This is a genomic window from Shewanella sp. KX20019, from assembly GCF_016757755.1.
GTDB lineage: Bacteria > Pseudomonadota > Gammaproteobacteria > Enterobacterales > Shewanellaceae > Shewanella.
Window position 1 is genome coordinate 2,191,515 of record NZ_CP068437.1, and the last position, 115,343, is coordinate 2,306,857.

Annotated in this window: 93 protein-coding genes, 1 pseudogene and 1 riboswitch (2 of these 95 cut by a window edge); of the genes and pseudogenes, 77 read left to right on the forward strand and 17 right to left on the reverse strand. The window is 43.8% G+C overall.

The window, feature by feature from the left end; genetic code table 11:
• From yejK to JK628_RS09665, 3 genes are all read left to right on the forward strand, one after another.
• Positions 1-805 carry the 3' portion of a nucleoid-associated protein YejK gene (gene yejK, locus JK628_RS09655; protein ID WP_202289266.1) on the forward strand. Its footprint begins 224 nt before the window's first position, so 805 of the gene's 1,029 nt are visible here — the last part of the coding sequence; its start codon lies beyond the left edge, outside the window; its stop codon occupies positions 803-805.
• A 241-nt stretch (positions 806-1,046) separates the two neighbouring features.
• Positions 1,047-1,928: a 6-carboxytetrahydropterin synthase gene (locus tag JK628_RS09660; protein WP_202289267.1), complete on the forward strand. Its 882-nt coding sequence runs from the start codon at positions 1,047-1,049 to the stop codon at positions 1,926-1,928.
• An 18-nt stretch (positions 1,929-1,946) separates the two neighbouring features.
• On the forward strand, positions 1,947-2,789 hold the full coding sequence (locus tag JK628_RS09665; RefSeq protein WP_202289268.1) for a M23 family metallopeptidase: 843 nt from the start codon (positions 1,947-1,949) through the stop codon (positions 2,787-2,789).
• A 111-nt stretch (positions 2,790-2,900) separates the two neighbouring features.
• On the opposite strand, the gene JK628_RS09670 is transcribed toward JK628_RS09665, so the two are convergent.
• The gene (locus tag JK628_RS09670) at positions 2,901-3,407 is read right to left on the reverse strand and encodes a DUF2062 domain-containing protein (protein WP_202289269.1); all 507 of its coding nucleotides are present in this window, start codon (positions 3,405-3,407) and stop codon (positions 2,901-2,903) included.
• Positions 3,408-3,565: 158 nt separating this feature from the next.
• On the opposite strand from JK628_RS09670, the gene JK628_RS09675 reads away from it, so the two are divergent.
• The 5 genes from JK628_RS09675 (at position 3,566) to JK628_RS09695 (ending at position 12,735) form a co-directional block, all read left to right on the forward strand.
• Complete coding sequence (locus JK628_RS09675) at positions 3,566-5,806, forward strand: DNA internalization-related competence protein ComEC/Rec2 (RefSeq protein WP_237524181.1); 2,241 nt, start codon at positions 3,566-3,568, stop codon at positions 5,804-5,806.
• Positions 5,807-5,839: 33 nt separating this feature from the next.
• Positions 5,840-7,663 (forward strand): lipid A export permease/ATP-binding protein MsbA, encoded by a 1,824-nt coding sequence (msbA, locus tag JK628_RS09680; RefSeq protein ID WP_202289271.1) that lies wholly within the window; start codon positions 5,840-5,842, stop codon positions 7,661-7,663.
• Positions 7,664-8,662, forward strand: coding sequence for a tetraacyldisaccharide 4'-kinase (gene lpxK, locus JK628_RS09685; RefSeq protein ID WP_202289272.1), 999 nt, complete (start codon positions 7,664-7,666; stop codon positions 8,660-8,662).
• 4 nt (positions 8,663-8,666) lie between these two features.
• Positions 8,667-8,843 (forward strand): Trm112 family protein, encoded by a 177-nt coding sequence (locus tag JK628_RS09690; protein WP_202289273.1) that lies wholly within the window; start codon positions 8,667-8,669, stop codon positions 8,841-8,843.
• A gap of 826 nt (positions 8,844-9,669) precedes the next feature.
• The gene (locus JK628_RS09695) at positions 9,670-12,735 is read left to right on the forward strand and encodes an Ig-like domain-containing protein (RefSeq protein WP_202289274.1); all 3,066 of its coding nucleotides are present in this window, start codon (positions 9,670-9,672) and stop codon (positions 12,733-12,735) included.
• A 127-nt stretch (positions 12,736-12,862) separates the two neighbouring features.
• On the opposite strand, the gene JK628_RS09700 is transcribed toward JK628_RS09695, so the two are convergent.
• The 8 genes from JK628_RS09700 to JK628_RS09735 form a co-directional block, all read right to left on the reverse strand.
• Positions 12,863-15,211 (reverse strand): hypothetical protein, encoded by a 2,349-nt coding sequence (locus tag JK628_RS09700; protein WP_237524182.1) that lies wholly within the window; start codon positions 15,209-15,211, stop codon positions 12,863-12,865.
• 840 nt (positions 15,212-16,051) lie between these two features.
• Positions 16,052-16,843 carry a DsbA family protein gene (locus tag JK628_RS09705; protein WP_202289276.1) on the reverse strand — a complete coding sequence of 264 codons (792 nt, stop codon included), beginning with the start codon at positions 16,841-16,843 and terminating at the stop codon, positions 16,052-16,054.
• Positions 16,844-16,887: 44 nt separating this feature from the next.
• A complete protein-coding gene (locus JK628_RS09710) occupies positions 16,888-18,258 on the reverse strand; it encodes a sigma-54 dependent transcriptional regulator (protein ID WP_202289277.1) in 1,371 nt (456 codons plus the stop codon).
• A 488-nt stretch (positions 18,259-18,746) separates the two neighbouring features.
• Complete coding sequence (locus JK628_RS09715) at positions 18,747-20,192, reverse strand: hypothetical protein (protein ID WP_202289278.1); 1,446 nt, start codon at positions 20,190-20,192, stop codon at positions 18,747-18,749.
• Positions 20,193-20,321: 129 nt separating this feature from the next.
• Entirely contained in the window at positions 20,322-21,197 is an 876-nt protein-coding gene (locus JK628_RS09720) for an MBL fold metallo-hydrolase (protein WP_202289279.1), read from the reverse strand.
• 202 nt (positions 21,198-21,399) lie between these two features.
• Positions 21,400-24,474, reverse strand: coding sequence for an efflux RND transporter permease subunit (locus JK628_RS09725; RefSeq protein ID WP_202289280.1), 3,075 nt, complete (start codon positions 24,472-24,474; stop codon positions 21,400-21,402).
• Positions 24,471-27,740, reverse strand: coding sequence for an efflux RND transporter permease subunit (locus tag JK628_RS09730; RefSeq protein WP_202289281.1), 3,270 nt, complete (start codon positions 27,738-27,740; stop codon positions 24,471-24,473). Before JK628_RS09730 ends, JK628_RS09725 begins: the two co-directional genes overlap by 4 nt.
• 16 nt (positions 27,741-27,756) lie before the next feature.
• On the reverse strand, positions 27,757-28,818 hold the full coding sequence (locus JK628_RS09735; protein WP_202289282.1) for an efflux RND transporter periplasmic adaptor subunit: 1,062 nt from the start codon (positions 28,816-28,818) through the stop codon (positions 27,757-27,759).
• Positions 28,819-30,016: 1,198 nt separating this feature from the next.
• Between JK628_RS09735 and JK628_RS09740 the strand changes: the two genes are divergently transcribed.
• The 3 genes from JK628_RS09740 to JK628_RS09750 all read left to right on the forward strand — a co-directional run bounded on the left by JK628_RS09740 (position 30,017) and on the right by JK628_RS09750 (position 31,523).
• Positions 30,017-30,403, forward strand: coding sequence for a hypothetical protein (locus JK628_RS09740; RefSeq protein WP_202289283.1), 387 nt, complete (start codon positions 30,017-30,019; stop codon positions 30,401-30,403).
• A 93-nt stretch (positions 30,404-30,496) separates the two neighbouring features.
• Positions 30,497-30,889, forward strand: coding sequence for a hypothetical protein (locus JK628_RS09745; RefSeq protein ID WP_202288045.1), 393 nt, complete (start codon positions 30,497-30,499; stop codon positions 30,887-30,889).
• Positions 30,890-31,013: 124 nt separating this feature from the next.
• Positions 31,014-31,523, forward strand: a complete 510-nt coding sequence (locus tag JK628_RS09750) for a hypothetical protein (RefSeq protein WP_202289284.1) — start codon at positions 31,014-31,016, stop codon at positions 31,521-31,523.
• An 846-nt stretch (positions 31,524-32,369) separates the two neighbouring features.
• Here JK628_RS09750 and JK628_RS09755 read toward each other — a convergent pair.
• Positions 32,370-33,659 (reverse strand): citrate synthase, encoded by a 1,290-nt coding sequence (locus JK628_RS09755; protein WP_202289285.1) that lies wholly within the window; start codon positions 33,657-33,659, stop codon positions 32,370-32,372.
• Between the two features lie 410 nt (positions 33,660-34,069).
• Here JK628_RS09755 and sdhC point away from each other — a divergent pair, with 410 nt between their 5' ends.
• The 11 genes from sdhC to JK628_RS09810 all read left to right on the forward strand — a co-directional run bounded on the left by sdhC (position 34,070) and on the right by JK628_RS09810 (position 47,867).
• The gene (gene sdhC, locus JK628_RS09760; protein WP_202289769.1) at positions 34,070-34,465 is read left to right on the forward strand and encodes a succinate dehydrogenase cytochrome b556 subunit; all 396 of its coding nucleotides are present in this window, start codon (positions 34,070-34,072) and stop codon (positions 34,463-34,465) included.
• Entirely contained in the window at positions 34,459-34,806 is a 348-nt protein-coding gene (sdhD, locus tag JK628_RS09765) for a succinate dehydrogenase, hydrophobic membrane anchor protein (RefSeq protein WP_202289286.1), read from the forward strand. Before sdhC ends, sdhD begins: the two co-directional genes overlap by 7 nt.
• Positions 34,807-36,573, forward strand: coding sequence for a succinate dehydrogenase flavoprotein subunit (sdhA, locus tag JK628_RS09770; protein WP_202289287.1), 1,767 nt, complete (start codon positions 34,807-34,809; stop codon positions 36,571-36,573).
• 11 nt (positions 36,574-36,584) lie between these two features.
• Positions 36,585-37,292 carry a succinate dehydrogenase iron-sulfur subunit gene (locus JK628_RS09775; RefSeq protein WP_202289288.1) on the forward strand — a complete coding sequence of 236 codons (708 nt, stop codon included), beginning with the start codon at positions 36,585-36,587 and terminating at the stop codon, positions 37,290-37,292.
• Between the two features lie 201 nt (positions 37,293-37,493).
• Entirely contained in the window at positions 37,494-40,316 is a 2,823-nt protein-coding gene (gene sucA, locus JK628_RS09780) for a 2-oxoglutarate dehydrogenase E1 component (protein ID WP_202289289.1), read from the forward strand.
• 31 nt (positions 40,317-40,347) lie between these two features.
• Positions 40,348-41,541: a 2-oxoglutarate dehydrogenase complex dihydrolipoyllysine-residue succinyltransferase gene (odhB, locus tag JK628_RS09785; RefSeq protein WP_202289290.1), complete on the forward strand. Its 1,194-nt coding sequence runs from the start codon at positions 40,348-40,350 to the stop codon at positions 41,539-41,541.
• A gap of 80 nt (positions 41,542-41,621) precedes the next feature.
• Positions 41,622-42,788: an ADP-forming succinate--CoA ligase subunit beta gene (gene sucC, locus JK628_RS09790; RefSeq protein WP_202289291.1), complete on the forward strand. Its 1,167-nt coding sequence runs from the start codon at positions 41,622-41,624 to the stop codon at positions 42,786-42,788.
• Positions 42,788-43,660 carry a succinate--CoA ligase subunit alpha gene (sucD, locus tag JK628_RS09795; protein WP_202289292.1) on the forward strand — a complete coding sequence of 291 codons (873 nt, stop codon included), beginning with the start codon at positions 42,788-42,790 and terminating at the stop codon, positions 43,658-43,660. Before sucC ends, sucD begins: the two co-directional genes overlap by 1 nt.
• Positions 43,661-44,145: 485 nt before the next feature.
• Positions 44,146-46,161: a methyl-accepting chemotaxis protein gene (locus JK628_RS09800; RefSeq protein WP_202289293.1), complete on the forward strand. Its 2,016-nt coding sequence runs from the start codon at positions 44,146-44,148 to the stop codon at positions 46,159-46,161.
• Between the two features lie 261 nt (positions 46,162-46,422).
• Positions 46,423-46,731, forward strand: a complete 309-nt coding sequence (locus JK628_RS09805; RefSeq protein WP_202289294.1) for a hypothetical protein — start codon at positions 46,423-46,425, stop codon at positions 46,729-46,731.
• Between the two features lie 212 nt (positions 46,732-46,943).
• Positions 46,944-47,867, forward strand: a complete 924-nt coding sequence (locus JK628_RS09810) for an AEC family transporter (RefSeq protein ID WP_202289295.1) — start codon at positions 46,944-46,946, stop codon at positions 47,865-47,867.
• On the opposite strand, the gene JK628_RS09815 is transcribed toward JK628_RS09810, so the two are convergent.
• Complete coding sequence (locus JK628_RS09815) at positions 47,859-49,532, reverse strand: FMN-binding glutamate synthase family protein (protein WP_202289296.1); 1,674 nt, start codon at positions 49,530-49,532, stop codon at positions 47,859-47,861. The two genes, JK628_RS09810 and JK628_RS09815, sit on opposite strands and share 9 nt — an antisense overlap.
• 217 nt (positions 49,533-49,749) lie before the next feature.
• Between JK628_RS09815 and JK628_RS09820 the strand changes: the two genes are divergently transcribed.
• Positions 49,750-50,250, forward strand: a complete 501-nt coding sequence (locus tag JK628_RS09820) for a GNAT family N-acetyltransferase (RefSeq protein WP_202289297.1) — start codon at positions 49,750-49,752, stop codon at positions 50,248-50,250.
• A gap of 64 nt (positions 50,251-50,314) precedes the next feature.
• Here the strand turns inward: JK628_RS09820 and fur are convergent, their stop codons facing one another.
• Complete coding sequence (gene fur / locus JK628_RS09825; RefSeq protein WP_202289298.1) at positions 50,315-50,746, reverse strand: ferric iron uptake transcriptional regulator; 432 nt, start codon at positions 50,744-50,746, stop codon at positions 50,315-50,317.
• Between the two features lie 268 nt (positions 50,747-51,014).
• On the opposite strand from fur, the gene cobB reads away from it, so the two are divergent.
• Positions 51,015-51,749, forward strand: coding sequence for a Sir2 family NAD+-dependent deacetylase (cobB, locus tag JK628_RS09830; protein WP_202289299.1), 735 nt, complete (start codon positions 51,015-51,017; stop codon positions 51,747-51,749).
• A gap of 5 nt (positions 51,750-51,754) precedes the next feature.
• Entirely contained in the window at positions 51,755-52,225 is a 471-nt protein-coding gene (locus JK628_RS09835) for an AAA family ATPase (RefSeq protein ID WP_202289300.1), read from the forward strand.
• Positions 52,226-52,252: 27 nt separating this feature from the next.
• Here the strand turns inward: JK628_RS09835 and JK628_RS09840 are convergent, their stop codons facing one another.
• The 3 genes from JK628_RS09840 to bioA form a co-directional block, all read right to left on the reverse strand.
• The gene (locus JK628_RS09840; RefSeq protein ID WP_202289301.1) at positions 52,253-53,197 is read right to left on the reverse strand and encodes a hypothetical protein; all 945 of its coding nucleotides are present in this window, start codon (positions 53,195-53,197) and stop codon (positions 52,253-52,255) included.
• A gap of 224 nt (positions 53,198-53,421) precedes the next feature.
• A complete protein-coding gene (gene fusA, locus JK628_RS09845) occupies positions 53,422-55,515 on the reverse strand; it encodes an elongation factor G (protein ID WP_202289302.1) in 2,094 nt (697 codons plus the stop codon).
• A gap of 628 nt (positions 55,516-56,143) precedes the next feature.
• On the reverse strand, positions 56,144-57,484 hold the full coding sequence (bioA, locus tag JK628_RS09850) for an adenosylmethionine--8-amino-7-oxononanoate transaminase (protein WP_202289303.1): 1,341 nt from the start codon (positions 57,482-57,484) through the stop codon (positions 56,144-56,146).
• 248 nt (positions 57,485-57,732) lie between these two features.
• Between bioA and bioB the strand changes: the two genes are divergently transcribed.
• The 18 genes from bioB to JK628_RS09940 all read left to right on the forward strand — a co-directional run bounded on the left by bioB (position 57,733) and on the right by JK628_RS09940 (position 79,255).
• Entirely contained in the window at positions 57,733-58,785 is a 1,053-nt protein-coding gene (bioB, locus tag JK628_RS09855; RefSeq protein WP_202289304.1) for a biotin synthase BioB, read from the forward strand.
• Positions 58,786-58,924: 139 nt separating this feature from the next.
• Positions 58,925-60,118, forward strand: coding sequence for an 8-amino-7-oxononanoate synthase (locus JK628_RS09860; RefSeq protein WP_202289305.1), 1,194 nt, complete (start codon positions 58,925-58,927; stop codon positions 60,116-60,118).
• 54 nt (positions 60,119-60,172) lie between these two features.
• Positions 60,173-60,943, forward strand: a complete 771-nt coding sequence (locus tag JK628_RS09865; RefSeq protein WP_202289306.1) for a methyltransferase domain-containing protein — start codon at positions 60,173-60,175, stop codon at positions 60,941-60,943.
• A 26-nt stretch (positions 60,944-60,969) separates the two neighbouring features.
• Positions 60,970-61,635, forward strand: a complete 666-nt coding sequence (bioD, locus tag JK628_RS09870; RefSeq protein WP_202289307.1) for a dethiobiotin synthase — start codon at positions 60,970-60,972, stop codon at positions 61,633-61,635.
• Between the two features lie 370 nt (positions 61,636-62,005).
• On the forward strand, positions 62,006-62,869 hold the full coding sequence (htpX, locus tag JK628_RS09875) for a protease HtpX (RefSeq protein WP_202289308.1): 864 nt from the start codon (positions 62,006-62,008) through the stop codon (positions 62,867-62,869).
• Between the two features lie 301 nt (positions 62,870-63,170).
• Positions 63,171-63,518, forward strand: a complete 348-nt coding sequence (cctA, locus tag JK628_RS09880) for a tetraheme c-type cytochrome CctA (RefSeq protein WP_202289309.1) — start codon at positions 63,171-63,173, stop codon at positions 63,516-63,518.
• Positions 63,519-63,869: 351 nt separating this feature from the next.
• Positions 63,870-66,635 (forward strand): nitrate reductase, encoded by a 2,766-nt coding sequence (locus JK628_RS09885; RefSeq protein WP_202289310.1) that lies wholly within the window; start codon positions 63,870-63,872, stop codon positions 66,633-66,635.
• Positions 66,635-67,531: a uroporphyrinogen-III C-methyltransferase gene (cobA, locus tag JK628_RS09890; RefSeq protein ID WP_202289311.1), complete on the forward strand. Its 897-nt coding sequence runs from the start codon at positions 66,635-66,637 to the stop codon at positions 67,529-67,531. The genes JK628_RS09885 and cobA overlap by 1 nt, the downstream gene beginning before the upstream one ends.
• Positions 67,524-68,711, forward strand: coding sequence for a glycosyl transferase (locus JK628_RS09895; protein WP_202289312.1), 1,188 nt, complete (start codon positions 67,524-67,526; stop codon positions 68,709-68,711). The genes cobA and JK628_RS09895 overlap by 8 nt, the downstream gene beginning before the upstream one ends.
• Positions 68,689-69,240 carry an ANTAR domain-containing response regulator gene (locus tag JK628_RS09900; RefSeq protein ID WP_202289313.1) on the forward strand — a complete coding sequence of 184 codons (552 nt, stop codon included), beginning with the start codon at positions 68,689-68,691 and terminating at the stop codon, positions 69,238-69,240. The genes JK628_RS09895 and JK628_RS09900 overlap by 23 nt, the downstream gene beginning before the upstream one ends.
• Positions 69,241-69,546: 306 nt before the next feature.
• Entirely contained in the window at positions 69,547-72,162 is a 2,616-nt protein-coding gene (nirB, locus tag JK628_RS09905; protein ID WP_202289314.1) for a nitrite reductase large subunit NirB, read from the forward strand.
• Positions 72,159-72,485 (forward strand): nitrite reductase small subunit NirD, encoded by a 327-nt coding sequence (gene nirD / locus JK628_RS09910; RefSeq protein ID WP_202289315.1) that lies wholly within the window; start codon positions 72,159-72,161, stop codon positions 72,483-72,485. Before nirB ends, nirD begins: the two co-directional genes overlap by 4 nt.
• A 32-nt stretch (positions 72,486-72,517) precedes the next feature.
• Entirely contained in the window at positions 72,518-73,984 is a 1,467-nt protein-coding gene (locus tag JK628_RS09915; RefSeq protein ID WP_202289770.1) for a NarK family nitrate/nitrite MFS transporter, read from the forward strand.
• A 15-nt stretch (positions 73,985-73,999) separates the two neighbouring features.
• Positions 74,000-75,865 (forward strand): bifunctional protein-serine/threonine kinase/phosphatase, encoded by a 1,866-nt coding sequence (locus JK628_RS09920; protein WP_202289316.1) that lies wholly within the window; start codon positions 74,000-74,002, stop codon positions 75,863-75,865.
• A gap of 160 nt (positions 75,866-76,025) precedes the next feature.
• Positions 76,026-77,090, forward strand: coding sequence for a tetratricopeptide repeat protein (locus JK628_RS09925; protein WP_202289317.1), 1,065 nt, complete (start codon positions 76,026-76,028; stop codon positions 77,088-77,090).
• 492 nt (positions 77,091-77,582) lie between these two features.
• Positions 77,583-78,218: a response regulator transcription factor gene (locus tag JK628_RS09930; RefSeq protein WP_202289318.1), complete on the forward strand. Its 636-nt coding sequence runs from the start codon at positions 77,583-77,585 to the stop codon at positions 78,216-78,218.
• A gap of 171 nt (positions 78,219-78,389) precedes the next feature.
• A complete protein-coding gene (locus tag JK628_RS09935) occupies positions 78,390-78,737 on the forward strand; it encodes a hypothetical protein (protein WP_202289319.1) in 348 nt (115 codons plus the stop codon).
• A gap of 44 nt (positions 78,738-78,781) precedes the next feature.
• Positions 78,782-79,255: a hypothetical protein gene (locus JK628_RS09940; protein ID WP_202289320.1), complete on the forward strand. Its 474-nt coding sequence runs from the start codon at positions 78,782-78,784 to the stop codon at positions 79,253-79,255.
• Between the two features lie 121 nt (positions 79,256-79,376).
• On the opposite strand, the gene JK628_RS09945 is transcribed toward JK628_RS09940, so the two are convergent.
• Positions 79,377-79,790, reverse strand: coding sequence for a helix-turn-helix domain-containing protein (locus JK628_RS09945; RefSeq protein ID WP_202289321.1), 414 nt, complete (start codon positions 79,788-79,790; stop codon positions 79,377-79,379).
• A gap of 187 nt (positions 79,791-79,977) precedes the next feature.
• Here JK628_RS09945 and hinT point away from each other — a divergent pair, with 187 nt between their 5' ends.
• The 33 genes and pseudogenes from hinT (at position 79,978) to JK628_RS10115 (ending at position 112,752) form a co-directional block, all read left to right on the forward strand.
• Positions 79,978-80,334, forward strand: a complete 357-nt coding sequence (hinT, locus tag JK628_RS09950; RefSeq protein ID WP_202289322.1) for a purine nucleoside phosphoramidase — start codon at positions 79,978-79,980, stop codon at positions 80,332-80,334.
• Complete coding sequence (locus JK628_RS09955) at positions 80,331-80,834, forward strand: PaaI family thioesterase (protein ID WP_202289323.1); 504 nt, start codon at positions 80,331-80,333, stop codon at positions 80,832-80,834. Before hinT ends, JK628_RS09955 begins: the two co-directional genes overlap by 4 nt.
• On the forward strand, positions 80,827-81,297 hold the full coding sequence (locus JK628_RS09960; RefSeq protein ID WP_202289324.1) for a PaaI family thioesterase: 471 nt from the start codon (positions 80,827-80,829) through the stop codon (positions 81,295-81,297). Before JK628_RS09955 ends, JK628_RS09960 begins: the two co-directional genes overlap by 8 nt.
• Positions 81,298-81,347: 50 nt before the next feature.
• A complete protein-coding gene (locus tag JK628_RS09965; RefSeq protein WP_202289325.1) occupies positions 81,348-81,737 on the forward strand; it encodes a YcfL family protein in 390 nt (129 codons plus the stop codon).
• Between the two features lie 121 nt (positions 81,738-81,858).
• Positions 81,859-81,990, forward strand: a riboswitch (TPP riboswitch).
• A gap of 51 nt (positions 81,991-82,041) precedes the next feature.
• Positions 82,042-84,180: a TonB-dependent receptor gene (locus tag JK628_RS09970; protein ID WP_202289326.1), complete on the forward strand. Its 2,139-nt coding sequence runs from the start codon at positions 82,042-82,044 to the stop codon at positions 84,178-84,180.
• A 66-nt stretch (positions 84,181-84,246) separates the two neighbouring features.
• Positions 84,247-84,507: a hypothetical protein gene (locus tag JK628_RS09975; protein ID WP_202289327.1), complete on the forward strand. Its 261-nt coding sequence runs from the start codon at positions 84,247-84,249 to the stop codon at positions 84,505-84,507.
• Between the two features lie 184 nt (positions 84,508-84,691).
• The gene (pnuC, locus tag JK628_RS09980) at positions 84,692-85,354 is read left to right on the forward strand and encodes a nicotinamide riboside transporter PnuC (RefSeq protein WP_202289328.1); all 663 of its coding nucleotides are present in this window, start codon (positions 84,692-84,694) and stop codon (positions 85,352-85,354) included.
• Positions 85,355-86,392: a phosphotransferase gene (locus JK628_RS09985; protein WP_202289329.1), complete on the forward strand. Its 1,038-nt coding sequence runs from the start codon at positions 85,355-85,357 to the stop codon at positions 86,390-86,392. It abuts the gene before it with no gap.
• 239 nt (positions 86,393-86,631) lie between these two features.
• Complete coding sequence (locus tag JK628_RS23455) at positions 86,632-87,105, forward strand: hypothetical protein (RefSeq protein ID WP_272931657.1); 474 nt, start codon at positions 86,632-86,634, stop codon at positions 87,103-87,105.
• A gap of 316 nt (positions 87,106-87,421) precedes the next feature.
• Positions 87,422-87,550, forward strand: a pseudogene (locus JK628_RS23460) (RHS repeat-associated core domain-containing protein); the annotation flags it as partial.
• 24 nt (positions 87,551-87,574) lie between these two features.
• Positions 87,575-88,075, forward strand: coding sequence for a hypothetical protein (locus JK628_RS10005; RefSeq protein WP_202289938.1), 501 nt, complete (start codon positions 87,575-87,577; stop codon positions 88,073-88,075).
• Between the two features lie 614 nt (positions 88,076-88,689).
• A complete protein-coding gene (locus tag JK628_RS10010; RefSeq protein WP_202289330.1) occupies positions 88,690-89,532 on the forward strand; it encodes a DUF6279 family lipoprotein in 843 nt (280 codons plus the stop codon).
• A 100-nt stretch (positions 89,533-89,632) separates the two neighbouring features.
• Entirely contained in the window at positions 89,633-90,226 is a 594-nt protein-coding gene (locus JK628_RS10015) for an HvfX family Cu-binding RiPP maturation protein (protein WP_202289331.1), read from the forward strand.
• A 113-nt stretch (positions 90,227-90,339) separates the two neighbouring features.
• The gene (locus JK628_RS10020; protein WP_202289332.1) at positions 90,340-90,888 is read left to right on the forward strand and encodes an NAD(P)H nitroreductase; all 549 of its coding nucleotides are present in this window, start codon (positions 90,340-90,342) and stop codon (positions 90,886-90,888) included.
• Between the two features lie 380 nt (positions 90,889-91,268).
• Positions 91,269-91,886, forward strand: coding sequence for a GNAT family N-acetyltransferase (locus JK628_RS10025; RefSeq protein WP_202289333.1), 618 nt, complete (start codon positions 91,269-91,271; stop codon positions 91,884-91,886).
• 95 nt (positions 91,887-91,981) lie between these two features.
• Positions 91,982-92,386, forward strand: coding sequence for a hypothetical protein (locus JK628_RS10030; RefSeq protein WP_237524183.1), 405 nt, complete (start codon positions 91,982-91,984; stop codon positions 92,384-92,386).
• Between the two features lie 142 nt (positions 92,387-92,528).
• Positions 92,529-92,918 carry a hypothetical protein gene (locus JK628_RS10035; RefSeq protein WP_202289334.1) on the forward strand — a complete coding sequence of 130 codons (390 nt, stop codon included), beginning with the start codon at positions 92,529-92,531 and terminating at the stop codon, positions 92,916-92,918.
• Between the two features lie 462 nt (positions 92,919-93,380).
• Positions 93,381-94,067: an ABC transporter ATP-binding protein gene (locus tag JK628_RS10040; protein ID WP_202289335.1), complete on the forward strand. Its 687-nt coding sequence runs from the start codon at positions 93,381-93,383 to the stop codon at positions 94,065-94,067.
• Entirely contained in the window at positions 94,057-95,103 is a 1,047-nt protein-coding gene (locus tag JK628_RS10045; protein WP_202289336.1) for an HlyD family secretion protein, read from the forward strand. Before JK628_RS10040 ends, JK628_RS10045 begins: the two co-directional genes overlap by 11 nt.
• A complete protein-coding gene (locus tag JK628_RS10050; RefSeq protein ID WP_202289337.1) occupies positions 95,100-96,266 on the forward strand; it encodes an efflux RND transporter periplasmic adaptor subunit in 1,167 nt (388 codons plus the stop codon). Before JK628_RS10045 ends, JK628_RS10050 begins: the two co-directional genes overlap by 4 nt.
• Before the next feature lie 44 nt (positions 96,267-96,310).
• Entirely contained in the window at positions 96,311-97,498 is a 1,188-nt protein-coding gene (locus JK628_RS10055; RefSeq protein WP_202289773.1) for an efflux RND transporter periplasmic adaptor subunit, read from the forward strand.
• A 71-nt stretch (positions 97,499-97,569) separates the two neighbouring features.
• A complete protein-coding gene (locus tag JK628_RS10060) occupies positions 97,570-98,808 on the forward strand; it encodes an ABC transporter permease (RefSeq protein ID WP_202289774.1) in 1,239 nt (412 codons plus the stop codon).
• A gap of 237 nt (positions 98,809-99,045) precedes the next feature.
• The gene (locus JK628_RS10065) at positions 99,046-100,479 is read left to right on the forward strand and encodes a serine hydrolase domain-containing protein (protein ID WP_237524224.1); all 1,434 of its coding nucleotides are present in this window, start codon (positions 99,046-99,048) and stop codon (positions 100,477-100,479) included.
• A gap of 533 nt (positions 100,480-101,012) precedes the next feature.
• Positions 101,013-102,374, forward strand: coding sequence for a Na(+)-translocating NADH-quinone reductase subunit A (locus JK628_RS10070; RefSeq protein ID WP_202289775.1), 1,362 nt, complete (start codon positions 101,013-101,015; stop codon positions 102,372-102,374).
• The gene (locus tag JK628_RS10075) at positions 102,374-103,588 is read left to right on the forward strand and encodes an NADH:ubiquinone reductase (Na(+)-transporting) subunit B (RefSeq protein WP_202289339.1); all 1,215 of its coding nucleotides are present in this window, start codon (positions 102,374-102,376) and stop codon (positions 103,586-103,588) included. The genes JK628_RS10070 and JK628_RS10075 overlap by 1 nt, the downstream gene beginning before the upstream one ends.
• Positions 103,578-103,727 (forward strand): hypothetical protein, encoded by a 150-nt coding sequence (locus tag JK628_RS10080; protein WP_202289340.1) that lies wholly within the window; start codon positions 103,578-103,580, stop codon positions 103,725-103,727. Before JK628_RS10075 ends, JK628_RS10080 begins: the two co-directional genes overlap by 11 nt.
• Positions 103,727-104,494, forward strand: coding sequence for a Na(+)-translocating NADH-quinone reductase subunit C (locus JK628_RS10085; RefSeq protein ID WP_202289341.1), 768 nt, complete (start codon positions 103,727-103,729; stop codon positions 104,492-104,494). Before JK628_RS10080 ends, JK628_RS10085 begins: the two co-directional genes overlap by 1 nt.
• A gap of 3 nt (positions 104,495-104,497) precedes the next feature.
• Positions 104,498-105,121, forward strand: coding sequence for an NADH:ubiquinone reductase (Na(+)-transporting) subunit D (locus JK628_RS10090; protein ID WP_101091087.1), 624 nt, complete (start codon positions 104,498-104,500; stop codon positions 105,119-105,121).
• 8 nt (positions 105,122-105,129) lie between these two features.
• Positions 105,130-105,738: an NADH:ubiquinone reductase (Na(+)-transporting) subunit E gene (gene nqrE, locus JK628_RS10095; RefSeq protein WP_202289342.1), complete on the forward strand. Its 609-nt coding sequence runs from the start codon at positions 105,130-105,132 to the stop codon at positions 105,736-105,738.
• Positions 105,739-105,792: 54 nt separating this feature from the next.
• The gene (gene nqrF, locus JK628_RS10100) at positions 105,793-107,010 is read left to right on the forward strand and encodes an NADH:ubiquinone reductase (Na(+)-transporting) subunit F (protein WP_202289343.1); all 1,218 of its coding nucleotides are present in this window, start codon (positions 105,793-105,795) and stop codon (positions 107,008-107,010) included.
• A gap of 243 nt (positions 107,011-107,253) precedes the next feature.
• Positions 107,254-108,822 (forward strand): methyl-accepting chemotaxis protein, encoded by a 1,569-nt coding sequence (locus tag JK628_RS10105; RefSeq protein WP_202289344.1) that lies wholly within the window; start codon positions 107,254-107,256, stop codon positions 108,820-108,822.
• A 179-nt stretch (positions 108,823-109,001) separates the two neighbouring features.
• Positions 109,002-112,169: an NAD(P)-binding protein gene (locus JK628_RS10110; protein ID WP_202289345.1), complete on the forward strand. Its 3,168-nt coding sequence runs from the start codon at positions 109,002-109,004 to the stop codon at positions 112,167-112,169.
• A 121-nt stretch (positions 112,170-112,290) separates the two neighbouring features.
• Positions 112,291-112,752 (forward strand): DUF1801 domain-containing protein, encoded by a 462-nt coding sequence (locus JK628_RS10115; protein ID WP_202289346.1) that lies wholly within the window; start codon positions 112,291-112,293, stop codon positions 112,750-112,752.
• Between the two features lie 64 nt (positions 112,753-112,816).
• On the opposite strand, the gene ggt is transcribed toward JK628_RS10115, so the two are convergent.
• Positions 112,817-114,565, reverse strand: a complete 1,749-nt coding sequence (gene ggt / locus JK628_RS10120; RefSeq protein ID WP_202289347.1) for a gamma-glutamyltransferase — start codon at positions 114,563-114,565, stop codon at positions 112,817-112,819.
• 209 nt (positions 114,566-114,774) lie between these two features.
• Here ggt and JK628_RS10125 point away from each other — a divergent pair, with 209 nt between their 5' ends.
• Positions 114,775-115,343, forward strand: partial view of a GNAT family N-acetyltransferase gene (locus JK628_RS10125; RefSeq protein WP_237524184.1) — the 5' portion only. Its footprint extends 643 nt past the window's final position; the window shows 569 of its 1,212 coding nt (coding positions 1-569); the start codon lies at positions 114,775-114,777; its stop codon lies off the right edge, out of view.

Sequence of the window (115,343 nt, forward strand, 5' to 3'; positions counted from 1 at the left end):
AAGTCAATATCGTAGTAACGAACTGGGTTTTGTTGAGTTTTCCGGTATTGCAGGTAAATTGTTGCAAGAAGAGTTAGCCAAGTATGACTTTAGTACGGGCGGGTTTCTATTACTGTCCTGTTATACCTACATGACCAGTGATTACCTTTTTGTGTCACTGCTCAATGCCAAATCATCGATGACAGTTTTAGATGATATGGAGTTAACTCAAAATACTCATCTTGATCTCAACAATGTACAACTTGCTGCACGTATTGATTTAACGGAATGGCAAGCGGATCCAGACTCTAAAAAGTACATCTCTTTCGTACGTGGACGAGCGGGCCGTAAAGTGGCTGACTTTTTCCTCGATTTCATGGGCTGCGTAGAAGGTATCAATACCAAGGCGCAAAATAAGTCATTATTAAATGCAGTTGAAGATTTTGTTGGCGGCAGTGAACTGACCAAAGATGAGCGCCAAGTGGCGCGTGAACGGGTGTTTGATTACTGCACCGAGCGTTGTGATGAAGGGGCCGACATTCAGATTAAAGATCTTGCCGACGAGCTAGCAGATCAAGGCATGGATTCATTTTACGACTTTGCACAAGGTGGCAGCTATGAGCTTGAAGAGGAGTTCCCAGGAGACAAGCCAACACTGCGTCAATTGAAGAAGTTCTCTGGTACCGGCGGAGGCGTAACTTTAAGTTTTGATGGCCAACATCTTGGTGAAAGGGTGATTTATGACCCAGTGTCAGACAGCATCATTATCAAAGGCGTACCTGCAAACCTTAAAGATCAACTGGATCGTCGCTTAAAAGGCGAATAGTAGCCAGTCATCCAATGCTACTGAGTTTAAGCCGAGTGTTTTATCACTCGGTTTTTTTATCGCTGCAGCTCAATAATAGCGTTGATTAGGCTTAAAATGGTCGAATAATAATGCTTATCATTGTAAGCTACAGAAATTATGAAAAAGGCCACTTAAAAGTGGCTTTTTACCTGTTTTACATCCTGCAGCCATCGCTGCCTGGACTGTGCAAGGTAGACTGTTTTTCTACCTAGGAGCTTAAATGCAACTGTTCGTTAAAGATTTAACTGTTATCGATTTTTCTTATCTTTGCCCTATACGTGGCATGGTGGGTGAAAGTTGGATTGTCGATGTTTTGCTAGATGGTGGATTAGATGAGCAAAACATGGTGCTAGATTTTGCTAAAGTGAAGCGCACCATTAAGAGGACTATTGATGATGTCGCTGATCATCGATTGTTGGTTCCAACGGCCTGTAGTGAGGCTCGTTGGCAGCAGCAAGGCGACAGAGTATGGATGGATTTTAACAGCCAGCAAGGTGACATGCATTTAGCATGTCCAGCACAAGCATTCGCCTTAATCCCCAGTGAAATTATCGACTTTGAAAGCGTTAATAGTTTTCTGCAAAAAGCGTTAAAAGAGGTCTTGCCTGCGAACGTTGAAGGGATCTCTTTGACGTTAAGAAATGAGGTCCATGACGCTCCATTTTACCATTATACCCATGGCTTGAAGAAGCACGACGGCAACTGCCAACGTATTGCACATGGGCACAGAAGCCCTGTTACCGTATTCGAAAACGGCATAGCCGCCCCTAAGTGGGATGAGTATTGGGCTAAGCGCTGGCACGATATCTACCTTGGTAGTGAAGAAGACAGTGTATCGGTGGATACCCTTACACTGTCACCACAAACAGATGTGAACGACAACACTCATTTAGGTTTTCATTACCAAGCGCCACAAGGCGATTTCCAACTTGCCATGCCAAAAGCGTGTTGTGATGTGTTACCACACGATACAACAGTGGAGTTGTTAGCCGACTATATGGCGCAAACCTTGTCAGAAAAAGTGCCTAGCAGTGCCTTTAAAGTGATCGCTTTTGAAGGGGTCGGCAAGGGTGCAATAGCAAGTCGTAGCGCAAATAGCTAATATTTTTTAGGAGTCACTTTGAGCAAAATAATTCCCATCATCATTGCAAGTCTCGCCAGCAGTTTATCTTGGCAGGCAAGTGCCCAAGTTCAATTGAATGGTGACTTTAAGCAAGGTTCGTTAATTCGCGCCAAGGTTCAACCGGGTACTTTGGTGTATTTAAACGATGCACTTATTGATGTTAATGCTGACGGGCAATTTGCGTTTGGTTTTGCTAGAGAAGCAGAGCTCAAGCAGTTGCTGAAGCTGGTTTATCCTGATGGATTAACTGAGCTTAAGCCACTGACTTTAGCAAAGCGAGAGTACAAGATCCAAAAGGTGAACGGGATCAGCAAGAAAATCATGAAGCCTGATCCCAAGGCCCAGAGTCGTTCGGCACAGGACAGTAAGCAGGTTAAGGCGGCGCGGGCACAATTTACTGAGAGCAATGCATTTAGCCAAACGTTTATCTGGCCACTCACTGGCCGTATTTCAGGCGTATACGGCAGTCAACGTGTGTATAACGGTAAACCTGGAACGCCGCATTATGGGGTAGATGTTGCGGCAAAAACGGGGACGATAGTGGTTGCACCTGCTGATGGTATTATATCGCTTTCTGTTAGCGACATGTTTTACTCTGGCGGAACAATGATTATTGATCACGGCTACGGTGTCAGTTCAAGCTTTTTGCACTTGAGTAAGCTGTACGTTAAAGAGGGGCAAGAGGTAAAGCAGGGCGATAAGGTCGCTGAAGTAGGCGCTACTGGCCGTGCAACAGGACCACATCTTGATTGGCGAGTTAATTGGTACCAGATGAGGCTCGACCCAACCAGCATCGTTCCTTCGATGAAGAGCGTACTGGAAAAGCAGGCAGCGAACTAGCGTCAGCATCTCCAAAGCAACAAAAAAGCAGCGATAAGCTGCTTTTTTGTTATTAGGGTTTTTTTAAGCAATCAGAACCAGCAGCTCAAAACGCAATAAGTGATAGTGCTATCACTTGTTGCGGTTTCTCCACTTAAACAGGACTGAATACTTCCATAAGGTTTTAATCAAGAAGAAGGACGTAACCGAAAACAGCACCCCAAAAACAAAGCAACCCGTTAGAAAAGAGGGCCCAATGGTTTCGATTGACGACTCAACCCACTGCCAGCTAGCTTCAAAAGCAAACTCTTGCGGATGATGCCCCAATATTTTTGCCCCTAGCATATAGGCCATATAAAACATAAACGGCATCGTCACCGGGTTTGTGATCCATACAAGTGCCACTGCAACGGGTAAGTTGACGTTAAATAAAATCGCTAGCGCTGCAGCCAGTACCATTTGAAACGGCATAGGCATCCACGCCACAAATAGTCCAACAGCGAATGCTCCCGGTGCTGAACGCCGATTGAGCGCCCATAAATTAGGCTTTAGTAAAAGATCGCCGAACATGCGTAGATTCTTATGATTACGCAGTGTTTCAGGCTTGGGCATAAATCTTTCTATAATTTTTTTTGGCATAACTCGAATTTGCTGTCTTAACTTACTTCATTATGAATGGATTCATGTGTGGCTTTTGCGCCACTATATTATCAGCAATGGTCTGGCCATCGCTCCCTCAGCTGTCTCTATTGCCGCTTTGTATTTTAGTGGCGATGGTCTTAATTCGGCGGATCCCAATGCTAGCTGGTTGCTTGTTCGCACTTAGCTGGATATCGATGTTCTATGCATTTTTAATGGAGTGGGACACCACTAAAAATGCCGATGCTATCAATATTAAGGGCGAAATCATATCACTAGTTCATGCAAACGGCGACTGGATTAGTATGGATATTATGCTGGTTGATTCAATTTTGCCCCAAAAACTAACAAGAAAACTTAGGTTGTCGTGGTCAAACCCGCCTACAGTAAGGGTTGGGCAGCAGTGGTTATTAACTATAAAACCTAAGCCGATTACTAGCCCTTTAAACCAGGGAGGGTTTAATCAGCAGAAATACCTTCTAAGTAAACATATTTTCATGAAAGGTAAAGTAACAGCAGGGCAGCTGTTAAGCGACAATAAAGGTGTTAGAGATAAACTCATTGAACAGTTGAAGCCAGTATTGGCTGGGTACGCTGCGCAAGACCTGTTGCTAGCACTGTTGGTTGGCGATCGAAGCCTAATGACATCAGAGCGTTGGCAGCAGTTGCGAAACACGGGGACGGGTCACCTGTTTGCGATATCTGGGTTACACCTGTCGGTTGCTAGCTTGTGGATATATCTTGTTAGCAAAGTATTACTGTTTAACTTTTTACCGACTCAAGGGCGGCGAAACGGCGTGATTGCGATGGTACTTTGTGCCGTAGCTGCCATTGCTTACGCCTATCTAGCTGGTTTTTCTGTGTCGACTCAGCGCGCGCTTATCATGCTCTTAGCCTATATTTCGTCATGGTTATTTAACCGTTTTTCAAGTAGCTGGGAAAGATTGCTGTATGCGCTATTCATGGTGCTATTACTGGATCCTTTGAGCCCGCTAAGTGCAAGTTTTTGGCTCTCCTTTACTGCACTGGCAGTTATTTTGCTCACTGTAAGCAAGTTTGACCCGCCACGGCTTAAAGCTGTTGAAACTAACGTAGCGTCACAGCAGCCTGCAGCGGTTTCAGTTCCCCAAGTATTGCTTAAACAAGCAATACTTGGCTTTAGAGCCACTCTACGATGGGTCGTCGCATTTTGGGCGGTACAGTGGCGGTTGGCTGTGGTTTTAGGGGGAGTACAAGCGATATTTTTTGCAGGCACCTCGATCATTAGCATTGCAGTAAACCTAATTTTGGTGCCTTGGTTTAGTTTTATTGTTTTGCCGATATCACTGTTGTCTCTGTTGATCTTTATCATGGCGATGTTGGTTGGTGTTGATCCTGAGTTAGTTGATCTTTTTTGGCTGAGCCAATTAACGATGGAGCCTGTGCTCATGTTGTTAGACATTGGCAGTGGTATTCCATTTGCTTGGCTTGGTTTATCAATGCAATGGATAGCGGTCATGATTAGTGCAGTACTGGGTATTTGGCTCTGTTGTCAGTTTCGCACCATGCGTTGGCGCTTAGCATTTAGTGTAATGACGCTTCCTGCGGTGATATTGGCTTTGCAAACGATATTCGGTATTCAACAGCAGCAATGGAAAGTTCATCTATTGGATGTAGGCCAGGGTTTGTCGGCCGTTATTGAACAAAATGGCCGAGCAATTATTTACGATACTGGTGCCAGTTTTGGCGAGAACTTTAGTTATGCCGACCGTATCATTCTGCCATTTTTAAACAGTAAAGGTATTACGAAAGTAGACTTCTTAGTGATTAGCCATGCTGATAATGACCATGCTGGTGGTACATCCGTCATCATGGAGGCTTTCCCTGAGGCTATTGTCATATCCGACGATAAAAGATGGGGAATGGTTAATTGCCGACCCAAAAAAATGCTGTGGCAAGCAATTAACCTCGAGATCATTGGCCCTTTAATACCCGCCAAAGGAAATAATGGTTCATGTGTGATTCGTTTTGCTAGTGGCGATAACAGTCTGTTATTAACCGGAGATATTGAGCATGGGGCTGAGCAAAAGCTGATAGCCCATAAAAGGATAGCGAGTGATGTGATGACAGCACCACATCATGGCAGCAGAACATCCTCAAGTGATGGGTTTATTAAAGCGGTATCACCGCAGTTGGTGTTGTTTCCTGCTGGGTTTAATAATCGCTATGGTTTTCCTAAAAAAGATATTATGAGGAGATATCATGATTTGGGGATCGCTACATTAGTCAGCGGAGAGCTGGGGCAAGTTAGTGTTGTTTTTCAGCCAGAAACTATTAATTTTTACACATATCGTTCAGATTTTGCGCCATTTTGGTATAACCAGGTGTTAAGGTTTGGTGAGATGAAAAATCCAGAGTAGAATGACTCTTTTGCCAATACGTAAATTCTATCAATGACAACATCTCCTAAAAGTGAAGTCTGGACAGTCTTTAAGCGCCTTCTCGGCTATTTGAAACCTCTCAAGAAAGTACTGTTTTTTGCCGTTATTGGCTTAACGATGTACGCATTAGTTGATGCGACATTTATTGCCGTTATAAAACCTTTCATTGATGAAGGCTTCGGCGGTCAAGCTAGTCAGGCGGCTTCTGGCGTTGGCGGATTAACCAACGTTGATCTTGGCACTAGTAATGGTTTTAGCTCAGGCAATGACGTGTTACTCATTGCTCCTTTTGTGGTCATAGTGCTCTTTAGTCTGCGCGGCTTAGCGAACTTTTTGTCAACTTATTGCATCTCTTACATGAGCGCTCGAGTGATAATGGATATGCGCCAAGAGGTGTTTGAACATTATTTGACGCTGCCTGTGAGTTATATGGACAACGAGAACACCGGTAATTTAATTTCCCGTGTTACCTACGACACAGAACAAATTGCCCGAGCATCCGGTAGTGCGCTCATCACCATAGTACGTGACAGTATCACTGTCATCGGCATGATCAGCATCATGTTCTACTTCTCATGGAAATTATCATTAGTCATCTTAGTTGTCGGTCCGATTATCGGGCTGGTCATTACGGTTGTTAGTCGCCGTTTTAGAAAAGTGTCGAAAAATATACAAGCGGCAATGGGGGGGGTCACTGCAGCGACAGAGCAGATGATTAAAGGTCATAAGAATGTACTGTCTTTTGGCGGCCAAAAAACAGAAGCGCAGCGCTTTGCTAAAGTAAACGACCAAAACCGCTATCAAACAATGAAACTCGCGACGGCTCAAGCGATTAGTCAACCACTAGTGATGATTATTGGCTCGTTTGCTATCGCGTTTATCCTATATGCTGCAAGCATCGATAGCATGAAAGCTGAGCTCACGGCAGGTACCTTTGCAACCATTTTAGGTGCCATGCTGGCGATGTTACAACCGATTAAAAACCTGACCCGCGTTAATGCCGAATTTCAACGTGGTATTGCAGCGTGTACCACAGTATTTGAATTGCTAGATACCAAGCCCGAAACTGATAGCGGCAAGCTTGAAGTCGACCGTGTTGTTGGTGAACTCGCATTTAATAATGTTGATTTCAGTTACCCTGGCCATGAAAAACTTGCGCTAAACGGTATCGACTTTAAAGTTGAACAAGGCCAAACGTTAGCGTTAGTTGGCCGTTCAGGTTCTGGCAAATCGACGATAGCAAGTTTGGTCACCCGCTTTTATACAGGGCTCAAGTCGGGTGAAATTACACTCGATGGCGCCAATATAGATGAATACAAATTGACCTCACTGCGCAGCCAAATAGCTTTGGTCTCGCAACAAGTGACGCTATTTAATGACTCAATTGCTAATAACATTGCTTATGCCTACCCAGGCGAAGCTTCGCGAGAGCAGATTATTCACGCTGCAACACTAGCGCATGCAATGGAGTTTATCGAACCGATGCCGCTAGGACTTGATACTCAAATCGGCGAAAACGGTGTCATGCTCTCCGGTGGTCAAAGACAGCGTATCGCGATTGCGAGAGCGATATTACGTGACTCGCCAGTATTGATTTTGGACGAAGCAACATCGGCGTTAGATACAGAGTCGGAAAAAGCGATTCAAGATGGCCTCGATAATCTAAGACAAAATCGTACTTCGATTGTGATTGCTCACCGATTATCAACCATTGAAAGTGCAGATCAAATACTCGTGGTTGACCAAGGGCAAGTTGTTGAACGCGGCACTCATACCTCTTTACTTGCAAAGCAGGGCGTATACTACAACCTGTATCAGATGCAGTTTGGTAGCTAGATGCAGTCTTGGATAAACAAGTTATGGTATCAAGGTCACCCACTTAGATTTTTATTGTGGCCGTTATCGGTATTATTTGGGGTAATTACCTGCCTTAGACGAACCCTGTTTGCTTTGGGGATCGCCAAGCAAACTAAGCTGCCAGTGCCAGTTATTATTGTGGGCAACATTACCGTGGGTGGTAGCGGTAAAACGCCTACGGTTATTTACTTGATTGAACTGTTGCGGAAACACGGTTATAACCCAGGTGTAATCAGTCGTGGTTACGGTGTCGACATTGACGGTGTTCGCGCAGTTTTACCTGGTGACACAGCTGCAAAGGTGGGTGATGAACCCGCAATGCTGGTGGCAAGAACAGCGGTTCCTATGGTCGTAGGCGCTAAAAGAGTAGATGCCGCAAATGCGCTACTCGAAAACTTTAATGTTGATGTGATCATCAGCGATGATGGTTTGCAGCACTATGCCCTTGGACGCGACATTGAACTGATTATTCTCGACGGTGAAAGGCGTCTCGGCAGCGGCATGCTATTACCTGCGGGCCCATTAAGAGAGGGCAAGTGGCGCATGGCAAACGTTGACCATGTTATCGTTAATGGCGGGGTAGCGCTGGCCGCGGAACTGCAGATGCAGCTGCAGCCGACGCAGTGGTTGCCAGTATCAGGCTATGCTGCTGAGCATACGGCCCCCAAAGCGGACCAGGCTGTTGTGGCTATGGCGGGAATAGGCAATCCAGCTCGTTTTTTTGATAGTTTAACTGAACAAGGCTTCAAGTTAGAAAGCAGACATGCGTTTGATGACCACAGCGCATACAAAGAAGCAGAATTGATGGCACTAACAGGTGATAAACCGTTAGTCATGACAGAAAAAGATGCGGTGAAATGTCGCGAATTTGCAAAAGATAACTGGTGGTATTTAGCCGTAGATGCGAAGCTACCACCTTCATTTGATCAACAACTTCTGGCCCGAATTAAACAATTGGCCGTAGAGAAACAAAGGTAACAGCATGGCATTTGATAAAAAATTACTCGAGATTGTGGCGTGTCCAGTGTGCAAAGGAAAGCTAGAGTACAGCAAAGAAGATCAAAAGCTTATCTGCAAATTTGATAAGATTGCCTACCCGATAAATGAAGGGATCCCGGTGTTACTTGAGAATAAAGCAGAGCCGCTAATCGAAGGCTAACCCTATTGGGAGGGTTGTTTAGACTCGCTAAGCAGAGATTGAAATTAACCTCTGAATTGATGTATTTAAAAAGCGCTTTTGAGCGCTTTTTTACTGTCCTCTCTGTGGAACCGTCCCATTCTAAGTCGGTATCGGCACATGCAACTGGAGTTCAAACTCCTGTTGGCAAGGGCTGTTTGGTCCTGCAATACAGATATTCACCACATTCATTAGGCTAGCCAATGTTTGAAGCTATTCGTTATTCTCGGCTCTGTCATCCTCGGTAACAGTCTACCTCCGGCATATATGCAGTCGTATACTTAGGGCACCTAACTCCGCATACTGGCTTTGCCTTCGATTTAATATCAGCCGCAGCGCATGAGGCTCTGAACTGAGCAGATACTTATATAGAATGGTATGAGCTGTGAATTATTAATAGCTGGTTTGCATAACGCCTTATTTCTAGAGTTAATATCTGCATTAGTTAAAACCCTTCAGTATAAGTTGATACTTTCAGATGTTGTTCGCCTTACCTTCTGATAACAACTTTCACCATAATAGCTCAAAAATAGAACAGGTTTAGCCATTGATTCCTTTTCAATTACTTAGCTTGATCGGTGGTTAAAAAGTGAGCGATCGATCAAAAAACGATCAATTACTGTTTGTAAATTCACCGACCCCTTTGCTAGTATGCCGGCTGGTTTAACTGGTCAGCCCAGAGCTAGTATGCGCTGCAGACGCTCTGCTGGCGATTATTTAATAATCCTTGTACCAGAAGATTCAAAATAAGAAATCTGTCATTAGATCGGTTTAGTTAACTAAGTTTTACTTTTAGGGGAAATGATTTTTGAACAAAGAAAATGTCATAGTGGCATCGAACTCGGCTGCCAATTTTTTAAAGCTCCCAGCCACGGCATTACTGGTTTTTTCAGCCATTACTTTTTCCACATCTTCGTTTGCCGTATCTGCAAACGCGGATGCACATGCCAGTGCCACAGCTCAGGAGAGATCCTCAGCCCAAAGCAAAGCGCAAACTAAAGACAAACACGCTCACAAAAATCAAGCAGAAGAGCAGACCTTGATGCTTGCTAACCGTATGGCTGAGTATCGCCATGCGAGTAAATCAAATAAGAAGCAACTCAAGCAAGAGTTGATTGCATACGCTGAGGCTCGTCAGACACTGCTAATCGACTTAGTCAAAATTGATCCCGCTGCGGCAGTACGTGCCGTGTTGCCAGAATCTTCCAGAGCCGGTATGCCGGAGGAAGTGCTGGCTATGCTGACTCAAAAGAGTGAGCTTAAAGGCGAGTTGCAAGTGTTATACGTGGATTATGACGATAGCGGTAAGAGTCACCTGCGTCATTCGTTAATGACAGATAACGGACCAATTGAGTTGTACCTGTCTAAAAATACAAAGTCTGATGAACTTAAGTCGGGCACTCGTGTTAGCGCTAAAGGCTGGATGTTTACCGGTAATAACTCGGACGAAATGGACTCAAGCGCGTTAGTTCTCAATGATGAGCTAGATGGATTGGCGCTTCTAGCTGATACCGCTATGACTACGACCACCATTTCCGAGTCAAGTTTATCCAATACATTAGGCGAACAACGCACCTTGGTTCTTCTGGTCAACTTTCAAAACAATGCCAGCGAGCCATGGACTGTTGAACAGGCGCAGGAATTGGTTTTTGGTCCTGTGAACGACTATTACCAGGAAGCGTCTTATGGTCAGACTTGGTTAAGCGGAGATGTACAAGGCTACTTCACCCTGCCAATTGATGCGACTTGTAGTACTAACGCAATCGACAATTACGGACGTCAAGCGGTTATCGAAAGTGGTATCGATGTTGAAAATTACGATCGCTGGGTGTATATCTATCCCGAGAACAGCGATTGTGGCTGGACGGGGCAGGGGACTATTGGTGGAAGCCCTTCTCGTGCGTTCATCAATGGTTCAATGACACTGCGCACTGTTGGGCATGAATTGGGTCACAACCTTGGATTGCACCATGCTAAAGATCTTGATTGTTCTGATGGGGTATTGGCTGGTCGTTGTTTGTCATTTGAATATGGCGATACCATGGACATTATGGGTAAATCTGAAGTAACGGGCCATTTCAATGCTTTTAGTAAGCAACAACTCGGTTGGATCACATCTTCAGCGGGTGAAGTTATTACTGCTGAAAGTGATGGTAGCTATCAACTAGAACCCTATGAAACTGCGCCAGCAGGTAAAGCCAAGGGACTTAGAGTACGACGCGGCATTGATGCTGATTCCGGACTGCCGCTGTGGTATTACCTCGAATATCGTCAGGCAATTGGTTTCGATAGTTTCCTAGCCGGTAAGAGCGGTATAACAGATGGCGTGGTATTGCATCTGGCGACTGAGAACGACATGCAGAGTAACTTGTTACTCGATATGACACCCAACAGCGGCATTTATGATCTCGATGATGCAGCATTACTAGCAGGTACCAGTTATCAGGACCTTGATGCTGGCGTTACCATTACCACCGAATGGGCTGACGCCTCGGGTGCCAGTGTCAATGTAAGCTATTCAGGTCTTAGCTGTGTTAAGGCGAATCCAAGTTTGTCATTGCTACCTAATGAAAGTGCTTGGGTAGAGGCGGGAACGCTTGTGACCTATAGCGCATCAGTCACCAATAATGACAGTACAGACTGTGCAACCTCTGATTATGATGTGTCGGCGCTGGTGCCTAGTGGCTGGACGGCGACAGAGAAGAGTCTCAGCTTAGCGCCCGGGATGAGTGGTACGGTGACGCTGAATGTAAGCTCATTAGATACCGCAGCCGATGGTTTTTACGACATTGAGTTCAGTGCTGCAGACCGCAGTAATAGCGATTATGCTCAGACTGGTATCGTCAGTTATGTGGTGGACACCCCTGTCGCGGCCTGCGTCATGGCGAGTCCAAGATTTATCTTGTCTGTTGACAACAGTGGTGAGCTAGCGCCGGGTGCGGTTGCGACCTACCGCGGCACTATAACCAGTCAGGATAGCAGCAGCTGTGAGAGCAGTAATTTCGATGTGGCAGCGAATGTGCCAGCGGGTTGGAGTGCTGATACGCTAGGTGTGAGTTTGGCGCCGGGTGAGAGCCGTAATATTAGCTTAAATGTGGAGTCATCCACAGTGGCGCAAGACGGTACTTATGATTTCGATTTAAGTGCTAAAAATAGTCAAGACAATCGCTATACTGGCAATGATATAGCGAGTTATACGGTATCGAAGCCGTTACCGACGTGTACGCTTGCTGCGCCTTCTATTGTGGTGTCGAATCCTCAGGGAGCCGAAGTCATCGCTGGGACTCAGGTGAGTTACAGCGCGACTGTGACCAGTCGAGATAGCGAGGCCTGTTTAGAGGCCAGTTTTGAGGTGTTTGCCGATGCGCCTACTGGCTGGAGCGCAAGTAATACCAAGGTCAACCTAACACCGGGTGGCAGTGCAGTGGTGAATATTAGCATCACTTCTGACGCGGCAACGGCTGCTGGGGCATTTAACATCGCCGTTAACGCGAAAAATACAGCTGAAACAGATTATATCGGCAGTGATAGTGTCAGTTACACGGTTAAATCAATTGCTAATACGGCCCCTGTCGCGGTCAGTGATAGCGTAACTATGTCCTCTAAAACATCGGTCACCATCGATGTGCTAGCCAATGACTTTGATGCTGAAGGTGATGAGCTTACTATCGTCTCTGTGAGCCAAGGCGCCAAGGGCAGTGTGCAAATTACTAGCAGTGGTCAGCTGTTATATACACCGGCAAAGAGCTTTAAGAGCAGCGATAGCTTTAGCTATACCATCAGTGACGGTGATATGACGGCAACGGCTTCGGTCAGCCTTAGCTTGAGCGGTGGCAACGGTAATGGCAATGGTCATGGCAATGGTAAAAAATAGTTAGTGCTACCATTTTTTATCTTAAATCAATTTTTATCGATTGCGATATAAAAAGGGCGGCGGTATTGACCGTCGCCCTCTTTGCTATATCAAGCTTGTAGCTTAGTTAACATTCGAGTGCTATTAGTTACTCATCAGTAATAACTTGAACCGCTACGCCATTGACAACTTCATCTCCCTCATCGTCTGCGACTACGGCGACGACGCCGTTAACACCAGATGCGAGGAAATTGATATCGTCAGTATTCTCAATACCAGGCTTGAGCTCTATGGTAAAGGCACAACTGTAGGTATCGGTAGGAGAACCACTGTAACCCAGTACAGTTCCTATACTACAGGCTGAATATGCCACGCCGGCATGTTCACCGCCGATGGCATTCAGAATGGTAAAGGCTGTATTGAAATTACCGTCGGCAACCGTGATACCTTGCACTGTGAGTGCGGTTAAGGTCACGTCTTCGATACCGGCATTGGTTAGCTCAAGCACCACTAACATACTGGTGGCGAACGCCATATCCGTATCAGGGGCTTGCGGTGTAAAGGTCACTAGCGCGTCATCCGTGGCATCCACGTTTTGACCGTCATCATCAATACCTCTGATCGTGGCCGTATTGAGGTGGGTTTCACCTGCGTTACCCTGCAGACCCTTAGTGATATCACAACTTGCATACTGGCCAGGAAGCAGCATAAAGCCACTAAGTGCTGTCGGCGTTATAGGTGCGCCATTCTTACTGTCGACCATACATTCACCGGTTAGGTTACCGAATGGAATGTCGGTCAGACTGCTGAAGGTCACTTCATCCACACCCGCAGCGTTAACGCTAAAGGTGAAGTTGTAACTCACGTTGCTGTAATTATTGGGATCGTCACCGGTCTCAAGTACTGAGGTTGGTGTCGCGGTTTTAACTAGGGTTATCATCGATGGCACATCACGTATATCGACCATCGCAGAGTCGCCGCCGGTTGCCTGATCAAGCTCATCATCTTCCGCAGTTGCTGACACGGTATTAGAGTGTAGATCGCCGGCATCGCCGCCAATGAACTTAGTGAAGGTACAAGTGTAAGTTCCGCCTAAGGCGATACTGGTTGACACGCCTGAACACTCATCGGCGAGAAGATCACCAAAGTCGGTGTCGTTTAGCGCTGTAAGCGTAAGTGGAGAATCCCAGAATGCGGCATCATTGTCGACTGTTATCGTAAACTCGACATCATCACCCGGTTCCAACACCCATGTTGGATTGGCGGTCTTAGTGACTGTAATCGCCGGTTCTAGATTGGTGATCTGCACCGTGATCTCGTTACTACAATGATCGCCATCAATGCTACCTGGAATGGCTGCACAGCTATCACCGTCAGTGACGGCATCACCGTTCTTATCTTCCAGAGCTAGTATCACTAAGTCGTCATAGAACTGCGGACTCTGATCGTCGGGCAAGTCTCGGTCAACAATATGCACCGTGAAGGCACAACTGTATGAACCGCTAGGCAATATTTCCCCGCCGTTAGCAGGCTGTGAACAGTTAGTCGCAGTCAGATATACGCCGTCTACCATAGGCAAGACAGTATCTAGGCCGTTCCATAGATCAATTGATCTGTCGAACGTTCCTTCGCCGCCAATATCAATCTCATCACTTAGCGATGTGATAAACAGTGAGGTTTGCGCATTAGGGTTAGTGAAGCTGACTGTATAGCTAAATGTTCCGCCTGGCTCACTACGAGATGACTGGGTGGTTAGCGTTTTAACCACCGTTGGTGGGGCTGGTTTGATAAAGACATCAATATTAAAGGTGTCACAATTACACTTGGATTTATTGTTGGGGATCTGACCAGCGTAAGGATCTTCGTCAGTCGTACAGTTGCTACGTTCTATGTTATCCCAGGCTGCACAGTAGGTGAAGTCGGCGCGATTATCCTGATCCTCATCCGAACACAGCATGGTGATAGACTCACCCGCTAGTACGTATTCATCTGGGCCTAAAGCCTTGGTAATATCGCCACATTGATCGCCGTCTAACTGAACATCGGCAGTTTCGCCACTGGCACCAGGGATCGGCAAGATCATACTACAGTCGCGAAGACCTGGGCCATGGACGACTTGAGGGCTAGCATCTGTTAAAGGTAGATAGAAGGTGGTGTCCCAGCGCTCATTAGCGTTGGTTCGCACCGTCACATCGGCATCGAAGGTAAACACTTGCCCGAGGTTACACTCAGCGCTAGGGTCATTCGGTGTCACCCTAGTGATTTCGACGTCATTGGCGGTACAGTTGAGTTTGTCCTGGGCGAGCTTGTTGCCCGGTTTGAGCAAGTAGGCATCTGCCATACAGAATTTTTCAGCCTGTTGCGGCGGCGTCAGATTGAGCCAGTCGTAAGCACCTGCGTTGGCTGGCGTCAGACTGGTCACTCCATAAAGGGCTGTTGTGCTTATCAGCGCAATACCTAGCGCTCCGATAAGCCGTTTGCATTTGAATCGTTTCATAATATTTACCATCCTATAAGTGAATACGGATAAAACGTGCTAATTACTTGTTAGTTATTAAAAATTTCAATAAGTTGTTGCTTGGGTTGTTTCAATATTTGGCGTAAAAGCATGGTTACGCCATGGTTGGCATATTGCCGATAAGACTGATTACCTGGCTGAAACAAGCGTTTGTTACTGGCTTACAGTGAGGTAAATTTCAAACTTATGCTTGAAGAGTAAGCAAGCGTTAGGCCGTTTTTATAAGTTATTGAATATGTTGATTAAACATCTTAATCGGCTGGGTTTTTAGTGCCATTCTGTATCACTGATGTAACAGCAGTTAATGATGATTTATCTTAAGTAGTTGTTTATAGGTGGTTTTATTGCGAAATTGTTCACGTTGGCGCTGTAACGCCTGTTACAGTTACTGTTGCAATGCTGAGCAAACAGACTGGCGCAACTGTTGTCTCTCGCAGAATATGATTACCATTTAAATTGGAGATATATTGACTATGTTCGAGTTAAGGTAGTTGTTAGTAGAGCTCTTTTTAAATTTAATTAGCGGCGGGGATGTTAGGCTTTGTTAATGGTGAAAGTCTGGCTGGGATCTTCGAGTCAGAGCAATAGAGCGGTATAATTAGCAGCTCTGTCGTTGAGTTGGTTTAGCGTCTAGAGTAATGGGCATAGCCAGCCCTTTAATGGGCTTTCGGTAACGCATCATGGCTACAGCCGATGCACTGTTGGATTGGAGTTATTGATAGGAAAATTGCCAGTAAGAGGTTGATATGAACTGTACTGGCATTGTGCGATTCCATATTGCAGCAGATTAACTGAAAGTCTCCTCTTACCTGTGGCTAATTAATCACTTTTTTCAGGTTTGGCGAGCAGTTCATCCATTAGAACTGCGAAGGTTTCATAGCTTTGCGCGCCAACGACAAGCTTTGGACTTATCAATTGATTGCCTTCGATTCTACCAATGATAAAGCTGGGCGTACCTCTTATCCCCAGAGAGGAGCCGTAAGCGATATCTTGTTGTACTTTACTCGAAATAGCTTCATCTGCGAGGCACTCGGCAAATAGGGTGAGATCTAAAGATAAGTCAGTGGCAGTCTGTTGGTATAGTGCCTCATTGAGTTGTTGCATGTTTTTAAATAGTGAGTCGCGCATTGGCCAATATGCATCTTGTTTAAGGCCACAATTAGCGGCAATGGCGGCACCTTCGGCTTTTGGGTGAAACTTAAGCGGGAAATCTCGAGTGAGGTATTGGACTTTGCCCGTATCGATGTAATTGGACTTTATCTTAGTGAATGTTTGGTCGATGAAACGCTTGCAATACGGACATTGGTAATCAGAAAATTCAATGATTGCCAATTGTGAAGCTGCGCTGCCCAGTAATGGAAGGCTGCCGTCTGCATTGAAATTAGTTTGCGTGGGTAAGGTTTTGTATTGGGGTTTTTGCGAGCTCATGGCGATGGTATGAATATCGTTAACTTGACTGCCTATACGACTGATCTCTTTCTTCAATAGGCTAACGTCTTGCTTGAGCGAGGTTATCTTTTCTTTTAAGTTTGCATCACCTTGTGGCTGGCAAGCCACAATGAATAGCGATGTCAGCATGAACACAATGGATTGTTGTTTATATCTTAACATTGCCGTGATCCTCGGGTGTTTAAGTGGATTTGGGGTTCTTATCTCTAGAGTTTGATTTTGCATTTTTTAATTAAGCGATAGAATGTTGTCCGAGAGATTTTAAGCTCTCTTGCGGCTGCTGATATGTTGTGGCTATTACGTTTGATAGCGTCTAGTAACAGCTCAGTATCTATCTCCACTCTATGTTGAGCGAGGTTGATAACATCCTCTCCATCGGACTGAAGGTTTACGATTTTTATGCCTAAATCTGTTGCAGTTAATTGATCATTGTTGGCCATAATAATGGCTCGATGGATACGATTTTTGAGTTCTCTGATATTGCCAGGCCACTGATATTCATACATTGTTTTCAGTGCTTTAGCTGTCAGCGTAAACAACTGTTCACTTGGGCTATATTGTTTGAGGTATTCATCAACGAGTAGCGTTATATCCTCTTTATGCTCTCTAAGGCTAGGGGCATGAAGATGTAGTATATTGATTCGGTAATAGAGATCTTCTCGAAAACGGCCCTCTTCAACAGCGGTTTCTAAGTTGATATGTGAGGCGAATATAATCCGGCAATCAATCGTTATAGCTACACTGCCGCCTAAACGCTCAATGATGTGGTCTTCTAAAAACTGTAACAGATTAACTTGAGATTCTAATGAGAGATCGCCGATTTCATCGAGAAACAGAGTGCCTTTATGAGCCCTTTCTATATGACCAATATATTGTTTATCGGCACCCGTGAAGGCGCCTTTTTCGTGACCAAACAATTCTGAATGGATCAAGCTCGCAGGTAAAGCCCCACAATTAATTGTAATGAATGGACCGTTGCTACGTTTTGATTGGCTATGAATTAAATGTGCGCACAGGCCTTTACCCGTGCCTGTTTCTCCACTGATTAAAACCGCTTCATCGACTTTCGCGACTTTAGCGATATTTGATCTGAGTGTATTGATCTGGCTTGAGTTACCCAATAGCTGGTTTTCATGGTTAGGGTGATTAATCGGCGGCTTACTTCGTTTCTTGAGCTTTGACATACCATAGGCATGACCTAAGGTGTGGTTGAGCTGTTTCCAGTTGATCGGTAGATGATGATAGTCGGTGAAGTAACGGGGAAGGCACGATGCTAATTGATCGTTATCAAGTGCGCTGTCCACCGATATTGCCACCCAAATAAGGCTGTTTTGAGCCTCATTAAGCGCGTTGATGGTATGCAATACTCGCTGCAGCTGAGTCTTTGAGATCAGCGCAATAGCGACATGAACATTATATTTTTGCAACGATTTTATGGCAGCCGATAGCGTACTGACGTGGAAACAGCGCCAATGAAATTGTTTAAGTTCCTCTCCACAGCAAATCCTTTCACTTGTGAGATCGAGTATTAAAATGTCTCTATAAATGATATCTATTTCTTGCTGGAGTTTGTTCACGATATTCCCTAGCGGGATGCAGCGTCAGTACTGTAGTAGCGAATGATTAATGGTTAAATTTTAGAAAGGATTGGAGGGAACGCAAGTCAATATCGATACAATGTGCCATATAATTGGCATTTGATGGTTTTTTGACGAGGCTTGTTGTTAAAACGCCCTGTATTATGTCGCCTCTTCCTTTTGTAGGTTAAATTGGCAATGTTCTCAGAGATAAATTTATAGCGCAAGCCTTTCCATTTTCAGACATACCGCTTGCCTATAACTGTCTTAAGGTTAGGCCTGACTCTTTTTGGTTCTTCACCCAGTTAGTCAAAGCATCAAGCAGGTGTAAAGCGAGCTAAATCACTTGTGCTAGTTAATGCGCTACTTTTAGTAATTCCATATGAAAACACAGTCTCTATCTGTGTGGTCTGGCTCATATGGCGAACTTCCAATGTAAAGCAGTATGCAAAGGTTGTAGAGTCATCTTCAATAAGGTTTTTTGGCGACTATAAATAGGTGAACACTAAATCATAAACTATTGCATCATCTTCCTCTGATTCAAATTTTGCGATGAGATTAAAGTGCTCCCGTGTTATATCAACTTCATCATAGTTGTCGTTGGCGTCTTTATAAAAGGCTAGCATGCCTTGTTTATCTAGTGGCAGTTGTAGTGATTTTACTGACTGAAAAAAAGCATCACTGTTACTGTCTGTAAAGAGGGACTCACTAATGTGCGCTTGATTGAGCTCCATATCATGAAATTGCAGTTGCACATTATTGCCAACTAGCCACCACTGCTTTTTATCATTGGCGATATTGATTTTGTTGGCTTGCGGGATCTGCTTGAGTAAGTTAGGCAAGGTAAGTAACTCAACATTATCGGGCTGTAAGTGCTTATATAACCACTGCTCTTGTGCGGCGGTTAAGGGAGGCATAATTTGCTTTTTTGGCTCACTTATATCACTGCTATAGGTGAAGTTAGTCAGCAGAGTCACTGGGTTATCTCTTGTTGTAGGGTGAAATTTATCAAACTGTAATATAAGACGTTGTTGCTTTTGAGTCATAGTAATTTGTTCAACGGTCTCTTTTATATCGTGCTGAGACAGCGATTTTCTTACTTGTTCAATGGGACTTTTTTGTGCCACTTTTCCCTCTATTTGCCAATTCGTATCATCAAATCCATCTCTGAAACCGATACTATTTCGGCCTGCACCAGTTAATAGTGCGAGCTCTGAGCTAACCGATTTAAGTTTATCAGCTGAATAGGTAAACCAAAGGTGACGTCCATAGCCCCATATTTTTTCGTTTTTTTCAAGTGTGAGTATGATGCTCGGTGGGCCAAGTTTTTTGGCTGTTTGTGCTGTGCTTGCGCCCAAATTGATATCGTATACACCTGTTGCGAGTGAGATATTAGCTGGGGGTAAGGTGATTGCTTGAGCTATTTCTATAGGCTTCTTTGGCGTAATGATCTTGGAGGTAAGTGTATATTGGTGTTGCATTGTTTGTAGAACGTAACCATCTGCGCGATAAGGTGCCCGTTCATTGCTAAAAGATCGGTCATCTTTACAGAGAGTGTATGGCTGTGCTTCGAAGTGCATTTTTAAGCTAGTCTCTGTTCTGATCTTCGCTCCGGTCTTACGTCTAGTCCTGTTAGTTACGGATATTTTATTGTTTCTAATCTTAGTAAATAACATGACGTCAGCACCTAGTGCTGTTGCATCTTGGCGCAATTGTTGAAGTGCTAATGCGAAAGCTGGGCTTTCTTCTATAGGCCCTAAATATTGGTATTTTAGTGCCGTCTTATTGAAAGTTATTGGCGCTAAGATCTCCACGATACAATTAGGTTTATAATCAACTATTAGCGTCTCTTCAGGCTCCGCAGCATGTACATTAGTTATCAATGTTAAACAAATAATGGAAACTAGCTTTTTTATCGTGTTTATTCTTCGCATGCTGCACAGTTCCTTGTGACAAAGAGAGTTCGGTGTTTAATCAATAATGTGTTTGAAGAGTAACGGCGCTACAATCGACGTAACTCTAATAGAGGTGCCATAAACGGCACCGAAATAGATGAATTCCAATTAGAGGTCGTTGTATAAGGTTTCTATCCACTTTTCCTCAGAAATAAATTGCCAGCTCCAACCTTTCCATTTTTCAGGCATGCCAGCGGTTTTCAATTCTGCTAGTGATAAACCAGACTGTTTTTGATCTTTCATCCAAGTAATCGATGCATCTAACATGTGCTTAAAACGAGTTAAATCACTTTTATTAGCAAGAGCACCATGGCCTGGAATAATTTTTGTCTGTTCGTCTAAACCGCGTAATACCGCCGAGACATTATCTCGATATCCTTCAACTGAACCACCAGCTTTCAAATCAATATAGGGGAACTTGTCTTTAAAGAATAGGTCGCCCATATGGACTATTTTGTCGTTACTCCAAATCACCACGCTGTCACCATCTGTATGACCTGGACCCATATGACGAACTTTTAGTGCATCACCGTTGAAATGCACCGTAATACCTTGATCATAAGTTATAACGGGTAATGCCTCCGGTGCCGTTTTATTGTCTGATGCTAACCGTTTCAATACATTATCGTGAGCCATAATGGTGCCCATTTTTCCGAAGTGGGCATTGGCACCGGTATGATCGCCATGGTAATGGGTGTTGATTATAAATTTTGGCGCCCCTGTTTGTATTTGGCTCAATGCTAAGGATATTTTGTTGGCAAGCGGGGCAAACTGGTCATCGATAATAAGCACACCATCCTCACCAGCTGAAACACCGATATTGCCGCCAGAACCGACAAACATGTAGGTTGTATTGCTGAGTTTAATCGGTGTTATTTCTACATCTTTGAATCTATCCTCGGCGGTCGCCATACTGCCTAATGCCATGGCAAATAAAGTACCGATGAGAAGGGCGGGTCGAGCTATTTTCGGTAGGGATATCATTGTAGAAACCTTTAGTGACGCGGTAGTTTGTGATTTCAATGTTACCGATAAGTTAATTTAATTGCACGAGTTATCGCTGTCGTCGAACTGGCGCACTGTAAAGCAATCAGTTACAGCAACATGAATGTTTAGCGATGAATATGGAAAGTTGGTCAACAAAAGGCTGCAATAGCAGCCTTTTGTTAGATGACTAGAAACCTTGTTAACTCATCCAAGGCAATACTTTTCGTGAAAAACGGTCGGCTTGACCAAGGCGAATGGCAGATTGATAGCGCATTCTATAGAGAGCTTGATAGCATAACGGCACCAAATAAAGACTGGTCACAGTTGAAAAGGTGAGGCCACCAATAATAGCAATCGCCATCGGTGAGTATGATGGACCGCCGCCGCCAAGTTGAGTCTCTCCCATTGCTAAAGGAACCAAACCCAATACTGTGGTACCTACGGTCATCAACACTGGACGCAAGCGGGTATGACATACTTGGCTGATAGTATCTGACAGTTCATCGAGTTCGGGTTTGAGCTGGTTAATCTGGTCGACCAATACAATGCCGTTGTTGACCACAATTCCCATCAAAATCAAAATACCAATCATCGCCATTATAGACATTGGCGTACCCGTAAACAGTAACGCCCAGAATACGCCTGTAATCGAAAACAGGATCGAGGTGATAATGGCAGTAGGTAGCAGTAAAGATTCAAATAATGCAGCCATGACAATATAGATCATCGCGATGGCTAAGATCATATTTGTTGCCATTACCGCTTCATCTTCATCTTGCTTTTGAAAACCGCCGCGCAGCGAGTAGCCATAACCTGCCGGGAAGTTTATCGACTCCATCACTTGGGTGATCTTTTCTTGGGCTTCTTCGGTGGTGAGTTCGTCCAAGTTTGCACCAATAGAGAGTGCCGTTTGTCTGTCGTAATGACGAATGGTGTCGAACCTTGGCAAAATTTCGATTTTCGCTAGGCTATCTAAGGTATAAACGCGGTTGTCGATACGAATGATTGGCAACTGCTTAAGCTTTTCGAGCGATAAGCGCCATTGCTGCTCATAGGCCATCTCAATACGTAGCTCGCCATTAGGATCATGACGGAATGAACGTAATTGAGTTCCACGCAAAGCCATAGAGATACTCGATGCAATCTCATTTAATTTAAGATCGAGTCTCGCGGCCATTTCGCGGTCAATGCGGATCACAACCTCTTGTTGTGCACCGCTTAACTCTGAACGTACATCGGTTAAACCTTCAATGGCGCTCAGTAACGGAATGACTTGCTCGCTGATGTGGATAAGCTCTGTGGTTGAACGACCCGTTAGTGATACTCGAATACCGTTATTTTCTCCACCCCAACCAAACTGAGGCGTGGCGATAGAAAATTTTGGAAACCCTTCGCGGATCATCTTTTTAAGGGCTTTCATATCAACTTCGATATCCTCTTTTAGCAACAGAGTTGATTGGCCTCTATCTGCTGAAAAGTAGCTATACACTGAGTCTATATGAAACTTTTCTTGATTTGCGTATAGATAACCTTCCATTTTATCTATCATAGCTTCGGTAACGGCTAAACTGTGACGTCCTTCAACTTGGTAGTTAATATAGAGTCGATTATTACCTTCACCATCGGATTGATCTTGTTTTACCATTGAAAGCGGTAACGCAGTTGACGCCAATAACAACAGTGCAATTACGCCGGATGTACGTGGCCTAGCTAAGATCCAGTTGAGGCTTTTATGGTAGCGTAGCTGTAATTTACTCTGCTGTACTTTTTCTGGTAGATCAAACTCCATCTTACTGAGCATCAAAGGCAATAGAGTTTTAGCCACTAACAGTGATGCCGCCAGTGAAATACAGATAGCGATTGCTACATGCTCAAGAAAAATCGTTAATTCGACTTTAACACCAACAATATTGGGTAGAAAAACAATGGCGGTGGTTAGGGTTCCAGCAAGTACAGCCAGCGATACTTTATCTACACCGTTAAGTATTGAGCTATTGTCGCTTACTGCGGTCTTATCATGTGATTGAGCTTGTGATTTTTGCAGCTGCTTTTCTTGCAATACACTCTCTGTGACCACAACTGCGTTATCAATCAGCATACCGACGGCCAGCAGCAGCCCCATCATTGAGAGAATATTTAGGCTGTAACCGAGTAAGTACATTGCAGCGAGTGTCATGCAAATCGCGATAGGTACTGATGATACGATAACTAGCGTCATTTTAAGGTTACGTAAAAACAGATATAGCACCACAAAGGAGAGTAGGGCACCAATCAAACCGGCAGTGAGTAGATCCTTAAGTGATGATGTTACGCCATATGCTTGATCTTCCATTACAAAGAGCTTAATGCCTTGGAATTGAGGATCTTGTTTAGCACTTTCAATGACCTTCATTACACGAGTTGAAACGTCAACTAAGTTTGCACCAGACTCCTTAAATACATCCAAGCCGACGGCGTAATTTTGATCCAAATGGCGACCGTCTAGACGTTCAGGTAGAGCAAATCTCACTGAAGCGATATCACCTAAGGTGATCCCTGGGGTAAGCACTAGCGAGTTGATCTCATCTAGGTTTCTAAACTCACCTTTAGGTGACACCTGATATACGCGAGAATCTGTTTTTAGCACACCAGCGCTAATAACAAAGTTCTCTTGTTGTAAGCGACGCGTTAGATCCTTAATGGAGATGTTACTAGCAGCAAGCTTATCTGCATTGATTCTAATTTCTATCTGCTTTTGCTCAACACCATATAAAGTGACTTGCGAAACACCTTCAACACGTTCAAGCGGCCTTTTGAGTTGTTTATCCAACAGATCAAATGCACCAGAGAGCTCCCTGTCACTGGATATCCTTAAATTGAGTACCGGCATATCGGCAGTACTAAATTGTCTGATGAAAACACGCTCTACATCTTTGGGCAGTAGATGACGTACAGAGTCTACTTTTTCTCGTGCTTCTAAGCTTTTAGTGGCAACGTTTTCTCCCCACTTCATTCTTAGCTCTATTTCTGCCCCGTTTTGCGATGAACTAGATCGAAGCTCCTCTATGCCGCCCATAGTCGCCAGTGTTTCCTCTAATATACTGGTGATATCCCGTTCAACTTCAGACGGTGTCGAGCCTTTATAGGGCACTTCAACGATGACCTGAGGAATATCAATGCCAGGAAACATCTCCAGTGGTAATAGTCTGCTTGAAGCAAGGCCGAAGAGTAAAATAGCGATAAAGAACATCGCCGTTGTTACCGGTCTTTTAATCGCTAAGCGTGTGATACTCATGCTTTAGCTCCTTCAGTTACCACGGCATCTTTTGAGTAATCCTTGCGGTCAAAGAGTGCATAAAGCGCGGGGATCACAACTAGTGTTAGCAATGTTGATAGTGATAGACCAAATATCACGGTAATTGCCATTGGTGCTCGGACTTCGCTGCCATCACCCAATCCTAAGGCCATAGGGGATAAACCCAAAGCCGTTGTCATGGTTGTCATGATGATTGGACGAAGGCGTGACTGCGCAGCATTTGTTATAGCGGTCAGTTTATCTTGCCCTGATTGACGCAGTTGGTTAATTCTATCAACCAGTACAATGGCGTTGTTCACTACAATACCGGCAAGCATTATCAGACCAATAAACACCACCACGCTTAGGTGGGTTTGGGTGACATAAAGCCCCAAAATACTGCCACCGACAGCCATCGGCACTGCGATAAGAATGAGTAAAGGGTGCAATAGCGACTCAAACTGACTTGCCATCACCAGGTAAACCAAGAATACCGCTAACACTAAAGCAATCTGTAATGACTGGAATGAGTGTTCCATCTCTTCATTTTGGCCGCCAAAACGCGCCTGAATTGAGGTAGGTAGTGTTTGATCCGCTAAAATTTCTCTAGCAGTTAACACGGCGTCATTAAGATCACCATAGGCCAAGTTTGCCGAGACAATAGCCACACGTTGTTGGCTAATTCTGTTAATCGCCGATGGGCCTAGTTTGAGAGTGACGTCAGCTACCGCGCTAAGCGAAATAGGGTGGCTACTGTTTGGGTTGATGATCATCGAATCGATATCACTGATTTGATTACGTTCATCAAGCTCGCTGCGAACCAGAATATCAACCTTACGATCTCGGACGGTATATTGGCTGGCAACAGTGCCGCCAATACGTTGAGCAATTCGGTTGGCAACCGACGGTGCATCCATTCCTAAGGCTGCAAGGCGCTGATGATCAAAACGAATACTTAATTCCGGCTGGCCATCACGTAGGCTGGTATTGATATCGGCAAAGCGGTCAGAGTCAGATAATGCATCGACTAAGGTATCGGCAGTCGTTTTAAGCTGGGCAAGATCATAGCCCACCAGTTCAATCTCAAGTGGTGTTTTAAAGCTGAATAGTTCTGGATGCTGGATCTTGGCTTCAAGCTCCGGGATCCTCATTGCTGTGGTACGTAATTTTTGCGTGACGGCATCAAAAGCATCATGGTCGCTAAGTACCACTTGTAAGCGCCCCCAGTTTTCTCCACCACGTGAAGTATCAGACGTCATTAAGCCGCCGCTACCCGCTTGGCTATAGGCGTGTTTAACATCTGCTCTATCTTTAATCGAAAGTGCGAGAGTACGCAGTACTCTGTCTGTTTCAGAAACTTCCGTTCCCGGTGGCAGTAGTACTTCAACGTAAAACTCACCTTGGTTCATCGGAGGAATAAGCTCCATTCCTAAGCTTGGAACTAGCAGGGCTGCACCCGCGGTAATACCCACTGCGATAGATAAGGTTAACACTTTAAATTTTAGGGCTGCAGCTAACAGGCGATGGTAGCCACGTTCAAGCAAACTATATATCCAGTTAAATGCTGCGCTTAAAGGGCGCATAACCAGTCCAACGATCCACGAAACAGAGCGGCCTAAAATGAGCGTAAATGCCAATAGCGCACTGGGTATGTAGTTGAATAACAGCACGAAAGGAAATGAAAACACCGTTGCACTGTAGTGCTTAAGTTTTCCAAGTTTTGTTACGGGTTTTACTTTCTCAGTCTTAGCTAATAGTGGCGGCAGTGTTTTGAAACCCTCACGTGAGGCCAACATCGGGATAGTGGTAAGAGCCACAAATAGCGATGCTAGCAAAGCAAAAGCAACGGTAAGTGCTTGGTCTGAAAATAGCGCACCTGCAACACCATCAACAAATACTAAGGGTACAAATACGGCGAGTGTCGTTAGCGTTGAAGCAAAAATTGCGCCTGAAACCTCTTTAGTTCCTGTCACCGCGGCGTCTAGTTTACTCATGCCTAATGATTTACAGCGGTCTATATTTTCCAGCACCACAATTGCGTTATCAACGAGTAGGCCGACGGCTAATGCTATACCGCCAAGTGACATGATGTTTAGGCTGATCCCTGCAAAATACATCATGTTAAAAGTGGCAATAACAGAGAAGGGGATGGAGATAGAGATGATAAGGGTTGGAATAATATCTCTTAAAAAGAGATAGATAACCAACATTGATAATAAACTACCGATGAGTGCTGCGGATGTGACTTCATTAACTGCACTTTCGATAAACTCTGATTGGTCGTAAATGACTTTTAGTTCAGCTTTTGGGCTATTTTTGTTGAGATTATTAATCTCATCAGTGACTTTACGCGCCACAGCAACCGTATTGGCATCACCCTCTTTATAAATGGCGAGCTCAATAGACTCTCTGTCGCCGATACGAGTAATATCGTTACGCTCTTTATGGGCATCAACAATATCAGCTACTTCAAATAGTCGGACTAAAGTTTGTGCATCGCGGTAGATCACAATTTGACCTAGCTCTTCAAGTGAGTTGAACTGGTTCAGTGTTCTTACCAAATACTCCTTGTCACCCTGAATCACTTTACCAGCGGAGAGGTTAATGTTCTCTTCGCTAATGCGAGACCGTATAAGATCGGCGCTGAGATTAAGCTGAGTCAGCATTTGTTGATTGAGTTGAATATGCACTTCCTGCTGCAGTCCGCCTGAAAGACGAACAGCCGCGACACCTGACAATGACTCAAGCTGACGCTTCAACTCCTCTTCTGCATAAGTACGCATCTGCTTGAGTTCATTCTCAGTTGCAGAACTCGCCACATCGGCGCTTGTGCTTGGAATCGATAATGCCAGACGAACGATAGGGTCCAAATTTGGGTTAAATCGCAGTAGTAGGGGCTTTTTCACATCCAATGGCAATTCAATGGTGTCGAGTTTTTCTCGTACATCAAGGCTGGCCATATCCATATCGGTACCCCATTCAAACTCGAGCACTACATCCGACATTCCTGAGCGAGAAATAGAATTAATCTTACGTAAGCCTTTAACGATACCAGCGGCTTCCTCAATCGGTTTAGAGACCAGTTGTTCAACTTCAACTGGCGCCGCTCCGATATATTGGGTGCGTATGGTAATGGTTGGATAGCTTAAATCAGGAAGTAGTTTTACTGCTAAGCGTGAAAAACCAACCATGCCAAAAAGAATGACAGCAAACATGAACATCCACACTGTAACAGGTCGGTTTACCGAGGTTTTTATTATTGACATAACGCTTGCTCCCGGTCTACTTGGCTGATGCAATATCTAAAGAGCTAATCACTTCAACCAGTGATTGATCTTTAAGATTCTGATGACCACGGATAACGATCTGCTCGCCTGATTCGATACCTGCAACGACTTCTACCGTATCTGCTTCGCGATAACCCAGTGTTACGGTGCGGCGATTAGCATTGGTTCCATCAATAACATACAAGGCAAACTCATTGTCTTGATTCACCAGTGCATTATAAGGGACAGTGATGACATCATTATGGGTATCGTATCTAAGCTCCACTCGGGTAAACATACCAGCTTTTAAAGTGGCCTTTTGGTTCGGCACTGACAGTGTCACTTTAAAGGTACCGCTTTGGGCATCAACAATAGGGCTTATGCGTAACACCGTCGCGTGAGTGGTATCTTGGGTATGCTTATTGGCAAAAATCTGTGCGTCTTGTCCTAAACGAAGATGCTGTAGTTGCTGCTCAGGCAGATGCACAATCCCGTATAGCTCGTCTTGATTAACGATATAGAACAGTTCGTCGAACTCTTTGGCCATATTGCCAGACTTTACAAAGCGAGTTGCGACAACGCCTTCAATCGGTGAACGGATCATGCTTTCCTGCACATATAGTGCAGCTAGATCGCGCTTAGCGATTGCGGCTTGAAGGTTATATTCGAGTTTAGCCATCGAGTCGGCACTAAAAAACTCCTTATTGCTGATTTTTTTCAGACGATTAAGTTCTTGTTCAATAATCTCGACTTCAGCTTGTGAGCGGTCTAAATCAAATTTTTGTCTTTTTGAATCGATAACGGCAAGGAGTTGACCTTTAGTTACGCGATCACCCTCTTCAACATTGATTGATTGAATAAGCCCAGCAACACGGGTAACCACTTTCGCTTCCTCTGGCGCTTCAAGGGTAGCTGTGGTGCTATAAAATGAGGATACATCACCTTGGATCACCGTTGTCGTCTCCACTGGGATGGCATATTTTTCCTCCTCTTTAATCTCTTCTTCCGCGCCACAGGCGCTCAATAGTGCTACAAGCAGAATAGGTAGGATGATTTTCTTGTTGTTGAGTGCTTCCATGTCTATAAACCCATTTAAGTTATTTCATTAACGCTTAATAAGCATTATGTGTGCCAAAAGTAGTATCTGTTTGTATACAATGACTTAGGTTGGCAGTGGCTTAGTATGTTGGTGTTTTTGATAAAAAGTGTAGCGGAAAGGTTTAATTGTTGCGGTTTTTAACAATATGTGGCGAAACTTGTTTCTAGCGAGTTTCAGCAGTATCTACATAAACGCTCGCTTCGCCCGTTCTTGTAATCAAAAGTAGAGCCAAGGGGAAAAGCGCTTGCGCCCGCTCTTGATTTCATAAGAGTCAATCCCTCAGCGCCCCGGCAAAATTTAAACAGCGAAATTTCCAACGGGAAAGATTGGCGTGTTCTGCTGGCTATAAGGAGTGGTGACTTTTTTGGTTTTAAATTAAGAACTAAAATGCTGAGAGTTTGCGCTTTTATAACTCAGTGCAGATTCGGCTGAGGCCGTCGAAAACAGGCCAATTCTGTTCCATACAGAATCTGGCATTTCCTCTGTCCTTGGAGGTCAGATGATTTCGTTGAGGCTTCAGGGACCCTTTCTTTTATAAAGAGTTGCGGCGAGCCTCAGTAGCGACTGCACATACGGTCGTTCATTCACATCTGACCCAACGGGATATGGGAAATGTCGTTCTAATGTCGGGAGCATCATCGACCATGTGATCACGACATTCGGACATCCTGTCCAGCACCTGCTGCAAGCAATTGGAACCAATTCGGGCAGCAGCTAACGCATTTATGCCCCTTTATGTGTTATCTCCAGTAATTTGTCCTATGCAACACTGGCCTCTTTGTAATACTTTTTCTCATCAGTCGGAAAGGTATGGGTTCCGTCTAGCGAGAACCTTTTAGTTAACCAATGCTTGTACTTTTATACAGTAGTATCGGTTTTGTGCGGTTAATCTCTAAATTTTGCGCAATCAGTTCACGGTTTGCTATTGAGTGAAAAGAGAAAGTGGCGTAAATTCAGTAAGATGTAAGTGTGCGTTCATGAAAAGTTCAGATAACCGGAAAGCAAAGTGTGCGACTCACTTTTCTCCCTAGGTGTATTGGATACAATCTTAAGCGTAAATGTTTAATGAGCTGTTATTAATGATTTTTTCAGACTTTTTACTGTGCACGCTTTTTCAACATGGCCTGGCAAAACGCGCACGCCGTATATTAAAATGTTAGCTGTACAAGGAGTTACATTGAGCATTGTTAAACAATCAAGCCTATTTACCATATTCCTGATCGTTTTCGGTTTTTTACTCCGCTACTATTCTGTTTATAGTTCAGGTTCTAATATTAGTACTTTTGGTGTTGCCTTAAGTGTATTGGTAGCTGGTTTAATCGGTGGCGTAGGCTTCTTTCTAGGCCAACTAATAATAAAAGAATCACTAGCTATTAAAAATTTAGCATTATCATCAATTTTTGTTTTCTTTATGGCACATAATCTAAGTAATTTATTAGGCTTGTACCAGATATCATGGTTCGCATACACAGGTGTTCTTTTTTCTATAGCATTTGTAACAGCATTACGCGCTCCAAAAATGTTTAACAAAAGTCAAAGTACAGCTAACAAGTCTCTAAATTAAGACTCACCAAGGCTGTCATGCCATTTGCTGAGCAAATCGCCCGCCAGCACATGGCTCACTTATTAGAGGGGCGTTATACATCAAGGATAGTCCATGTCAGTGTTTGAGATACCTAGGTATAAAGAAAATCCAATTTATCTTTTTTTTGAGTCCTACATCTTAAATACATTAGGTTTTGTTAGCTCAGATAGATATAAACAAATTCAAGAAATGAACATCCAAAAAGTTTTTGATTCATCTCATTCTGATTGGCCTTTGGTTGTTGAAGAAGTATTAGATCTATCCGACACAATTCATATTGCTATTAAGCACTTGTGGCTGAAAAATAGGGAGTACTATTATGAGTCCGAAGAAGGGTACTTAGCTTTTGCTCAAGACTTCACTGACAACTACATGAAAGCTGAGTCTGAAATAGATATTTGGACTAAAGAAAGCTTAGCGTTTGCTATTACATACATAAACAGCAGTGGTGAATTTGATGTATAACAAGCGCCTAAACTCCGACAATGTTATGTTGTCATGGTTTTGGCAAACAACGCAAAAAGCCATGCCAACACATTGCGTGTTAGGCGGGCGTTATGTGTTTAATTAAGTTTCGAGTAAAGATTTTATGATTGAGTGGTTTGTTAAAACTTTTGGGACAGCGGCACAGCAAGCGACACTATTCTCGATTTGTGTTTCAACCTTACTCGCGGTGTCCCTATTACTTTTAAACCAATGGTTTAGCAAGCGAAAAGACAATAGGAATCTTCGCATCGTAAAACTGGAAGAGTTTGCGGCTGCGATTTATTCATATGAAAGACTTTGCTTTGATATCTTATCTCGTCTTTACAATCATCCTCCTACAGATCAAAAGACAATAGACAAAATGGTTGAAAGCGTCGAGCTTTCTGACAGAATTGAAATGTTATCAACTCTCTATTTCCCAAATATTCCATTTGAGCCAAAGACAACACAATCAATAGTTTACAAAGTACATCGTCAGTTTGACATTTTGGAATTGAATAACAAAACAAACCCTAAAACTTATGTATCTTACAAAGATGCAACTGAGCAAATAAAAGAGACTCTTACAGATTTAAAGTCGTCAGTTAAGCAAGAAATGGGAAAACACACATAACAAATTGCTTAAGTCTGATTCGTATTAGCAAGGCGTTATCCGATTGCAATACTTTCCCTAATGCCAAAAGTCATTTTCAGAGCTTTAGCACTAACTCCCTTCTGTCCAGAAGCGTGTCAGGCGGTACATTGAAACTTGCTGGCAGAGCATGTGCTGTGGGGCGTGCAAGCTTCTAAATCACGGATGATTTAGCAGAGCCTACATGGACGTACTTGTGGCGGCTTGCTAGGACACAGGGCGCATGCTCTGCTATTTCAATATGGCCTGATAATTTTAGACTTAAAGGCACTGGGATCCAGCCCAGAAGCTTCACTCGGCAATTGCTCCTTGCATTGCTCTACCTCCTGAATCTGAATTACAAGGACGTAGGAAATGCCATTGTTGTTGGAACTATCAACGGCCATTCAGTCGCGGGATGACGAATCTGGGTCAGATTTTAGACGTAAACTAGCTCGTTTCTGTCCAGAAATGAGCTAGACGCTACTCTGAACTCGCTGGCAGAGCATCTGCTTTGGAACGTGCAAGCTTCTGAAAAAGGGATTTTTCAGCAGAGCCTACATGGAGGTATTCACGGCGGCTTGCAAAGGAACATAGTGGATGAGCTGCTTTCCATTATAAGTAGATATTTTAGGTAATGGCACTAGATCCCGGCTCAGAAGCCTTGCCGGGATGACTCCCAATTATTCCCAAGTTGTTCTGCTAAGCTATCTCATTTCTGTCCTAGAGTGAGTTAAGCGTTGATAAAACTGATGGTAAAGGGAGGACATACTTTGTCAGCCAATAAAAAAGGCACTCAATGAGTGCCTTTTAGTATTCTATCTAAAGTTCAACGACTAACTTGGGTAGTTAGTCGCGCTTGTCTTTAGCTATAAAACTACGCTCAGCATCACCAGTATATAGCTGGCGAGGACGACTGATCTTATGACCAGGCTGATCTAGCATCTCTTTCCAATGTGCAATCCAACCGACTGTGCGCGCTAGGGCGAAAAGTACAGTGAACATGCTAGTTGGAATACCGATAGCCTTCATGATGATCCCTGAGTAGAAATCAACGTTCGGATACAGTTTCTTAGACACGAAATAATCGTCTTCTAATGCAATACGTTCAAGTTCCATTGCAACATCTAACAGTGGATCATTCACATTTAGCTCAGCTAGAACTTCATGACAGGTTTCACGCATAACTTTTGCGCGAGGGTCGAAGTTCTTGTAAACACGATGTCCGAAGCCCATTAGACGGAAAGGATCTTCTTTATCCTTTGCACGTGCAATAAACTCTGGAATACGGTCAACGCTGCCAATCTCTTCAAGCATGTTCAAGCAAGCTTCGTTTGCACCACCATGAGCCGGTCCCCAAAGAGACGCGATACCCGCAGCAATACAAGCAAATGGGTTAGCCCCTGATGAACCCGCTAGACGAACAGTTGAAGTCGATGCATTTTGTTCATGATCGGCGTGAAGGATGAAGATACGATCCATAGCACGCTCAACGATTGGGTTAACCTTGTACTCTTCACACGGCACTGCAAACATCATGCTGAGGAAGTTACCTGCGTAGCTTAAATCGTTACGTGGGTAGACAAAAGGCTGACCAATAGAGTACTTGTAACACATTGCAGCAATAGTTGGCATCTTAGACACCAAACGGAATGCAGCAATTTCGCGGTGACGTTCGTCATTCACATCCAAAGAGTCTTGGTAGAACGCAGAAAGTGCGCCGGTAACGCCACACAACATTGCCATTGGGTGAGCATCACGTCTGAAACCTCTAAAGAAGGCTGCAAGTTGCTCATTAACCATGGTGTGGTTTTTAACCGTGTGTACGAATGTATCGTACTGTGCTTTATTCGGAAGCTCTCCGTAAAGCAGCAAATAGCATAAATCTAAATAATCAGAGTCTATTGCCAACTCGCCAATTGGGTATCCGCGATGAAGCAGGATCCCTTGTGCGCCGTCGATATAAGTAATCGCTGATTCGCAGGAAGCTGTTGCGAGAAATCCTGGATCGAAGGTAAAGTGACCTGTGCTACCTAGCTTACTGATGTCTATGACATCAAATCCTGCCGTTCCTTTCTTGATCGGCAAATCGATTGAATCGTTCCCTGGTAGTTCCAATTTGGCTATATTTTCAGCCATACCCCATTCTCCTTACTTCATTCTTATTGAGTGCGGCTTATCAAACCCCAATACCTTACAGTGAATCTAGATCACATTTCAATTTAAATAAGCGTTTAAATTTGTTAGACCATGGTCTTAATAGTCAATAACTACCTGTCGTAGCAGGGGCTTGGCAGATTTTTTTACCAAAAAAACAAAATTTGCATAATGTGATGTTTGTATTTGACATTTCACCCACGTATACTTGCTGCGGCTCAGATGAGCTGCAGACATTAGTGAATAGTTATCACTTTTTTACAATCTTAATTAGTGTTCGCTAATCTGTTAAATGTTTGTTTCAAGTTTTCTTTTGTGAAGAGCTTAAACTGTGACCTAGTTCGCAGATGGGGATCTGAACAAAAGCGGTTCGTATAACAAAAATTAGCTCAATTGAGCAGAGTGAGCAGAACGTGAAAAAGCAAAGACCTGTCCATTTAGATCTTCAGACTATACAGTTCCCTGCAACTGCGATCGCGTCCATCCTACACCGTGTATCGGGCGTTATTATGTTGTTTGCTGTCGGTATTCTTATCTGGTTGCTTAATGAATCATTAGCATCCGCTGAAAGTTTTGCTGGCGTCCAATCTCTTTTTGATAACTTTATCGTCAAGTTTATCGTCTGGGGAATTCTTACCGCGCTGGGTTATCACTTGATAGTGGGCTTACGCCACTTAGTGATGGATGCTGGCTATTGGGAAGAACTCTCTTCAGGATTAACTTCGGCTAAAGTGGCTATTGCATTGTCAGTAGTGTTTTCAATCATTGCGGGGATTTGGGTATGGTAACTAACGCAGCAAGTCTTGGTCGCAGCGGTGTCCATGACTTTATTCTTATACGTGCAAGTGCAGTAATTCTAGCCTGTTACACTATTTTTCTGGTTGGTTTTATCGCATGTAGCTCTCCACTGACTTATGATGCATGGCACGGATTATTTAGTGCTCTGCCAATGAAAGTCTTCACACTACTCGCACTGGTTGCGATTCTAGTCCATGCATGGATTGGTGTTTGGCAGGTGCTTACCGATTACGTTAAGTGCGTGTCTCTACGTGGTGTACTTCAGTTTGTTTTTGTCGTAGCCGCCTTCTCTTATTTGGCAGCAGGCATTTTGATTGTGTGGGGTGTTTAAGTGGGTATTCCAGTTCGCGAATTTGACGCGGTTGTAATCGGCGCTGGTGGCGCAGGTATGCGCGCGGCATTACAGATTTCCAAAGAAGGTAAGAGCTGCGCGCTGTTATCTAAAGTATTTCCTACACGTTCTCATACTGTTTCTGCGCAGGGTGGTATCACCGTAGCATTGGGTAATGCCCATGAAGATCACTGGGAACAACACATGTACGATACCGTGAAAGGTTCCGATTTTATCGGTGACCAAGAAGCGATTGAGTTCATGTGTAAAACAGGTCCAGAAGCCGTTATCGAATTAGAGCAGATGGGGCTTCCATTCTCTCGTTTTGAAAATGGCACTATTTACCAACGTCCGTTCGGCGGCCAATCAAAGAACTTTGGTGGCGAACAGGCGGCTCGTACTGCTGCAGCAGCTGACCGTACAGGTCACGCTCTACTTCATTGTCTTTATCAACAAAATGTTAAGCACAAGACTGAAGTATTCTCAGAGTGGTACGCGCTTGATTTAGTTAAAAACGAAGACGGTGTCATTGTTGGTTGTACTGCAATCGAAATTGAAACTGGCGAAATCGTTTATTTCAAAGCTAAGGCAACAATTCTAGCGACGGGTGGAGCCGGGCGTATATACGCATCGACTACCAATGCCCACATCAACACCGGTGACGGCGTTGGTATGGCGATTCGTGCCGGCGTTCAAATGCAAGACATGGAGATGTGGCAGTTCCACCCAACGGGTATCGCTGGTGCAGGTGTGCTTGTAACTGAAGGTTGTCGTGGTGAAGGTGGATACCTACTCAACAAAGACGGTGAACGTTTCATGGAGCGTTATGCGCCTAACGCGAAAGATTTAGCATCTCGTGACGTGGTAGCACGTTCGATGATGACTGAAATTCGTGAAGGTCGTGGTCTAGATGGTCCATTAGGCCCGCACTGTTTACTAAAGCTTGATCATTTAGGTAAAGAAACCCTAGAAGCGCGTCTTCCTGGTGTTTGTGAATTGTCTCGTACATTCGCCCATATCGATCCAGCAGATGGTCCAATTCCAGTATTGCCAACTTGTCACTATATGATGGGTGGTTTGCCAGCTAAAGTTAGTGGTCAAGTTTTACGTCAAAATGCAGACGGTACAGAAGAAGATATCGTCGGATTATTTGCCGTAGGTGAAATTGCTTGTGTATCAGTTCATGGTGCTAACCGTCTAGGCGGTAACTCACTACTCGATTTAGTCGTCTTTGGGCGCGCAGCTGGTCAGCATTTGGGTAAAGCACTCGATGCAACGCCTAATCCGAAAGATGCAACCGAAGATCAAATCGAAACATCTCTGACGCGTTTGAATCGTTGGGAAAGCAACAAAGACGGCGAAGATCCAGAGACTATCCGTAAAGATCTACAGCTTTGTATGCAGCTTAACTTCTCAGTATTTAGAAGTGGCGATGCAATGGCTGAAGGCCTGAAAGAGCTTAAAGCAATTCGAGAACGTCTAGCTAACGCTAAGCTCTCTGACAATTCATCTGAGTTTAACACTCAGCGAATAGAGTGCTTAGAGCTTGATAACTTGATGGCGACAGCAATTGCGACTGCTACAGCTGCAAACTTCCGTACGGAAAGTCGTGGTGCGCACTCACGTGAAGATTTCTTAGACCGTGATGATGAAAACTGGTTATGCCACAGCATATACGACCCGATAACCGAGCTTATGACTAAGCGTGATGTGAACATGGAGCCAAAGCTTCGTGCTGCGTTCCCGCCTGTTAAGCGCACCTACTAGGAGAAGCGACGATGAAATTGGAATTTGCAGTTTATCGCTACAATCCTGATGTAGATACTAAACCTTACATGAAGGATTACAGCTTAGAAGTAGACGAAGGTACTGATATGATGGTACTGGATGCACTGATAAAGCTGAAAGAGTTAGATTCAACATTGTCATTTAGACGCTCATGCCGTGAAGGTGTGTGTGGTAGTGATGGTGTTAACATGAATGGTAAAAACGGCTTGGCGTGTATCACGCCTGTTTCGACCTTCAAGAACAAAAAAATTGAGATCCGCCCGCTACCAGGCATGCCGGTAGTGCGCGACTTAATTGTAGACTTAACCCAGTTCTACACTCAGTACGAAAAGATTAAGCCTTATTTGATTAACGATGCGAAAACGCCTGCGCGTGAACATCTGCAGTCACCTGAAGAGCGTGCGCATCTAGATGGACTCTATGAGTGCATTATGTGTGCATGTTGTTCTACCGCTTGTCCTTCGTTCTGGTGGAACCCTGATAAGTTCATCGGTCCGAGTGGTTTGCTTCACGCATATCGCTTCTTGATCGACAGCCGTGATACTGCGACTGAAGAGCGTCTATCAGAGCTTGATGATGCCTATAGTGTATTCCGCTGTCATGGCATTATGAACTGCGTTGACGTTTGTCCTAAAGGGCTTAACCCGACAAAAGCAATTGGACACATTAAGTCTATGCTTCTGAAGAGAGCCGTTTAGATGCAAATTAAAGAGCCGATATTGATATAGCTCTATGAGAGTCACCCTCTTTGAGAGAGTGACTCTTTTTGTGTCATGGAAGACAATAATAGTAAATCTGGAACTCTCGGGGCTACAGAGATTGCAGAACCTTTGGCGACAACAAGGCTCTGTATTTATGACTTTGGCTAAGCACGTGTATACAGTTTGAAAGGAATAGAAATGCACCAAGGCATCATGAAAGCCTGGCTTGAATCGTCTCATCTTAATGGCGCGAATTCGACCTATGTAGAAGAGATGTATGAAGCCTATCAAGAAGACCCTCAGTCAGTAACTGAAGACTGGCGTGTCGTGTTTGATAACCTCCCTCTAGTGAATGGTACATCTAGTGACGTGCCTGAAGCTGCCCACTCTAAAATACGCGACTATTTTCGTAGTCTTGCATTAGATGGACGTCAGAAAGGTTCACCTAAGGTGACCGATCATGAAGTCGATGCAAAGCAAGTTAAAGTCCTACAGATGATTAACGCGCACCGTTTTCGTGGTCACCAGAACGCGAATTTGGATCCGCTAGATATATGGAAGCGCGATAAAGTCTCTGAGCTAGACCCATTTTTTCACGGTCTAGATAGCGACGACATGCAGCGCGAATTCAATACTGGATCGTTTGCTCATGGTGGTGACACTATGAAGCTTGTTGATCTGGTTAAAGCCTTGAAAGCGACATATTGTGGCTCAATTGGCGCAGAGTATATGCATATTACTGACACGGACGAGAAACGCTGGATCCAGCAACGTCTCGAGCCGTCTCTTGGTGCAGCAAAATATTCGAAAGCCGATAAAACACGCATTCTTGAAGGGTTAAACGCGGCCGAAGGTATCGAAAAATACCTAGGTGCTAAATTCCCTGGTGCCAAACGTTTCTCACTCGAAGGTGGTGATGCGCTTGTTCCTATGATGCGTGAAATAATTTATCGTGCGGGCGATGCTGGTACTAAAGAAGTCGTCATCGGCATGGCTCATCGTGGTCGTTTAAACCTGCTTGTAAACGTGCTAGGTAAAAAACCATCAGAGTTGTTTGATGAATTTGCCGGTAAGCATAGCGATGAGCTTAACGGCTCTGGTGATGTTAAATATCACCAAGGTTTTTCATCGGACTTTGAAACTCCCGGTGGCAATGTCCATCTAGCGCTCGCCTTTAACCCATCTCACTTAGAGATCGTCAATCCTGTGGTTATCGGTTCAGTACGTGCTCGTTTAGATCGACGCCAATGTGATACTGGCCTGCAAGTCATGCCTATCACCATTCATGGTGATTCAGCGATTACCGGTCAGGGTATCGTGCAAGAGACATTTAATATGTCTCAGACTCGCGGCTTTAAAGTGGGCGGTTCAATCCGTATCGTTGTCAACAACCAAGTTGGTTTTACCACCAACCTGACTGAAGATGTTCGTTCAACGGAATACTGTACTGATATCGCCAAGATGGTACAGGCGCCTATTTTCCACGTTAATGCTGACGACCCTGAAGCGGTGGCTTTTGTATCGCAACTAGCGGTTGATTATCGTAACGAATTTAAGCGTGATGTGGTGATCGATTTAGTTTGTTATCGTCGTCATGGCCATAACGAAGCTGATGAGCCGAGTGCTACGCAGCCGCTGATGTATGCTCAAATTAAAAAACATCCAACGCCAAGAAAAATCTATGCCGATAAGCTAATCGCAGAAAATACATTGGGTAGCGATGACGTTACCTCAATGGTTAACGCTTATCGTGATGCATTGGATGACGGTGATTGTGTCGTTAAAGAGTGGCGTCCTATGACGTTGCACTCTGTAGACTGGACTCCCTACATAGGTGCAGAATGGAATGACGACTATCCTGCGCAGATGTCGATGGATAGAATTAGAAACTTAGCGGATAAAATAAGCTATGTGCCTGAAAGTCATAAGCTTCAATCTCGCGTAGCGAAAATCTACAAAGATCGTCTTTTAATGGCCGCAGGCGAAAAGCTTCTCGATTGGGGCTTTGCAGAAACATTAGCCTATGCGTCGATTCTTGAAGATAAGAATCGTATCCGCATTACCGGTCAAGATTCTGGTCGTGGAACCTTCTTCCATCGTCATGCTGTGCTACATAATCAAAATGATGCAACGGCTTACATGCCACTGCGTAATATCGCTGAAGACCAAGGTCCGATCGATCTAACTGACTCTGTATTATCTGAGGCATCAGTACTTGCATTTGAGTATGGCTATGCAACAGCAGAACCCGGTGGACTGACACTTTGGGAAGCTCAGTTTGGTGATTTTGCTAACTGTGCACAGGTCGTCATTGACCAATTTTTGTCATCTGGCGAGCAAAAGTGGGGCCGTTTATGTGGTCTAACTATGCTATTGCCACATGGCTATGAAGGTCAGGGCCCTGAGCATTCAAGTGCGCGTCTCGAGCGTTTCCTACAGCTTTGTGCTAACCACAACATGCAAGTGTGTGTGCCATCTACACCTGCTCAGGTTTACCACATGTTGCGTCGTCAAGTGGTGCGTCCTATGCGTCGCCCACTTGTGGTTATGTCACCGAAATCGCTGCTACGTCATCCATTAGCTGTTTCAAGCTTGGAAGAGTTAGCCGAAGGTACCTTCCAGAACTTGATTGGCGAAATCGATGAGTTAGATGCTAGCGAAGTGGATAGAGTCGTTTTCTGTAGCGGCAAAGTTTACTTTGAACTGCTAGAGCGTCGTCGTAAAGAGGGCAAAAATAATGTCGCACTTATTCGTGTAGAACAGTTATATCCGTTCCCACATGAAGAAGCGGCTGCGATTCTTGCTGATTATGCTCATGTTAAAGATTTCGTTTGGTGCCAAGAAGAGCCGCAGAACCAAGGGGCTTGGTATTGTAGCCAACATCATTTCTGGAGCGTTATACCCGCAGGAGCTCAATTGAGTTACGCCGGTCGTGAAGCTTCTGCTGCGCCAGCATGTGGTTACCCTGCATTGCACGCTCAGCAACAAGAATCGTTAATTAACAGCGCATTAAAACTGTAGTAATAGACACTATATAAAAGGATCGTTATCCATGAGTATCGAAATTAAGGTACCCGTACTGCCAGAATCTGTAGCCGATGCAACTATTGCTACTTGGCATGTTCAAGCTGGCGAGCAAGTTTCTCGTGATCAAATCCTTGTTGATATTGAAACTGATAAAGTCGTACTTGAAGTTGTAGCACCAGAAGATGGTCAGATTGCTAAATTCCTCGCGGAAGAGGGCGATACAGTTTTAGGCGAAGCCGTGATCGCTAACTTCGTCGCCGGCGCAGTAGCGGGACAGGAAGTGACTAAAGCTGAAGCCGAAGCTGCAACTCCTGCAGCGGAAGCTGAAGAGACCAGTGACGCTTTAAGCCCATCAGTACGACGTTTAATTGCTGAGCATAATATTAGTGCAAGCGCAGTTAAAGGCACAGGTGTTGGTGGGCGTATTACTAAGGAAGACGTTGAAGCATTTGTTAAAAATGCTAAAGCGGCTCCAGCTCCAACAAGCGCGCCAGCAGCCGTTGCCGCACCGCTAGCTGAGCGTAGCGAAAAGCGTGTTCCTATGAGTCGTCTACGTAAGACGATTGCTAATCGCCTACTAGAAGCTAAAAACTCTACTGCGATGTTAACAACGTTTAACGAAGTTAACATGAAGCCAATTATGGATATCCGTAAGCAGTATCAAGAAATTTTTGAGAAGCGCCACGGCATTCGTTTAGGTTTTATGTCTTTCTACGTTAAAGCCGTGACTGAAGCATTGAAGCGATTCCCAGAAGTTAACGCGTCTATTGATGGTGACGAACTTGTTTATCATAACTATTTCGACATCAGCATAGCAGTATCAACGCCACGTGGCCTGGTCACTCCAGTGCTTCGTGACACTGATAAGATGAGCCTTGCAGATATCGAACGTAACGTTCGTGAATTGGCGCTAAAAGGACGTGACGGTAAGTTGACTGTTGCTGATATGACTGGCGGTAACTTCACCATTACTAACGGTGGTGTATTCGGTTCATTGATGTCGACGCCAATTTTGAACCTGCCACAAAGCGCGATTTTAGGCATGCATGCCATCAAAGATCGCCCTATGGCAGTTAATGGACAGGTTGAAATCCTGCCTATGATGTACCTCGCACTTTCTTACGACCACCGTATCGTAGATGGTCGTGAGTCGGTTGGTTATTTGGTTGCTATTAAAGACTTCCTAGAAGACCCAACTCGTCTGCTACTTGACCTATAAGTCAAGACAGACAATACCCTCGTTGCAGGTCCATTAGGGCCTGTTGAAAAATTGATAAGAAGTATAATGGATAGATCATCATGAATTTGCATGAGTATCAGGCAAAATCTTTATTTGCCGAATATGGTTTACCAGTGTCAGAAGGTTTTGCATGTGATACAGCTCAAGAAGCTGTTGAAGCTGCAGGACATATTGGCGGTGATATGTGGGTTGTTAAGTGTCAAGTACACGCAGGCGGCCGTGGTAAAGCAGGTGGCGTTAAAGTCACAGGCGACAAAGAAGAGATCAGAGCATTTGCTGAAAAATGGTTAGGTAAGAATCTTGTTACTTATCAAACTGATGAAAAAGGCCAGCCCGTTGCTAAAATATTAGTAGAAAGCTGTACTGACATTGCAAATGAACTGTATTTGGGTGCTGTTGTTGACCGTGCTACACGACGTGTTGTGTTCATGGCATCAACTGAAGGCGGCGTTGATATTGAAACTGTGGCAGAAGAAACGCCAGAGCTAATTCATAAAGCGATCATCGACCCTACAACAGGGGCTCAACCATATCAAGCACGTGATCTTGGCTTCAAGTTAGGTTTAAATCCTACTCAAATGAAGCAGTTCACTAAAGTCTTTATGGGCTTGGCGAAGATGTTTGAAGATCATGATTTCGCACTACTTGAAATCAACCCACTTGTTATTACAGACGAAGGCAACATCCACTGTCTTGATGGCAAGATTGGTATCGACGGTAACGCTTTATTCCGTCAGCCTAAAATCCGTGACATGCACGATCCATCACAAGATGATGCTCGTGAAGCTCACGCGGCTAAGTTTGAACTTAACTATGTAGCACTCGACGGAAACGTGGGTTGTATGGTCAACGGTGCAGGCCTAGCAATGGGTACGATGGATATCGTAAACCTTCATGGTGGCAAGCCAGCTAACTTCCTCGATGTAGGCGGCGGAGCGACTAAAGAACGTGTTGCGGAAGCATTCAAGATTATCTTGTCTGATTCAAATGTTAAAGCGGTTCTAGTGAACATCTTTGGCGGTATTGTACGTTGTGACATGATTGCTGAAGGCATCATTGGCGCAGTTAAAGAAGTCGGTGTTGAAGTACCAGTAGTTGTACGTTTAGAAGGTACTAACGCTGATCTAGGTCGTGAAGTTCTTGCAAACTCAGATCTAGACATCATCGCAGCTTCAAGTCTTACTGACGCGGCTGAGCAAGTAGTTAAAGCTGCGGAGGGCAAATAATGTCTGTATTAATTAATAAAGATACCAAAGTTATCTGTCAAGGTTTCACTGGCGGTCAAGGTACATTCCACTCTGAGCAAGCTATCGATTATGGAACTCAGATGGTCGGTGGCGTATCACCTGGAAAGGGCGGTCAAGTTCACCTAGGTCTGCCAGTATTTAATACTGTTAAAGATGCAGTCGCTGAAACTGGTGCTACAGCAACGGTTATCTACGTACCAGCACCTTTCTGTAAAGATGCAATCCTTGAAGCTATCGACGGTGGCATTGAGCTTATCGTTTGTATTACTGAAGGTATTCCTACGTTAGACATGCTTCAAGTTAAAGTTAAGCTTGAAGAGACTGGCGTACGCATGATCGGTCCAAACTGCCCAGGTGTTATCACTCCGGGTGAATGTAAGATTGGTATTATGCCTGGTCATATCCACAAGCCGGGTAAAGTCGGTATTGTTTCTCGCTCTGGTACGTTGACGTACGAAGCCGTTAAGCAAACGACTGACGAAGGTTTCGGCCAATCAACATGTGTTGGTATTGGTGGCGATCCTATTCCAGGTACTAACTTCATCGACGTATTGGAAATGTTCCAAAACGATCCGCAAACTGAAGCAATCGTAATGATTGGTGAAATTGGTGGTACTGCTGAAGAAGAAGCGGCTGAATACATCAAAGCGAACGTCACTAAGCCTGTTGTTTCATACATTGCTGGTGTAACTGCACCTGAAGGCAAGCGTATGGGCCATGCTGGCGCAATTATCGCTGGCGGTAAAGGTACTGCAGAAGACAAGTTTGCCGCTCTTGAAGCTGCAGGCGTAACGACTGTACGTTCTCTTGCTGATATCGGTAAAGCACTTCGTACTAGAACGGGTTGGTAATAACACCGGTTTAGTTCTCGAGAAGCCACCCTAGCAATAGGGTGGCTTTTTTATTGAAGCACCTTAATTCCAATACTTCTTATCCTCCCTGTTTTCACTTTGAAAATTTATTAACCTCTGTTTTTTATTGCCCTACATTAATCTACGACTCTTAGATTGTAGTTATAAAGTCAAAACAGCGACTAAACCTGTTTTTTGACAGATTAAGTTCTGAAAATAATTCAGCTAAAAGCTAATTAGCCTTTCGGCACTAGAATAAAAAACACGCCCAGTATATTGTATTCCATGCTGTAATTATGTTTGGAAAATGTGGCGTGCTTTGGGCGGGCAGCTTGTGTACCTTTCAGAAAACACCTTACAGCAAGGGAACAAGCAATTATGGGCTCTACAATTTCAATTTAAAGCAGAGCTAGATACGCAATGTTTGCCTAACGCTATTCAGATTATCTGCATTCCAATAACGATAAATAAGGGGCACATGTTCGATGACTTTTCTAAGAAAGAGTATGGTTAGACAATTCATTGCAGGCTTGCTACTGACCTTAACGGTTATCACGTTTGCGAGTTTGATTTTTAATACTAAGCAGGTACAGGACGACTCATCTGTGGCATTAAAAGGTGAAGTCAACCGTATCCTAAAGCAGCTCACCGCAAAAATCGATCATCTGTTGTATTCAAGAAATAACCAAGTCGATGCCATTTTTAGCCACCCTAGTACCATCGCAGCAATTAACTCGATTCAGGAGAGAGGGCTAAGTTATGAACAGCATCTCGCGCTCAAACCTGTAAGTGAGTATTTTCAATCTCTGATGCAAGCCGATGCAGCGGTTGTCAGCCTCTTCTTCACAACGACGGCTACTTGGGAATACTTTGATCACGATAGTAAGAATGAAGACCCCGATTATTACATTAATCAACGCCCTTTTTGGCAGGAGTTCCTTAGCCAAATGAATCATTACGTTAACGATCCTTATGTTGATGCAGAGGGCGAAATTTTGCTGACTTTTAGAGCGCCAGCTTTCGACTCACAGAATAACTTGATAGGAACGGTAGGCTTGGATCTTGATCTTGAGGAGGTCAATCGTGAGTTTGCGCAGTTACAAAGCATCTATCCCGGACTCGATGTTTTTGTCGTCAGTGATACGGGTTTATTGGTCAATTTTCCAAATATGGTAGAACTGATGGTCGCTAATGATCTTAGTACTCTTGATATGGCTGCTATAGATGATGCGCTTCGTGGTGATGGTGCAGGCGGATTCGATAAAATGTGGTCAGATTATCGAGATCAAAACCTTAAGGAGCACGAAGTACAATGGCAAGGCCAGCAGTACCGTGTTTATATCCAGGCTTATGAAAAGCAAAACCCTGAAGTTCATTGGAACGTAGCAGTGATGTTACCCGAAGAAGCAATTACTGCCCCGATCCATAAAGCCATCACTGATAATATTCTAAACTCGATCGCGTTTAGCGTGGTGTTGGCACTGTTTATGTGGTTATTGATCCGTTGGCAATTGAAACCACTACAACAGTTGCAGCAGGCAATGCACTCCATCAGTCAGGGGGATGCCGATCTTACCTGCCGAATAGACATCAATCGACGGGATGAACTTGGCAAGTTATCTGGTGCATTCAATGATTTTGTGGCCAAAATCCAGTTGATGGTCAATGAGTCTAGTTCGATGGCTAATAAATTCAATCAGAATTCACAGCAGAGTTTGCTGAGTACCAATGAGGCTAATACTATCGTCGGGCAGCAAAAGGAGCAGTTAGCTATTGTAGCGAGTGCCTCAGTTGAAATGGCGCAAACCAGTGAGCATGTCGCAGCCAGAGCGCAAGATATCTCTAGTATCGCTTCAGAGACAAAATTAGGTGTTGTTAACGGCGTTTCTAGTATTGAGAGCGTTAATCAGCAGATGAACTATTTAGCTGATCAGATCCAACAAGCAACCAATGTGGTTGCTGCACTAGAGCAAGATACCAGTAAAATTGGCGAAGTTGTAAACGTGATTGGTGCGATAGCGGAGCAGACGAACCTGCTCGCGTTAAATGCAGCCATTGAAGCTGCTAGAGCTGGGGAGCAGGGGCGAGGTTTTGCGGTTGTTGCAGATGAAGTACGGAATCTAGCGTCAAGAACACAAACGTCGACTACGCAGATCCATGATATTGTTGCTCAGCTTCAAGCGACGGCAAAAAAAGCCGTTTCAGTGATGAATTCAGGCTTAGATGAGACAAAAAACAACCAAACCGCGACCTTGGCTATCATTCCAGAATTTGAAAGTATACTTGCCTCAATGGAACAGCTTGAGCAACATATGGTTGATATCTCTTCAACGATCACTCAGCAATCCAGCACTGCGATTCAAATGAATCAGGACATTGTTGAAATTGATGAAATGGCGACAAACACTGTGTCACAGACCCAAGCTCTAGCCGAAATGATACAGCAGACGGGATCTCAATCTTCACAATTAATTAAGGCAATGGCACGATTTAAGTCGTAGTTTCCGTGTGTTATTGCTCCACAAATAGTGTTGAAAACATACTGTTCCCGATTTATTTGGGTCAGCAGGGTTCTCATTTACCTAACAACCGTTAGTGTATTTCAATCGTTTCGCCTCAGTGTTTTTAGAGTTTAATAATGTTATTCACCGCTCAATTAGAACTAATGGTGATAAAGCTGTCAAATTAACCCCAAAATATGGCGATGTAACAACGATCTGTTATACCTAATTTATCTAAAGAGGAACTTGTGGGTAGATTATATGTCTATGGTCAGCGCAAAAGAGTTTTCGGATTGGTTAAGATTAAGGTTTGAAGGGCTTAATGAAGGAGTCTCTTTAAGCCGAAAAGATATCAACCAACTTACTGGTAGGCAAAATTTCTCATCTGATTTTGTGAGTGATATTCATTTTGAACTCATGCGTCACGATTTGGCTTTTGTGACGGATACCTCCCGTGAAAACTTTTATCTAGTCCCTATTAATAAGCAATCGTGGCGCGATAAGCTTGAGCAACAGTTTGAGAAAGAGATATTTTGTAATGTTATACCGCTGAATATTTCCAACAAGTAGTTGTTAACGGTACAAGGCACTTCCAACCAGTTATTGAATTTCCAGCAGCGGACGCTTAGAACAGACTAAACCACCTCTAACATTGATTGTTTCCCTTATCTTCCTTTGATAAATACCTTGATGCGTAGCTTACCTGTTATCATAGCGGCCTAAAGATTCAGGTCCGTTTACTTGTTTCAGTTAAAGATTTTTCAGGACGTAGTGAAGCACTAATGGCTATAATTTCAATTGTTTTCCCATTAATTTTTATGGCCTCGTTAGGTTACATTTTAACAAGCAAGTCTATTTTTTCTAAAGAGCAAATTAGTGGTATTAGTTTGTTTACCTTCTACCTCTGCATTCCTGCCTTTTTGTTTATTAATATGTTTCAGGCAGATCTTAGCAAAAGTTTTGATATCACAGCCTTAGCATTTTTCTACTTGCCTGTCGTTACCGCATATTGTGTTGGTGTGGGGCTATATTGTTTTCTCCGTAAAGGGCAGGATCAGTTACTGGCTAATGGGTCTGCTTTTGGTCTCGGTTGCAGCTATTCAAACACCATCTTAGTCGGTCTACCTATTATTGTGGGTGCGCTTGGCCAAGAGATGATGGGCAATGTGTTTGTTATCATCACATTTCATAGCGCATTACTGTTCTCTTTAACATTTATTTTGGCATTAAGGGGAGAGGAGGCGGGGTTTAAGTACTGGCCTTTTGTAAAAGGAATAGTATTTAACCCGATAGTGATGAGTATTTCTCTAGGGTTACTACTGAATATATTACACATTCCACTCTTTGAAAACTTGGCCAATGGTATTGATTTACTCAGTCAGCCTGCGTTGGCCTGTGCGCTTTTTGTACTAGGTGCAAACCTAAGCTTTTACAAAGTGGCCAAGGATTGGAAGTTGGCATTACTTGCTACATTCATCAAGTTGATAGTGTTGCCTACGCTTGTTTATGCTCTCGGAACTTGGTTTATGTTAGATCAGCAACTATTAGCAGTCTTAGTGTTGTTAAGTGCGTCCCCTCTGGGTATTAATGCTTATTTAATCGCAGTGCAGGTAAAGTCACAGCAAGCCGTTATCGCCAGTACTGTGGTTCTTTCCACAGTACTTTGTGTATTTACTATGAGCTTGTGGTTAGCTATTTTATTGTGAGGTATTTATATTGTGACTCGCATGCTTAGCGCGAGAAAACTCTGCCGGCGATAGAATGTAGGTGTCTTCACTATAAAAGTCGTCGCTTCTTGCCATACGCCACCAGTCACTCCAGGGCCCTTCAATGTGATTTTCTACGATTAGTTCGTTTTCCTTTAATGGCTCAATGAGGCTTCCAACTGACATTAACAACCCATATGGTGTCCGTCTTTTAAGCATGTGAGGCATTAATTTGGCTGGATTGTCCAAGCCCATGCTACCAACAAGTTCGAAGAAGCTTTCAATGGTATTATGGTGATAGTTTTTAACCCGCTCACTTTTTTCAACCACATTAACGGCTTTGCTTCGGGCTGGATCTTGAGTAGCTATACCGGTAGGACACATGTTGGTGTTGCAGTGGCGAGATTGAATGCAGCCAAGAGCCATCATCATGGTGCGTGCGGCATTAACTGTGTCTGCCCCCATCGCAATTTTTGCTAATAGATCAAAGCTAGAAGCCGTCTTTCCGGAAGCGATAATATTAATCTTGTCTCTTAACCCTGCGCCTATAAGCGCATTGTGAACGAAATATACCCCTTCTAGACACATCATACCTAAACGATTAGTAAATTCGACGGGTGCTGCACCTGTGCCTCCCTCGGCGCCATCTACGGTGATAAAGTCTGGTGTGATCCCCGTTTCAAGCATGGCTTTGCATAGTCCGAGAAATTCTACCGGATTACCAATACATAACTTGAAGCCAACGGGTTTTCCTTCACTTAGTTCCCTTAGTTTAACAACAAAGTTGAGCAGATCTTTTGGCGTAGTACATTCGGGGTTAACCGCAGGCGATACACAGTCACTATCTTTCGATATATGGCGTATAGCGGCAATTTCATCGGTTATTTTTGCTGCGGGTAAAACGCCACCATGTCCAGGTTTAGCACCTTGAGATAGCTTTATCTCTATCATCTTTATTTGTGGCCGGATCGCCATCGCTCTGAACGTTTCAGGGTTAAAGTTGCCCTCGTTATCTCGACAACCAAATAGGCCAGAGCCAATCTGCCAAACGACATCCCCATGATGTTTCAGATGATAAGGGCTTGCCCCACCTTCACCGGTATTGTGGTAACAACCCGCTTTAAGTGCGCCCAAGTTTAAGGCTTCAATAGCGTTGGCACTCAGAGAGCCAAAGCTCATTGCTGATATGTTCAAATAGGAGGCATGGTAGGGCTTTAAGCAGTCAGGACCACCAAAGCGAACACGTTTAGCATCAGCAACAACCTGTCGAGGGTGTAATGATTGCCAAAGACTTAAATAGTTTTCCTCTAAAAGGTCGCGCTGAGTACCGAAAGCAATGGTGTCACGGACATTTTTGGCTCTCTGATAGACCAGTGAGCGCTGCTCGCGGTTAAACGGTTTCTCTTCAGTGTCATTGGCTATAAAATACTGTTGAATTTCGACGCGATAAGACTCTAGAAAGTATCGAATATGGGCAACAACGGGGTATAAGCGATTTAACGTATGTTTGCTGTGGTACATATCAAAATAGCCGACAATGGTATAACTGAGGGTAAACAGCAGCAATAATATAGTCCCAGCGCCTACTTGGCTGAGAGCAAAATTGATGGCTAACAAATTTCCTAAGGATGCGATTATCCAAAAGAATTTTTGCATGATGGTCATAAGTGTTCCTTACTATATAGCAGCAGACAAATCTCTGTTCTATTGAAAGCCATTCTTGCTGTTTACGCAAACTTGTTTTAATACTTTCTAATTTAGAGCGGAATTCGCTATATTAATATTGATAACAGTCATAGAGTCGTGAATACAGATAGGCATACTTAGCTGAATTAGCAGTATGTTGCAGTCACATGGATAGCACGATACCAAGGAGTTCAAAGTGATAATCGTAGAAACGGAAAGGCTAGTCTTACGCAGGTTTGAGCCTAGAGATACGAAAGCTATTTTCTTACTCAATAGCATTCCGGAAATTCTTACCTATATCCCTGGTGCGCCGATGACGAACATTTCTCAGGCTGAACAGATTTTAAACAATATGATATTGAAAAACTACGAGCAATTCGGTTATGGCCGTTGGGCGGTAGAGCATAAAGCGGATGCTAAGGTCATCGGTTTTTGTGGGCCGAAATATATTGAAGAGTTTGATGAAGTTGAGTTGGGATACCGTTATTTGCCTGCTTACTGGGGCCAAGGTATTGCATCTGAGGCTGGTAGCGCAGCACTATCGAAGTTTATGGATTACGGTATCAAAGAAGCTATTGCATTAATTCTGATCGGTAATAAAGGCTCTGAAGGGGTTGCTAAGAAGTTGGGTATGAGTGACCGTGGCAGAGATAAATTTATGGGACATAAAGTAAATGTCTTTCATAAGCATCTGTAACCGATGATAGAGCACCCACTAAAACAAAAAAACCAGCCTTAGCTGGTTTTTTTTATTTCAATTTTTATGCTTCGCCGTGCTCACATTTGTCGTTAGTGCAAACACCATAAAGGTATAAACTGTGGTTTGTCAGTTTAATATTGTGCTTCATCGCGATTTCATCTTGACGCTGTTCAATCATATTGTCTGAGAACTCGAACACTTTGCCACAAGATAAACAGACAAGGTGATCATGATGATGCTGGCTGGCAAGTTCAAATACCGCTTTGCCACTTTCAAAGTGGTGTCGGGTAACAATACCTGCATCATCAAACTGATTGAGCACTCGATAAACGGTCGCTAATCCAATCTCTTCACCCAACTCGAGCAGTTTTTTATAGAGATCTTCAGCACTGATGTGTTGATTCTCAGGCGCTTGCATCAATTCTAAAATTTTGACTCGTGGTAAGGTTACTTTCAAACCCGCTTTCTTTAGCGCTTGATTTCCATCTGTCATTATTGGTCTCTTGATTGCAGAACGGCCTGTTAACACCAGCCAGTTCATATGTGAGTATGCAATCCATTATATGTGCACAATTAGAAAACTTAAACCTTTGATCTAGCAATAAGTCATCTATTGTAAATAAAAGCGATAAAGCTGATATAAAACAAGCAATTTAAGCATACTTTTTGTATTGTTATTACTGTTTATACTAATGCCTAATGTGAAAAGGGTTGTTAACTAGGCAAAATGAAAATAATAAAACTGATAAATAGGATTGTAGATGTACCAGCAGATAGTGATACTCACCGGAGCCGGGATCTCCGCTGAATCTGGATTACGTACCTTTCGAGACCAAGATGGTTTATGGGAAGAGCACAAGATTGAAGAGGTAGCCACACCTGAAGGGTATGAGAATAACCCGCAGCTCGTTGAAAAATTCTATAACGAGCGTTGGCAACAGTTTCATAATGGTGCTATCGAGCCCAATGCTGGTCACTTAGCCCTCGCCAGATTGGAAAGCGAATTTAAGGGTAAGTTACTCGTGGTTACCCAAAATATTGATGACCTTCATGAAAGGGCTGGCTCAAAACGTTTATTGCATATGCATGGTGAGCTTTCAAAAGGACGTTGTCCACGCTCTAGACAAACCTTCCTTCTTAGAGAACCTTTCGGTCCAGAGCATACTTGTACCTGTTGTATACCGGCGCAAAGGCTCCGCCCTCACGTAGTTTGGTTTGGAGAGATGCCAATAGGTCTAGATAGAATTCAGCATTCATTAGATAGTTGCGACTTGTTTATTGCCATTGGCACCTCTGGCACTGTTTATCCTGCCGCCGGATTTGTTGATACTGCAAATCATCATGGTGCTCAGACTGTCGATATTAATTTACTACCCGCAGATAGGCATAGTCAATTTCAGTATCACTTAGAGGGCAAAGCCAGTGAAGTTTTACCGAAACTGGTTGAACAAATTCTACAAGGCAAGATCCTCAATGATCAATTGCAAGTAGGCTAGTGCTGATGCTTGAAGCCAATGATGACTTAAGAGTGGCGATTATTATGCGTGGATTGCCTGGCAGTGGTAAAAGCTACTGGGTGTCGCATTTTATCGATAGCAAAGCTAAGCAGAGTGAGCTGAATGGGACAACGGCTTCAGTTGGTGTTTTTTCCACCGACCAATACTTTTTTAAAAATGGTACTTATCAGTTTAATGCTAAATTACTGTCTAAATACCATCAAATGAACCTCAGCGCTTTTATCGAAGCAATGGCGGATAATGTGCCGTTTGTTATTTGTGATAATACCAATATGGCACTTTGGGAATATCAGCCATATCAAGCCGCAGCGCTGGCATTAGGCTATGAGATTCGCATACAACAAATTGGCGTTCCAATAGATGTTGAACACCAACGACTCTGCGCACAACGCAACAGCCATGGCGTTCCACTTAATAGCATTAAGCGTATGGCTGCACTGTTCGAACCTCTTTAACGCAGCCTTGCTTAGGAGCTAGCTTTTCTAAAATCGGCGGCCCATACCGATAATTAAGTGTTTCCAGTTAAGAAAACCGTACTCTGCGTAGATATTCCATTCATTACGGTGGCCAAAGTCATAGTTGAAACTGACAGACATGTTTTTAGTTTCTTTCTTTGCAAGGTCAATATCAAACTTAACCTCTTCCATTAACGGTGCTAGCTGAGTCCCGCTGAAAGAGTAATCTCCAGTGACATTCTGATTGACACTTTGGTGACTAAAAGCCAAGAACCAAGCTAGTTTATCAGCGCCAATATCAAAACGTTGTCCAATACGAACAGATGCGAGTTTGGTTTTTATTAAACTATCGGTAGTATCTGTCTTAGCTTTTATGATTGCGCCTATGGCCATGATAGTGAACGGAGTATCGCCAATAATTGGGGCAATCTGACCAGCGAACACTGTGCCTAATCCATAGTTAGTCGCGGTATAGCTGATGGGGATCGGCAGCACGATACCATTGCAACTATCGCCGCAGGGTAAACCTTCAACGTTGTCTAGTTTTGCTCTAATATCCTTATTGCCTTCGGTATAGCCTAGGATCCCGTAGATATTCCAAAAAGGCAGTAGCCATGCATCAATCTTTAACTGCACACTTTTATCACTACCAGTGATACTGACATCTTCTGCGGGTACGACATAGTCGTTGGGGCCTCTGAGACCGAGCAGCCCACCGTCAACTTGAACTTGGAAATCGTTAACCGCTTCATAATCAGCATCGATACTGTTGTAAAATAGCGTGAGACCAATCGGTATCGGCAGTTTATGACCGCGTTCAGCCGCTTTATCTGCTAGCAGTGGTAAACCACTCCAATGTTTAGGGGTCGTTTGTTGCTCGATGCTTGCATTTAAATCATCGCTTGCAAGCGCGTTGCAAGCGCTAAATAGAATTAAGAACAGGTAGAGCGTTTTAAATGAGTAAGTAGACATAGTATTGACGTTATAAACCGAGAGCGCACTTTAACGTCTTTAGAGGGCAAAACAAGTCGGTTTTATGATTGTGAGAGCTGAGTTTGATTTTTTATGACAAGTGGCCAATAAGTGTGTGGCTAGTGCTATCTTCATCAAATATCAGCCAATAAAAAAGCCTATAGATTTTGATCTATAGGCTTCTATCAAAGTGTATAACTCCTAGGAGTTAAAACTTCTAATCATTACTTCTTAGCAGCAGCTGCTTCACGTGCTTTAACGTCAGCAATTACTTTTTCAGCAACACTGTTTGGACATGGTGAGTAGTGAGCGAATTCCATAGAGAATTGGCCACGACCTGATGTCATAGTACGTAGTGAACCGATATAACCGAACATTTCTGATAACGGTACGTCAGCTTTAATACGAACGCCAGTAACACCAGCCATTTGGTCTTTGATCATGCCACGACGACGGTTAAGGTCACCAATAACATCACCAACATTGTCATCTGGGCTAAATACGTCAACGTTCATGATAGGCTCAAGAAGTTGTGCACCGGCTTTAGGCATAGATTGACGGAAAGCACCTTTTGCAGCGATTTCGAACGCGATAGCTGATGAATCAACTGCGTGGAAAGCACCATCAAGAAGTTCTAGTTCAACGTCCAATACAGGGAAGCCAGCAACAGTACCAGTATCCATCAAAGATGCGAAACCTTTCTCAACTGCAGGCCAGAATTCCTTAGGTACGTTACCACCAACAACTTTAGAGCTGAAAGTGAAACCAGTGTTTTGCTCACCTGGACGGATAACGTAGTCGATCTTACCGAACTGACCAGAACCACCAGACTGTTTCTTATGCGTGTAGCTATCTTCAATTTCTTTAGTGATAGTTTCACGGTAAGCAACTTGAGGCTCACCTACTACTAGGTCAACGCCGTATGTACGCTTAAGGATATCTACCTTAATGTCTAGGTGAAGTTCACCCATACCTTTAAGAATAGTTTCACCTGAATCTTCGTCAGTTTCTACACGGAAAGATGGATCTTCAGCAATCATCTTACCGATAGCGATACCCATTTTCTCTGATCCGCCTTTGTCTTTCGGCGCAACAGCGATAGAGATAACTGGCTCTGGGAATACCATAGCTTCAAGAGTACAAGGGTTCTTAATATCACACAGAGTGTGACCAGTTTGTACGTTCTTCATACCCACGATAGCGATGATGTCACCAGCTTGTGCGTAATCAAGTTCGTTACGTTCATCAGCTTGCATCTCAACCATACGACCTACACGCTCAGTTTTACCTGTGAACGAGTTAAGGATGGTATCACCTTTGTTGATCTTACCTGAGTAGATACGTACGAAGGTTAGGGCACCAAAACGGTCATCCATGATTTTGAATGCTAACGCTTTAAATGGCTCGTCTACAGAAACTAAAGCGAAATCACCAGTAGGTTCGCCTTCTTCATCAGTAAGCGGCTGTGGATCAACTTCAACTGGGTTTGGTAGGTAATCAACAACAGCGTCAAGCAGAAGTTGCATACCTTTGTTCTTGAATGCAGAACCACAGTATGTAGGGAAGAAGTCCATTGTACGAGTACCCTTACGGATACAACGTTGAATGTCTTCCATAGATGGCTCTTCGCCTTCCATGTAAGCTTCTAGTAGGTCATCGTCTTGCTCAAGAGCAGTTTCGATTAGCATCTCACGGTATTCTTCTACAAGCTCAACCATGTCAGCAGGAACTTCTTCAATCTTGTAGTTCTCAGCTTCGCCGGTTTCGTCCCAGATCCAAGACTTACGAGTTAGTAGGTCAACAACACCACAGAACTCATCTTCGATACCGATAGGAAGAACCATAACCAGTGGGTTAGCAGCTAGTACGTCTTTAGTTTGCTTAACAACACGTAAGAAGTCAGCACCCATACGGTCTAACTTGTTTACGAAGATGATACGAGCAACTTCTGATTCGTTCGCATAACGCCAGTTGGTTTCTGATTGTGGTTCAACACCACCAGAACCACAGAATACGCCGATACCGCCATCAAGAACCTTAAGAGAACGATATACTTCTACTGTGAAGTCAACGTGGCCAGGGGTGTCAATAACGTTGAAACGGTGCTCGTTCCAAAAACAACTTACAGCAGCAGACTGAATGGTAATACCACGCTCAGCTTCCTGTTCCATGAAGTCAGTTGTTGATTCGCCATCATGAACTTCACCGATCTTATGGATTTTGCCGGTAAGCTTAAGGATACGCTCAGTTGTGGTGGTCTTACCCGCGTCAACGTGAGCAAAGATACCAATGTTTCTGTACTTTGATAAATCAGTCATTTTTCTACTCTATTGGAGTTACGTTCTAAAATTCCGCGCAAGTATAGCAATACTTTTCCATTTTCTTTATCGATTTTTATCATTCAGGGCTAAATTAAGCTAAATATCGTGAAAAAGTCACGTTTTGAGCCGGAAACAAAGTGGTGCTTATGGTTGGGATTCTTGCAGAAAACAATAATTGTGCTTTCTAAAGAGAGACAAATATTACGATTAGTAGGGGGAGCCAAATCAATATTGGCGCAAGAGCACCTTTAATATTACCAATGTTATTTTGCTTATGACGGCTAAGAATGGGTTATGTTGGTAAGGATCTTGTTAATTTATTTGATGTTCAATGCCAGTTAATCTGGTCATCAATAGTTTCAGATAAACACTCTCGAATACCAGCCTGCTAAATATCTAGCCTGTTCAGAACCGTTCAAGGCGTTCAATTCAAGGCGCATTGACTGGAGAGTTGTGCACTTGCATGTAGGAGACGGCTCATCATGAGCCGATGCCACTGCTGAAGAGCAGTGGCAGAGAAGCTTACATAGTGCCACTGAAGCTTTTAAAGCAAGTGGCGTAGTAGCGTATTACATATAGCCGCCACTAAAGGCGGCTATGCTGATGGAGCTTACTCGTGTAAGAACTATCCGTGACTGATAAACGCGATGTCACTGTCAGGCAAGGATATTTGACTCGCAACTGTCTTCATAGCACTGGTTAATTTAGACAGCTGTACGGCTGATATTGTATAGGGAGGCATGATGTAGATAAGATTTGAGAATGGTCTTATCCAAACGCCTAAATCAACAAACTGCTGTTGAAGTTCGGCGGTATTCAATGTTGAATTCATCTCTAATACTCCCACAGCACCTAGCACTCGCACATCCACAACGTTGCTAAAGCTCTTTGCGTCTGCAAGTTCAGACTTCATCTGTGATTCAATACTCGCTACTTGAGTCTGCCACTGCTGCTGGTTTATCAGTTCCAGGCTGGCGATGGCAGCAGAGCAGGCCAATGGGTTGCCCATAAATGTAGGTCCGTGCATAAACACGCCTGCTGGAGACTCACTAACACCTCTGGCTACTTCGTCACTGCATATTGTTGCTGCAAGTGAAACATAGCCCCCAGTGAGCGCTTTACCTAGACACAATATATCGGCTTCAATATTGGCATGTTCATAGGCGAATAACTTGCCTGTGCGGCCAAACCCTGTGGCAATCTCATCTAGAATTAATAACAGGTCATACTTATCACAGAGACGACGTAAAGCCGCCAAGTAATCAGGATGATAAAAGCGCATTCCGCCGGCACCTTGCATGATAGGCTCGATAAGCACCGCTGCAATCTGTTGATGGTTGTCCTCAATGATGGTGCCTATAGCGGTTAACTCAGATGGATCAAACTCTTCACCAAATTTGCTGATTGGCGCTGGCGCAAATAACTGTTTAGTGACCAGTTCGCCGAACATGGTGTGCATGCCACCTTCAGGATCGCAAACACTCATAGCCGCAAAAGTATCGCCGTGATAGCCGCTTTTTACTGTGAGTATTTTCTGTTTATTGGGTTTATCTTTTCCTTGCCAATATTGCAGTGCCATTTTCATTGCCACTTCAACGGCAATTGAACCTGAATCGGCCAGAAACACCTTTGTCAGGCGTTCGCTCGTCATATCCACTAACATTCTTGCTAGCTCAATCGCTGGACGATGGGTGATCCCTCCGAACATGACATGACTGAGTTGCTGGGTTTGCTGTTGCATTGCCGCCACAATTTTGGGATGACTATAACCATGCACGCAAGCCCACCAAGAGCTTGTCCCATCGATGAGTTTTGCGCCAGAGTCGAGTTGTAATTCGACACCTTCTGCACTAACTACACCGTAGGTCGGAAGTGCATTTTTCATCGAGGTATAAGGATGCCAGAGATGTTTCTGATCAAAATCTGAGTCGATATACTGCTCTGTAGGTTGTTTTTCATTGTTCATAATGTGACCGCTAGTAAACCTTTTAAACTGGTTGGCGTTGACAGGTTAAGGCTTGTAGGTATCCTAGGCAAGATAAATATCAAATAATTCACGCCATGCTTGTGCGTTATGTTACTGTTTAATAAGGACATAGTTAATTTTCCTTACAATAAGTAGTACTATTATTAGCCCAGGATTTATAAATACAGCATTAACGTTGATACAAAAGAACGATTTTGCAATGAGCGTGAGTCGGAAAAGGATAAAGCATGTCTGATGCAGTAGTGAGAAATAATTGGCAACGCGAAGAGATCCAAGCCTTGTTTGCGTTACCAATGAATGATTTGTTGTTCCAGGCTCATAGCGTACATCGCCAAGAGTTTGATCCTAATGAGGTTCAAATCAGTCGTTTGCTCTCAATTAAGACCGGTGCTTGCCCTGAAGATTGCAAGTATTGCCCACAAAGTGCACGTTATGACACCGGGTTAGAGAAAGAACGTTTACTGGCAATGGAAACGGTTTTAACCGAAGCGCGCAGTGCAAAAGCTGCTGGCGCCTCACGTTTTTGTATGGGAGCCGCGTGGCGTAACCCCAAAGAGCGCGACATGCCTTATCTAAAAACGATGGTTGAAGAGGTCAAATCGTTAGGTATGGAAACATGCATGACCTTAGGCATGCTTTCAGCCGGTCAAGCAGATGAATTAGCGGATGCAGGTCTTGATTACTACAATCATAACTTAGACACCTCACCTGAATATTATGGTGATGTTATTACGACTCGTACATACCAAAGTCGATTAGACACGCTGTCAAACGTTCGAGCTTCTGGAATGAAAGTGTGCTCGGGCGGTATCGTTGGCATGGGCGAGAAAGCGACAGACAGAGCGGGCTTATTACAGCAATTAGCGAATCTAGAGCAACACCCTGATTCAGTGCCAATTAACATGTTGGTTAAAGTCGAAGGCACGCCTTTTGAAAAGATAGATGATCTCGATCCTTTGGAGTTTGTGCGTACCATTGCGGTTGCTCGAATTATTATGCCTAAATCGCGAGTGCGTTTGTCAGCGGGCCGCGAGAACATGAGTGATGAACTGCAAGCGATGTGTTTCTTTGCTGGTGCTAACTCAATCTTCTATGGTTGCAAGTTATTGACCACACCAAACCCAGAAGAAAATGACGATATGAGCCTGTTTAAACGCCTAGGGCTGCACCCAGAGCAGGGGGTAGCTTCAACCAAAGAGCAAGATAAAGCCATGCTGGCCAAAGCGGCTGCACAACAAGACAAAAAAGTCGCAGCATTTTACGATGCAGGCGCGCTTTAGTTTAAATTATATTCAGTTCAAAAGTCTCGTGGAAAAAGGCGCTTAACATCTATGCTAAGCGCCCCGTTTGCTAACGTAGCGAGTCGTTTTTAGTTTACTATCCGTATACTTAGGTCCTTTCCACAATTGAGTAGAGCTAATGTCTGACGCTGCTGCACAAAAAACAACACCATCATTGCTTCAATCAAGAGTCATCGACACCAATCGTGCGCTTGAAGAGCAAGGGCTGTTAAGAAAACGAATTAAGGTCATGCTTGATGCTGAACATGCTAATTGCTTTGAAGTTGATGATTTACCTTATATTAATTTTAGCAGTAATGATTATTTAGGTTTGTCCAGATCAACCAAAGTCATTGAAGCACTGCATGAAGGGGCAAAGTCTTACGGTTTTGGCAGTGCGTCATCACCCTTAGTCGTCGGTTATAGCCAAGCACACCAACAGCTAGAGCAAACACTCTGCCAAGCAACGGGTCACGAGGCGGCATTGCTATTTTGTTCCGGTTTTAGCGCCAATAATGCATTAATGAAATGTCTGTTTAATCACACCGACACCGTGCTCGCCGACAAGTTGGTGCACGCCTCGGTGATTGATGGACTGCAAGATAGTGGCGCAGTGCTTAAGCGTTTTATCCATAATGATTTAGTATCAGCAAACACACAGTTTGAGCGTCACTCTCCCTGTGCCTTATTGACTGAAAGTGTGTTTAGTATGGATGGCGACATTGCCCCGTTGGTTGAGCTATCAGCCTTGTGTAAGCAACATAACGCCTGGCTTATTGTTGATGATGCGCACGGTTTCGGTGTTGTCGGAGAGAAGGGGCTTGGAGCAACGGCATTAGCAAATGATATTCATATCGATGCGCAGATCGTCACCTTTGGTAAAGCACTCGGTGGCCAAGGTGCTGCTATTCTAGGAAGCCAGGAATTAATAGACTACTTAGTTGCTAATGCACGTCATTACATATATTCGACTGCATTGTCACCTGCCAATGCAGTAGCGGTTAACGCTGCCGTAGCAGCCATTATTGAGCAACCATCACTAAACGAACAATTGCAGCACAATATCCATTGTTTTATAGCTGCATGCCAAACAGAAAATATTGTCTTAACGGGTTCTACCACAGCTATTCAACCTATTATTATTGGAGAGAGTGCCAGAACCCTCGCAATTGCAAAACGGTTGAAAGAGCACGGTTTCTGGGTCGGTGCAATAAGGCCACCCACAGTCGCTCAAGGAAGTGCAAGACTGCGAATCACATTAACCGCAGAGCACCGCGAAGAAGATATACACACATTTGTTGCTGTACTTGCTGATATTTTACAAGATGACTAAAGCGCTTGTTAGTCAGCATTATTTCAAACCCCATAGCGCTTAGGATCCAATGTCGTGAAAACAGCGGTAAACCAGTTAAATATTGACGTCGCTAATCGTTTCTCAGCGGCTGCATCATCGTACCATTCACATGATATTTTACAGCGAATCGCGGCAAAGCATTTGTTTGAGTTAATGCGGCCGACTCAGCCCTTACTCGATCTCGGTTGTGGTCCCGGAACCTCATTTACATGTTTCAACCATATTGACGATGTTATCTGTGTTGACATTGCACAAGGAATGTTGCGCAGCCTTAAAAAAGATTTTCCAGCGTATAAGGCGCTCTGCGCTGATGCACAAAACTTGCCCTTGCTGGACGCGTCAATAGCGACAGTTTATTCCAATGTTGCACTGCAGTGGTGTAAAAACCTCGAGCTTGCGGTAACTGAAGCTAACCGTGTACTCCAAATCGGGGGGGAGTTTAATGCCAGTATTGTTGCCGAAAATAGTCTGTATCAACTGTCAGATCTTAGATTAAACGTTAACCGCTTTAAAAGTGAAGCAGAGATACTTAATTGCTTTAATCAAGATGATTGGCAAATTGAACAGATTGAGACGCGCGCCATAACGGTATATTTTGATGACTTTAAGTCGTTACTGCAGTCAATCAAGGGTGTTGGTGCATCTACAGTTGAGGTAAAAAGTCAGCTTAATCAACGCCACGTCACATTGAGAGGGCGAGGAGATTGGCAAAAATTGCTTAATAAGGCAGAGTTAAGCCGCGCCCCGGAGGGGCTTCCCTTGACTTATAATATCAGTTTTATCAAAGCGAGAAAGACGCGTTAATAAAGGCTGAACACCTTGGAGTATGCATGACTTATTTTGTAACCGGGACCGACACTGACTGCGGTAAAACGTTAGTGTCTTCAGCATTGTTAACCGCAGTAAAGGGTGAAACCGTAGGCTTTAAGCCAGTAGCGTCTGGGTGTGAGCAAAGCGAACAGGGCCTTCGAAACAGTGACGCGCTAGCACTGATGGCCGCATCAAGCATAAAACTTCCTTATGACGATATTAATCCTTTTGCCTTTTTAGCTGCAATTGCACCGCATATTGCAGCGAGCGAGCAAAATATATCGCTGTCACCTAAAAAGATCCAGGCGCAACTTAATATGGCGCAATACCTAGGGGCCGACTTTGCACTGGTTGAAGGTGCTGGTGGTTGGAGACTACCACTAGGCGATGGTCATTTTATGTCTGAAGTTGTGCAAGCAATGCAACTGCCGGTGATCTTGGTGGTTGGTATGAAGCTAGGCTGCTTGAATCATGCATTATTGACTGCTGAAGCGATTGAGCGAGATGGTCTTGTCATTGCAGGTTGGGTTGCGAACCAAGTTGATCCTGACATGGCTAACCAACAAGAGAACCTAGCTTCATTACAGCAGATGATGTCTGCCCCTTTTCTTGGGCATATTCCCTATCTAGAGAACGCAACGGCAGCAGAAGCCGCTGTACACCTTAATGTAAATTTGCTTAGTTAATAGATTCAATCGATTGATTAAAGCAATCAACTGCTGGTTATTTTAACCTCTAAGATGATGCAATCTTGTGCATTGTCTTACGGGTTATCCCTCTGTTAAAAAAGATTAATCTGCATATAGGTCTATTTTGACACTATTTAAGATTAGATTAATAAAAACTGCCTAAAATCACCGCCTCTGATAAAGATACCCAAACTACTCCAAAATGCAGGATTTAGCATGTCTAGAAGGGGCTTGGGTATTAAAGTGATCGTCTAAGATAAACGCAGTTGAACTGTTTTTTCGTTGAATCCCTTGAAATTGAAGATTTCGGACATATTATGTCTCTAACAATGTTTATCAGGACCATATGTATCCTACAGGAGCTTAAATGAAGCGTATATTTTTACTGATTGCTACCAATATGGCGATCTTATTAGTGGCATCAATCGTGATGTCTATTTTGGGCGTAAATACCTCAACCATGGGCGGCTTGTTAGTGTTCGCGGCTATTTTTGGTTTTGGTGGTGCGTTCATCAGCTTGGCTATTTCTAAGTGGATGGCAAAGAAAACCATGGGTTGTGAGGTTATCACAACGCCGCGAGATAATACTGAACGCTGGTTAGTCGACACGGTCGCTCGCCAAGCCGAGCAGGCTGGGATTAAAATGCCTGAAGTGGCTATCTATCAGTCACAAGAGTTCAATGCTTTTGCAACGGGGCCAAGTAAAAATAACTCGTTAGTTGCCGTTAGTAGTGGTCTTCTTTACGGTATGAACCATGATGAGATCGAAGCGGTACTCGCTCATGAGATCAGTCATGTCGCTAATGGTGACATGGTAACATTGACGCTTATTCAGGGCGTAGTGAACACCTTTGTTATTTTTGCTGCACGTGTGGTTGCTGGCATTATCAATAATTTTGTCGCTAGCAATGATGAAGAGGGTGAGGGCTTAGGTATGTTCGCCTACATGGGCGTTGTCTTTGTACTTGATATGTTGTTCGGTATCTTGGCATCAATGATCGTGGCTTACTTCTCTCGTATCCGTGAGTTTAGAGCTGATGAAGGTGGCGCTAAGTTGGCCGGCAAAGAGAAAATGATTGCCGCGCTTGACCGACTTCGTCAAGGGCCAGAGACTGGTGCTATGCCAGCTCAAATGTCAGCACTTGGTATTAATGGTAAGAAATCAATGTCTGAATTATTGATGAGCCATCCACCACTCGAAAAACGAATTGCCGCACTTAGAGCTCGTTAATTCATCTTTAGCTAATAAAGTAGATTCGGGGGGGCAACTTCCGAATCGTCTTTTTAGTAGTCAAAATCAAGGTGATAATTGAACATTTGTAGTCTTTCATAGCGCGAATGAAAGGTAGAATTTGATGGAGCGCACATTTTGGTAATGGTCACAATGATATGATCTTCAAACTAAATTAGTTGCGAATTTGTGATTCCTTAGCTAAGTTAAGCTAAGTCGTGCTAATAATATTGATCGCAAGATGGAAACATACCTGACTGATAAAGTTTCCACTATGCGAACATCTAATGAGGATACAACTGTGAGCAAAAAATTATTAAGTGCAATCTTTGGTGCGGCTATCGCAGCACTAGCATTATCTCCTTCTGTTTTCGCTGAAGGCCAAGAGTTGGCTGAAATGCATGCTGAAATGGATGGCTGTGAAGCGTGTCACGCTGACGGTTCTCCATCTGCAGATGGCGAATATGAGTTCGAACAGTGCCAATCTTGTCACGGTACATTGGAAGAGATGGATGCAGTCCACCAGCCACACGATGGCATGCTAATGTGTGCTGACTGCCACGCACCTCACGAAATGAACGTGGGTGACAAGCCAACATGTGACAGCTGTCATGATGATGGTCGTACTGCAGAATCAACACTTAAGTAACCTAAACCGTTACCGATAAAAGCCAGCTTAAAGCTGGTTTTTTTGTACCCAAAATTCAAACCAAACGTGAATATTGACACACATTGCTGCAGTATTGGGCAAGTGCAGATGATTCAACCTTTGCGCCAATACTGATTTCTTTGCTAAACCCGCCATATCTCTTTGTGAGTACCTTGATGCGAGCTTTATCAAACACTTGCGTGATTGTAGTGCATGGCGCTGCACTCATGTAGAACATTCTGTCTGGAAAGACGGTAAGGATGATTTTTTATTGCACTAAAACAATTGGTTATATTATGGCATAGGTATTGCGATGCAATTGGCATGAGTTAATACCTAGGAAAGCGAATCATGCCAAGCTGTAAAACGACCTGTGCATACTGTGGGGTTGGCTGTGGAGTTACAGTTAATAACCTTAATGAAAAAGACAGTATTAGTTTTTCACAGCATCAAACTCTGACGGTTAGTGGTGATAGTGATCACACGGCTAATTCAGGTGACTTATGTGGTAAGGGCCTGGCGTTAATCGACAGTTTAAATATTCCCAATAAACTGTTGTACCCACGCCGACAAATTAGTGCTGGCATAGATGACAGTTACCAAAACATTAGTTGGCCTGCCGCTGTAGCCGAAATAGCGGAAAAATTTAGCAGCGCCATTGCAGAGCATGGCCCCGATTCCGTTGCATTCTATCTTTCGGGTCAACTGCTCACAGAAGATTATTATGTCGCGAATAAACTGGCTAAAGGTTTTTTGGCTACCGCAAATGTAGACACTAATTCCAGGTTATGCATGTCGTCTGCGGTAAGCGCCCATATACGAGCGTTTGGTGAGGATGTTGTTCCAGGTTGTTATGAAGACCTGTTACTTAGCGATGTCGTCGTATTAGTCGGCGCTAATACTGCTTGGACACATCCGGTACTGTTTAAGAAAATACTTGCTGCTCGCGCTGAGCGTGGCACTAAAATCGTGGTCATCGATCCACGTCTAACCGCCACGGCGTCGCAGGCGGATCTGCATCTGCAGCTCACTCCAGGTTCTGACCTTCATTTGTTTAACGGTCTACTCTGTGCGATAGCAGATAAAGGTCAATCGAACCGTGAGTATATAAATAGCCATACCGAAGGGTTTGAACAAGCAGTTAATAGTGCCCGTGAAGACAGTGAAACCCTTGCCAACATCGCTCATCTTACTGGACTTAAAGCCAAGGAAATTGACTATTTTTATGCGCTTTATCAACAAGGCAATAAAGTGGTTACCGCTAGCAGCCAAGGGGTTAATCAGTCAACTTCAGGCACAAATACCGCCAATGCCATCATCAATTGTCACTTAGCGCGTGGGGATATCGGTCAAGTAGGCTGTGGCCCTTTATCGTTAACAGGGCAACCGAATGCGATGGGAGGACGTGAAGTAGGCGGCCTGGCCACGCAGTTAGCCTGCCACCTTGGATTTTCAGAGCCTGAGCGGCGGTTAGTCGAGGAGTTCTGGCAAACAACGGCGCTACCAAAATCAAAAGGGTTAACAGCGACTGAGATGTTTGCCGATATGGCAGAGGGGAAAATAAAGGCTGTATGGGTATTGGGTACCAACCCAGCTGTTTCAATGCCTGATACGGAGCTCGTCAAGAAGGCGCTACAAAGGTGTGATTATGTCGTGGTTTCCGATATCACCGCTGACACCGATACCGCAAAATATGCCGATCTGCTTTTACCCGCGCAAGGTTGGTCAGAAAAGTCGGGAACAGTCACTAATAGTGAGCGGACCATTAGCCGCCAACGAGGTTTTATTCAGCCTCAAGGAGAGTCAAAAGCAGATTGGTGGGCGCTGTGTGAAGTCGCAAAAGCGCTTGGATTTACAGCGGCATTTGAATTTAAAGACAGTGCCGATATTTTTAATGAATACGCTAGGCTAACAGTAAAAGTACAGCAACAATTTCCACATAAACAGTTATCGCTAGCGGGTTTATCAGGCCTAAGTGCTAGCCAGTATGAGCAACTTTTACCAACACAATGGCCTGTGAATGACTTTCAGTCGATTGGTCAAAGAGATGTGCGTTTATTCTCCCAAGGCCAGTTTGCTACTACAAGTGGTAAAGCTCAGTTTGTAGAAACTCGACTGTCTACTGAGGGTGACGGTCAAGCCCCGATGGACTCTGGCTCCTTGAGCCAAAACCGAGTGTGCTTAAACAGTGGTCGTAGCCGTGATCAATGGCACACCATGACAAGAACCGGTCATATTGAGCAACTAGCAGCATCGCATTATCAACCAGAATTAACGCTGAATATTAGAACGCTTAAAAAGCATGGGCTAGAGGTGGATGGTTTGGTGGCGATTAAAACCGAGAATTTGGCACAACCACTTATTGCTCGCGTCGTTATTGATGAGTCACAACTAAAAGATACAGCATTTCTTTCAATGCATTGGTCAACGCAATTTAGCAAAAGTGGTGGTGTAAATAGGGTGGTTACAGCTGCCGTTGACCCTTTCTCGAAGCAACCAGGATTTAAAAACCAGTGGGTTGAACTGCGCCATCAACAGGTGGTGGAACAAGGGATAGAGTGGGGCCAGGCGTTAGTCGATACTAAGCGACTATGTTGGGATGTAAAGCAGCAACTACGCGGTGGCGTTTGTCGCCATATTGCGGCTGAATCCAACATTTCAGCATCGATTATGGCAGCAGATCTTCATCATAAGTTGTCCTCGCAGCGTGTTTTGCAGTGGCGAGATCAAGACAAACAGATCTACTGCATCATCTATCAAGGCAAGCTTAAAAGTCTACTTATCACAGCTGAACACGCGTTAGATATTGATGTTAACGCAATTCAGTCACTCATTAATAATCCACTTAACGCACAATTTATTAAACACTTACATCAAGTATTACGCGCAGGCAGCAGTAAAATAGTCTGCGCATGTACTGGAGTGACTGAAAAAGAAATTGAGCAGCAGATGTGTGCAGATTTTGATGCTGGCGCGACCACTATCCCTTTGATTGTTGATGCAGTGCAGCAAAAGCTCAAATGCAGCGCTGTGTGTGGCAGTTGTTTAAATCAAGTCAAAGATCTTGCTAATGCAGTTATTGCTGACAAACAGAAATCAAACAGGGAGGTTGCTTAATGAAGCTCAATCAAATAGCCAGTATAAAACCGTTAATGGCAGAAGGTGTTATGCCGATGCTGCAGCGAGTTAATGACTCTATTCGTGCTGATGAAGCTAATTTAGTGACTATTGTCGGTGCGGGGTGTGGCGATATCGACATGCTAACGATTAAGGCGGCGAGAGCGATTGCTAGCGCAGAAGCGATTGTCTATGACAATCTGGTCAGTAAAGATATTTTACAGTTAGCCTCTGAAGGTTGTGAGATGCATTACATGGGGAAATGCTTTGCAAAACCCAGTGCCACTCAAGAGCAGATCAATCAGAAGCTGCTGCAGCTAAGCCAACAAGGAAAGGCAGTTACTCGCCTTAAGGGCGGAGATCCTAATGTGTTTGGTCGAGGCTCTGAAGAGGCGATATTTTTGGCTAAAAATGGTGTGAAAAGCCAATTTGTTGCAGGAGTTACCGCCGCATTAGGCTGTGCAGCCAGTGCGGGGATCCCCTTGACCCATAGAAAGGTGGCTCGGTCGGTAACGTTTGTAACAGGGCACCTTTGTGATGATACGGTAATTGAGTGGGCGGGCCTGCTGGCAGCCAGAAGTACCATGGTGTTTTACATGGGCAAAGAGAGGGCGGCCGAGATTGCACATGGGTTACTGCAAGCTGGCGCAAAACTCTCATTACCTGTCGCTTTCATTAGTAACGGTGCACGAGATAATCAATCGATAGTGAGCACATCAGTGCAAGATATGGCTGATGTTGCTACCAGCATCAATGTCGACGGCCCAACATTGTTAATTGTTGGGGAGGTGGTCGGGATCGGGCAAGAACTCAGCCTGTTGTTGCTTGCTTGTGATATCAAAAGCGATAGTGAATCTGATGCCGAGTGCGATGTGTCCGAGCGTGCATATGGATAACCAAAACCGACTGCTCATTGGGGTGTCTGAGCCTGCAGAGTATCGACAGCTTATTAAAGTGCTAGGTCGAGGTAAAAAAGGTTCTCGGTCATTAACCTTAATTGAAAGCTTTCAATTAGTACGAGGTTTTTACGACAAGATAGGCACTGTGACGCAGCTTAGCGTGGCCTTAATGTTGATGCGAGTAAAAGGAGAGGTGGCAGCAGAGGTCGCGGGCGTGGCACTTGCACTGCGTTCAACTATAGATAGCCAATGGCAGCAACTGGAGGTCGATATTGACTGGCCTTGCTATGGAGCAAAGCGGGATCAGCTTCCCTACTTGCTACTTAGCGCCAAACTGTTGGCAGAAAAAGGTTATCGGATCTTACTGCATGGCGACAATCGGGTACTTCCTCATCGGCAACACGTTGCGCACTTCATTGACGCGCTAGGGATAGTCAGTGTTTCTACAGTGGCTGAAGCGCAAGTCGCGTTAACATCATCTAGGATCTGTTACGTCAATGCTGATGCATTCTCACCCCTAGTCAGCTCATTTACCGATATTCAGCAAGAGATAGGCCTAAGGAGTCTTTTTCAAAGCGCTATCCGCTGTATAAACCCGACAAATGCCAGTCTTAGCCTCAGAAGTTTTTTTCATCCAGGTTTAGATAAGATCCATATAAACTTGGCAAGGATGATGGCTGAAAATGATCCAAGCTTAGGTAAAACGACGGTGGCGATATTTAAAGGTTATCAAGGAGAGTGTGAGTTAAACCCGAGATCGAGCACGAGCATCCATGTGGTAAAGCGCGACGGACTTAACCAAATGAATCTTCCAACTCAGCTCAATGCATTAATCGGCAGTAAGGCGCAAGAGGAGGAACTTCAAGCGCAGTGGTTAACAGCGCTTTGGCATGGTGAGGCGGAAAATGGAAACATCTTTCGTTATTCAACCGAATTCCTTAGGGCGTACAGCGCTGTGATCACCAATACAGCGGTACTACTGATGTTAACAGACTCCTCCCTCAGTATTGATAGCGCTAATACGTTGGCGGCTGAATATTGGATGAGCCGAAGTACCTATCCCGTTGCTGATGACACTCACTTTCCCTGCGACGCGAACCCTGTTGCTTCTAAACCACTGCAGCGCGGTGTTGTTACTTATACGGAGGTGGGCAATGCGCATACTGACTCTGTTTGAATTTACTGACTATGAGCCATTATTAAACCAGGTTACTAAGTGCAATTTTGAGCTCGTAAAACTTGATTCACTATCGGCATTTGAACGTTTTTCGTTAAAAACAGACAGCGATATTGTACTGCTTTGCGTTGAGTCAATTACCGCAATCCACGTCAAATTCATTGAACGGTTAATGCAGTTTGCACCGTTACCGCTCATCATTACCTCAAAGAGTGCAGAGCGCTTGGACATCGCAGCGTTATTGCATTGTGGGCGGGTGACCTATATACCACAGCAATTTGATTTTGAACGTCTCGATAATATTATACAGTTGGCACTCATACGTTTTACCACGGCAACTCAACTGCTCAGTAAACTGGCGGAACTTGAGCAATGCCTACAGGATCAAAAGTTAGTTGATATCGCCAAGCAACAGCTGCAACAATCTGGCTTATCCGAAAGCGATGCACACACAGCGCTGCAACAGCAAGCGATGAGCAGTGGTAGGAGTTTGGCCAGCATCGCGGCCATTCTTTGTCATAACAGATGAGTTCGCCCAATTGCACCCAAATAATCACTAGGTGACCACAATGGTGCAATTGCTCCGTTTAGTCTATTTATATTTCGCTATTATTGCTTTACCTTGAATGACTTTGTTGTTTATTAACAATGTCTTATTGGATATTTTGAATTCAATGTAGATTGGCATATTCTCTGCAATATAGAAAGAGAAGAGAGCAATCGGTTTAGATAACTAACAATTTAAATTTTTTGGCAAAGGCGCCATCTCCTGCAAAGGAGATAGGCGCCTTTTTGCTGGCAAAAAAACCAGTGTGGATAGCGAGAGGGGCGATACATGAAAACAAGTAAACCCAAGTTGGTCGTTGTGGGAAACGGCATGGTTGGCCACCATTTTGTAGAGCAGTTATGTGAACAGCAGCTGAGCCAGCATTATGATGTGGAGGTCTTTGGGGCCGAAAATATCCCTGCATACGACAGAGTACAGCTATCAAAATACTTTGCCAGCAGCAGTGCTGATGAACTGATGTTAACCACGCAAGCAGACTATGCAGCGAAAGGTGTCGAACTGCATTTGGGGCAGCAGGTTTCTCATATTGATACTGCTAATAAGCGGCTAACGGCGAATGGCCAGCAGATCCAGTATGACAAACTCGTATTGGCCACAGGATCCTATCCGTTTGTACCACCCATAAAAGGCAATGATCGTCGTGACTGTATGGTCTATCGCACCATTGAAGATTTAGAGGCGATTGAACAAGCTGCGCTCAATGCGAGCTCTGGGGTTGTGATCGGCGGCGGATTACTCGGGCTTGAGGCGGCAAATGCATTGAGTGCCTTAGGTCTAGAGACTCATGTGGTTGAATTTGCACCACAGCTGATGTCCGTGCAGTTAAATGACAAAGGCGGTGAGCTACTAAAGCAAAAAATACAAGCGCTAGGGCTTGGCGTGCATTTAAGCAAGGCCACTCAAGAGATAGTCGATGGGGAAAGTGCCCAGCATCGGCTAAATTTTAGCGATGGCAGCTTTTTAGAAACTGACATGATTGTCTTTTCGGCAGGTATTCGTCCGCAAGATACATTGGCAAGAACCAGTGATATCGGTATTGGTGAACGGGGTGGGATCGTGATTGACGATAACTGCCAGACATCTGCTAAAGATGTTTATGCGATAGGGGAATGTGCCTTATGGCAGCAAAAGATATTCGGCTTAGTTGCGCCGGGATACCAAATGGCAAAAGTAGCCTTGTCACAAATTGCTCTGCAGGTGCCTGAGCGAGTGGAGGCTCCTTTGACATTTACCGGAGCTGACATGAGCACTAAGTTAAAGTTACTTGGGGTCGATGTCGCCTCTATTGGTGAGAGTCGAGGTTTTGCAGGGGCACAATATGTTGAATTGAGTGACCTGCAAGCCGGGGTCTACAAAAAGCTATGGCTTGATGAAACGGGGCTTTATCTTCGCGGCGCTGTCCTTGTGGGTAATGTCGATGAGTACAGCCATTTATTGAGTCAGTACTTGTCAGGCGATGTGCTTGAAGAGCCAGCGGTAACCCTATTGTTGACCGATGAGTCAGCACCTTTAACACTAAAAGATAACGCCATAGTGTGTTCCTGCCATCAGGTGACTAAAGCCGATATTGTTGAGCAGGTGATCGCTGGTAATCATCAACTTGCTGAAATTAAGAGTTGTACTAAAGCGGCTTCAGGTTGTGGTGGTTGTTCGGCACTAGTACAACAGATCATTGATGACACTATGCAGGCCCAAGGCTTAGACACTGAATCTGGGATCTGTTGTCACTTCGAGCATGACCGCCAGGCATTATTCCACCTGTGTCAGGTTGAAAATATAAAAGATTTTGAACACTTATATCAGCGCCATGCTAAAACGAATGCCTCGCCATTGGGACTTGGGTGTGATATCTGCAAACCCGTTGCAGCATCTATCTTTGCCACGCTAGAAAACCAATATGTGCTTAATGAAGAGCATGTCGCTCTGCAAGACAGTAACGACGCCTATCTCGGTAATCTACAAAAAGATGGTAGCTACTCAGTGGTGCCAAGAGTTGCGGGCGGAGAGATCACCCCTGACAAATTAATAGCTATGGGGAAAATAGCTAAACGATATGACCTTTATACCAAGATAACCGGTGGCCAACGTATCGATATGTTTGGCGCACAACTTTCAGATCTGCCGGAAATTTGGTCCGAACTAATAGCTGAAGGATTCGAGACCGGGCATGCTTATGGTAAGTCACTACGGACGGTTAAATCATGTGTTGGCAACAGTTGGTGTCGTTATGGCGTGCAAGACTCGGTTGGTTTAGCCATTGCATTAGAGCATCGGTATAAGGGGCTGCGTTCGCCGCACAAGATCAAGTTTGCAGTGTCGGGTTGCACAAGAGAGTGCGCCGAAGCGCAAAGCAAAGATATTGGAATTATTGCAACCGAAAAAGGCTGGAATCTGTTTGTGTGCGGAAATGGCGGTATGCGACCAAGGCATGGCGATCTATTTGCCACAGATCTGTCCACTGAACTGTTAGTTCAGTACATCGATCGCATTTTAATGTTCTACAGCAAAACGGCAGCGCGCTTACAACGAACGTCGGTGTGGATGGAATCACTCGCGGGTGGGCTTGAGTATTTGCAGTCAGTGATTATTGATGATGCATTGGGCGTTAATCACGAGTTAGAGCAGCAGATGGATAAAGTTGTCGCCAATTATCAGTGCGAATGGAAAACCAGCTTAGAAGATAAGGCCTTTTTACAGCGTTTTAGTGAGTTTGTGAATCCAGAATTTGCCCCTGCTAGCACGCAAAATCAGTATCAGTATCAACGTGAGCAAAAGTTTCCCATAGCGTCTGATATGCAGACGTTTATCGAGGTAAGTCGCAGTAAATCAGTAGTAGGGGATATTGCTATCACCCTGCTAGATGAAGAGGAGGTGTTGGTATGAGTTGGGTCAGTATTTGTGAAGAGTCGCTGTTACCAGCAAAAAGAGGTGTCGCAGCATGGGTTGCAGGTAGAGCCGTCGCGGTATTTAACTTAGGAGAGGCCGGAATATTTGCGATCGATAATATTGACCCTGCGACGGGGGTTAGCGTGCTTTCTCGAGGGCTATTGTGTGAGCTCAATAATGAGCTGTACGTTGCCTCACCCATCCATAAACAACACTACAGCTTAACAACGGGTCAGTGCTTGGAAAATGAATCACTTAGTGTTGATGTTTTTGAAGTCAAGTGTCAGTCAGGCAACGTTCTGGCTCGTGCATTAGCTTAAGGAGGAGTGCTTCGATGATGGATAATAAAAGTATGAGTCAGGACCGTTTTAATCTATTTTCATTTTCTGGAAAAATGAAAGTGATGCACCTCAGTTGGATGGCATTTTTTATTACCTTCATGGTGTGGTTTAATGCGGCGCCTTTGCTCAGTGTGATTGCTGAGAGTATTGGACTAACACATTCGCAAATCAAGACACTGCTTATTCTCAATGTCGCCTTAACGATTCCTGCTCGGGTATTGATAGGGATGGTGACCGATAAGTATGGTCCAAGATTAGTCTACTCCTTGCTACTTGGTTTTTGTGCAATTCCTTGCTTTATGTTTGCCTTGGGAACCACCTTCGAGCAGCTGGCATTGGCGCGTTTTCTACTCGGGTTTATTGGCGCTGGTTTCGTCGTCGGTATTCGTATCGTAAGTGAATGGTTTCCTGCAAAGGAGCTGGGCACGGCTGAAGGCATATACGGTGGATGGGGTAATTTTGGCTCCGCGGCCGCAGCCTTCACGTTACCTGCAGTAGCGCTAGCATTTGGTGGTGATGATGGATGGCGTTATGCCATCGGCCTTACAGGACTATTGAGCTTAGGTTTTTCGTTTATCTACTACTTCAATGTGACTGACACACCCAAAGGCTCAACTTATTTTAGGCCCAAAAAAGCGGGCGCCCTTGAAGTCACCAGTAAAGGCGATTTTGCATTATTGCTTATTATGAAGCTGCCTATGTATGCCACATTAGCATTGCTGGCTTGGAAGTTGTCACCAGCGGGGGTGGCGATGTTTAGTGAACAAGTTGTCAATGGCATATACTTATTACTGGTTATCATCTTTATCATCGATGTGTATCAAACCTATCAAGTTAATAAGCAGGTCTTTACGGGCACGATCCCTCAGTTTGAACGTTATGAGTTTAAGCAAGTTGCAGTGCTTAACGTATTGTACTTTTCAACGTTTGGCTCCGAATTGGCGGTAGTTTCTATGTTGCCGCTGTATTTTGCTGAGACATTCGAGTTAGGTCTTGCGCAGGCGGGACTAGTTGCATCGTCATACGCCTTTATGAACTTGATGTCTCGTCCCGGAGGGGGCTGGCTTAGTGACCGTTTCGGTCGTAAATCAACATTATTGATCCTGACCGCAGGACTGGCGATTGGCTACTTCGGTGTCGCGCAAATTGATGGTACTTGGGCATTACCTCTAGCCATAGTTGTGGTGATGGCGTGCTCGTTTTTTGTTCAAGGTGGTGAGGGGGCTGTTTTTGCTGCTGTGCCATTGATTAAACGCCGTTTGACGGGGCAGATAGCCGGAATGACTGGGGCTTACGGTAATGTTGGTGCAGTGTTTTTTTTAACCGTTTACTCCATGGTATCGACGCAAACTTTCTTCTACGTTATTGCGATAAGTGCACTGTTTGGCTTTTTTACCGTGTTCTTGATGACGGAGCCGAAAGGGCATATGGCAGAAGTGAATGAGAAAGGTGAAGTCACTTTGATCAGCGTAAATTAACGGAGTTTACCGAGTATGGCTGAATCGGTTGCAGTTAACACTGAACTTAACAATCCAACCAAGCTTTCAACTGACGGCACATCTAATGGATACTGTTCAATAGATGACGCTATTGCGTCTTTAAAGCCGGTTAACGGGTTAGTGATTGCTGCGGGTCAGTATTCCGATAAAGGCGTTAAAACGGCTAACGAAGATGCCATTGGGATCCGTATACCGAGCGGACTTATGCTAACGACCAAAGGCGCTGTTGCAGCCATTAGTGATGGCGTGAGTACCGCAGAAAGTGGCGCCGCAGCGTCGGCGATTAGTGTGAGTAACTTTCTAGCCGATTATTACTCAACGCCGGATCTTTGGTCGGTAGAGAAGTCGAGCACTCAAGTATTAACGGCTCTTAATCGCTGGCTCTATGGTTTAGGACAAGATTATCGTGATGCGAGGCGGGGTTATGTATGTACCTTTAGCGCCTTGGTTTTTAAGTCCTGTCATCTGCATATGTTTCATGTTGGGGATTCAAGAGTGTACCGCTATCGAAACGGTACGCTTGATAAGCTTAGCCACGATCACACCAGCCTTGTGGGACAAAATCAGCAATATCTGGTTCGCGCTATGGGGCTCGATGTTAATGTGGATGTGGATTACAGAATGCTAACGGTTGCCAAAGGCGATCTGTATTTTCTCAGCACCGATGGCGTGCATGATGTTATCACCGACCTTGAGATTAGGTCGAGATTGCAGCAGCTCTGGCAACACCATGCTAATGAGGCAACGAGTAATGGCTTTTCTGACAAAGAGTGCGACGCATTTTGTACAGCAATGGTAGAGCTGGCACTGATGCGTGGTTCGCAAGATAACGCCAGTTGTCAGTTATTATATATCGAGGCACTGCCGGATAAGAATATTGATGAGGTATATCAAAGTCTATCAAACTTGCCATTTCCGCCACCGCTCAATATCGGCATGATGCTAGATGGATACAAGGTAGTCGATACATTACACCAAAGCCAAAGAAGCCAAGTCTATTTAGTCAAAAATGAACAAGATAGTCTGATGTGTATGAAAACACCTTCGGTCAATTATCTAGATGATGCAGCATACATTGAACGTTTCTTGTTAGAAAGCTGGATAGGCAGGCGTATTAATAGCCCCAATGTAGTGTCGATACTCGATCGTGACAGAGAAAAGTCTGCGCTCTATTATTTAACTGAATATCTTCCAGGTCATTCAATTAGTCAGTGGATAAAACACAATCCAAGCCCCGATGTACAACAGGTTTTAGGGCTATTAAAACAGCTAGAGGCTGGAGTTCGCGCATTTCATCGCAAAGAAACGCTGCACCAAGACCTAAAACCAGACAATTTAATCATAACCAATGATGGCAGGATGAAGATCATCGATTTTGGTTCCTGTTACATCAAGGGGATCGCTGAAATAACAACTCCTTTGCAGCGAGACAAAATATTGGGTACGGCTGAATATTCGGCGCCAGAGAGTATATTGGGCTACCAAGTGACACAAAAAGCGGATCTGTACTCGATTGCGGTTATTGCATTTGAGATGCTAACAGGACAGCTTCCCTTTGGCGGAAAGCAGCAGTACTGCAAAACAAAGCAGGATTTTTTAAAGCTGCAATATATTCCCAGTTATGAGATCAACCCGCTGGTACCCATTTGGATGGATAAAGCCCTTAAAAAGGCGCTTAGTACAGCACCTGAGCAGCGTCAAGCAGATAGCAGTGAATGGTTATTTGAGATGACACAACCGGTAAAACAGTGGCAAGAATCAGTGGTGAAAGCCCCTCTAATTGATACTCAGCCACTGCTTTTTTGGCAATGTTTAACGGTGGCTTTTGCGCTGCTGGCTTTATTACTTGTACTATTTTAATGTTGATTATTATGACGTTGTAGTTGGCTGAGACTTGATATACTGTTGAATAAATAAACATCTCAAAGGACGGAGATCGATGAAATATTTGTTGTTGACGGTATTTGTTATTATTTGTGGTTGCCAAAGTACACAAAAGCAGCTGGTTGAAGCACCGAAAATGCCAACTCTTGATTATCAAGTTGATGCTACTGCATACAAGATCCCAGAGCCCGAAGATTTGTTGACTTTGACCGCCCCGCAGATTAAAAAAATTGAGCATTTTATACAACAAAGTGACATAAGCACATTGTCAGCTAATCATCAGGTTGCAAGATTTATGGGGCAGCGCTTGGTTAACTTTAATTATGAAGGGCAGAATTACAGTGCAAGCACGGCGCTTAGACTTAATCGTGGCAATTGTATGTCGCTCGCATTATTGACTTATGGTATTGCTGAACAGCTTCAAGTAGATGTTAACTTTCAAGTTATGCACACTATGCCCATGTTGCTAGACGTCACAGATCGTTACGCTGTTACTTCTAACCATGTAAGAACATTCCTCTATGAGCCTTCTATAGGGGATGGAAATACATTTTTTTCTGCTAAAAAAAGAATATCAGTTGATTATTTTCCAGAGCGATATGATCGGGGTGGAAGAGTAATCAATAAAGATTTATTTTTCGCCATGTTTTACCGTAATTTGGCAGCTGACGCTCTTTTTGATAATGATCTACCGTTAGCTTACCTTTTGTTAAGAAGGAGCATTGACTTTAGCGATAACTATGCACCATCGATTAACATGATGGCAGTCCTGTTGAGGCGGCTAGGTTTTGACAAAGATGCAGAACGCTTGTACTTATATGGACTTGAAGTCTCTGACGATAAATTAACGCTACTGAGTAATTATCACTACTTACTTGTGCGTCAAGGCAGAACCGCTGATGCGTTAGTGGTAAAGTCACGTTTGCTCGAGTTAGATGATTCTAATCCTTATAAATGGTATATGGTGGCACAGGATTCAATAGTAGAAGGGGATTACCAAAGCGCCAAAATATTCCTGTTTAAGTTCATTGATAACACACATTATTTTCATAGAGCATACTTTGAACTCGCCAAAGTTCACACCCAGTTAGGCGAGACAGAGCAAGCAAGGAGTGCGTTGCTAAAGGCGCTTGATTATGCAGCAGAACCAGTAAGTAAAATGCGTTACCAAGCAAAACTTGCTTGGTTAAGGTCACGCTAGTTTTGTGTCGTATGGAGCAAAAGGCAAGAGTTTGCGTTTTGTAGAGTTAACATTTTTATGAGTATAAACATCTAAATTTCCTTTGCTAAGAATATTGCTTTGATTCTCTTCTTGGCGATATTTAGTAGTAAAGTGTTATCTGGCAGTTTTACTCTTCAATATTTTCATGACTATAACGCTATTTCTAACTTACTGGCAAACATGGTGTTATTAGCATTAGGATAAATTGAATGACTTCTTTCTTGTTGAGTTTGATAAAGTGATTAATCAATAAACTCGTTATTAGTTATAGTAATTATGTATAACAGCCGCGAAGTGTATTAAATGACACACTATAAGTGTGTAATCTAAGTGTCATCAGTGTCTATAAATAATAAAATTCATGAACATTAGAATTTCTCAATATTGAATTACTTTCGTTAGTTTATTATCTAAATTATGTATTACACTCATACATACAGGGAAGATTACACTGTAAACATGGAGAGTTAGATGTTTAAAGTTATGCACTGGGTTATGGTAACCCGCTCGCAAATATTAGTCGATTTGCTCAATACTCGATGGCCACAACAGTTTTTAGTCAAAATTCACAATGTAGCACCAGATAATATTATCGATAATTTTACTGAAAACAGAGTAAATTTAGTCCTTATCGATCTCTCGAGTGTCGATATTCAGAAAGCTTATCAAATTCAAAAAAAGTTAGAGAAAGAACGTAGCGGGGCCCGCGTTGTTTTTCTGCACTATCCTCAGCAGGTTGATGCAGGTTTTTTAGTACAAAGTAACATCACTGCAGGCGTATTCTATTCCGGTGTTTCATTAGACACTATCGGTACCGGTATGGACAAAATAGTTAAGGGACTAACATCGATTCCAGAAGAGTTTAATAAGCAAATCTTGCACAAAGTAGCTACGAATGAAGAGCATGATAACTTAACTATCCGAGAACGAGAGGTTCTGCAGGTACTCCGTTCTGGGAGTACCAATATAGATATTGCCAATGAACTTTTTGTTAGTGAAAGCACCATTAAAACCCACCTCTACCGTGCTTTTAGAAAGATAGGCGTATCTAGCCGCGGTCAAGCAATCGCTTGGGCGCAAATGAATATGCATGAAGTTATTCAATAAATAATAGCCAGATAGCCTCAGTAGGGATACTAGGCTAGGTAAACTTACTTCAGGCGCTACATGTAGCGCCTTTTTTGTCACTGAAAAACAATATACACGGCAGGCTATACAGTTGTGTAGTTGTTTGATATGATCGCCCTCGTTTATACTATGAAATCGAAAGAGGTGAATATGACTAAAGTTATGCTACTGGCTATGACTATTTTATCAGCGACATTTTCTGTCCAAGCGGCTACCGTCGGATGTGAAAGGGCGGGTGGTGTAAAATGCCAGAAAGTTAATAAGTCCTATAAACCGTATAAGCGGGCAAAAGTCATTGTCATACCTAAAAGTCACCATCATTATCACGCGTATCAATCGCCACTACTTTCGGCATTAGGTTTGGCGATTGTGCTAGATGCTGCTGGCAACGCGATCACAAATAAAGGCAATAAAGTGGTTGTACTGGGGGAGGGGGATGAGGTTAAAAACGTTTATGAAAAGGATGGTGTTGTTTACCTGGTTAAGGAACAAAGCTAACCCTGTGTTAGTTAATTTCTGCTGAGATAATAGAGCTTCTATAAATGAACAAAGTTGACGAGTTTAGGCAACAGCTAAAATTTCTAGATCATACCTTGGTGTTGGTTGTAGTGCTTATGTGTTTTTCTGGGTTGATGTTTATTATCAAATCGCAGGGATCAGAAACCAGTATTTTAACTATGGTGGTCACTCTTTTATTGGCATTGGCCTTGTATATTGTCAAGCTGCTTCTCGTCGGGTTAAGCCATAGCACCTTAAGCATACTGGATAACCAGCAACAAAATGCAGCTACTGAAATAAAACCTTTGAGCTTAGGTAAAGTGAGTAGTTTTGGCTTGTGTACTTTTTGTAATGAATATGAAACTAAGAATACTTTGCTTGGACGTCATGTGTGCACCGCTTGCTATCAAATATTTTTGAAAGTCAGAGAGCCGTCGCCGCCAGTGGCATTAAATGTTGAAAAATCATTTCGAAACAAGCGTTGTTTAAAGCGGGATAATACTAGCATCGAACTTTAATATTTATTGCACTGCCTATACCCAAACCGACTGAAGATGCACCTTCAAGTAAGATGGGTATATAAGCCAAATCAACAGAGGAAGTTGTGTTGTTTTGGCCATATATAAGATAACGTTACTATTACTTGTCCTGTTCTCGCTCACTGTTTAAAAACTCAAAGCCTCTTTTCCAAAATATAAATTGCTCCTCATCAGGCAGTAGCCTGACCTCTTTAAGCATATTGTTAAAGGCAGAGTCAATCATAAGCCTGTCTGATAATTTGAGGTAACGATACACTACAGGCCTTAAAACGACCGAAAAATCTCCGCTGAGATCTGAGTATCGCTTCTCCTCCAGCGCGAGAGTATTGAATACCAGTTCTCGCATGCTAAGTGCAGCGAGCAATGAATTTTTGTCACTAAAAGACTGATATTGAGCAGCGCGTGAGTAACCAGCTCTCTTGTGAACATCAGACATATTTAGCGCAATCATGCCTTTTTCCTGTATAAGCTCGGCGGCAGCATTAAGCAGTGCGGTTTCTTTAACGGTGAGCATGATATGTCCTAAAATTTTTTATTTATTAAAAATGGATACGACCCGAAAGTCAATCATAATGTGTATACAGCTGTTCAATCTGTAATCTAATCATGGTAATGACAGTGTTTGCTTGAAAAAAACGCCAATCGCCTGATGCTGTTTTTCGAGTATACTAGGCTTAACTTATTCTGATGAGGGCAATAGAATGGCCGAAGAAACCATATTCAGTAAAATTATTCGACGTGAAATTCCAGCTGAGATCTTATTTCAAGATGAGCTAGTCACCGCATTTAGAGATATCAGTGCAAAAGCGCCGACTCATATATTGATCATCCCCAATCATCTTATCCCGACTGTCAACGATATTAAGGCCTCTGATGAGAAAGCGTTGGGCAGAATGATGTCTGTTGCGGCCAAATTGGCTCAGGAAGAGGGGGTAGCTGAAGGCGGCTATCGTCTTATCATGAACTGCAATGAAGATGCAGGCCAAGAGGTGTTTCATATTCATATGCATTTAGTGGGAGGCCATGCTTTAGGGCCTATGTTGAGTAAAGCACGATGAATAAAACTGCCGATGTTTTCCCACTGACGGAAATGGCAAGTCGATTTGTTGCGCAACTTACTCAATGCCAAAGGTTAAAGTTAAAGGTGCTCGAGGGCTGTGCTAAACACGTCCTCATTGAACTGCCTTACGATACTCAACTTGTTGGTTATCCAGACACTGGTGTTATTCACGGTGGTGTCATAACGACATTAATGGATACAGCCAGTGGCTGCGCAGTGGTATGTTCTATTTTTGATAAGTATCAAGCTTTAGAGATCTCACCAACGCTTGATTTGCGTGTTGATTATATGAAACCTGCTGAACCCTTTAAGCCTGTTTATGGTTTTGCGCAGTGCTATAAGTTGTCATCAAGCGTAGCGTTTACTCGCGCTATTGCCTACCAAGATTCAATAGACGATCCCATTGCACACGCGGTTGGCTCTTTTATGCGAATTAGTCCGGAGATGGTGGGTGAAGAGTTTAGACAAGCATTGATGGGGGAGCCGCGCCATGACTAACCCTAATCCTTTAGAGTGTGATGCTGCAAAACTAGATGTAAAAAGTATTGTTCGAAAAGCAACGGAACTTAATGATTTTGGTCACTTACTCGAACATGTTCCTTACGCCAAGTTTATTGGTATGGGGGTCGAACGTTTTGGTGACGAACTGGTGTTTAAATTACCAGCAAAAGATGACAATATCGGTAACCCTGTGCTGCCGGCGCTACACGGTGGTGTCATCGCAGGCTTTATGGAAATGTCAGCCATTGTGCAGTTAATGGTGTTTATGCAAGCGACTAAAGTTCCGAAAATCGTAGATTTTTCAATTGATTACCTCAGAGCTGGCTACCATAAAGACAGCTTTGCTGAATGTAAGATAACCCGTCAAGGTCGACGAGTGGCAAATGTGAGCATTAATTGCTGGCAGACTAATCGAAAACACTTGATTGCCACGGCCAGAGCTCATTTCTTAATCGACTAATTTGGATTATCCTTGTAACAACACCGAATGATTTTATTCTAGGGAACAAAATGAAGAAATTGATTTTAGGTTTATTTACGGCGCTTATTTTAGCGGCTTGTGCACCACACACCGCCGGCCTAATGGCGGGATCCAAAGGTGAAGTACGTATTGATAATAATAGCTTTGCAAAAGAGGTCGAGGTTCAAAGTGTAATGGCACGCCCTGAAGGTGGGTTTTTACAGGGCACAGGCACGATTATCAGTAAGGTGTCGACTGACTTGCGCTTACAGTATAAATTTACTTGGTTTGATACCAGTGGCATGACTATTGATGATGAAGGCGTTAGCTGGAAGTCAGTCAAATTGCACGGTAAGCAGCAACTGCAAGTCTCCGCCGTAGCGCCTAATGTCAATGCAACGCGTTTTGAGCTATATGTAAGAAAAGCTTTCTCGAATTAAGCAGTAGAGGCTGAGATTCAGTATTTGTTATTAAAACGTCAGCAATGTTGGCGTTTTTTTATGCGTAACGTTCAGTAATAGCAAGAAGTGTGTCATCGCTTTGTAAAACTCATGTATAATCGGCCGCGCCAAGGGGTGTTAAAGTCTATAAACCGAAAGTTGGATTTTTTAGACTTTAACTGAGATGTTGAAAAACGAACCCTTTGAACCTGATCCGGCTTATACCGGCGTAGGAATGGGCCACAATTCATTTCCCGATCGCTTCTTTATGTTGCCGGATCTCAAAATTATAATTTGAGGTCCTATGTTAAATCTAAAAGTTTATTCTCCTGTTGCGGTTGCCGTCATGGCAGCGCTAGTGTCATCACCAACCTTTGCTAATACAGAATCTGAGACGCCTGTTGATGAGATGGAAGTCATGGTTGTGACGTCTGATTTTCGTGGTACATCGTTAGAAAAGATGCCATCGAGTGTCACAGTCATTGATCAACAGCAAATAGAGGATCAAGGTGCGCAGCACTTTGAAGATCTCTTAAACTCAATTGCAAACTTCAACTGGTCTGGCGGTAGCTCAAGACCTAAATACTTTCAAATTCGTGGTGTTGGCGAGCAAGAGGAGTATCAAGGCGCACCTAACTCCTCTGTCGGTTTTATTGTTGATGATATTGATTTATCAGGTTTAGGCATGGCTTCCAGCATGTACGATCTACAACAAGTTGAAGTATTACGCGGACCACAAGGCACCCGCTACGGTGCTAATGCATTAGCGGGCCTTATCTATCTTAAGAGTAACGATCCAACCGATGTGTTTGAACATGGCGCCGAGGTGTCCTTAGGTGATGATAACCTGCAGACCTTCAGCGGCTTTAGCTCCGGTCCACTGACCGATTCTGGAAACTTGCTTTATCGTGTGTCACTGCAGCAACATCAACAAGACGGCTATCGAGATAATCTCTATCTTGGCGAGAGCGACACCAATAACCGTGACGAATTTACCGGCCGCGCAAAACTGCGTTGGTACGCTACAGAAGAGCTAGAGATAGATCTGACCTTCTTATTTGCAGACTACGATAATGGTTATGATGCTTGGACATTAGATAATAACGGCTTCGATACGTTAACTGACGCCCCAGGTGTTGATAAGCAAACCACCAACGGTACCGCATTGAAGTTTACCTATACTGGTGCTGAAAACGTTGAACTAACCTCATTAACCTCGCTTGCAAATTCAAATACTCGTCATAATTATGATGGCGACTGGGCAAACCCTGACTACTGGGAAAGTCGAGATTGCGACGGCAGCCCATGTGAATATGAGTATAACTGGGACAAGAAAGGCGATAGGCAAACCATAACCCAAGAGTTTAGATTAGCTTCAACAGAATCTGGCCGTATCTTTGCCGACAGCACTGATTGGCTTGTCGGTGTGTATGCGATGGACTTACAAGAAGACAATGAGACCGTCGATACATATAACCAGCTTACTGCAGAATACGAAGCGCAAAACTATGCACTCTTTGGCCAACTGGACTCTGATTTAGGCGCTAACTATGCTTTATCGGTTGGTCTACGTGTTGAGCGCCGTGATAGCGAATACAGTGATTCCGCTGGCGATGAGTTTGAGCCTAGTGAAACTATGTGGGGCGGCCATATTGCGTTAAGCAAAGCGCTTAGCGAAAACCACGAGTCGTATATCCGTGTCGCCAGAGGCTATAAAGCGGGTGGCTTTAATATGTCACTGCCAGTAGAGCTTGCCGATAAAAAAGAGTACGACACCGAAATCCTTTATAACTATGAAGTGGGCTTAAAGTCGGTTTGGTTTGATGGCCAAGCAAGCACTAATCTGTCGGTATTCTTTATGGATAGACAAGATCAACAAGTTGCTGCGTCACAACAATCTACAGTGCCTGGCGAAGAGGGTAACTTCATTCTGTTTACCGAAAACGCGGGTAGCTCTCAAAACTACGGTGCAGAGCTAGACGGTAACTGGTATGCCACTGACAATCTCAAGCTTTACACCAGTCTAGGTTGGTTAGAAACCGAATACGGTGATTACCAGTATGAAGATAAATATGGGGGGATTGTCGATCTTTCTGGTCGCGAACTAGCCCATTCACCGAACTTTACCTTTAGTGTTGGTGCCACTTACCGTAGCGATTCTGGCTGGTTTGCAAACGTGAACGCCAGCGGCAAGAGTGACTTCTATTACTCTGACAGTAACGAATCTAAATCTGATGCTTACCAGATTTTTAATGCCAAGATTGGATACGAAGCTGAAATGTGGTCTGCATACCTGTGGGGGCGCAACCTGTTTGATGAACAATACGGCGTTCGAGGTTTCTATTTCGGCAATGAGCCTGATTTAGGCTGGGCAGATAAGCAGTATGTACGTTATGGTGATCCACGCCAATTAGGACTTACCTTAAACGTTAAGTTTATGTAAATCCTAGTTAAAAAAAGCTTATTAATTTTAATATTGTTATCAGCAATAAATGCTTGAGGTTAGAAAATGAAGTTAACTGCAGAAATTAGTTGCTACCCACTACAAGACAACTATTTAGATCCTATTAGATGGTTTATAGGTCGAGTTGATAGTTATGACAATATCCAGCGGGTGACTAACGCCATGGCAACACAGGTGTGCGGTGAATATGCTGAGGTGATGGCAATGCTGGCAACTGAGATGGAAGCGGCGCACGAGAAGTGGGGCAAGGCGGTATTTGTTGTTAAGTTTATCGGCGGTGAACTCGACTTAAGCCACAGTGAGTAAGCGACTCACTGTCTATAGTTAAAGTCACTGCGGATATCTACCGCTGTAATGACAAGTAGCCACGGAGTTGTATATCCCCATCCTACCTGAAGATGCAGGGATCAGTGGGATGGGTATAGATACTTTGTGGCTATTTGCTTTTAACTTCAGATGATTATTAGCGTCAATAAAGAGATTGAGTTTTATGGCAGATTTGTGGTTACCTTTGATGGATAGTATTACTTCAGCGTTTGGAGAGGCACAAGCCTTAACAGCCTGGGAAGCGGTTGCAGTATTGCTGGCGCTAGCCTATTTGATATTAGCAATGAAAGGGAGTGTATGGTGCTGGCCTGCAGCATTAGCCAGCACAGCGATCTATACGGTGTTGTTTTGGAATGTGTCGTTACTGATGGAGTCGGTGCTTAACGTTTACTATATGGCGATGGCCGTGTATGGCTATTGGTTGTGGACCAAAGGTGGCAATGCCCATGATGGCGTTAACATAGTCTCATGGCGACTGTCGACTCATCTTAAGTTGATTGCGGCCACTACATTATTGGCGTTAATTATTGGCTATTTTATGGCGACACAGACTCAAGCTTCATTTCCCTACTTGGACGCCGCAACGACCTGCTTTGCAGTGATGACGACCTTTTTGGTTGCTAAAAAAGTGTTGGAAAACTGGATTTATTGGTTTGTGATCGATGCTGTTTCGATTTACTTATATGTCAGTAAGGGCCTGATGTTAACTTCTGTGTTGTTTGTACTCTATGTGGTCATGGTGGTGTTTGGCTACTTTATGTGGCGCGATAAAATGAAAGCACAGCAGTCAAATGACAGCATAACAGTCGTGGCTGGAGCGGTTTAAGTGAGTGACTCACTTAAACAACAGTTAGCTGGCTATTTAACCCAGTCAGGCTTGAGTAGAGTGAGTGTTATCGCCCCATTGACCCAAGGGCTAAGCAATCAAAACTACTATGTACGCGGCTTACATGGGAGTAAGGCTGAAGAGTCGGAATGGGTGCTCAGGGTTAACAGCTGGGCGAGTTCTCAGATCTGTGATCGAAATAGTGAGGTAGATGCTTGGCGCTCTGCAAGTGATGCTAGCCTCGCGCCAAAGATGGTCTATGTCAGTGCCGATAAGCAATTTTATTTAAGTGAATTTATCGCTCAAGAGAATGACCGTAGTTGGAATGAGCTTATTAGTGCCAATGGCGCTCATCCAATGACCAACACCCAAGAGTATTGGCCAGGAGCTGAGCAACAGCTATTGCAATTACTCAATGGCTTAAAGCAGCTACCCGCCCCTAAAAATGTAATCGGGGTGGAGAAGCAGTGGCAGATCTATAACGCACGTTTGAGCCAAATGCAGCAGAAGCTACTGAGTCAACCAAGCGCTAGTCATCCAAGTATTACGCCTTGGTTACAGCTGTTTGATAGCCTTTTCGCCCAAACTGGCGCAATAGCGGTAATGCTCGACTCCCTCGATAAGTGCTTAGTCAATTTGCAGTTTAGCCATCGAGACCTAAACCCCTATAACATTTTAGTCGTACAAGATAAGCTCAACTGTATTGATTTTGAATACGCTTGTAGCTCGCATCCTTTGTGCGATCTCGCATCAATCATTGCCAGCCATTCGTTGTCTTCAAAACAGCGACATTGGTTGATAGAAAACTATATACAGCAGCAAAGTAATTTGAACCAGCACGCAGTTCATGCGGTGCCTGCCGCCGTCGATCTCTACTGGGTCTTTGCCGTGTGTTGGGCACTACAAATGGCGTTTGATAATATTGTGCTAACAGGCAACTCTGACAACCGCAGCCAACAGCTTTCCTCTGCTGAGCAGGCAAGTAACTACCTCGATTGCGCTAGCCAATACCTGCAGCTGATTGCCAGCTGTTCATAATATAGAGACGTTACGCTAAAAGCGCTTCCGGCGAACAATATTTTGTTACGCTAGCAACATACCGATATGCAGGGCACACCAATCAGTCGCTCGGTCTATGAGCCTTTTGATAAACGCCTAGAAGGTGAAAAAGAGGGCATAGGCTACACCGTTCATCTGCAAGATGCGGTTCTTAGTTAACGTATATGTAGGCACGATACTATGATCCACTCATAGGTCGTTTTTATTCGAGTGATCCAATTGGTGTACGTGATATTCATAGCTTTAATCGTTATGCTTACGCCAATAATAATCCTTATAAGTATGTCGATCCGAACGGTGAGTCTAATGTTTTGGCGTTTACGCCATCGAGAAATCACAATACTCCCCCGCAAGCTGTAGAAGTTGGTAAATCTTCTGGGCATTTTCTCAAGAACTATAGAGCAATGCGTAAGGCTAATACTATCGGAGCGGATAAATACTTTCATTGTAAAGCTAATTGTGAAGCATCATTTGAGGGAGAGCTTGGTGAACTTACTGCTGAAGTCATTAGTGATGTCCGTGAATGGACTGATCAGAATATAAAGGGTGATTCTGAATCGGCAAGTGAAGAGGACCAAAAGGCAAATAAACAAGGAAGAGAGGCGGGAAAAGAAATGCGTGAGTCCAATGAACCTCAACAGTGCCCCGTAGCCTGTGGTTCACAAAGACCAGAAGCACTTGATGAAGAATAGGATATGAAGATGAAAACAATTATAACTGTACTAATATTTTTGGTGCTGTTCATCGCCCTAGCTTTATATATACGCGCTGAACTAAAGATTGATTCCTGTTTAGATAACGGTGGCATGTGGGATTATCAGAATGAAATTTGCAAATTCACTGAGTAATTTGTTGGGATAAGATTAATTTTACTGAATCTAAGGCCTCGCTCCTTGCGGGGCTTTTTACTGTCCGAATACTACCAAATTCACACAGAAGAACTATAGTCATAACAGACTGTAATTATTATAAAAATATCGTTAATAATTAGAGTCGTACTCTGTACTAATGTATATGCAGGCACGATACTATGATCCACTCATAGGTCGTTTTTATTCGAATGATCCTGTTGGGTTCAAAGGTATACATAGCTTTAACAGATATGCATATGCGAATAACAATCCGTATAAGTATGTTGACCCTGACGGTAGAGAAGTAAAAGTGCAATGGCACGAAGTGACTATTGGTGCCTATAATTCTGGGAAAAATCATTCACTTATAACTATTACTCCGAACAATCCTTCTCATTTCAATAATACTGGCCGCATTAGCTCTATTGGTCGGTTAACAAATTCGCAAGGACAAAAATATGGAACAATGGGGGCCGGCCCAAGCTCTGGTGTCGTTGTTGGTAATGGCAATTTGGTTAGTGACTACAATAGAGAATATGATGCCCCTGAACATAGTGGGGGTATACAAGTAAACTTACCCGAAGGAATGTCAGAAGAGCAATTTGTAGATAAAATGATAGGGTTAGATGGTAATTATCAAGACAATGCTGACTATTCATTCGACCCTAATGGAACTAGTACATTTAACTCAAATTCTTATGTGTCTGGTCTGTTGCAAGCTGCGGGGGTGGATACAAGTAAAATGAATGTACCTAATGCTCCCGGCTTTGATAAACCATTACCTAAAGAAACTTTTGAGGAGAATAAATAATGTGGCACTTGATTGTCCGAAATGTGTTTTTGGCTTTTACTCTGTTGAGTTTTATTTTATATGCGCTAATAAGCCTTTTCGATCTTCAATATGATGATGGGAACTTCGGTAGTATCATGTTTTTTATCGGTATTACCACAGGCTTTATAGGGCAGATTGTTAGTAATCTGATGGATATACTCTCGATTAATAGGGATGGTTTTTTCGTCCACTTTTTTATAACTATCGCAATCGCAATATTGTTGGATCGAATTAAAAACGCCGTTTTTGACAAAATTAAGAAAAATTAATTAGGTAAGAGAAACAATTTAATGTCAGCTAAATGTATTCATTTTTGAATCCAAAACCTCGCACTTGCGGGGCTTTATGGTGAGGTCTAGATTAGCGGTCTTTTGTTTCTACACCTGCCGAAACGCTTTGGAATAGTCTGCCAGTTTACTTTGGATCTCATGCTGACTTTGTTCGGAATGCCTGCCGCAAGTGATTGGATTTTGCAATTAGGGGCTGTGGTGATTTAGCCAGTCTTAAGCAGCCATTTATTGACACTTTGTAACCGTTCATACGATTGCCGATATTCTGTGCTAGGTTGGTATTAACAGTCGGGGCGTATTTATATGAGAAAAGTGATTTTATGGAGTTTGTTATCGATTACTTTATTAGGGTGCTCAACCAAAGTGGGTTACTACTTTTTGGATTGGGCTATCGAATGGGAACTCGAAGAGTACGTTAGCTTAGATGATAAGCAGGACAAACAATTTGAAGTCGCATTAAATACCTTTCTAGCTTGGCACCGAGCACAAGAGTTACCCCGTTATAAAGATCAATTAGTCCAACTCGCGGCTGAAATTGGCAATCAAGATTTCACTACGCAATCTTGGAATGACCATGTGCGTTCAGCCAAATCTCATTGGGTTAGGGTATTTGATTTTATTGAACCATCGCTGACCCCGTTAATTAGCTCCTTCTCGGATGAACAGGTAGAGCAGGTCATTGCTCAACTTAGAGTCGAAGAAAAAGAGCTTAACAAAAAGTACCTTGGTAAGAGTCAGCAGCAATTAATTGAAATGGCTGACGAGCGTATTGAAAAACGAGTTAAAAAGTGGATTGGTAAGCTGTTACTCTCCCAAAAAACGGCAATACACAACTACAATGTTGCCCGTGGTGACAGCTTAGATATGTGGCTTGAATACCGCCATGATTGGATCCGTTTATTCTCACAGACATTAAAAAATAGGCAAAACAAAATCGCACTCTCTCATAGCTTAACCTTGCTAATGACCCAGCCAGAAACGCTAAAATCAACAGCCTACCAAGCAATATTGGATGACAACACCACCAGGTATGGTGAGCTGCTGATCCAGCTAAATCGATTAGCATCGACAAAACAAAAACAGCGCTTTGCAAAAAAGTTGAATACACTCATTAAAGATCTTACTGAAATGAGTGAGGAGATCTAGATCCACATCTAGGCAGCTTGACAGGTTTTATTGCTTGGAGTTGAAAGATTGTGATGCTTGTGAAGGTCTAATGGGATAATAGAATTAAAGAGGGATCGACATGCTACTTGGACAACTATATCAAAAATTTCTAAACATCATTCGATATGCTGAAGGTATTGCACCGTTAGCCTTACGGCTCTATCTTGCCCCCGTATTGATGCAGGCAGGCTACAATAAGCTTTCCCACTTTAGTGACAGCGCCGCTTGGTTCGGTAATCCTGATTGGGGGCTCGGTCTGCCGTTTCCTGAGTTGATGGTGATATTAGCGGCTGGCACTGAGTTTGTCGGTGGTGGTCTGCTTATCATTGGTTTAGCGACTCGACTAATCGCCATCCCATTGTCGTTTACCATGTTGGTTGCCGCCTTTGCCGTTCATTGGGATAATGGCTGGTTAGCCATTGCCGATGCCAGTTCATGGTTAGCAAACGATAAAGTATTAGCATCAGCTGAGAAGCTTGAACGCGCGAAAGAGTTGTTACAACAAAACGGTAATTATGAGTGGCTAACCAGTTCGGGTAACTTCGTTGTCCTCAATAACGGTATTGAATTTGCCATTACCTATCTCTTTATGTTGCTGGCACTGGTGTTTATGGGCGGCGGGCGCTATACCAGTGTTGATTATTACATCGCGAAGAAAAACGGTATTGCTTAACGCTTGCATTATGTCCTCTTTATTAAATCCCACCAAATAGGTGGGATTTTTTTTGGCGGCTTGATACTCTCATCTTAAGTCAGCATTAATCGCAGTTTATTAAGGACAATACGTTGGATGCATTAACACTTTTATTGACCAGACAATCCTCCCCCCGCCTGATCGCACCAGGCCCGACAGATGAGCAGCTGAAGAACATTTTAGATGCAGCGGCTCGCGTACCCGACCATGCTGGTTTGACCCCCTGGGAGTTTATTATTGCCACAGGCGATGGGCTTAAGACACTAGGAAACATTTTTGCCAAAGCCGCTAGATTGAATGATGCCGAAGAAGATTTTATCAGTAAAGCTAGCAATATGCCGTTGAGAGCTCCTACGGTCATCACTGTGGTGGCAAAAGTGAAGCAACATCCCAAAGTTCCAGCTTTTGAACAACAGCTCGCAGCAGGTTGCGCTGCAATGGCAATGCAGCAAGCGGTGTTTGCACAGGGACTTGGCGGCATATGGCGTACAGGGGCTTTCGCTTTTGATAGAAATGTACATCAATTACTCGACCTTGAAGCAACTGATCAAATCGTTGGGTTTCTCTATATAGGAACGCCTGCATTTCAGGCTCCGACAAAGTCATTGAAAGAGGGTATGGGCTTCGCTCGTTATCTATAGTGGCTAGCCAATACTGAACCTGAATAATAGTGAACATGGTAGACATATATTTTGCTTTGCTAACCATGCTAAGTTATACCAGTTCCATTGAATCGTTGTTCATTCAGCGGGAATTAAAATTACTATAGGCAAGTAAGTGGGTTGTCGCTAATAGTTATTCTATATCGAAAGCCACCTACGCAGCATAGAGTGATTTTCTAATGCCTTAAACATCAGCCGCACAAGGTGAGCCTCTCAGCACTTTCACTGCTATGTTGCATTACCTCAAAAGGGAATAACCATTTCTTCAAAAATGCGCCTAACATTGAAAGCGCTGAGAGAGCTCTGAATTGACCATATATTTAACGGAATTGGTATTAACAATCAAATAGGAGGTTGAGTTGAACGCACAAGAAGTGAAAGACAGCACGCTGGTAGGCGAACACGTTGTTTTAGAGCCTTTGACGTTGGCACATGCTCCAGCATTGAGTATTGCGGTTTGCGATGGTGAACTTTGGCAACTGTGGTTTACCAAAGTCCCACATCCGGACGACGTGAACGAATATGTTAACCAAGCCCTTTTAGATGAACAAAACGGTGAGGCTTTGGCATTTGCCGTTCGAGATCGTCACTCTGGCCAAATCGTAGGCTGCACCCGCATTTGTCATTGGCAGCAAAATCATCGCCGTCTAGAGATCGGTCATACCTGGTATGCAAAAAGCGTCCAACGTACAGCGGTTAATACCGAGTGTAAATTACTGTTATTAAGTTATGCCTTTGAAACTTTAGCTGTCATCGCCGTGGAGTTTCGTACTCATATTCAAAATGAAGTGTCACGGCAGGCAATTTGTCGTTTGGGTGCCAACCAAGATGGCATTTTGCGCAATCACCAGATTTTAGACAATGGCACCATAAGAGACACTGTGGTTTACTCGATTATTGACTCTGAATGGGACGAGGTAAAGACGGGCTTACGTAATAAGCTCAATGTTCATCGGCTGCAAACGCATATTAATTAATGGATATTTACCTGTTTTTTGACGATACGCTTGATATTCAATGAAAGCTAAAGTAGAAATAGTTAAATCGAACAAATATAAAAAGGATTATTTTGATGTCTGGTACCACTTACGCATGTACGCTAGTGATAGCCGTCGGTTTATTATCTTTTGATGCTACAGCGGGCGACGCTGAAGATGCATTGACTAAAGAGTTAACTGAATGTGCAGCATATTATCAGATAGCGTCGAGTGCGATAGCCGCAATGAATGCGCCGCAAATGCAAGCGGTAGGTGACAGGTTAAAACTCTCTGGTGAGCAAGCGGTTGCAATCGCAAATAAATATCAAAGTAGCGAGGATGTTAATCAAGCCGTTATCGCAGCAACAGAGCAACATAAAGCCTCTATGCCTAACTCAAAGAGTTTAGGGCCCTTGATGGGGATATATAAAGAAAAGTGCAAAGTGGTGATTAGTCAGCCCGATAAGCGGCTTGATTATTGGACCATGGCGACGATGTAAATTGAGAGAGCGAAAGCTCTCTTTTTTTGTAAGAGAAGCATGATATTACAGGTCTGATTAACTGGAGTCATATTATGAGCTATCTTTAACGACAGCTATAATTGCTGTATTTGACAGGTTAGATCGTGTTGGAGTATGAGAAATGAATATCTATCTATTACTGGCGGGGATCATCGCCGCATTAACATGTGTAGGGCATTTCAGCTATGGCAGGAAGCATTTTTTAATGCCCATGCAGCAGGCTGATTTTGATCCTATCGCTAAATCTGTTATGCATTGTGTTTTCCACTATATATCGGTTTTTCTGCTACTTTCAACGCTTATTCTATTGGCTTGTGCTTTTGAAGTGCTGTCTCAAATGCACAGTTTTGGTATGCTGGTTTTTATTGCACTTAATTTTGGTTTATTCGCGATATGGCAACTCTATATTGGTGTGACCGGTGAACTTGAACAGCCATTTAAACACCTATTTCAGTGGGTCTTTTTTATTGTCATATCGGTATTCACTTTACTCGGTGCTTTGCTGAGATAATTGGAATGCTGTTTCTTATTCAGTCTGCTTAGTATCGCTAGTGATGCGTCTTCCATAACTAACTTGGTTGAATTTTTTGCATGTTATAAATTATATTAACGGTTGTATTTCCAATTATTTATCAGTAGATTATTTGCAAAGTAAAGTATGTTTCAAATGGATTGGAACAGCGCTATCAGGAAGAGAAATGCAAATAACGTTAAGTCGAATCATACCCTCCCCACATCTTAGGTTTTGTCCCAACCCCATAGTTTACAAGCCAGCCTATCAGGCTATTAATTGCTAGTTTTTACGGTTATTTGTCTATACCTAACGCCTCTGAAACGAGCATTTTCAATTCGGATGGGTATATATCACGATGATTTACAAAATTCTGCCCAAGGCTTGGCTATATCGTTTTGACTTTAGTTGTATGATAGAGCGATTGTTTGGCTAGTTGGCTTGCAAAAAAGAGCATTTATTATGATAGAAGTCCATGAATTAAAAAAAGAATATCCCATGGGTGATACATGTGTAAACGCACTCAATGGAGTGAGTTTTAGTATCGCTAAAAATGAATTTGTTGCGATTATGGGGCCTTCAGGTTCAGGTAAGTCAACCTTGATGAATATTATTGGCTGTTTAGATAAACCGACATCAGGAGGCTACAGCCTGAATGAGCAAGAAGTCGCTCATTTAGATGACGATGCATTATCCGCCGTTAGGAACAAACAGATAGGTTTTGTTTTTCAAAGCTTCCATCTATTACCACGTTTATCGGCACTGCAAAATGTATTACTGCCTTTAAGGTTTTCAGACAAGCCAGATCAAGACAGCAGTTATGCCCATGAATTGTTATCGCGAGTAGGGTTAGGGACTCGGCATGATCACCGCCCCAATCAGCTTTCTGGTGGCCAAAGACAGCGCGTAGCAATCGCACGCTCTTTAGTTAATCGACCCGCTATCTTACTTGCCGATGAGCCAACGGGTGCGCTTGATAGCAAAACCTCAGTTGAAATTATGGCGTTATTCACTGAATTACATAAGGCGGGGCAAACCATTATTTTAGTGACCCACGAAGAGGAAGTTGCCGCATATGCGCAGCGAATTATTCGTATGAGAGATGGTGATATCGTTGAGATAGAAGAGAGGACGACTAATGCAGCCTAATGCAACTCTAGGATTAACGAGCTTGTGTTTAATGTTGGCTCTGTTCCCAAGCTCATCTCAAGCAGATGCACCCTTGGTTAAACCAATGACTGCCGTTGCCAATACTGCACAAGTCTCACCTACACGACAATCGTTATCTCCTTTGCTGTTAACTGGCAAAGTATCATCAGTAATTTCACAAGCGATTATGGTGCCAAAAGCGGGTGATGCGTGGCGTTACCAGATCCAATGGATGCTACCTGAAGGAAGTATTGCCAAGGTTGGTGAAGTCGTGGTTATTTTTGATAAAAGTGCGATTGCGAATCGAATTGAGCAGTTAGAGGCGAGCCTGTTACGAGTGACAGCGCAAGAGCAAAGTCAGTCAATAGAGCTCGATGCGCAAATATTACAGGCTGAATTTGATCTAAAACAAGCGAAGTTGGAGTTGGAAAAAGCACAATTAGATGCTGGGATCCCCGCCGATTATATTCCAGCAAAGGATTATGCAGATAATCAATTTAATAAGCTCAAAGCAATATCTGAACTGTCTAAAAAATCACAATCATTAGCAGAGATCATTGATAAGCGAACAACCTCTTTAGCACAGTTACAGATAGATAAAACACGGGCTGAAAAAGAACTCGATAAATCCCTCAAAGGTCTCCAACAGTTAGAAATAAGCTCCAATATCGATGGTCCTATTTTATATGCACGGGATCCTTGGTCGGATAAAAAGTTTGCCGTTGGTGACTCTGTGCAAATTGGCCGCCAAGTCGCTACTATTCCTGCGATGAAAGATCTAGAAGTCATTGCTTGGGTTAATGAAGTTGATGCTGATAGGTTAACTATTGGTGAGCGGGTAAATCTTAGATTAGACTCTCAGTCAAGCATCTCCCTCAATGGGTCAATTCAAGCGATTAGTCGCCAAGCGACCAAACAGACAGCCTGGGGCAATAGCCATTGGTTTAGGGTTGAGATCGCTTTTTCAGGTGATGACCGAGTGAAAATAATTCCCGGCATGAGTGTGTTAGTCGAACCTAAAGGGGATGCATCATGAACACATCATTATTACGTGTTGCGCTACTTTCCAGTTTTTTAGTTGGCTGTTCAGATATCGCAGTGACCCACGTTGAGTCGGGTGTATTGAGTCAACAGATTGAGGTGACAGGAGAGCTAGTCTCTTCGAATACCGTCAATCTGAAACCGCCAGCGGTGAGACGAGTTTGGCAGTATCAAATTAAAATGTTAGCACCTGAAGGTAGTGATGTGAGCGAGGGCGATCGAGTTGCTCAACTTGACACTTCTGAGCTTGGGCAACGACTCTCGGTAAAAACGGCAAATTTAGAGACCACTTTACAAGATCTGGAAACATCAAAGCTTCGTAATGCAAAGAAGTTGCAAGAGTTAAAGCTTGAGTTAGCAGAAGCGAAAATGAATCAGGAAAAAAGCCAACTTAAAGTTGAGATCTCTGATGAAACCATTTCAGAGATCGACAAAATGAAATATGAACGTGATGCAACTATTGCAACTGACAGAGTGAGCTTGACTAACAAAAAAATAGAACTGGAGATCATGAGTGCAGAGCAGAGGGTAAAAATGCTCGAAGGTGATAAACAGAAGTTTGAACTTGAAGTTGCCGCATTAAAACAAGGTATTGCGTCTCTTACGCTGATCGCACCACGCAGTGGCATGGTCGTATACGGTTACGATCAACAAGGGAATAAAGTCGCTGAAGGGCAAAATGTTTTCAATGGAGACACTCTGTTAAGCATTCCAGATCTTAAACATATGCAAGTTAATATGACGATTCCAGAAGTTGAAGCGGGCAGAGTTAAGGTTGGTCAGAAGCTAAAAATCCGCCTAGATGCTAACCCTGAAAAAAGCTTCAACGGTGAAATCAAGGAGCTTGGAGCCGTATTCAGGGTAAAGAATCAAGATGTTCCATTGGTTATCTTTGATGCCGTTGCGAGCATCGCTGAGGTTGATAGTGAGTTGATGCGACCGGGAATGACTGCAAAAATCAGCATAGATATTGCCAATGATGTGCCTGAACTATTGTTGTCATTGGATGCGGTGCATTATGAGCAAGGTAATGCGTACGTCTATACACCAGGCTTATTTAGCGACAGCAAACAGTCTGTATCATTAGGAAAGTTGGGAAAAGAGCAGGTCGTTATTGCATCTGGTTTAAATGAAGGCGATGAGGTACTGCTACCATGAATAATTTATTAGTAAATCGCAAAGGCTCTGGTATCGCGACTAGCATGATGAGTATATTGTTTTTGCTTGCTGCCGTTGGTTGTAGTCAACAATCTAGTGACGGTGTATTAACGCTTGAAATTGCAACTGCTGATTTTAAGGTCGATATCCCAGCAGTAGGGGAGTTAGAAGCCAGTAATTCGACCACAGTGTCCGTGCCATCAGGGCTTAGAGGGCCACAATCTTTGGCGTGGATTATGGATAATTTTAGTAATGTCAAAGCAGGCGATGTCGTTGCAACTATGGACTCAACCCGTGAAAGTTATCGCTTAGATATGGAAAAACTGGATTTTGACCGCTTAGGTTTGGACCGTCAGATCCAGACTCAGAGAGACAAAACCATTGATAAGACGTTAACAACCGACACTAAATTAACCGGACAGGAGCTTGAACTCGCCGATCGTTTCTTTAGTGAAGATGAACGGGTGTATACCAAGATAGACATCATCGACCAGATGCGTAATCAAGACTACTTAGAAGCAAAAATGCTGTTTTATGACTGGGGTATTGGCCAGCATGGTTCTCAAGCGCAAGCTGAACAAGAGTTGATTAAGCTAAAGCAGAAGGGTCATCAGGCGAAAATGACTCGTTATTCAAATAACTTAAAACAGATGCAGATTATCGCCCCCCATGATGGTGTCTTTGTTGCTATGCCAGGCTGGAGCGGTGTACCGCCGGTGGTGGGCGATATGATGTGGTCAGGTATGACCATTGGCACTTTACCCGATACGTCAAAGATGCAAGCAAAGTTGTATGTGCTTGAGTCTGAAGCGCTGGGTTTGGCTATAGGTAAACCAGTGACATTATATCTTGATGCTTACCCAGACATGCCGATAGAGGGCACCGTGTCTCAGTTAGATGCTTTGTCAAAAGCGAAAGAGAAAGACAGTCCAGTTAATTATTTCGAGATGAGCGTGAGCATTAATAAAACCTTGGTTGAAGTGATGCAACCAGGAAGACAAGTTAACGCCAACGTTCATGCGTTAGATCTTAAAAATGTTATTACCGTACCAAACCAAGCATTATTCCAGAAATCAGGGGAGTATTGGGTCTACTTAAAAACCTCTGCAGGCTTTATTAAGCGGCAAGTACAGCCAGGTAACCGCAGTTTGAATCGTACGGTCATTACTGAGGGACTCACTCAAGGCGATATCATCGCGCTAACAACACCGCCGAAAAGGAATCGAGTATGACGGGCAATAGACCATCGGCAAATATCCGTGTCGACCACAGAGCAGCGCTAGCAAGTCATTATAAGGCTAATATGTCTATTTACTGGGACGGTATTAAACAAGCATTTGATGAGATGCGTCATCATAAGTTACGTACCTTGTTAACCTTGTTAGGAATGATTTTTGGTGTGGGTGCTGTTATCGCCATGCTCAGTGTGGGTGAAGGGGCTGAGCGTGAAGCGTTGAAAATGATTGAATCAATGGGCGTGAATAACTTGGTGGTAAACGCCAGAGTAACTGAGGGCGAAGCGTTAAAGTCGATACGTGAACATAGTATAGGTTTAAGCCTAAGGGATATCGAAAGTGCTACCGATACCTTGCCTTTTGTCGAAAACTGGAGCGCTGAAAAGAACGTTAAAGTATTTGGCTTGTTCAGTTTAAAAGGAAGAAGCGATGCTAAAGTCATGGGTGTGACCCCAAGTTATTTTGATTTAAGCGCACTAGATTTAGGAGAAGGTCGCACTCTTAATGCGGCTGATGAATCACATTTCCAACAAGTGACCGTGCTTGGACCCGAAGCGGCCAGGAGTCTTTTTCCACAGGGGAATGCAATAGGCAGTTTAGTTAAAGTTAACCATCAGTGGTTTACTGTGGTGGGCGTGTTGTCTGAGAAAGAGGGCACTAAATCCACTATTCAAGGAGTTAAGTTAGGTGGCGAGCGTAATCAAGTCTTTATCCCTCTAAGTACAGCATTAAAGAAAATGCAATTTAAACATTTAGAAGATGAGCTGGACTCATTCAAACTTGCTGTCGTTGGCGGCATTGATCCGACATTGGCATCAAAAAGTTTACAACACCTGCTTAATCGTCGTCATGGCGGCGAAAAGGATTTTGACGTGGTGGTGCCAGCTGATCTTTTAGAGCAACACCAAAAAACCCAACAAATATTTAATATCGTGATGGCTTGCGTTGCAGGGATATCATTACTGGTGGGCGGCATTGGTATTATGAATATTATGTTAGCAACCATTTTGGAAAGAACAGGTGAGATCGGACTATTAAGAGCCTTGGGCGCTAAGCGTAAAGATATTGCTCGTCAGTTTTTGATTGAGAGTATCGCGATATCCGCAACTGGCGGCATTATCGGCATCGGTGTTGGATTGCTATTGGCTTTAGTTATCTCCTCCGCAGCAGGCTGGCCTGTGGCTTGGTCTCCGTTTGCTATTGTGCTCGCCTTAGGCGTGTGCATGACCATAGGCGTTGGCTTTGGTTTATACCCCGCGAAAAAAGCAGCCAAACTTGACCCTATTGTGGCTTTGCAAAGGGATTAGGTATATTGGTTTGTTAAACCATTGAAGTAAGCATTAAGAGGAGGGACTATGGAATTGGTCCCTTCGCTTTTTGTAAACAGGGCCATTCTTATGCCTTATCACTGAGTGGTACTTATGATTCATGTATGTCATTCCAGCATGTACACATGAGTAGAACTCACTTTACTGTTTCTCTTAGATGCCGATATTTAAAAGAGTCAATTGTACTGATACAAATGGAGTTGTGGCTTGAATAAAATGGACTTTACGATGTGCTATTTTAGTGACCGAATTTTAATATTTTTAGCATTTATGCTTTGCAGCTTCTATGGACATACCAACACACTCGCTGAGGGAATATGGCAAGGGGTGATCGTTGACAAAGGAGTTGAACAGCGACTCGTTTTTACTATCAAGCGTAATAAGCACTTGCAACAAACCGTATATTTGGATGCACCCGACGATGGCTGGATGAGGATCCCAGCATCAATCAGCTGCGATGCAAACAATATTAATATCGATTTGCCCCTAATCAATGCGTCACTGAACGGTAAGCTGGTCTATGGTGGGAAATTCATTGAAGCAGAGTTTGCTTGGCAGGGGGAGCTCATCCCTATTAGGTTAAAATCTGTAATGGAAGCGCCGCGAGCTTCTGCATCTATTTATAACTCTAAATTACCAAATACCGTGCTAGCAGAAGATTTTAACAACATTGTCGTTAGTCATCCTTCTAAGTTTAAAACGGTTATTAATAAGGCCAAGCAACTTCCTCAACTAAATTCTATTCTTATTTATAGCGGCGGTCAGTTGGTGATTGAAGAGTATTTTAATCAGTTAGATCAAAATACAACTGCCAATATAAAGTCGGTCAACAAGAGCTTATTATCAATCTTAGTCGGTATAGCGATTGATAAGAAATTTATCGACAATCTCGATGAAAAAATTGCGCAATACTTACCAAGTCATAAAGAGTTTCGGGAAGATAGACTGAAAAATCAGATCACCATTCGTGATCTACTCAATATGAGGGCGGGGCTAGAGTTTAACGAGATGACCACTTATCGCTTTGGAGCGCACCCTATATGGGACTCCATTGACTGGGTACGCGCTATATCTGAATTGCAGATGAGTACTAAACCCGGAGAACTATACAATTATGGGACAGTGCAAACTCACCTACTATCTGCCGTGCTGACTAAAGCGACGAGTATGGATACATTAACTTTTGCCAATTTATACCTCTTTCACCCCTTAAACATTAGAGGTGTTGTTTGGTATAAGTCGCAAAAAGGGATCTACATGGGTGGTTCCGATATGTTTTTAACGCCGCGGGAGATGATGCAGGTAGGGTTACTTTATTTAAATAACGGCAAATATCGACAGCAGCAAATAGTCAGTCAACAGTGGATAGAACGCTCCTTAATTGGCGACTTTCCGGAAGATAAGAGCTCTGCAAATGAGCACTATGGATATTTATGGAAAGGGTTTGAAATAGCGGGTTATAGTGCGTATAGAGCAGCAGGTTATGGAGGGCAATATATCGTTAATGTACCAGAACTAGATACTTCAATCGTAACGACTGCAAACCCTAATTACTTGTCAGAGGGGGAGCGAAATTCAGATGAGGTGATGCTGCTGGTTTCTTCTTTAGTTAATCAAATTGCAAATGATAAGAGAGTTAAACAGTTATAGGCATTTATCTATTGTGGTGGCAGTTTTCCATTGAGCTTAAGTGGGTTTAATTCTCTCTAAGAGTGACTATTTGATCTTCAGGAAGGCGTTAGTTCTAACTTGAGGTTATTATTAGCGGTGTTGATAGTTAAACGCCAAATTAAGGTAACTTTGTTAGATATGTATAATTACGTCTCATCTTATTCCTTAGTGAAATACACTGGCACTCGCTGTTGTGGTGGTTATTTGTTCTGAGCTAAGCCCCTAAATGTTCGTTGCCGTGAAAGGTAACGCTGTACCTCAAATTTACTACTGTTTTTGCTAGTCAGAGCACCGATTCATCTTTGAAGTTCGCCGTTTAAAATGGTTATAAAATTACAGCATGACGAGCTTGCAAAGATATTATGCAACATAAATATGCCATTTAAGCTTCAAATTAAAATGTTCTGTAGTTAAGTTACGAGATCGACCGTAAAGTGTGATGTTAAACGTGGAATATTAGTTAACAAACAACTACTATTAGTCATCCAATTATTTAACGGTTGATGTTTGTGATGACAGGTTATTCAAACCCGGTTATAGCAGTTAAAAAAGGCCTAAATGTGCCTATTGCAGGAGAACCGAAGCAAGTTGTTAACACTAGCAAATCTTGCTCCCATGTAGCCCTTCTTGGAGAGGAATATGTTGGCTTGAAACCGACTATGTTGGTAGAAGTTGGTGAACTGGTGCAAAAAGGGCAGGTGCTTTTTGAAGATAAAAAGAATATTGGCGTAAAGTATACCGCTCCTGCCAGCGGAAAAATCATCGCTATCAACCGTGGTGACCGCAGGCTTTTTCAATCTATTGTCATTGAGTGTAACCAAGGCGGCGCGATTAACTTTGGTATTAATGACGACATCGCAGGGCTCGAACGCAGCCAAGTGCAAGCAAAATTAGTGAATAGTGGTCTATGGACTGCACTGCGTACACGACCTTTTTCCAGAGTTCCTCAGTTAGATACAGCACCTTCAGGTATTTTTGTCAGCGCAATGGACAGTAATCCATTGGCAGCCGACCCGCGTATTGTTATCGCCGAACAAGCTGAATCATTCGCAGCCGGTATTGCTGTGCTGGGTCGACTTACCGATGGTAAAGTCCATTTGTGTCAGGCGCCTGGCGATGAACTGCCTGGCAGCGATTTAAAACATGTTAGCAATCATTGCTTTACTGGGGTGCATCCAGCAGGTCTTGTTGGTACACACATTCACTTCATCTTACCTGCGAGCATCGAACGACCAGTGTGGCACTTGGGTTATCAAGACGTCATCGCTTACGGCAAGCTATTCTTAACCGGTGAAATTTATACTGACCGCGTCGTGTCTCTCGCTGGTCCTGATGTCATTGAACCTAGATTAATTCGCGTTCAAACGGGTGCTTGTTTATCGCAAGTGGTTGCTGATGAGCTAACTGAGGGTAACTCTCGTGTGGTTTCTGGCTCTGTTTTATCGGGTCACACTGCATATGGAGCCCACGATTACCTTGGCCGTTTCCACAATCAAATTAGTGTCCTGCAAGAAGATTCACAGCATCAGCTCATGCCTTGGGTCAGAGGCGGCTCAGAGAAGTTTTCAATAACCAGAGCAGTAACCTCTCGTTTGAAGGGCGCTAAAAAGCTATTCAATTTGACCACTCACACCGGTGGCTCAGCTCGCGCAATGATGGCATTTGGTCAACTCGATAGAGTGATGCCACTGGATGTATTGCCGACGCTATTGGTTCGTGATTTGGTGGTTAGAGACACAGATGAAGCGCAAGCATTGGGCGCGCTCGAACTCGATGAAGAAGATCTCGCGTTATGCACCTTTGTTTGTCCTGGTAAGTACGACTTCGGTAAAGAGTTACGTGCTTGCTTAGAAATTATTGAGAGGGAAGGTTGATGAGTCAGCAAGATAAAAAGCCTGATATCCAAGAGGATTATTATGCACCGGGCAGTTCAGTAAAGGGCTACTTGCACTCTTTATTGGTGGCTCACGGTCGCAGTACTAAGGGAAAAGTCCACGTACGCGATGCCATTGACGTAAAGAGAACCATGACGATTGTGGGCTTATGTTTACTGCCAGCAATTTTATTCGGTATGTATAACATTGGTTTGCAAGCACAAATTGCAATGGCATCAGGGCTAGCGACTTCTGACATTTGGCAACTGATCCCTTTTAATGTTGTTTTTGGCGGTATGACTGAGCAAACAGGCCTTATTGGCTTATTTGCATACGGCTTAAGCCTTTATGCGCCTATTTATTTGACCGCACTGGTGGTGAGCCTGTTTTGGGAAATGGTGTTTGCTAGAGTGCGTGGTCAAGAGTTACACGAAGGCTTCTTTGTCACGGCACTGCTGTTCACGCTCATTTTACCTGTAGCAACGCCGCTTTGGTTAGTCGCGATGGGAATTACCTTTGGCGTGATAATGGCTAAAGAGGTGTTCGGTGGCATGGGGTATAACTTCCTTAACCCTGCGCTTGCTGGCCTCGCTTTTATCTACTTTGCTTATCCGTCGCAAGTTACCGCCGTGACTCAATTGGTTGCCGTTGATGGCTTTTCTGGCGCAACTACGCTAATGCAAACCGCAGCAGGTAAGTTGAGCTTTGCCGATTATGCATGGTATGAAGCATTTACCGACCCTAATTGGTGGAATGCCTTCTTTGGCTTTACCGTTGGAGCTATTGGTGAAACCAGCACGCTTGCATTACTCATTGGTGGCGGCTTTTTAATCCTCACTCGTCTTGCTGATTGGCGCATCGTGGCTGGCGTATTAGCCGGTATGATCGTAACAGCAACTCTGTTCAACATAATCGGTTCCTCTAAGAATGAGCTGTTCGCTATGCCGTGGACGTGGCATTTAGTGACCGGCGGTTTTGCGATTGCGATGATGTTTATGGCAACCGACCCGGTGACAACATCCTATACCCGCAAAGGTAAGGTGGCCTATGGTCTGCTTATTGGTTTTCTGACTGTGCTTATCCGTGTGGTTAACCCGAAAATGCCAGAAGGCATTATGTTGGCAATCTTATTCGCCAACTTATGGGCGCCTATCTTCGATTATCTTGTGGCTAAAGCCAATATCAAACGGAGACTTAAACGCAATGGCCTTTAAATCGAATCAGAAAGCTGATCTATCCGCAGTGGTAATGCCTGCGATGTTGTTAGCAAAACTTTGGGAAACGATATTTGAGTACCTACTTTATCGTATGCCAACACGTGCAAAGCAGGTCAATACGAGGAATAAAGCGTAATGGCATTTAAGAAAGATTCATTTGTGGGCACCATGATTTTTACGGTGACCCTATGCCTCTTGTGCTCATTTATGATCACTGGCACTGCAGAGTTACTGAAAGAGCGAAAGCTGGTAAAAAAGCGTGACGAATTGAAGCGTAATGTGCTTATTGCGGCAGATGTGGATATCGCCGACAAAGACTTTAGAGCCATCTTTGATAAAAACGTTAAACCGACGTTAGTGACGCTTGATACTGGTGAAGAGGATAAAGAAGCTAACGTGCTTGATTTTGATGACCGCATGGCATCAATCAATCCTGAGACATCGCGTAAGCCAAAGAAAGATACCGCCAAGATTAAAAGCCGTGCCGATCAAGCCCGTGTTTTTAAGGTGTTTGACGATAATGGCAAGTTAGCCAGTGTTGTGGTTCCTATCTACGGTAAAGGCTTATGGTCGATGATATATGGCTATATAGCGGTGCAACCTGACTTTAATACCATCGAAAATGTGGTGTTTTATGAACATGGCGAAACCCCGGGTATTGGCGATTTTCTTAACGACCCAGACTGGACTGACAAATGGCATGGTAAACAGATTTTCAATGCTAAAGGCAAGATCTCTTTTAAGGTTGTTAAAGGTGGCGCTAAAGCCGATGACGTTAACGGTGTTGATGCGGTAAGTGGCGCAACAATGACCGGCCGCGGCGTACAGCGTTCAGTGCAATTTTGGTTTGGTGCTGAAGGATTCGAAATGTTCTTTAATAAGCTAAAAGCGTCGGAGGGGTAATTGATGAGTACTCAAACTGCATCGACTCGTGACATTTTAACCAGTCCCATTTTTAGTAATAACCCAGTCGCTATGCAAGTGCTTGGGGTATGTTCAGCACTGGCTGTCAGTAACTCAATGCAAACCGCATTGGTGATGACACTGGCTGTGACGTTTGTACTGGTATTTTCAAACCTAATTATCTCAAGCATACGTTCACTTATTCCCAATAGCGTGCGTATTATTGCGCAAATGACCATTATCGCGTCATTAGTGATTATTGTGGACATGGTGTTGCAAGATATCGCCTATGAACTTTCACGTCAGCTTTCGGTATTTGTGGGACTGATTATTACCAACTGCATCATTATGGGACGCGCTGAAGCGTTTGCCATGAAGAACCCACCGCATTTAGCTGTAGTTGATGCTGTCGGTAATGCAATGGGCTATGGCGTTATCTTATTAGGCGTCGCGTTTGTACGTGAACTGCTCGGTAGCGGTACCTTATTTGGACATGAAATACTAAAAACCGTTGAAAACGGTGGCTGGTATCTCGCCAATGAAATGTTCAAGTTACCGCCAAGTGCGTTTTTCTTAATTGGCTTGATGATCTGGTCAATAAACGTCATTCAGCGTAAGCGAGGGTAGTAAGCGATATGGAACATTATATAAACCTGTTTATTCAGGCTGCGTTTATCGACAACATGGCGCTCTCGTTCTTTATGGGCATGTGTACCTTCTTGGCGGTATCGAAAAAGGTATCGACATCTTTTGGATTAGGTGTAGCTGTTATCGTTGTGATGATGTTAGCAGTGCCGCTTAACCAGGTAATTTATGCCAATATCTTAGCGCCAGGAGCACTTGCATGGGCAGGGTATCCTGCTCTGGATTTAAGCTATTTACAGTTAATTACCTTTATTGGTGTTATCGCCGCGCTGGTACAGATCTTAGAGATGTTTTTAGACAAGTACATTCCGGCACTTTATGACTCATTAGGTATTTTCTTACCTTTGCTGACCGTAAACTGTGCGATTTTTGCTGGGGTTATTTTCATGGCTAACCGAGATTATACACTGGGTGAGTCAGTGGTATTTGCAGCCGGTTCTGGATTTGGTTGGGCGATGGCGATTGTCATGCTTGCCGGATTGCGAGAGCGGATGAAGTTCCACGCGATACCAGAAGGCCTACAGGGTATCGGTATTGTATTTATTACCACAGGCTTGATGGCGCTAGGCTTCATGGCTTTCTCTGGTATTTCTATTTAAGTCCGTTAGCGATAAACGACTTAATGAAAACGAATTAAACAAAAGGTAGATTCGATGGAAATGGCAATTGGTATCGGTATGTTCACCGTCGTGGTTAGCATATTGGTTATGGTGATTTTGTTCGCCAAAAGTAAACTAGTGTCTACGGGTGATGTCAACATCCGTATTAATGATGATGCGGAAAAAAGCATTTCAACCTCAGCAGGTGATAAGTTACTCGGCGCACTTGCGAGTAAGAATATTTTTATTCCATCAGCCTGTGGTGGCGGCGGAACATGCGGTCAATGCCGCGTGACCGTCAAATCGGGTGGTGGTGATATTTTACCCACAGAGCGAGATCATATTAGCAAGAAAGAAGCGAAAGAGGGCTGTCGCCTTGCTTGTCAGGTTTCTGTTAAAACTGATATGGAGCTTGAGGTTGAAGAGGAGATCTTCGGTGTTAAAAAGTGGCAGTGTGAGGTTATTTCAAATAACAACACGGCGACTTTTATCAAAGAGCTGCTGCTTAAACTTCCTGAAGGTGAAGATGTACTCTTCAAGGCGGGTGGCTACATCCAAATTGAAGCGCCGGCACATAAGGTTAACTATGCTGATTTTGATATTCCAGCTGAATACCGTGATGATTGGGTTAAGTACGACCTGTTTAAGCTAGTGTCAAAAGTAGATGAAGAAGTACTGCGTGCATACTCTATGGCTAACTATCCGGACGAGAAAGGCACAATCATGTTGAACGTGCGTATTGCGACACCGCCGAATGACAAAGTTGCACCGGGTAAGATGTCATCGTACATCTTTAACCTCAAAGCGGGTGACAAAGTGACTATTTCAGGTCCATTTGGCGAGTTCTTTGTCAAAGACACCGACGCAGAGATGATTTTTGTCGGTGGTGGTGCAGGTATGGCACCGATGCGTTCGCATATCTTCGACCAGCTTAAGAGTAAAAAGACTCAGCGTAAGATGAGCTTTTGGTATGGTGCACGTTCAACACGTGAAGTGTTCTACCAGGAGGATTTTGATGCGCTTGCGGCCGAGAATGAAAATTTTGTTTGGCATGTGGCGCTATCTGATCCACTACCTGAAGATAACTGGACAGGCTATACTGGCTTTATTCATAACGTGCTGTTTGAAAACTATCTGCGCGATCATAAAGCGCCAGAAGATTGCGAGTTCTACATGTGTGGCCCTCCGATTATGAACTCATCGGTGATCAATCTGCTTGAAAGCTTGGGCGTAGAGCCTGAAAATATTTTGCTCGATGACTTTGGCGATTAAGCAAAGTAAAGCATCTTGAATTAGAAAAACGCAGCCTTTGAGCTGCGTTTTTTGTTTTCTGTATTCACAGTGATTTTATGTGTGGCCCTACATCGATTAATGAATTCATCGGTGATCAATCTGCTTGAAAGCTTGAGCTAGTTAGGCTTATCAGTGTTATCCCGACTAAGGTCTAATCCAAACTTAGCCATAAACATTCCAGAATAGTGCTGTTACCCATTGTTTCTATTTGTGGATGGTTGTATGGCAAAAATCCCCGTTTTAGCATCACTCCTGCCAATACTGATTGTTATGTTGCTGACAAACATGCTTATGTATTGGGGGGATTACAGTTTACTGTTCGTTGCCTTGAGTACCGTTGTAAGCAGCGTCGTCCTGTGTATTCTGGTTAATGTTTACCTTGCCAAATCTGCTGCCGAAAGGGCATTAATCACAGAAAAAGAGCGTGTGGTAGTCAATGATGCCGCGACCAATATTAGTGTTCATACCAGCAAGCTTGCCATTGGTTCGGCTGAGGTATCGCATTTTATCGATGAGTTAAATGGTGCGATAGCGGTAAATGGAAAGAGTGCCAGTAAGATCGCAGTTGCCGGGGAGCAGCTTAGTGTAGCGACCAGGCAGTTGAGTGATAATGCCGCCAATATTTTAAAACAATCTCATGATGCAGAGCGATTTAGTGTGGAGGGGCGTAGCCGTGCAAGCCAAGGTGTAGACTCGATTAAATGTTTAAGTGAAAATATCGATCTTGCAGCAGATAGTGTTACTGCACTTAATGAAAAAGTTTCACAAATACAAAGTATTACAGATGTTATTGACTCCGTAGCACAGCAAACCAATTTACTTGCTTTAAATGCCGCAATAGAAGCTGCACGAGCTGGTGAGCAAGGAAGAGGTTTTGCTGTTGTGGCTGATGAAGTTAGAAGTTTGGCGCAGAAGACGACTCAAGCTACAGCGGATATAGCGGCTACGTTGGAACAGATTATTAATGACACCCAGCGTTCTCGGGTAACAATGCAGCAGGTTGTAGATGGTACTTCGCAGGCGGTAGCTGCAATGTTAACGCTTGATGATAGTTTTAACCATATTTCTGCGTCTATTTCACAGTCGACAATATCCTTAGCTCATATGGAAGAGGCGTTAAAAGAGTCAACTTTAACAACTGAAGATATATCGGCGTCAGTTGGTCTTATTCATCAATCTCTAGGAAAGACTGCATCGCAAAGCGAAGATTTGTCAGCACAAGCTTTCAGTTTGTCGATAACAACAGAGGAAGTATTTCAGGAGCTTGCTCAGTTTGATAGCCAAACTTTTGATCAGCAAGTGTTAAGTGAAGCGACTGAGGCAGCGCAGCGCTGTGGAGAATTATTAGAGTCCGGCTTAGTGCAAAACATCTATAGTGAGCATGAATTATTCCTACCCCAGTATGAGGTGTTACCTAATACTCAGCCAGTTAAATATCAAACCAAATTTGATCGCTTTACAGATCAATGTTTCCCTGCGATTCAAGAACCGATCTTACAGCGACATAAAGCGATTGTGTATGCAGGTTGCGTAGATAGAAAAGGCTACTTCCCAACCCATAATCGATGTTTTAGTAAGCCTTTAACAGGCCGAGATCCGGTAGACGTTGTTAATAATCGAACTAAGCGCATATTTGATGATCCGACAGGGATCCGCTGTGGTCAGCATATCAATCCTGTATTGTTACAAACATATAAGCGCGATACGGGGGAGGTGATGCACGATCTCTCTGTGCCCATATTTGTAAATGGCAAGCATTGGGGAGGTTTTAGAGTCGGCTTCACAGCTTAGTAATATTCACATCTTACTTGAAAGTGCTCGATTGAGTGTGATGGGGATAGGTCTAATCTAACGAAGGTATTTGCCACCGAGTTGCATGTTGAATTTTTGCTCTGGCTATCGTTATTGTTAATAATCCGTGATTTAATAGATTTAGTTGGTTATTTATCTATATAAACAAGGATGACGCAATGGATGCTCTACGCCCTGATTTTATCTACCCCCCCGGCTCTATGTTAATGCACTCTCCGCTAATTTTAAGCAAAGCCGATATGTACGGCTTTTTCTTAAAAGGCAAAATGGCCAACCTGCAAAAATCTATCGATACCAGCCTTAACCAAGTGGCCGGCAGTGCAATGTATTTCAAAGTGCTATCGCCATACGTATTGACTAGTTTTACTCGCGTCGATAAAGCCTATTCTGCCTATCCAGAAGATAGAGAGAAAGGTTGGATCCAGGAAACGGATATCGTGACTTGGGTGATGGTTGGTCGTCAAAATAGCAGCGATAGTGACGATATTAGCCATGTGTACTTTCATCCTTTACATATTTTTGTCAATGATGCGATGGCACTGATAAATGGTCGTGAGCTGTTTGGCTATCCTAAGTACATGTGTGAATACGAGATGCCTGACGTGGGCGCTCCGCTGACAAAGCTGAGTTTATCGGCGAAGAGCTTTAAGACTTTTTCCCCTGACAGTGAACTGGCATTTCATCCTTTGTTGAGTGTGGATTGTGAGGCCGCCGAGGAGCATCAACTGTCATCTCTTGAAGCGATTGGTAAAACATGGGACTTGTTTAAAGCCCAAACTGATTTTATTCCTGAATTGGATAAGCTTGGTGAGAGCCAGTTGTTTAGCTTGTTGTTTAAACCGGCCATAGACCAAGTTTTCCTTAAGCAGTTACCCGATAGCGCGGGTGATAAAGCGGTTTATCAGGCGATTACTGCAGCTCCAGCAAAAGTAAACAAGGTCCATTCTGTTTCACTATTAGAGAATGACCTGCTTGCCACAGTTTTTGATAATGCATCCTTTTCTTTCAAAGAGTCATTAGGTGTCGAACTTGGCGAGCAACATGTCCTGTTGCCATATCATGTGAACTTTGATTTTGAAGTGCCACAGGGCGAGGTTTTAGTGGATAACTCTTTTATCAAAAAAGAGAAAATTGCGATTTTGGGAGGCGGTGTCGCTGCAATGACTGCAGCGGCTTGTTTAACTGAGCAGCCCGGTTGGCAAAACCGCTACAAAATCGATGTGTATCAAATGGGATGGCGTATTGGTGGTAAAGGTGCCAGTGGACGAAATGCTGATAAAGGTCAACGCATTGAAGAGCATGGGCTACACATCTGGTTCGGATTTTACCAAAATGCTTTTAGCTTAATGCGTAAAGCTTATGAAGAGCTTGATAGACCCGCAGGTACGCCTCTGGCTACATTCTTAGATGCATTTAAACCGCATAACTTTATCGTATTGCAAGAGGATGTCGGTGGCGACTCTGATAGTTGGCCGATTCAATTCCCCGAGCGTAGTGGCTTGCCGGGTGACGGTACGGAAGTGCTCACATTGTGGAAGGTAGTCAAGGCCGCATTTAGCTGGATCCGCCATTGGTTAACTGAAATGGACGACCTGCTCGATGAGATGGATGAGCAAGCCAAAGAGTCTGCAAGGCCGATACACTGGTTTAGTCGAGAATGGTTCGAACAGCTAAACGATAAAATTGATGATTCTATCGATGACGCGAAAGAAAGCATGTCATCACTAGCCGATAAGTTGGAATGTCATTTTAATCAAATGATAGGCCGTGATTGTGAAGAACACCATCATGACACTGAAGATGAAGGTGGCTTCGTTGAATCTGCTGTTGATGCCTTTAGAGCACGTCTAGAGGAGCGTTTTGTCGATAGGTTGGAGACTAATGATGAACTACGCAGGTTGTATATTGCTGCTGATCTGGGCCTAACCATCCTGAAAGGTATGTTCGTTGATGACGTATTTAAGCATGGCTTTGATGTGATAAATGATTATGACTATCGTGAATGGCTCACTAAGCATGGTGCTAACCAAACATTTACCGTCGATTCTGCGCCAGTGCGTGGCTTTTACGATCTAGTATTTGCTTACGAGAAAGGTAACTTTGACAACCCTAACTTAGAAGCGGGCACGATTATTCGGTCAATGATGCGCATTGCACTTTGTTACCAAGGTGGGGTGATGTGGGAGATGCAGGCAGGCATGGGTGATACCGTCTTTACCCCTTATTATGAAGTACTTAAGCGCAGAGGGGTTAAGTTCCACTTCTTTAATAAGGTTGAGAACCTTGAGTGTCAAGATGGCAGTATTCAAGCGATAGAGATAACCGAGCAGGTGGCATTAAAAGAGGGGCTAAAATCCTACTCGCCACTGGTGGATGTGAAAGGGTTAGACTGCTGGCCGAGTCAGCCAAAGTTCGCTGAACTCGATCCTGTGCAAGCGCAATTAATGCAAAAGCATGATATTAATCTGGAGCATTTCTGGAGCAGTTGGGACGAGGTGTACCAGCAACACTATGGCCATACATTGCCGAAAAAGCGCCTGGTTAAGGGCAAGGATTTTGATAAAGTGATATTTGGCCTTTCAATAGGCTCTGTACCGCATGTTGCCAGCGAGGTGATGGAACAGAGCGAAGCATTGAGTCTGAGCGTTGAGAAAGTTAAAACGGTTGCGACACAAGCCTATCAGCTGTGGATGGATCAAGATTTGGCCGGGATGGGCTGGCCCTTAATGCCTGATAATGGCGAAGAGCCAGTGCTTTCTGGCTTTACAGAACCTTTTGATACCTGGGCCTCATTAACTCACCTTATCGATAAAGAAGACTGGCCAGCTGTACAACCTAAAAATGCCAGTTACTTTTGCTCGGCTCTACCTGTCGAAAGTTATCCTCCAGCGAGTGATATCGATTTCCAACAGCACAAAACTGCACAGGCAAAAGGGGGGGCCATCGCCCAGCTTAATAATGAGATCTACAAACTGTGGGGTAACGTGCCAGCGCCAACGGTAGAGGAAAATGGTGAAGTGCAAGGTCAATTCCCATGGCAGTGGTTACATGATGACACTGAAGCTACGGGTGTAGCAAGATTCGACAGTCAATACTGGCGAGCCAACGTTGACCCATCTGAGCGCTATGTGATGTCTGTTAAAGGCAGTACACAGTATCGTATTGCAACGGATGGAACCGGAATCGATAACCTCTTCGTGACAGGCGACTGGATAAAAACCGGCATTAATGCCAGCTGTGTGGAAGCGGCCACAATGGCTGGAATGCAAACCTCCAAAGCTATTAGTGGTTACCCTGAAGTGATAAAAGGTGAGCAAGACTTTTAGGTTATATTGGAAGTGAATGGAGCTGGGACTGCCTTGCTCCATTTTTTATTTGCTTGCAGCGCCCCTTTTTTAATCAATAGTCTCTAAACTAACTTTAAGAAAGCTAAATTTGGGGGACGTCGTGTCACAACCTACTGCAGCTACATTAAAAAATAATACCAAAACCAACCAATTAAAAACACAACCAACAAACGCAGATGTTAATGCCTTTATTGCTCAAAAGGTGGATGGTCAAAAACTTCAAGATTGCAAAGTTCTGCTAAATCTTCTTACTAAATTGACCGGCCAAACAGCGACTATGTGGGGAACCAGCATTATTGGTTTTGGACAATATCACTATAAGTATGCATCTGGCCGGGAAGGGGATTGGCCGCTGGTGGGGTTTTCCCCAAGAAAAAATGGTATCACTGTTTATATTATGAACGGATTTAGTGATTACGAAGCGCTATTGGCTAAATTGGGGAAATATAAGATAGGGAAATCTTGCTTATATATCAAATCGTTATCGGGTATCGATATTGAAGTACTATCTTGTATTATCGTTGATTCTATTGAAAAAATGACGAACATTTACTCTGCATGAATATGCCTGTAATAAAAAAGGCGCTTAATACCATGTTAAAGCGCCTTTTTTAACGACTTAATAGCTAATACCCGACGGTTTCGCTGCCTGCTCTACGAGGATCTGATGCACCAAAGATACCTTGGTCTGTGACCATAATTGATTGCGTTGAACCCATTGAATTATTAATCTTAATTTTATGCCCTTTAGCTTCCAACAGCGCTTGAGTATCACGGTTTAAAGTATGCTCTACCCGGAGAACATCGGGCAACCATTGGTGGTGAATACGGGCTGCATTGGTGGCTTCAGCAATATTAAAATTGTGGTCGATGACGTTCATTATCACCTGTAAAGTGGTGGTAATGATGCGTGAACCGCCAGGGCTGCCGGTAACGATGTAAGGTTTACCGTCTTTCATGACGATAGTCGGGCTCATTGAACTCAACGGGCGCTTTTTGCCTTCTACCGCATTGGCTTCGCCACCAATCAAGCCAAAACCGTTAGGCACGCCAGGTTTGGCTGAAAAGTCATCCATCTCGTTGTTGAGTAGGATTCCCGTTCCTTTAGCGACCAGACCTGAACCATAACTGAAATTGAGCGTGTAAGTGTTAGAAACCGCATTTCCCCATTTATCTACCACTGAATAGTGGGTGGTTTGATTACTTTCATAAGGCGCGATGTTACCAGGCTTAATCTCGCTGCTGGGTGTTGCCTTATTAATAGCGATTTTTTTCGCTAACGCTGTGGCGTAATCTTTGTTAATTAACGCATCGACAGGCACATCGTTGAAATCGGGGTCACCCAAATATTCACTGCGATCGGCATAGGCTCTTTTCATTGACTCGGTCATTAAGTGCAGGGTAGTTGCAGTATTGTGTCCTAGCTTATCAATGGGGTATTGCTCGAGTATGTTGAGCATCTCAATAATATGCACTCCACCAGAAGATGGCGGCGGCATAGAGACGACCTGGTAGCCTCGATAATTGCCTGATACCGGTTTTCTCTCAATAGCTTGGTAGGTTTTTAGATCCTCAAGCGTCATTATTCCTCCTGCCGCCTGAACTGCAGTCACTATCTTTTCAGCCGTTTCACCTTGATAAAACCCCTTGCTGCCTTGCTCTGCGATAAGCGTCAGCGAGTGAGCAAGCTCTGGCTGCTTAAGTGTTTCACCTATTTGATAGTCCGAGTTATCCTTTTTGTAAAAGACGGCTGCAGAGCTAGGCCACTGTGCGATACGCCTCTTCAAGCCTGTTAGTGATGCCGACAGATCTGGCGTGACCACAATGCCATCTTTAGCCATTGTAATGGCTGCTTTGGTGACTTGTGCCATCGTCATAGTGCCGTACTTTTCTAACGCAAGCTCCATTCCCATAACAGTACCGGGTACCCCGACAGCCAGACCATGTTCACGACTGAGCTTGTTGACGGCGTTGCCTTTTTCATCAAGGAAAATGTCTTTGTGAGCGTTTGCTGGTGCTATTTCACGGTAATCAATAGCAATCGTTTTGTTTTGCTTGGCAAGATGTACCAACATAAAACCGCCACCACCGATATTACCGGCACGGGGTAGGGTCACGGCGAGGCTGAAACCTACGGCGACGGCTGCATCTACTGCATTACCTCCCTGTTTAAGGATCTCCACTCCTGCTCTTGTTGCCAATGCTTCTTGGCTCGCGACCATACCATGCTCAGCCCATATCGGGTGTGCTGTTGCCATGTGGCTGTATATGGATGTTTCTGCAGCATTAACTGATAGCGGGGCGCTGGCGGTTAATGTTAGTGTGAGTGGTATTGCCATGGAGATGGCAAATGCTAAGCTCTTAAACATGCGCATTTTCAATCCTTTGTATTTTTTGTAATGTCTATTGCGGTTGAATCTCATGCTCTGCTCGAGGTAAAACAGCTCTTGAGTTCAACTCTTAATTCGAGTTTAGCAATGTGACGCTTATCGCTATTAAATGCAATAGTGATCAGACCATGGCGCGCAATTATGCGCTAACTGACTTATTGATAGCAATTTGACGAAAGGAGTTGGAACTCAGTTTGGACAACAGAAACGATGATGGAATTGAGTCGCAATCGCTGGGAGCATGTTTAAGCTTAGGGTTTGTCGATGCAATAGATGCTGTGGATGCCAGTATTTGGGATGATTTAATGGATGATGGAAATCCGTTTAATCAACACGCCTATTTAGCGGCATTAGAGGCTAGCGGTTGTGTTAGCCAACAAACCGGATGGACGCCATTACACCTCATCGTGCGCGAAGCTACGCGAATCGTTGCTGTTATGCCGCTGTATATTAAAAGCCACTCTTATGGCGAGTATATTTTTGACTGGGCGTGGGCCGAAGCTTACGACAAGCATCAAATTCCTTATTATCCAAAGTTAGTATCTGCGATCCCATTTACCCCAGTTACCGGAGCGCGCATCGGCATCGCCACTGATGTTACTGCGCAGCTAGTGTGGAATGTGGTTAAGCAGGCGCTTGATGGCAGCTTAATCGAGCATGGTTTTTCCAGTTGGCACTGTTTATTCCTGCCCAAAGAGCAGTTCATCGCCATGTCTCAACCAGCAGAAGATAATCCTGCTTGCTTGAAACGACTCAGTACTCA

Coding starts and splice junctions, on each gene's coding strand:
- JK628_RS09730 (WP_202289281.1), bottom strand. CDS start 27,740: ATGTCAATAATAAAAACCTCGGTAAACCGACCTGTTACAGTGTGGATG.
- JK628_RS09660 (WP_202289267.1), top strand. CDS start 1,047: ATGCAACTGTTCGTTAAAGATTTAACTGTTATCGATTTTTCTTATCTT.
- JK628_RS09675 (WP_237524181.1), top strand. CDS start 3,566: ATGCTAGCTGGTTGCTTGTTCGCACTTAGCTGGATATCGATGTTCTAT.
- JK628_RS09835 (WP_202289300.1), top strand. CDS start 51,755: ATGCTTGAAGCCAATGATGACTTAAGAGTGGCGATTATTATGCGTGGA.
- JK628_RS09810 (WP_202289295.1), top strand. CDS start 46,944: ATGGCTATAATTTCAATTGTTTTCCCATTAATTTTTATGGCCTCGTTA.
- JK628_RS09960 (WP_202289324.1), top strand. CDS start 80,827: ATGACTAACCCTAATCCTTTAGAGTGTGATGCTGCAAAACTAGATGTA.
- sucD (WP_202289292.1), top strand. CDS start 42,788: ATGTCTGTATTAATTAATAAAGATACCAAAGTTATCTGTCAAGGTTTC.
- JK628_RS09915 (WP_202289770.1), top strand. CDS start 72,518: ATGAGTCAGGACCGTTTTAATCTATTTTCATTTTCTGGAAAAATGAAA.
- htpX (WP_202289308.1), top strand. CDS start 62,006: ATGAAGCGTATATTTTTACTGATTGCTACCAATATGGCGATCTTATTA.
- fusA (WP_202289302.1), bottom strand. CDS start 55,515: ATGACTGATTTATCAAAGTACAGAAACATTGGTATCTTTGCTCACGTT.
- JK628_RS09945 (WP_202289321.1), bottom strand. CDS start 79,790: ATGCTCACCGTTAAAGAAACCGCACTGCTTAATGCTGCCGCCGAGCTT.
- JK628_RS10030 (WP_237524183.1), top strand. CDS start 91,982: ATGTCTGGTACCACTTACGCATGTACGCTAGTGATAGCCGTCGGTTTA.
- JK628_RS09900 (WP_202289313.1), top strand. CDS start 68,689: ATGCGCATACTGACTCTGTTTGAATTTACTGACTATGAGCCATTATTA.
- JK628_RS09705 (WP_202289276.1), bottom strand. CDS start 16,843: ATGTTAAGATATAAACAACAATCCATTGTGTTCATGCTGACATCGCTA.
- JK628_RS09975 (WP_202289327.1), top strand. CDS start 84,247: ATGAAGTTAACTGCAGAAATTAGTTGCTACCCACTACAAGACAACTAT.
- cobB (WP_202289299.1), top strand. CDS start 51,015: ATGTACCAGCAGATAGTGATACTCACCGGAGCCGGGATCTCCGCTGAA.
- nqrF (WP_202289343.1), top strand. CDS start 105,793: ATGGAAATGGCAATTGGTATCGGTATGTTCACCGTCGTGGTTAGCATA.
- nqrE (WP_202289342.1), top strand. CDS start 105,130: ATGGAACATTATATAAACCTGTTTATTCAGGCTGCGTTTATCGACAAC.
- cobA (WP_202289311.1), top strand. CDS start 66,635: ATGAAGCTCAATCAAATAGCCAGTATAAAACCGTTAATGGCAGAAGGT.
- sdhD (WP_202289286.1), top strand. CDS start 34,459: ATGGTAACTAACGCAGCAAGTCTTGGTCGCAGCGGTGTCCATGACTTT.
- bioA (WP_202289303.1), bottom strand. CDS start 57,484: ATGAACAATGAAAAACAACCTACAGAGCAGTATATCGACTCAGATTTT.
- JK628_RS09775 (WP_202289288.1), top strand. CDS start 36,585: ATGAAATTGGAATTTGCAGTTTATCGCTACAATCCTGATGTAGATACT.
- JK628_RS09955 (WP_202289323.1), top strand. CDS start 80,331: ATGAATAAAACTGCCGATGTTTTCCCACTGACGGAAATGGCAAGTCGA.
- bioD (WP_202289307.1), top strand. CDS start 60,970: ATGACTTATTTTGTAACCGGGACCGACACTGACTGCGGTAAAACGTTA.
- JK628_RS09755 (WP_202289285.1), bottom strand. CDS start 33,659: ATGGCTGAAAATATAGCCAAATTGGAACTACCAGGGAACGATTCAATC.
- msbA (WP_202289271.1), top strand. CDS start 5,840: ATGACAACATCTCCTAAAAGTGAAGTCTGGACAGTCTTTAAGCGCCTT.
- JK628_RS10045 (WP_202289336.1), top strand. CDS start 94,057: ATGCAGCCTAATGCAACTCTAGGATTAACGAGCTTGTGTTTAATGTTG.
- JK628_RS10015 (WP_202289331.1), top strand. CDS start 89,633: ATGCTACTTGGACAACTATATCAAAAATTTCTAAACATCATTCGATAT.
- JK628_RS10090 (WP_101091087.1), top strand. CDS start 104,498: ATGAGTACTCAAACTGCATCGACTCGTGACATTTTAACCAGTCCCATT.
- JK628_RS10040 (WP_202289335.1), top strand. CDS start 93,381: ATGATAGAAGTCCATGAATTAAAAAAAGAATATCCCATGGGTGATACA.
- nirD (WP_202289315.1), top strand. CDS start 72,159: ATGAGTTGGGTCAGTATTTGTGAAGAGTCGCTGTTACCAGCAAAAAGA.
- JK628_RS09735 (WP_202289282.1), bottom strand. CDS start 28,818: ATGGAAGCACTCAACAACAAGAAAATCATCCTACCTATTCTGCTTGTA.
- JK628_RS09670 (WP_202289269.1), bottom strand. CDS start 3,407: ATGCCAAAAAAAATTATAGAAAGATTTATGCCCAAGCCTGAAACACTG.
- JK628_RS09805 (WP_202289294.1), top strand. CDS start 46,423: ATGTCTATGGTCAGCGCAAAAGAGTTTTCGGATTGGTTAAGATTAAGG.
- JK628_RS09720 (WP_202289279.1), bottom strand. CDS start 21,197: ATGATATCCCTACCGAAAATAGCTCGACCCGCCCTTCTCATCGGTACT.
- JK628_RS09920 (WP_202289316.1), top strand. CDS start 74,000: ATGGCTGAATCGGTTGCAGTTAACACTGAACTTAACAATCCAACCAAG.
- JK628_RS09895 (WP_202289312.1), top strand. CDS start 67,524: ATGGATAACCAAAACCGACTGCTCATTGGGGTGTCTGAGCCTGCAGAG.
- JK628_RS10075 (WP_202289339.1), top strand. CDS start 102,374: ATGAGTCAGCAAGATAAAAAGCCTGATATCCAAGAGGATTATTATGCA.
- JK628_RS10035 (WP_202289334.1), top strand. CDS start 92,529: ATGAATATCTATCTATTACTGGCGGGGATCATCGCCGCATTAACATGT.
- lpxK (WP_202289272.1), top strand. CDS start 7,664: ATGCAGTCTTGGATAAACAAGTTATGGTATCAAGGTCACCCACTTAGA.
- JK628_RS09815 (WP_202289296.1), bottom strand. CDS start 49,532: ATGACCATCATGCAAAAATTCTTTTGGATAATCGCATCCTTAGGAAAT.
- JK628_RS09715 (WP_202289278.1), bottom strand. CDS start 20,192: ATGCGAAGAATAAACACGATAAAAAAGCTAGTTTCCATTATTTGTTTA.
- JK628_RS10070 (WP_202289775.1), top strand. CDS start 101,013: ATGACAGGTTATTCAAACCCGGTTATAGCAGTTAAAAAAGGCCTAAAT.
- JK628_RS09885 (WP_202289310.1), top strand. CDS start 63,870: ATGCCAAGCTGTAAAACGACCTGTGCATACTGTGGGGTTGGCTGTGGA.
- JK628_RS09935 (WP_202289319.1), top strand. CDS start 78,390: ATGACTAAAGTTATGCTACTGGCTATGACTATTTTATCAGCGACATTT.
- JK628_RS09860 (WP_202289305.1), top strand. CDS start 58,925: ATGTCTGACGCTGCTGCACAAAAAACAACACCATCATTGCTTCAATCA.
- JK628_RS09725 (WP_202289280.1), bottom strand. CDS start 24,474: ATGAGTATCACACGCTTAGCGATTAAAAGACCGGTAACAACGGCGATG.
- JK628_RS10010 (WP_202289330.1), top strand. CDS start 88,690: ATGAGAAAAGTGATTTTATGGAGTTTGTTATCGATTACTTTATTAGGG.
- sucC (WP_202289291.1), top strand. CDS start 41,622: ATGAATTTGCATGAGTATCAGGCAAAATCTTTATTTGCCGAATATGGT.
- ggt (WP_202289347.1), bottom strand. CDS start 114,565: ATGCGCATGTTTAAGAGCTTAGCATTTGCCATCTCCATGGCAATACCA.
- JK628_RS09930 (WP_202289318.1), top strand. CDS start 77,583: ATGTTTAAAGTTATGCACTGGGTTATGGTAACCCGCTCGCAAATATTA.
- JK628_RS09750 (WP_202289284.1), top strand. CDS start 31,014: ATGATTGAGTGGTTTGTTAAAACTTTTGGGACAGCGGCACAGCAAGCG.
- odhB (WP_202289290.1), top strand. CDS start 40,348: ATGAGTATCGAAATTAAGGTACCCGTACTGCCAGAATCTGTAGCCGAT.
- fur (WP_202289298.1), bottom strand. CDS start 50,746: ATGACAGATGGAAATCAAGCGCTAAAGAAAGCGGGTTTGAAAGTAACC.
- JK628_RS10105 (WP_202289344.1), top strand. CDS start 107,254: ATGGCAAAAATCCCCGTTTTAGCATCACTCCTGCCAATACTGATTGTT.
- JK628_RS09800 (WP_202289293.1), top strand. CDS start 44,146: ATGACTTTTCTAAGAAAGAGTATGGTTAGACAATTCATTGCAGGCTTG.
- hinT (WP_202289322.1), top strand. CDS start 79,978: ATGGCCGAAGAAACCATATTCAGTAAAATTATTCGACGTGAAATTCCA.
- JK628_RS10060 (WP_202289774.1), top strand. CDS start 97,570: ATGTCTATTTACTGGGACGGTATTAAACAAGCATTTGATGAGATGCGT.
- JK628_RS09840 (WP_202289301.1), bottom strand. CDS start 53,197: ATGTCTACTTACTCATTTAAAACGCTCTACCTGTTCTTAATTCTATTT.
- JK628_RS10065 (WP_237524224.1), top strand. CDS start 99,046: ATGGACTTTACGATGTGCTATTTTAGTGACCGAATTTTAATATTTTTA.
- pnuC (WP_202289328.1), top strand. CDS start 84,692: ATGGCAGATTTGTGGTTACCTTTGATGGATAGTATTACTTCAGCGTTT.
- JK628_RS10110 (WP_202289345.1), top strand. CDS start 109,002: ATGGATGCTCTACGCCCTGATTTTATCTACCCCCCCGGCTCTATGTTA.
- JK628_RS09965 (WP_202289325.1), top strand. CDS start 81,348: ATGAAGAAATTGATTTTAGGTTTATTTACGGCGCTTATTTTAGCGGCT.
- JK628_RS09745 (WP_202288045.1), top strand. CDS start 30,497: ATGTCAGTGTTTGAGATACCTAGGTATAAAGAAAATCCAATTTATCTT.
- sucA (WP_202289289.1), top strand. CDS start 37,494: ATGCACCAAGGCATCATGAAAGCCTGGCTTGAATCGTCTCATCTTAAT.
- JK628_RS10050 (WP_202289337.1), top strand. CDS start 95,100: ATGAACACATCATTATTACGTGTTGCGCTACTTTCCAGTTTTTTAGTT.
- JK628_RS09700 (WP_237524182.1), bottom strand. CDS start 15,211: ATGAAACGATTCAAATGCAAACGGCTTATCGGAGCGCTAGGTATTGCG.
- JK628_RS10085 (WP_202289341.1), top strand. CDS start 103,727: ATGGCATTTAAGAAAGATTCATTTGTGGGCACCATGATTTTTACGGTG.
- JK628_RS10055 (WP_202289773.1), top strand. CDS start 96,311: ATGATGAGTATATTGTTTTTGCTTGCTGCCGTTGGTTGTAGTCAACAA.
- JK628_RS09690 (WP_202289273.1), top strand. CDS start 8,667: ATGGCATTTGATAAAAAATTACTCGAGATTGTGGCGTGTCCAGTGTGC.
- bioB (WP_202289304.1), top strand. CDS start 57,733: ATGTCTGATGCAGTAGTGAGAAATAATTGGCAACGCGAAGAGATCCAA.
- nirB (WP_202289314.1), top strand. CDS start 69,547: ATGAAAACAAGTAAACCCAAGTTGGTCGTTGTGGGAAACGGCATGGTT.
- JK628_RS10080 (WP_202289340.1), top strand. CDS start 103,578: ATGGCCTTTAAATCGAATCAGAAAGCTGATCTATCCGCAGTGGTAATG.
- JK628_RS09940 (WP_202289320.1), top strand. CDS start 78,782: ATGAACAAAGTTGACGAGTTTAGGCAACAGCTAAAATTTCTAGATCAT.
- JK628_RS09925 (WP_202289317.1), top strand. CDS start 76,026: ATGCCAACTCTTGATTATCAAGTTGATGCTACTGCATACAAGATCCCA.
- JK628_RS09970 (WP_202289326.1), top strand. CDS start 82,042: ATGTTAAATCTAAAAGTTTATTCTCCTGTTGCGGTTGCCGTCATGGCA.